This is a genomic window from Pseudomonas sp. AAC, from assembly GCF_000725445.1.
GTDB lineage: Bacteria > Pseudomonadota > Gammaproteobacteria > Pseudomonadales > Pseudomonadaceae > Pseudomonas > Pseudomonas citronellolis.
Window position 1 is genome coordinate 1 of record NZ_KL647100.1, and the last position, 112,989, is coordinate 112,989.

The 112,989-nt window shown below is 68.7% G+C and carries 94 protein-coding genes, 2 rRNA genes and 5 pseudogenes (1 of these 101 only partly in view); 53 read left to right on the top strand and 48 right to left on the bottom strand.

What is annotated here, in order from left to right:
* From FG99_RS23580 to FG99_RS23595, 4 genes are all read left to right on the top strand, one after another.
* Positions 1-2,665, top strand: a 23S ribosomal RNA gene (locus FG99_RS23580); the annotation flags it as partial.
* Positions 2,666-2,799: 134 nt separating this feature from the next.
* Positions 2,800-2,915: ribosomal RNA gene (rrf, locus tag FG99_RS23585) — 5S ribosomal RNA — on the top strand.
* 568 nt (positions 2,916-3,483) lie between these two features.
* A complete protein-coding gene (locus tag FG99_RS23590; RefSeq protein WP_043272577.1) occupies positions 3,484-4,770 on the top strand; it encodes a dicarboxylate/amino acid:cation symporter in 1,287 nt (428 codons plus the stop codon).
* 85 nt (positions 4,771-4,855) lie between these two features.
* Positions 4,856-6,550, top strand: a complete 1,695-nt coding sequence (locus tag FG99_RS23595; protein WP_043272928.1) for an NAD-dependent malic enzyme — start codon at positions 4,856-4,858, stop codon at positions 6,548-6,550.
* A gap of 22 nt (positions 6,551-6,572) precedes the next feature.
* Here FG99_RS23595 and FG99_RS23600 read toward each other — a convergent pair whose 3' ends face one another.
* Entirely contained in the window at positions 6,573-6,923 is a 351-nt protein-coding gene (locus tag FG99_RS23600) for a hypothetical protein (RefSeq protein ID WP_043272929.1), read from the bottom strand.
* A 5-nt stretch (positions 6,924-6,928) separates the two neighbouring features.
* Positions 6,929-7,528 carry an NAD(P)H-binding protein gene (locus tag FG99_RS23605; RefSeq protein ID WP_043272578.1) on the bottom strand — a complete coding sequence of 200 codons (600 nt, stop codon included), beginning with the start codon at positions 7,526-7,528 and terminating at the stop codon, positions 6,929-6,931.
* A gap of 200 nt (positions 7,529-7,728) precedes the next feature.
* On the opposite strand from FG99_RS23605, the gene FG99_RS23610 reads away from it, so the two are divergent.
* The 7 genes from FG99_RS23610 to FG99_RS23640 all read left to right on the top strand — a co-directional run bounded on the left by FG99_RS23610 (position 7,729) and on the right by FG99_RS23640 (position 14,572).
* On the top strand, positions 7,729-8,856 hold the full coding sequence (locus FG99_RS23610; RefSeq protein WP_043272579.1) for an AGE family epimerase/isomerase: 1,128 nt from the start codon (positions 7,729-7,731) through the stop codon (positions 8,854-8,856).
* Positions 8,857-9,011: 155 nt separating this feature from the next.
* Positions 9,012-9,269, top strand: a complete 258-nt coding sequence (locus tag FG99_RS23615; protein ID WP_009620168.1) for a hypothetical protein — start codon at positions 9,012-9,014, stop codon at positions 9,267-9,269.
* A gap of 423 nt (positions 9,270-9,692) precedes the next feature.
* Entirely contained in the window at positions 9,693-9,902 is a 210-nt protein-coding gene (locus FG99_RS23620) for a cold-shock protein (RefSeq protein WP_009620169.1), read from the top strand.
* Between the two features lie 439 nt (positions 9,903-10,341).
* The gene (gabP, locus tag FG99_RS23625) at positions 10,342-11,757 is read left to right on the top strand and encodes a GABA permease (protein WP_043272580.1); all 1,416 of its coding nucleotides are present in this window, start codon (positions 10,342-10,344) and stop codon (positions 11,755-11,757) included.
* Between the two features lie 45 nt (positions 11,758-11,802).
* Positions 11,803-12,801: a GlxA family transcriptional regulator gene (locus tag FG99_RS23630; RefSeq protein ID WP_141766155.1), complete on the top strand. Its 999-nt coding sequence runs from the start codon at positions 11,803-11,805 to the stop codon at positions 12,799-12,801.
* A gap of 434 nt (positions 12,802-13,235) precedes the next feature.
* The gene (locus FG99_RS23635) at positions 13,236-13,559 is read left to right on the top strand and encodes an FAD-dependent oxidoreductase (protein WP_043272582.1); all 324 of its coding nucleotides are present in this window, start codon (positions 13,236-13,238) and stop codon (positions 13,557-13,559) included.
* An 83-nt stretch (positions 13,560-13,642) separates the two neighbouring features.
* A complete protein-coding gene (locus FG99_RS23640; RefSeq protein ID WP_043272583.1) occupies positions 13,643-14,572 on the top strand; it encodes a LysR family transcriptional regulator in 930 nt (309 codons plus the stop codon).
* Here the strand turns inward: FG99_RS23640 and FG99_RS23645 are convergent.
* Positions 14,563-15,006, bottom strand: coding sequence for a GlcG/HbpS family heme-binding protein (locus FG99_RS23645; protein WP_043272584.1), 444 nt, complete (start codon positions 15,004-15,006; stop codon positions 14,563-14,565). The two genes, FG99_RS23640 and FG99_RS23645, sit on opposite strands and share 10 nt — an antisense overlap.
* Positions 15,007-15,008: 2 nt before the next feature.
* A complete protein-coding gene (locus FG99_RS23650) occupies positions 15,009-16,352 on the bottom strand; it encodes a metal-dependent hydrolase family protein (protein WP_043272585.1) in 1,344 nt (447 codons plus the stop codon).
* A gap of 260 nt (positions 16,353-16,612) precedes the next feature.
* Between FG99_RS23650 and FG99_RS23655 the strand changes: the two genes are divergently transcribed.
* Positions 16,613-16,993 (top strand): nuclear transport factor 2 family protein, encoded by a 381-nt coding sequence (locus FG99_RS23655; protein WP_043272586.1) that lies wholly within the window; start codon positions 16,613-16,615, stop codon positions 16,991-16,993.
* A 2-nt stretch (positions 16,994-16,995) separates the two neighbouring features.
* On the opposite strand, the gene FG99_RS23660 is transcribed toward FG99_RS23655, so the two are convergent.
* From FG99_RS23660 to FG99_RS23670, 3 genes are all read right to left on the bottom strand, one after another.
* On the bottom strand, positions 16,996-18,189 hold the full coding sequence (locus tag FG99_RS23660) for a Fic family protein (RefSeq protein ID WP_081884715.1): 1,194 nt from the start codon (positions 18,187-18,189) through the stop codon (positions 16,996-16,998).
* A 193-nt stretch (positions 18,190-18,382) separates the two neighbouring features.
* Positions 18,383-19,540: an alpha/beta hydrolase family protein gene (locus FG99_RS23665; protein ID WP_043272587.1), complete on the bottom strand. Its 1,158-nt coding sequence runs from the start codon at positions 19,538-19,540 to the stop codon at positions 18,383-18,385.
* 182 nt (positions 19,541-19,722) lie between these two features.
* On the bottom strand, positions 19,723-20,661 hold the full coding sequence (locus FG99_RS23670) for a LysR family transcriptional regulator (RefSeq protein ID WP_043272588.1): 939 nt from the start codon (positions 20,659-20,661) through the stop codon (positions 19,723-19,725).
* A gap of 283 nt (positions 20,662-20,944) precedes the next feature.
* On the opposite strand from FG99_RS23670, the gene FG99_RS23675 reads away from it, so the two are divergent.
* From FG99_RS23675 to FG99_RS23735, 14 genes and pseudogenes are all read left to right on the top strand, one after another.
* Positions 20,945-21,886 (top strand): VOC family protein, encoded by a 942-nt coding sequence (locus tag FG99_RS23675; protein ID WP_043272589.1) that lies wholly within the window; start codon positions 20,945-20,947, stop codon positions 21,884-21,886.
* A gap of 3 nt (positions 21,887-21,889) precedes the next feature.
* A complete protein-coding gene (locus FG99_RS23680; protein ID WP_009620182.1) occupies positions 21,890-22,237 on the top strand; it encodes a Rieske (2Fe-2S) protein in 348 nt (115 codons plus the stop codon).
* Between the two features lie 141 nt (positions 22,238-22,378).
* Positions 22,379-23,503, top strand: coding sequence for an FAD-dependent oxidoreductase (locus FG99_RS23685; protein WP_043272590.1), 1,125 nt, complete (start codon positions 22,379-22,381; stop codon positions 23,501-23,503).
* 86 nt (positions 23,504-23,589) lie between these two features.
* The gene (locus FG99_RS23690; RefSeq protein WP_043272591.1) at positions 23,590-25,260 is read left to right on the top strand and encodes a DUF1302 domain-containing protein; all 1,671 of its coding nucleotides are present in this window, start codon (positions 23,590-23,592) and stop codon (positions 25,258-25,260) included.
* Positions 25,261-25,274: 14 nt separating this feature from the next.
* A complete protein-coding gene (locus FG99_RS23695; protein WP_043272592.1) occupies positions 25,275-26,642 on the top strand; it encodes a DUF1329 domain-containing protein in 1,368 nt (455 codons plus the stop codon).
* A 129-nt stretch (positions 26,643-26,771) separates the two neighbouring features.
* Entirely contained in the window at positions 26,772-27,833 is a 1,062-nt protein-coding gene (locus FG99_RS23700; protein WP_043272593.1) for a WD40/YVTN/BNR-like repeat-containing protein, read from the top strand.
* 3 nt (positions 27,834-27,836) lie between these two features.
* Positions 27,837-30,308, top strand: coding sequence for an efflux RND transporter permease subunit (locus tag FG99_RS23705; protein ID WP_043272594.1), 2,472 nt, complete (start codon positions 27,837-27,839; stop codon positions 30,306-30,308).
* A 160-nt stretch (positions 30,309-30,468) separates the two neighbouring features.
* Positions 30,469-31,659 carry an MFS transporter gene (locus tag FG99_RS23710; RefSeq protein ID WP_043272595.1) on the top strand — a complete coding sequence of 397 codons (1,191 nt, stop codon included), beginning with the start codon at positions 30,469-30,471 and terminating at the stop codon, positions 31,657-31,659.
* A 71-nt stretch (positions 31,660-31,730) separates the two neighbouring features.
* Entirely contained in the window at positions 31,731-32,303 is a 573-nt protein-coding gene (locus FG99_RS23715) for a cupin domain-containing protein (RefSeq protein ID WP_043272596.1), read from the top strand.
* Positions 32,300-33,292, top strand: coding sequence for a fumarylacetoacetate hydrolase family protein (locus FG99_RS23720; RefSeq protein ID WP_043272597.1), 993 nt, complete (start codon positions 32,300-32,302; stop codon positions 33,290-33,292). The genes FG99_RS23715 and FG99_RS23720 overlap by 4 nt, the downstream gene beginning before the upstream one ends.
* On the top strand, positions 33,283-34,266 hold the full coding sequence (locus FG99_RS23725) for an NAD-dependent epimerase/dehydratase family protein (RefSeq protein ID WP_043272598.1): 984 nt from the start codon (positions 33,283-33,285) through the stop codon (positions 34,264-34,266). Before FG99_RS23720 ends, FG99_RS23725 begins: the two co-directional genes overlap by 10 nt.
* Positions 34,263-35,048 (top strand): cyclase family protein, encoded by a 786-nt coding sequence (locus tag FG99_RS23730; protein WP_043272599.1) that lies wholly within the window; start codon positions 34,263-34,265, stop codon positions 35,046-35,048. The genes FG99_RS23725 and FG99_RS23730 overlap by 4 nt, the downstream gene beginning before the upstream one ends.
* Positions 35,049-35,051: 3 nt before the next feature.
* A pseudogene (locus FG99_RS31570) lies at positions 35,052-35,201 on the top strand (NrsF family protein); the annotation flags it as partial.
* A 382-nt stretch (positions 35,202-35,583) separates the two neighbouring features.
* Positions 35,584-35,823 (top strand): hypothetical protein, encoded by a 240-nt coding sequence (locus FG99_RS23735; RefSeq protein ID WP_009620201.1) that lies wholly within the window; start codon positions 35,584-35,586, stop codon positions 35,821-35,823.
* 22 nt (positions 35,824-35,845) lie between these two features.
* Here FG99_RS23735 and FG99_RS23740 read toward each other — a convergent pair whose 3' ends face one another.
* A complete protein-coding gene (locus FG99_RS23740; RefSeq protein WP_043272600.1) occupies positions 35,846-37,417 on the bottom strand; it encodes a GGDEF domain-containing protein in 1,572 nt (523 codons plus the stop codon).
* 388 nt (positions 37,418-37,805) lie between these two features.
* On the opposite strand from FG99_RS23740, the gene epsC reads away from it, so the two are divergent.
* A complete protein-coding gene (epsC, locus tag FG99_RS23745; protein ID WP_009620203.1) occupies positions 37,806-38,756 on the top strand; it encodes a serine O-acetyltransferase EpsC in 951 nt (316 codons plus the stop codon).
* Positions 38,757-39,360: 604 nt separating this feature from the next.
* On the opposite strand, the gene FG99_RS23750 is transcribed toward epsC, so the two are convergent.
* Positions 39,361-40,707, bottom strand: coding sequence for a chloride channel protein (locus tag FG99_RS23750; RefSeq protein ID WP_043272601.1), 1,347 nt, complete (start codon positions 40,705-40,707; stop codon positions 39,361-39,363).
* A gap of 673 nt (positions 40,708-41,380) precedes the next feature.
* On the opposite strand from FG99_RS23750, the pseudogene FG99_RS23755 reads away from it, so the two are divergent.
* A pseudogene (locus tag FG99_RS23755) lies at positions 41,381-41,722 on the top strand (choline transporter); the annotation flags it as partial.
* A gap of 40 nt (positions 41,723-41,762) precedes the next feature.
* Here the strand turns inward: FG99_RS23755 and norR are convergent.
* Positions 41,763-43,328: a nitric oxide reductase transcriptional regulator NorR gene (norR, locus tag FG99_RS23760; RefSeq protein ID WP_051879173.1), complete on the bottom strand. Its 1,566-nt coding sequence runs from the start codon at positions 43,326-43,328 to the stop codon at positions 41,763-41,765.
* Between the two features lie 190 nt (positions 43,329-43,518).
* Here norR and FG99_RS23765 point away from each other — a divergent pair, with 190 nt between their 5' ends.
* A complete protein-coding gene (locus tag FG99_RS23765; RefSeq protein WP_043272604.1) occupies positions 43,519-45,798 on the top strand; it encodes a nitric-oxide reductase large subunit in 2,280 nt (759 codons plus the stop codon).
* 323 nt (positions 45,799-46,121) lie between these two features.
* On the opposite strand, the gene FG99_RS23770 is transcribed toward FG99_RS23765, so the two are convergent.
* The 11 genes from FG99_RS23770 to ccoN form a co-directional block, all read right to left on the bottom strand.
* A complete protein-coding gene (locus FG99_RS23770) occupies positions 46,122-46,769 on the bottom strand; it encodes a response regulator (RefSeq protein ID WP_009620218.1) in 648 nt (215 codons plus the stop codon).
* A 170-nt stretch (positions 46,770-46,939) separates the two neighbouring features.
* A complete protein-coding gene (locus FG99_RS23775; protein ID WP_043272605.1) occupies positions 46,940-47,980 on the bottom strand; it encodes a protein-glutamate methylesterase/protein-glutamine glutaminase in 1,041 nt (346 codons plus the stop codon).
* 13 nt (positions 47,981-47,993) lie between these two features.
* Positions 47,994-48,803, bottom strand: coding sequence for a CheR family methyltransferase (locus FG99_RS23780; protein WP_043272606.1), 810 nt, complete (start codon positions 48,801-48,803; stop codon positions 47,994-47,996).
* A complete protein-coding gene (locus tag FG99_RS23785; RefSeq protein WP_043272607.1) occupies positions 48,803-49,300 on the bottom strand; it encodes a chemotaxis protein CheW in 498 nt (165 codons plus the stop codon). The genes FG99_RS23780 and FG99_RS23785 overlap by 1 nt, the downstream gene beginning before the upstream one ends.
* A gap of 11 nt (positions 49,301-49,311) precedes the next feature.
* Positions 49,312-50,949, bottom strand: a complete 1,638-nt coding sequence (locus FG99_RS23790) for a methyl-accepting chemotaxis protein (protein WP_043272608.1) — start codon at positions 50,947-50,949, stop codon at positions 49,312-49,314.
* Complete coding sequence (locus tag FG99_RS23795) at positions 50,933-53,173, bottom strand: chemotaxis protein CheA (RefSeq protein WP_043272609.1); 2,241 nt, start codon at positions 53,171-53,173, stop codon at positions 50,933-50,935. The genes FG99_RS23790 and FG99_RS23795 overlap by 17 nt, the downstream gene beginning before the upstream one ends.
* A gap of 4 nt (positions 53,174-53,177) precedes the next feature.
* Positions 53,178-53,510, bottom strand: coding sequence for an STAS domain-containing protein (locus FG99_RS23800; protein WP_009620231.1), 333 nt, complete (start codon positions 53,508-53,510; stop codon positions 53,178-53,180).
* Position 53,511: 1 nt separating this feature from the next.
* Entirely contained in the window at positions 53,512-53,877 is a 366-nt protein-coding gene (locus FG99_RS23805; RefSeq protein ID WP_009620233.1) for a response regulator, read from the bottom strand.
* A gap of 17 nt (positions 53,878-53,894) precedes the next feature.
* Positions 53,895-54,986, bottom strand: coding sequence for a methyl-accepting chemotaxis protein (locus tag FG99_RS23810; protein ID WP_371263884.1), 1,092 nt, complete (start codon positions 54,984-54,986; stop codon positions 53,895-53,897).
* A gap of 477 nt (positions 54,987-55,463) precedes the next feature.
* Complete coding sequence (locus FG99_RS23815) at positions 55,464-55,673, bottom strand: hypothetical protein (RefSeq protein WP_051879175.1); 210 nt, start codon at positions 55,671-55,673, stop codon at positions 55,464-55,466.
* 11 nt (positions 55,674-55,684) lie between these two features.
* Entirely contained in the window at positions 55,685-57,121 is a 1,437-nt protein-coding gene (gene ccoN / locus FG99_RS23820) for a cytochrome-c oxidase, cbb3-type subunit I (RefSeq protein WP_043272611.1), read from the bottom strand.
* Positions 57,122-57,522: 401 nt separating this feature from the next.
* Between ccoN and FG99_RS23825 the strand changes: the two genes are divergently transcribed.
* The 3 genes from FG99_RS23825 to FG99_RS23835 all read left to right on the top strand — a co-directional run bounded on the left by FG99_RS23825 (position 57,523) and on the right by FG99_RS23835 (position 61,283).
* Positions 57,523-58,902 carry a nitronate monooxygenase gene (locus FG99_RS23825; RefSeq protein WP_043272612.1) on the top strand — a complete coding sequence of 460 codons (1,380 nt, stop codon included), beginning with the start codon at positions 57,523-57,525 and terminating at the stop codon, positions 58,900-58,902.
* A 37-nt stretch (positions 58,903-58,939) separates the two neighbouring features.
* Positions 58,940-60,097, top strand: coding sequence for a cyclopropane fatty acyl phospholipid synthase (gene cfa / locus FG99_RS23830; protein ID WP_043272613.1), 1,158 nt, complete (start codon positions 58,940-58,942; stop codon positions 60,095-60,097).
* Positions 60,098-60,422: 325 nt separating this feature from the next.
* Positions 60,423-61,283, top strand: coding sequence for a LysR family transcriptional regulator (locus tag FG99_RS23835; protein ID WP_043272614.1), 861 nt, complete (start codon positions 60,423-60,425; stop codon positions 61,281-61,283).
* Positions 61,284-61,509: 226 nt separating this feature from the next.
* On the opposite strand, the pseudogene FG99_RS23840 reads toward FG99_RS23835, so the two are convergent.
* Positions 61,510-61,659, bottom strand: a pseudogene (locus FG99_RS23840) (general stress protein); the annotation flags it as partial.
* Between the two features lie 232 nt (positions 61,660-61,891).
* Between FG99_RS23840 and FG99_RS23845 the strand changes: the two are divergent.
* The 5 genes from FG99_RS23845 (at position 61,892) to thiM (ending at position 65,506) form a co-directional block, all read left to right on the top strand.
* On the top strand, positions 61,892-62,122 hold the full coding sequence (locus FG99_RS23845) for a hypothetical protein (protein ID WP_009620247.1): 231 nt from the start codon (positions 61,892-61,894) through the stop codon (positions 62,120-62,122).
* Between the two features lie 103 nt (positions 62,123-62,225).
* On the top strand, positions 62,226-62,843 hold the full coding sequence (locus FG99_RS23850) for an FMN-binding negative transcriptional regulator (RefSeq protein ID WP_043272615.1): 618 nt from the start codon (positions 62,226-62,228) through the stop codon (positions 62,841-62,843).
* Positions 62,844-62,914: 71 nt separating this feature from the next.
* Positions 62,915-63,451, top strand: a complete 537-nt coding sequence (locus tag FG99_RS23855; protein WP_009620251.1) for a cysteine hydrolase family protein — start codon at positions 62,915-62,917, stop codon at positions 63,449-63,451.
* 110 nt (positions 63,452-63,561) lie between these two features.
* Complete coding sequence (locus FG99_RS23860; RefSeq protein ID WP_051879177.1) at positions 63,562-64,581, top strand: hypothetical protein; 1,020 nt, start codon at positions 63,562-63,564, stop codon at positions 64,579-64,581.
* A 61-nt stretch (positions 64,582-64,642) separates the two neighbouring features.
* Positions 64,643-65,506 (top strand): hydroxyethylthiazole kinase, encoded by an 864-nt coding sequence (gene thiM / locus FG99_RS23865; RefSeq protein ID WP_009620255.1) that lies wholly within the window; start codon positions 64,643-64,645, stop codon positions 65,504-65,506.
* 12 nt (positions 65,507-65,518) lie between these two features.
* Here the strand turns inward: thiM and FG99_RS23870 are convergent, their stop codons facing one another.
* The 7 genes from FG99_RS23870 to FG99_RS23900 form a co-directional block, all read right to left on the bottom strand.
* Positions 65,519-65,860, bottom strand: coding sequence for an FKBP-type peptidyl-prolyl cis-trans isomerase (locus tag FG99_RS23870; RefSeq protein ID WP_043272616.1), 342 nt, complete (start codon positions 65,858-65,860; stop codon positions 65,519-65,521).
* An 89-nt stretch (positions 65,861-65,949) separates the two neighbouring features.
* A complete protein-coding gene (locus FG99_RS23875) occupies positions 65,950-66,312 on the bottom strand; it encodes a YajD family HNH nuclease (RefSeq protein ID WP_009620259.1) in 363 nt (120 codons plus the stop codon).
* Positions 66,313-66,660: 348 nt separating this feature from the next.
* Complete coding sequence (locus FG99_RS23880) at positions 66,661-67,071, bottom strand: YbaN family protein (protein ID WP_043272617.1); 411 nt, start codon at positions 67,069-67,071, stop codon at positions 66,661-66,663.
* Positions 67,072-67,138: 67 nt separating this feature from the next.
* Positions 67,139-67,738 (bottom strand): biliverdin-producing heme oxygenase, encoded by a 600-nt coding sequence (locus FG99_RS23885; RefSeq protein ID WP_043272618.1) that lies wholly within the window; start codon positions 67,736-67,738, stop codon positions 67,139-67,141.
* Positions 67,739-68,066: 328 nt separating this feature from the next.
* Entirely contained in the window at positions 68,067-70,670 is a 2,604-nt protein-coding gene (locus tag FG99_RS23890; protein ID WP_051879179.1) for a TonB-dependent receptor, read from the bottom strand.
* 358 nt (positions 70,671-71,028) lie between these two features.
* Positions 71,029-71,778, bottom strand: a complete 750-nt coding sequence (locus FG99_RS23895; RefSeq protein WP_043272619.1) for an anti-sigma factor family protein — start codon at positions 71,776-71,778, stop codon at positions 71,029-71,031.
* Positions 71,775-72,284, bottom strand: coding sequence for a sigma-70 family RNA polymerase sigma factor (locus tag FG99_RS23900; RefSeq protein ID WP_043272620.1), 510 nt, complete (start codon positions 72,282-72,284; stop codon positions 71,775-71,777). Before FG99_RS23900 ends, FG99_RS23895 begins: the two co-directional genes overlap by 4 nt.
* Positions 72,285-72,454: 170 nt before the next feature.
* Here FG99_RS23900 and FG99_RS23905 point away from each other — a divergent pair, with 170 nt between their 5' ends.
* Positions 72,455-73,516: a catalase family peroxidase gene (locus FG99_RS23905; RefSeq protein ID WP_043272621.1), complete on the top strand. Its 1,062-nt coding sequence runs from the start codon at positions 72,455-72,457 to the stop codon at positions 73,514-73,516.
* Complete coding sequence (locus FG99_RS23910; protein ID WP_043272622.1) at positions 73,513-74,073, top strand: cytochrome b; 561 nt, start codon at positions 73,513-73,515, stop codon at positions 74,071-74,073. The genes FG99_RS23905 and FG99_RS23910 overlap by 4 nt, the downstream gene beginning before the upstream one ends.
* A gap of 17 nt (positions 74,074-74,090) precedes the next feature.
* On the opposite strand, the gene FG99_RS23915 is transcribed toward FG99_RS23910, so the two are convergent.
* The gene (locus tag FG99_RS23915) at positions 74,091-74,486 is read right to left on the bottom strand and encodes an OsmC family protein (RefSeq protein ID WP_043272623.1); all 396 of its coding nucleotides are present in this window, start codon (positions 74,484-74,486) and stop codon (positions 74,091-74,093) included.
* A 76-nt stretch (positions 74,487-74,562) separates the two neighbouring features.
* Complete coding sequence (locus FG99_RS23920) at positions 74,563-75,963, bottom strand: MATE family efflux transporter (protein ID WP_043272624.1); 1,401 nt, start codon at positions 75,961-75,963, stop codon at positions 74,563-74,565.
* Between the two features lie 158 nt (positions 75,964-76,121).
* Between FG99_RS23920 and pdxB the strand changes: the two genes are divergently transcribed.
* A complete protein-coding gene (gene pdxB, locus FG99_RS23925) occupies positions 76,122-77,270 on the top strand; it encodes a 4-phosphoerythronate dehydrogenase PdxB (RefSeq protein ID WP_043272625.1) in 1,149 nt (382 codons plus the stop codon).
* Between the two features lie 39 nt (positions 77,271-77,309).
* Here the strand turns inward: pdxB and FG99_RS23930 are convergent, their stop codons facing one another.
* Positions 77,310-77,492, bottom strand: coding sequence for a PA1571 family protein (locus tag FG99_RS23930; RefSeq protein ID WP_009620307.1), 183 nt, complete (start codon positions 77,490-77,492; stop codon positions 77,310-77,312).
* Positions 77,493-77,679: 187 nt separating this feature from the next.
* On the opposite strand from FG99_RS23930, the gene FG99_RS23935 reads away from it, so the two are divergent.
* Complete coding sequence (locus tag FG99_RS23935) at positions 77,680-78,801, top strand: ATP-NAD kinase family protein (protein WP_043272626.1); 1,122 nt, start codon at positions 77,680-77,682, stop codon at positions 78,799-78,801.
* On the opposite strand, the gene FG99_RS23940 is transcribed toward FG99_RS23935, so the two are convergent.
* The 4 genes from FG99_RS23940 to FG99_RS23955 all read right to left on the bottom strand — a co-directional run bounded on the left by FG99_RS23940 (position 78,777) and on the right by FG99_RS23955 (position 83,930).
* The gene (locus FG99_RS23940) at positions 78,777-80,162 is read right to left on the bottom strand and encodes a PepSY-associated TM helix domain-containing protein (RefSeq protein WP_043272627.1); all 1,386 of its coding nucleotides are present in this window, start codon (positions 80,160-80,162) and stop codon (positions 78,777-78,779) included. The two genes, FG99_RS23935 and FG99_RS23940, sit on opposite strands and share 25 nt — an antisense overlap.
* Before the next feature lie 8 nt (positions 80,163-80,170).
* A complete protein-coding gene (locus FG99_RS23945) occupies positions 80,171-82,483 on the bottom strand; it encodes a TonB-dependent receptor (protein ID WP_043272628.1) in 2,313 nt (770 codons plus the stop codon).
* Between the two features lie 97 nt (positions 82,484-82,580).
* A complete protein-coding gene (locus FG99_RS32535) occupies positions 82,581-82,985 on the bottom strand; it encodes a DUF2946 domain-containing protein (RefSeq protein ID WP_168187688.1) in 405 nt (134 codons plus the stop codon).
* A 477-nt stretch (positions 82,986-83,462) separates the two neighbouring features.
* Positions 83,463-83,930, bottom strand: coding sequence for a MarR family winged helix-turn-helix transcriptional regulator (locus tag FG99_RS23955; RefSeq protein ID WP_043272630.1), 468 nt, complete (start codon positions 83,928-83,930; stop codon positions 83,463-83,465).
* 185 nt (positions 83,931-84,115) lie between these two features.
* Between FG99_RS23955 and FG99_RS23960 the strand changes: the two genes are divergently transcribed.
* A complete protein-coding gene (locus FG99_RS23960) occupies positions 84,116-85,642 on the top strand; it encodes a DHA2 family efflux MFS transporter permease subunit (protein ID WP_043272631.1) in 1,527 nt (508 codons plus the stop codon).
* On the opposite strand, the gene FG99_RS32215 is transcribed toward FG99_RS23960, so the two are convergent.
* Complete coding sequence (locus FG99_RS32215; protein WP_009620319.1) at positions 85,639-85,803, bottom strand: hypothetical protein; 165 nt, start codon at positions 85,801-85,803, stop codon at positions 85,639-85,641. The two genes, FG99_RS23960 and FG99_RS32215, sit on opposite strands and share 4 nt — an antisense overlap.
* Before the next feature lie 330 nt (positions 85,804-86,133).
* Between FG99_RS32215 and otsB the strand changes: the two genes are divergently transcribed.
* From otsB to otsA, 3 genes are read left to right on the top strand one after another with little or no spacing between them, the layout of a single operon-like run.
* On the top strand, positions 86,134-86,955 hold the full coding sequence (gene otsB / locus FG99_RS23965) for a trehalose-phosphatase (protein ID WP_051879180.1): 822 nt from the start codon (positions 86,134-86,136) through the stop codon (positions 86,953-86,955).
* Positions 86,952-88,745 (top strand): glycoside hydrolase family 15 protein, encoded by a 1,794-nt coding sequence (locus tag FG99_RS23970; protein ID WP_043272632.1) that lies wholly within the window; start codon positions 86,952-86,954, stop codon positions 88,743-88,745. Before otsB ends, FG99_RS23970 begins: the two co-directional genes overlap by 4 nt.
* Entirely contained in the window at positions 88,730-90,142 is a 1,413-nt protein-coding gene (gene otsA, locus FG99_RS23975) for an alpha,alpha-trehalose-phosphate synthase (UDP-forming) (RefSeq protein ID WP_009620325.1), read from the top strand. Before FG99_RS23970 ends, otsA begins: the two co-directional genes overlap by 16 nt.
* A 339-nt stretch (positions 90,143-90,481) precedes the next feature.
* Here otsA and iadA read toward each other — a convergent pair whose 3' ends face one another.
* From iadA to FG99_RS24005, 6 genes and pseudogenes are all read right to left on the bottom strand, one after another.
* On the bottom strand, positions 90,482-91,687 hold the full coding sequence (iadA, locus tag FG99_RS23980) for a beta-aspartyl-peptidase (RefSeq protein ID WP_043272633.1): 1,206 nt from the start codon (positions 91,685-91,687) through the stop codon (positions 90,482-90,484).
* Positions 91,684-92,388: a creatininase family protein gene (locus FG99_RS23985; RefSeq protein ID WP_043272634.1), complete on the bottom strand. Its 705-nt coding sequence runs from the start codon at positions 92,386-92,388 to the stop codon at positions 91,684-91,686. The genes iadA and FG99_RS23985 overlap by 4 nt, the downstream gene beginning before the upstream one ends.
* Positions 92,370-93,896, bottom strand: a complete 1,527-nt coding sequence (locus FG99_RS23990) for a sodium:solute symporter family protein (RefSeq protein ID WP_043272635.1) — start codon at positions 93,894-93,896, stop codon at positions 92,370-92,372. The genes FG99_RS23985 and FG99_RS23990 overlap by 19 nt, the downstream gene beginning before the upstream one ends.
* Positions 93,889-94,152, bottom strand: coding sequence for a hypothetical protein (locus tag FG99_RS23995; protein WP_009620334.1), 264 nt, complete (start codon positions 94,150-94,152; stop codon positions 93,889-93,891). Before FG99_RS23995 ends, FG99_RS23990 begins: the two co-directional genes overlap by 8 nt.
* Before the next feature lie 76 nt (positions 94,153-94,228).
* A complete protein-coding gene (locus FG99_RS24000) occupies positions 94,229-95,104 on the bottom strand; it encodes a MurR/RpiR family transcriptional regulator (protein WP_081884717.1) in 876 nt (291 codons plus the stop codon).
* 188 nt (positions 95,105-95,292) lie between these two features.
* A pseudogene (locus FG99_RS24005) lies at positions 95,293-96,109 on the bottom strand (XRE family transcriptional regulator).
* A 181-nt stretch (positions 96,110-96,290) separates the two neighbouring features.
* On the opposite strand from FG99_RS24005, the pseudogene FG99_RS24010 reads away from it, so the two are divergent.
* Both FG99_RS24010 and FG99_RS24015 read left to right on the top strand, forming a co-directional pair.
* Positions 96,291-97,737: pseudogene (locus FG99_RS24010) on the top strand (alanine/glycine:cation symporter family protein).
* 60 nt (positions 97,738-97,797) lie between these two features.
* A complete protein-coding gene (locus tag FG99_RS24015; protein WP_043272636.1) occupies positions 97,798-98,790 on the top strand; it encodes an asparaginase in 993 nt (330 codons plus the stop codon).
* A gap of 546 nt (positions 98,791-99,336) precedes the next feature.
* Here the strand turns inward: FG99_RS24015 and FG99_RS24020 are convergent.
* The 3 genes from FG99_RS24020 to FG99_RS24030 form a co-directional block, all read right to left on the bottom strand.
* Positions 99,337-99,627 carry a LasR-specific antiactivator QslA gene (locus tag FG99_RS24020; protein WP_051879185.1) on the bottom strand — a complete coding sequence of 97 codons (291 nt, stop codon included), beginning with the start codon at positions 99,625-99,627 and terminating at the stop codon, positions 99,337-99,339.
* A gap of 377 nt (positions 99,628-100,004) precedes the next feature.
* Positions 100,005-100,472 carry a GNAT family N-acetyltransferase gene (locus FG99_RS24025; RefSeq protein ID WP_043272637.1) on the bottom strand — a complete coding sequence of 156 codons (468 nt, stop codon included), beginning with the start codon at positions 100,470-100,472 and terminating at the stop codon, positions 100,005-100,007.
* Between the two features lie 99 nt (positions 100,473-100,571).
* Positions 100,572-101,237: an O-methyltransferase gene (locus FG99_RS24030; RefSeq protein WP_043272638.1), complete on the bottom strand. Its 666-nt coding sequence runs from the start codon at positions 101,235-101,237 to the stop codon at positions 100,572-100,574.
* A 95-nt stretch (positions 101,238-101,332) separates the two neighbouring features.
* On the opposite strand from FG99_RS24030, the gene FG99_RS24035 reads away from it, so the two are divergent.
* Complete coding sequence (locus FG99_RS24035) at positions 101,333-101,965, top strand: TetR/AcrR family transcriptional regulator (RefSeq protein WP_043272639.1); 633 nt, start codon at positions 101,333-101,335, stop codon at positions 101,963-101,965.
* 384 nt (positions 101,966-102,349) lie between these two features.
* Here FG99_RS24035 and FG99_RS24040 read toward each other — a convergent pair whose 3' ends face one another.
* Together FG99_RS24040 and FG99_RS24045 are read right to left on the bottom strand one after the other, a co-directional pair.
* The gene (locus tag FG99_RS24040; protein WP_043272640.1) at positions 102,350-103,843 is read right to left on the bottom strand and encodes an aldehyde dehydrogenase family protein; all 1,494 of its coding nucleotides are present in this window, start codon (positions 103,841-103,843) and stop codon (positions 102,350-102,352) included.
* Positions 103,844-104,052: 209 nt separating this feature from the next.
* Entirely contained in the window at positions 104,053-105,729 is a 1,677-nt protein-coding gene (locus tag FG99_RS24045) for an MFS transporter (protein ID WP_009620356.1), read from the bottom strand.
* A 377-nt stretch (positions 105,730-106,106) separates the two neighbouring features.
* On the opposite strand from FG99_RS24045, the gene ccsA reads away from it, so the two are divergent.
* From ccsA to peaD, 5 genes are all read left to right on the top strand, one after another.
* Positions 106,107-108,287, top strand: a complete 2,181-nt coding sequence (ccsA, locus tag FG99_RS24050; protein WP_081884718.1) for a cytochrome c biogenesis protein CcsA — start codon at positions 106,107-106,109, stop codon at positions 108,285-108,287.
* 250 nt (positions 108,288-108,537) lie between these two features.
* On the top strand, positions 108,538-110,055 hold the full coding sequence (gene peaA, locus FG99_RS24055; RefSeq protein WP_371263885.1) for a quinohemoprotein amine dehydrogenase subunit alpha: 1,518 nt from the start codon (positions 108,538-108,540) through the stop codon (positions 110,053-110,055).
* A gap of 76 nt (positions 110,056-110,131) precedes the next feature.
* On the top strand, positions 110,132-111,562 hold the full coding sequence (gene peaB / locus FG99_RS24060; protein ID WP_009620361.1) for a quinohemoprotein amine dehydrogenase maturation protein: 1,431 nt from the start codon (positions 110,132-110,134) through the stop codon (positions 111,560-111,562).
* A 1-nt stretch (position 111,563) separates the two neighbouring features.
* Positions 111,564-111,887, top strand: a complete 324-nt coding sequence (gene qhpC / locus FG99_RS24065) for a quinohemoprotein amine dehydrogenase subunit gamma (protein WP_009620363.1) — start codon at positions 111,564-111,566, stop codon at positions 111,885-111,887.
* A gap of 29 nt (positions 111,888-111,916) precedes the next feature.
* Positions 111,917-112,989: the 5' portion of a quinohemoprotein amine dehydrogenase subunit beta gene (peaD, locus tag FG99_RS24070; RefSeq protein WP_043272641.1), read on the top strand. Its footprint extends 49 nt past the window's final position; the window shows 1,073 of its 1,122 coding nt (coding positions 1-1,073); it begins with the start codon at positions 111,917-111,919; the stop codon falls past the right edge of the window.

A 112,989-nucleotide genomic window follows, 5' to 3' on the forward strand; every position in this document is an offset into this window, starting at 1 on the left:
AACCGAGATTCCCTTAGTAGTGGCGAGCGAACGGGGACTAGCCCTTAAGCTTCTTAGAATCTAGCAGAACGCTCTGGAAAGTGCGGCCATAGTGGGTGATAGCCCCGTATGTGAAAGGTTCCAGGAAGTGAAATCGAGTAGGACGGCGCACGTGAAACGTTGTCTGAACATGGGGGGACCATCCTCCAAGGCTAAATACTACTGACTGACCGATAGTGAACCAGTACCGTGAGGGAAAGGCGAAAAGAACCCCGGAGAGGGGAGTGAAATAGAACCTGAAACCGTATGCGTACAAGCAGTGGGAGCCCACTTGTTGGGTGACTGCGTACCTTTTGTATAATGGGTCAGCGACTTATATTCAGTGGCGAGCTTAACCGAATAGGGGAGGCGTAGCGAAAGCGAGTCTTAATAGGGCGTTTAGTCGCTGGGTATAGACCCGAAACCGGGCGATCTATCCATGAGCAGGTTGAAGGTTAGGTAACACTGACTGGAGGACCGAACCCACTCCCGTTGAAAAGGTAGGGGATGACTTGTGGATCGGAGTGAAAGGCTAATCAAGCTCGGAGATAGCTGGTTCTCCTCGAAAGCTATTTAGGTAGCGCCTCACGTATCACTCCAGGGGGTAGAGCACTGTTTCGGCTAGGGGGTCATCCCGACTTACCAAACCGATGCAAACTCCGAATACCTGGAAGTGTCAGCGTGGGAGACACACGGCGGGTGCTAACGTCCGTCGTGAAAAGGGAAACAACCCAGACCGTCAGCTAAGGTCCCAAAGTTGTGGTTAAGTGGTAAACGATGTGGGAAGGCTTAGACAGCTAGGAGGTTGGCTTAGAAGCAGCCACCCTTTAAAGAAAGCGTAATAGCTCACTAGTCGAGTCGGCCTGCGCGGAAGATGTAACGGGGCTCAAACCACACACCGAAGCTACGGGTGCATCGCAAGATGCGCGGTAGAGGAGCGTTCTGTAAGCCTGTGAAGGTGAGTTGAGAAGCTTGCTGGAGGTATCAGAAGTGCGAATGCTGACATGAGTAACGACAATGGGAGTGAAAAACTCCCACGCCGAAAGACCAAGGGTTCCTGCGCAACGTTAATCGACGCAGGGTTAGTCGGCCCCTAAGGCGAGGCAGAAATGCGTAGTCGATGGGAAACAGGTTAATATTCCTGTACTTCTAGTTACTGCGATGGAGGGACGGAGAAGGCTAGGCCAGCTTGGCGTTGGTTGTCCAAGTTTAAGGTTGTAGGCTGGGCACTTAGGCAAATCCGGGTGTTCAAGGCCGAGAGCTGATGACGAGCTTTCTTTTAGAGAGCGAAGTGGTTGATGCCATGCTTCCAGGAAAAGCTTCTAAGCTTCAGGTAACTAGGAACCGTACCCGAAACCGACACAGGTGGTCGGGTAGAGAATACCAAGGCGCTTGAGAGAACTCGGGTGAAGGAACTAGGCAAAATGGCACCGTAACTTCGGGAGAAGGTGCGCCGGTGAGGGTGAAGTATTTACTGCGTAAGCCCACGCCGGTCGAAGATACCAGGCCGCTGCGACTGTTTATTAAAAACACAGCACTCTGCAAACACGAAAGTGGACGTATAGGGTGTGACGCCTGCCCGGTGCCGGAAGGTTAATTGATGGGGTTAGCGAAAGCGAAGCTCTTGATCGAAGCCCCGGTAAACGGCGGCCGTAACTATAACGGTCCTAAGGTAGCGAAATTCCTTGTCGGGTAAGTTCCGACCTGCACGAATGGCGTAACGATGGCGGCGCTGTCTCCACCCGAGACTCAGTGAAATTGAAATCGCTGTGAAGATGCAGTGTATCCGCGGCTAGACGGAAAGACCCCGTGAACCTTTACTGTAGCTTTGCACTGGACTTTGAGCCTGCTTGTGTAGGATAGGTGGGAGGCTTTGAAGCGTGGACGCCAGTTCGCGTGGAGCCAACCTTGAAATACCACCCTGGCATGCTTGAGGTTCTAACTCTGATCCGTTATCCGGATCGAGGACAGTGTATGGTGGGCAGTTTGACTGGGGCGGTCTCCTCCTAAAGAGTAACGGAGGAGTACGAAGGTGCGCTCAGACCGGTCGGAAATCGGTCGCAGAGTATAAAGGCAAAAGCGCGCTTGACTGCGAGACAGACACGTCGAGCAGGTACGAAAGTAGGTCTTAGTGATCCGGTGGTTCTGTATGGAAGGGCCATCGCTCAACGGATAAAAGGTACTCCGGGGATAACAGGCTGATACCGCCCAAGAGTTCATATCGACGGCGGTGTTTGGCACCTCGATGTCGGCTCATCACATCCTGGGGCTGAAGCCGGTCCCAAGGGTATGGCTGTTCGCCATTTAAAGTGGTACGCGAGCTGGGTTTAGAACGTCGTGAGACAGTTCGGTCCCTATCTGCCGTGGACGTTTGAGATTTGAGAGGGGCTGCTCCTAGTACGAGAGGACCGGAGTGGACGAACCTCTGGTGTTCCGGTTGTCACGCCAGTGGCACTGCCGGGTAGCTATGTTCGGAATAGATAACCGCTGAAAGCATCTAAGCGGGAAACTAGCCTCAAGATGAGATCTCACTGGGAACTTGATTCCCCTGAAGGGCCGTCGAAGACTACGACGTTGATAGGTCGGGTGTGTAAGCGCTGTGAGGCGTTGAGCTAACCGATACTAATTGCCCGTGAGGCTTGACCATATAACACCCAAACAATTTGTGTGTTGGACGGTGAAGTCGACGAACCGAAAGTTCGTGTGAACCGCAAAGAAAACCTGTCACATACCCGAATCTGGGTGAGCGTGCGCGAAAGCCACGAGCATCCGAAAGAATTGCTTGACGACCATAGAGCGTTGGAACCACCTGATCCCATCCCGAACTCAGCAGTGAAACGACGCATCGCCGATGGTAGTGTGGGGGTTCCCCATGTGAGAGTAGGTCATCGTCAAGAACCTATCCCAAAACCCCTGATCAGCCTGGCTGGTCGGGGGTTTTGCTTTGGCGCGCGGAAAAGCCGGAACGGCAGAAGCGCTCCCGGCGTAGGGCGCATAACGCCTACGGCGTTATCCGCCGTTTGGCCTTGGCCCCCGGCGGCTCCGAGGTTGGCCTGGGCACGGCCTGTGGCCTCGGTGTATCGGCGGATAACCGCGAACGGTTATTCGCCCTACGGCTTGTCCTGGGCCGGTCATGGCGATGGGTATCGCTTCGCTCAACGCCATCCTACGCGTCCCGCCGACGCCACCATCCTACGCCGCCCCACCTGCGCCATTCCCCCTGTAGGAGCGCGCCCTGCGCGCGAATCGCGAGCAGGGCCCGCTCAGCAGGCAGATATTCGGAACTTCGCCTCGCTGTGTAGCGCCTATAGTCAGAAACAATAGGTAACAAGTTCCCGGCCACCGCCACTGCTCGCCGGGAGTCCACCGTCTGCAGGACGCGCTCTCGAGGATGGGGAGGCCCGGTCGTGGAGTCGGGTGCCGTGGCCAGGAGGGCCGGCGCCGATCTGGAGAAAGGTAGCCGCCATGAGCAAGAAACCCTTCTACAAGAGCCTCTACGTGCAGGTGCTGATCGCCATTGCCATCGGCATCGCCCTGGGCCACTTCTATCCGCAGACCGCGGTGCTGATGAAGCCCCTGGGCGACGGCTTCGTCAAACTGATCAAGATGGCCATCGCGCCCATCATCTTCTGCACAGTGGTCACCGGCATCGCCGGCATGCAGAGCATGAAGGCGGTGGGCAAGACCGGTGGCATGGCGCTGCTGTACTTCGAGGTGGTTTCCACCATCGCCCTGATCATCGGCCTGGCGGTGGTCAACATCGTCCAGCCGGGTGTGGGCATGCACGTCGACCCGGCCAGCCTGGATACCAGCAAGGTCGCCGCCTACGCCTCGGCCGGCGAGAAACAGAGCACCATCGAGTTCCTGCTCAACATCATCCCCAACACCGTGGTCGGCGCCTTCGCCAACGGTGATATCCTCCAGGTGCTGTTCTTCTCCGTGCTGTTCGGCTACGCGCTGCACCGCATGGGCAGCCTGGGCCAGCCGATCTTCCTGTTCATCGAGCGTTTCACCCAGGTGATGTTCAACATCATCAACGTGATCATGAAGGTCGCTCCCATCGGCGCCTTCGGTGCCATGGCTTTCACCATCGGAGCCTATGGCGTGGGGTCGCTGGTGCAACTGGGCGAGCTGATGGCCTGCTTCTACCTCACCTGCATCCTCTTCGTGCTCCTCGTGCTGGGCAGCATCGCGCGCTTCCATGGCTTCAACATCCTGCGTTTCATCAACTACATCCGCGAGGAGCTGCTGATCGTTCTCGGCACTTCCTCGTCGGAGTCCGCGCTGCCGCGGATGATCGCCAAGATGGAGAAGCTGGGTTGCGACAAGACCGTGGTCGGCCTGGTGATTCCCACCGGCTATTCCTTCAACCTCGACGGCACCTCGATCTACCTGACCATGGCCGCGGTGTTCATTGCCCAGGCCACCGATACGCAGATGGACATCATCCACCAGGTGACCCTGCTGGCGGTGCTGCTGATCGCCTCCAAGGGCGCGGCCGGCGTCACCGGCTCGGGCTTCATCGTCCTGGCCGCCACCCTGTCCGCCGTGGGCCACCTGCCGGTCGCCGGCCTGGCGCTGATCCTCGGCATCGACCGCTTCATGTCCGAGGCCCGCGCCCTGACCAACCTGGTGGGCAACGGCGTGGCCACCGTTGTGGTAGCCAAGTGGTGCAAGGAGCTGGACGAGGAAACCCTGCATCGCGAACTGGCCGCCGGACCCTCGGAGCTCGAAGCATCGATGGATCATTGAAAGCTTCACGCGCTACCCTCTACGGCGCCCCTGCACGGGGCGCTGTCGTTTCCTGAAGCCCGTCATGCAGGCAGTGGAGAAAGCCATGACCGAACGCAAGTCGAACTACCCGCTGTACACCCACTATTCGGGCCCGGCCCTGCTGGAGATGCCGCTGCTGAACAAGGGCAGCGCCTTCAGCCCGCAGGAGCGCATCGACTTCAACCTCATCGGCCTGCTGCCGCAGACCGTGGAGACCATCGAAGAACAGGCCGAGCGCGTCTACCAGCAGTACCTGCAATGCGCCTCCGACCTCGACCGGCACGTCTACCTGCGCTCCATCCAGGACAACAACGAGACGCTGTTCTTCCGCCTGCTCGAAGGCCACCTGGAGGAGATGCTGCCGATCATCTACACCCCCACGGTAGGCCAGGCCTGCCAGGACTTCTCGAAGATCTACCGCACCCACCGCGGGCTGTTCGTCTCCTGGCCGGACCGCGAGCGCATCGACGACGTGCTGCGCAGCGCCACCAAGGACAAGGTGAAGATCATCGTGGTCACCGACAGCGAGCGCATTCTCGGCCTGGGCGACCAGGGCATCGGCGGCATGGGCATCCCCATCGGCAAGCTGTCGCTGTACACCGCTTGCGGCGGCATCAGCCCGGCCTACACGCTTCCCATCGTGCTCGACGTGGGCACCAACAACCAGGCGCTGCTGGACGACCCGCTGTACATGGGCTGGCGCCACCCGCGCATCAGCGGCAAGGACTACGACGACTTCGTCGAGCTGTTCATCCGCGCCGTGCAGCGCCGCTGGCCGGGTGTGCTGCTGCAGTTCGAGGACTTCGCCCAGACCAACGCCATGCCTTTGCTTGCGCGCTACCGCGACCAGTTGTGCTGCTTCAACGACGACATCCAGGGCACCGCCTCGGTGGCGGTCGGCACCCTGCTGGCGGCGTGCAAGGTCAAGCAGCAGAAGCTCAGCGAGCAGGTGATCACCTTCGTCGGCGCTGGTTCCGCCGGCTGCGGCATCGCCGAGCACATCATCGCCGCCATGCAACTGGAAGGGCTGTCCGAGGCGCAGGCGCGCCAGCGCATCTTCATGGTCGACCGCCACGGCCTGCTGGTGGAGGGCATGGACGGCCTGCTGGACTTCCAGCGCAAGCTGGCGCAGAAGGCTGCCGACGTGGCCGACTGGCAGCGCGGCGAGGACGGCATCGGCCTGCTCGAAGTGGTCAGCCGGGCCAAGCCGACGGTGATGATCGGCGTTTCCGGGCAGCGCGGGCTGTTCAGCGAGGCGGTGATCCGCGAGATGTACAAGCACTGCCCGCTGCCGCTGGTGATGCCGCTGTCCAACCCGACCTCGCGGGTCGAGGCGACGCCGGCGGAAATCCTCCAGTGGACCGAGGGCCGCGCGCTGGTCGCCACCGGCAGCCCGTTCCAGCCGGTGGAGCATGGCGGACGCAGCATCCACATCGCCCAGTGCAACAACTCCTACATCTTCCCCGGCATTGGCCTGGGGGTGATCGCCGCCGGCGCCCGGCGCGTGACCGAGGCGATGCTGATGGCCGCCTCCAACGCCCTGGCCGAGTGCTCGCCGGTGGTGACGGGGGAGGGCGATGCGGTGCTGCCGCCGCTGCGCGACATCCAGCAGGTCAGCCGGCGCATCGCCTTCGCCGTGGCCAAGCAGGCCCAGGCCGAGGGCGTGGCGCTGGAAACCCCGGACGACATGCTCCAGGCCGCCATCGAGCGCAACTTCTGGGTGCCGCGCTACCGCGAGTACCGCCGTCGCTCGTTGTGAGGTTGCCGCTACAGGCGTTGCGCTAGCGCTTCCAGCGCCCGTGGCGCTCTTCGCCTGCCGGGCGCCCTGCGCGGCGCTCCTGCAGGGCGAACTGCAGGGCCTTGGCTGCGCCGGCGCCGAGCAGTCCGCCCAGCAGGGTGGCGACGACCTGCAGCAGCAGGCCCAGCGCGCTGGCGGCGTTCATCTCGCGCAGGAAGGTCGCCGCTTCCGGCCAGAGCGCCAGCCACAGGCCGACGAAGCCCAGCACCAGGTCGTACCAGAAGGCGCCGACCCCGGCGGGGCGGTAACCGCGAACGAAGAGGATGAAGGCGCTGAAGGCCAGCGCCAGGAGCAGAGTGCCCAGCGTCTGGCTGAGCGCATCAGGACCGGACATGGCCATCACCTCCCTGCCTCGCGCAGACGCAGGCACTGGCGGCTGTGCAGCCCCAGGCGCACCTCGTCGAGCAGCGCCTCGGCACAGGACAGGGCCTGCTGGCTCGCCTTGTCCATGGGCGCGGCGGCGCGGCTGAAGTCATCGATGCGCAGGCCTTCGATCAAGTCCGGCGCCTCCACCAGCGTCCAGTTCAGGCCGCTCACCTCCAGGCTGCGCGCAAGGCCGGCGCCGAGTTGCTCGTCGGCGGCATCTTGCGGCGCCACCAGCCACTGCCAGTGGCCCACCAGGAACAGCCGCGGCATGCCGGCGCGCAACGCACCGTCGATGAGCGCGCCGCACTGCGGCGGCAGCTGTTGCGGCGGTTGGTCGCCGAGCATGGCGAAGACCACGTCGAGCCCCGTCACCGCCTCGCTGACCTCGATGGACGACGCCAGGCCGCCCAGCTTGCAGCGCAGGCCGGGGCGCGCACGCAGGTCGTTGAGGTCCTCCACCAGGGCGCTGACCTCGTGCTGCCGGTGCAGCGCGGCGGCGACCAGGGCCTGGCCGAGGCTGTCGAAGGGGCGGAACACGCCCAGCTTCAGCGTGGGGGTCTCGAGGTTGTGCATGGCGCTTCCTCCGATTGAAGGGCAGGGCGGGCCTATGCATATCGAAGCCTTGGCGAGGGCGGAGGTTCCGCCGGCCTGGCAGTTGACTGGGGCAGGGAGTGGAGCACGCAGTCCGGTGTCGAGTGCGGGCGGGTTCTTTCCGAGGGGCTTTTCCTCTATCTTCTGCGCTTGCGCCTTCCTTCCTCACGCAGACTCGCCGCATGTCCGTCCCGTCGTTCCTTTCGCCATCCCTCACCGCCGGTATCGAGGCGTTGACCCGTCACTACGCCGACACCGTCCTGCCGCTGTGGCGCGCCGCCGGCTGGAACGAGGCGCTGCAGCTGCCCTACGAGTCGCTCGACGACCGCAGCGGGCAGCCCCTGCCCGCGGTGCGCTACCGCGCCATGGCCTGCGCCCGCCAGCTGTTCGTCTTCAGCCACGCGGGGCCTGCCGGCGCTGCTCGGGCCGAGGCATTGTTCGACTCGCTGCAACGCCACTTCGGCGATGGCCAGGGGGCCTGGCTCTACAGCATCGACGCGGCCGGCAAGCCGCTGGACAGCCGCCGCGACCTCTACACCTTCGCCTTCGTGGTGTTCGCCTGCGCGCAGTATCACAAGCTCAGTGGCAACGCGGCTGCGCTGGAGCTGATGACGCGCACCACCGAGCTGATCGAGCAGCGCTTCGCCGATGGCCAGGGGTTGTACCTGTCCGCGCTGGCCGAGGATTTCGCAGACGACGGCGCGCCCGTGCTGCAGAACCCCATCATGCACCTCACCGAGGCCTATCTGGCGGCCTATGCCATCGCCGGCGAGCCCTGGTACGGAGAGCGCCTGCAGGCGATCGGCGCCGCGGTATTGGCGCGCTTCGTCGACCCGGCCAGCGGCTGCATCGCCGAGCTGCCGCAAGGCGAGGCGGGCAACCGCATCGAGCCGGGGCATCAGTTCGAATGGTTCTCGCTGGTCATGGGCGCGCCGGCGTTGTTCGCCGGTTCGGCCCTGGAGGCCGCGCTGCGTCGCGCCTTCGTCTTCGCCCGGCAGCATGGCGTGGCCGCCGATACCCTCGGCGTCAGTGCCGCACTGGCGGCGGACGGCACGCTGCAGGACGCCACCCAGCGCATCTGGGCGCAGACCGAGTTCGCCCGCGCCCTGGCCGTGGAGGGTAGCGCCCGATCCCTCGATACCCTGGCGCTCTGGACCGAGCGCTTCCGTTCGCGCTTCCTCCACGACGGCGGCTGGCACGAGGTGCTGGGGCCTGACGGCGAGGTGCTGCGCGCGGACATGCCGTCCACCACGCCCTACCACCTGCTGGGCGCCTACCAGGCGCTGCAGGCCCTGGTTGGGCGCGTCTGACTCCTTGTACCGCCCGGCGGCCATGCCTTTGGCAGGGGCGATCCGGCGGAACCGCTGGCAAGCTGGAGAGTCCGTGAAAGGGTGGGCGAGCGTCCGCCATCTCGCGCAACTCCAGCCATGTGAACGGCCTGCCAGCGGGCCAGGGGGAACGATGCATGCAACAGCGAACCAGTGAGCCGAACTTCATGCCACCCAGCGAGTACACCACCTCCAGCGGGGTGGCGGTGCTCATCTCGCCGCGTTACGCCGGCCCCGGCAAGGTCGCCGAGATGCTGCTTTCGCTGGCGAAGGTGCCCACCAGCGTATCGCCGCTGGACGTGGTGATCGGGCCCTGGGAATCCCATGAGGCCGCCTTCGAGGCCTCCTTCGCCGCCGCCGAGCGCTGGGTGGACCAGCTCGACGGGAGGACCTGAGCCGGGCTTTTCGCGTTATCCATTAGCGCATTCCCGGGGCATATGGGGCGCCGAGGTGCTTTCGTTTCTTGCAGGCCGCGCTGGGATGCTCTTCGTATGAGCGAGCCATGCCCACCTCCGGCTCTACCTGTAGGAGCGCGCCCTGCGCGCGAATCGCGGGCAGGGCCCGCTCCTACAGGTGTTGGGAGACGCTTCCTGCGCGTCGTGGAAAGGCGACCGGCCGTCCAGAATCGCGATGCGGAAAAGAAAATGCTGTTCAAATCCGTCGAACCCTGTATTCTGCTGCCACTGCCTGCCAGTTTAGCGCCTCCGTCTTGATGTTCAGTCCGTTCTGATTTCCATCTCCTCGGTTTCTCTTCACTCTGCATTCAGTTTCAGCCAGGCATGTCGCCTGTGCTCGTTCCTACCTTGGAGATCTACATCATGGCAAACCGCCAAACTGGTACCGTCAAGTGGTTCAACGCTGAGAAGGGCTTCGGCTTCATCACCCCGGAAAGCGGCCCGGACGTCTTCGTTCACTTCCGCCAGATCGAATCCACCGGCTACAAGAGCCTCGACGAGGGCCAGCGCGTCAGCTTCCTCGTGACTGCCGGCGCCAAAGGCCCGCAGGCCGAGCAGGTTCAAGCCCTGTAAGCGCACCTTCTGGTGCCCGAAGCCCCGCATCGCATTGCGGGGCTTTTCGTTTGTGCTCGAAAAATCCCTCTCGCAATCGAAACTCCGCTACCTCGGCCGGGCAATCTGGTACTCGATGACCGACGCCGTCGCCTGTCTCGCCCCTGACCGGGCGCTCCGTATCTCCGCGCAGACGCTGTCCGTGGACGGTCGCTGCATCTAGCAGCGTCGCTGCCTTTCCTCTTCTTCCTCTTTCCGCCGATGTCGTTTTCATGCTGTCGCCAGCGCCGGGCCTGGGCGCTCGCGGGCGAGGCCATGTCGTTTTTGCTCATACCCATGGCGATCCTGGGCAAATGCCCGGATGACGCCCTGGAATAGGGTTGTGCCCGCGTCCCGCAGTCCGGGACGCCCGCCAGGTGGCGCCTTGCCACCGCATAACAAATTCAACAAAGGCCGATCGATGAGTATTCCAAGTGCGAAAGGCGCCAGTGGCGAACTGGTCCAGGGCTTCAAGCCGCGCCATGTGACCATGCTGTCCATTGCCGGGATCATAGGCGCGGGGTTGTTCGTCGGTTCCGGCCATGCCATCGCCGCCGCGGGGCCTGCCGCCATCCTGGCCTACGCGCTGTCCGGGCTGCTGGTGGTGCTGGTGATGCGCATGCTCGGCGAGATGGCCGTGGCCCGCCCCGACACCGGCTCCTTCTCCGCCTACGCCGACCAGGCCATCGGCCGCTGGGCCGGCTTCACCATCGGCTGGCTGTACTGGTGGTTCTGGGTGCTGGTGATCCCCATCGAGGCGATCGCCGCCGGGGTGATCTTCAACAGCTGGTTCCCGCAGGTGCAGACCTGGGTGTTCGCCCTGGTGATGACGCTGCTGCTGACCGTCACCAACCTGTTCAGCGTGGCCAAGTACGGCGAGTTCGAGTTCTGGTTCGCCATGCTCAAGGTGGGCGCCATCGTGCTGTTCATCAGCCTGGGCGCGGCGGCGCTGCTCGGCGTGCTGCCGGCGGGGCACGAGGTCAGCGGCCTGGGCAGCCTGATGCGCGAGCACGGCGGCTTCCTGCCCAACGGCTGGGGCGCCATCTTCACTGCGCTGATCACCACGCTGTTCAGCTTCATCGGCACCGAGGCGGTGACCATCGCCGCCGCCGAATCCAGCGACCCGCGGCGCAACATCGCCAAGGCCACGCGGGCGGTGATCTGGCGCATCAGCGTGTTCTACCTGCTGTCGATCCTGGTGATCATCTCCGTGGTGCCCTGGAACGACCCCATGCTCACGGTGCAGGGCTCCTACCAGCGCGCCCTGGAACTGATGAACGTGCCCCACGCCAAGCTGATGATGGACGTGGTGGTGCTGGTGGCCGTGGCCAGCTGCCTGAACTCCTCGATCTACATCGCCTCGCGGATGATCTACTCGCTGAGCCGCCGCAACGACGCGCCGGCCTTCATCCAGCGCACCTCGGCGGCGGGAGTGCCGCGGGCCGCGGTCATCGCCAGCACCCTGATCGGTATGCTCACCACCGTGCTGAACTTCATCGCCCCGGCGCGGGTGTTCGACTTCCTCCTCGCCAGCTCCGGCTCCATCGCCCTGCTGGTGTACCTGGCCATCGCCGTCTCGCAGCTGCGCATGCGCGCCAATCTGCAGCGCAGCAACCAGGAGATCGCCTGCCGCATGTGGCTGTTCCCCTGGCTGACCTGGGCGGTGATCGCCTTCATCACCTCCGTGCTGGTGGTGATGTTCATCCTGCCGGAGCACCGCGTCGAAGTGAGCTCCACCCTCGGCCTGACCGTGGCCACGGTGCTGCTGAGCTTCACCACCCGGCGCCAGGGCGCCCATGCCGGCAGCCGCTTCGACCCGTTGCGGTCGGCCGGCTGAGGACAGGAGTCGCGATTGGTAGAACGGCGGCAATTCAGCGGCGCCATGCAGGGCCGCAACCTCAGGTTCCTTTCCGCGCCCCGGGCAGGCGCGCAACGCCAGGGGCGGGTGGGCTTCCTGCTGCTGGAGCATTTCTCCCTGCCGGCCTTCACCCAGGCGCTGGACACCCTGGTCACCGCCAACCTGATCCGCGCCGACGCCTTCGCCACCGGCACCTTCAGCCTGGACGGCGAATCGGTCACCAGCGACCTGGGGCTGGTCATCTGCCCGGGCGCGGTACTGGCGTCGGCGGCGCTCGCCGGGCTGGACCTGCTGGTGGTTTGCGGCGGCCTGCGCACGCCACTGCGCGCCACGCCGGAACTGACGCGCCTGCTGCAACTGGCGGCGGAGAAGGGCGTGGCCCTGGCCGGGTTGTGGAACGGCGCCTGGTTCCTCGGCCAGGCCGGCCTGCTGAACGGCTACCGCTGCGCAGTACACCCGGAGAACCGCGCCGCGCTGGCGGAGATCGCCCGGCACAGCGAAGTCACCAGCGAGAGCTACATGGTCGACCGCGACCGCCTCACCGCGGCGAGCCCGACCGGGGCCTTCAACATGGTGCTGGAGTGGATGGACGCGCTGCACGGCCGCGAACTGGTGGAAGCCGTGGCGGACATCCTCGCCTTCGAGGAATCGCGCTTCCGCCGCGCCCGGCCGGCGCTGCACGAGAAGCTCAGCGAGCCGCTGCGCGAGGCCATCAACCTGATGAGCGCCAACATCGAGGAGCCGCTCAGCCAGGAGCAGCTGGCGCGCTACGTCGGCCGCTCCAAGCGGCAGATCGAAAGGCTGTTCCAGCAGCAGCTGGGCACCACGCCGGTGCGCTACTACCTGGAGCTGCGCATCACCGAAAGCCGCCGCCTGCTGCAGCATTCGGACCTGCCGATGTTCGAGGTGGGCCTGGCCTGCGGCTTCGTCTCGCCCAGCCATTTCAGCAAGTGCTACACGTCTTTCTACGGGTACCCGCCGTCGAAGGAAGTGCGCCATGGGTGTGTGAAGTCGGTGCGGTAGGTTGGCTTGTGGAAATGGCGGATAACGCTGGGGCGTTATGCGCTCTAGGATTCGGGAGGGGTGGTTCCGGGGGCCGAGGTGTTTTGGATTGACTCCGTTCCCTCTCCCCAGCCCTCGGCTGCGCGCCCCGCCCTGAAGGGAGAGGGGGCTTGTCCGTGCCGAGACAAGCTTTGGTGTTAGTCGGGAACTCGGTACAAGCCGACTAACGCCGAAACACCAGCGCGCTCCGAACGGTCCCCTCTCCCTTCAGGGAGAGGGTTAGGGAGAGGGGCGGCCTCGAACCCGAGCACCAGAACGCCCGGCGAACCCCGCGCTGCCTTGAACGTAGGACGGACAACCGCGAACGGTCATGCGCCCCACGCCACCGTAGGATGGGTTGAGCGAAGCGATACCCATCGCCACGCCCGCATGGGTTTCGCCAGGCGGTGCTGGAGATGGTCGATTACCACCGGCGCTTCGAGGTGCCCATCCGCCTGGTGGAAGGCCCGGAATTGCGCGAGCTGGAACCGGCGCTCAACGCCCGCGCCACCTGCGCGGTGGAGCTGCCCGGGGTGAGCCGCACGCTCGACCCCTACGCCCCCAGCCGGCGCCTGTTCGAGCGCTTCCTGCGCCTGCCCCAGGTGTTCTACAACTTCGGCCACGGCCATATCGGCCTGACCTTGGGCGCCATCACCGGCCAACTGCTGGCCGAGCAGGCCTCGGGATTGGCGCCTTCGGTGTCGCTGGAGCCCTTCCTGGCGCGGCGTTTCGCAGGGTAAGCGCCGGCAGGTATCGCCTGGCGCGATACCTGCCAGCGGCAAACGCGCTCCGTCGCCGGTGTCGCGCGGGGTATAAAGCGCCCATGCGCTACCGTCGTCTCGACCTCAACCTGCTGGTGGCCCTGGCCGCGCTGCTCGACGAGTGCAGCGTCAGCCGGGCCGCCGAACGCCTCCACCTGGGCCAGTCGGCCACCAGCGCGGCGCTGGCGCGCCTGCGCGAGCATTTCAACGACCCGCTGCTGCTGCCGGTGGGGCGGCGCCTGGTGCCCAGCGCCCTGGGCCGCCAGTTGCTGCCGAAGGTGCGCGAGGCGCTGGCCCTGGCCGGCGAGGTGGTGGATGCGGCGGTGGTGTTCGACCCTTCGCGCTGCGACCGGCGCTTCACCCTGGTGGCCTCGGACTACGTGGCGGCGACCCTGTTGCCGGCGGCCAGCCGCGAACTGTCGCGGCTGGCGCCGGGGGCCTCGCTGGTGGTGCGCGACCTGCCGCTGCCGCGTGATGGAGACGTGGTCGCCGAGGCCCTGGAATACCGCCGCAGCGACCTGGTGATAGTGCCGCAGCGCCGGGTGAATACCCGTTATCCGCAGATGCCGCTGCTCAGCGACGAGCTGTGCTGCATCGTCTGCGCCGGGCAAGCAGCCTTCGCCGAAGGCCTGAGCCTGGCCGACTATTGCGCCGCCGAGCACGTGCTGCGCGAGTTCGCCGACGGCCAGAACCTGGCCATGGACGCGCTGCACCTGCGCGAGCTGGGCATCGAACGGCGCGTGGCGGTGGCGGTGCAGAGCTTCGCGCTGATGGCCGAGTTCATCGTCGGCACGCCGCGGGTGGCCACGCTGTTCCGCCGTCAGGCGCAGACCCTGGCGCGGCGCTACCCGCTGCGCGTGCTGCCGGCGCCGCTGGCCTTCCCGGCGGCGCCGCAGCTGTTGCAGTGGCACCCGCAGCAGGACCTGGACCCGGCGCTGGCCTGGCTCCGCGGACTGCTGGCGGAGCAGGCCGCGAGGCTGGATCAGGCCTGAGCGTCGCCGGTGTCGCCGTGCAGGCCCAACTCCTCGATGGCCAGCAGGGCGCAGCGCTCGTCGTTGTCGGAGGTGTCGCCGCTCACGCCGATTGCGCCGAGCAGGTTGCCGGCCTCGTCGCGCAGCAGAATGCCGCCGGGCACCGGGATCACCTCGCCGCCGGTCAGGCTGTTGATCGCATCGAAGAACGCCGGCATGGCCTGGGCGCGGCGCGCCAGTTCGCGGCCGCCGAAGCCCATGCCCAGGCAGCCGCGGGCCTTGCCGCTGGCGATCTGCGGGCGCAGGAAGCTGGCCTGCTCGTCGCGCAGCACTGCCAGCGGGTGGCCGGCGGCGTCCAGCACCGCGGTGGCCAGCGGGCGCAGGCCCAGCGTTCGGGCATGGCGTAGGGTGGCGGCGGCCAGTTGCGCGGCGCGTTCGAAATCGAGGGTGGTCATGCTCACAGGCTCCATTTGCCGAGTTGGGCGACGCGGTCGCGGGTGTAGAGGTCGGTCCATTTCAGCGAATTGAAGTCCGACACCTGCTTGGGGTTGTACGCCGTGCGCTGCAGGCGCACCGGTTCGCCGGCCTTGTACACGGCCTGCAGGCGTTGGCGGTCCTGGAGGATGCGGATGTCGTCCAGGGGCGAGCCGTCGAGCAGCAGCAGGTCGGCCTGCTTGCCCGCTTCCAGCGTGCCCAGCGTCTCGCCGCGCGGCATCAGCCGGGCGCCGACGTTGGTGGCGGCGTACAGCGCCTCGGCCGGGGTGAAGCCCAGGCGGGTGACCAGTAGCTCCAGCTCGCGGGCATGCCATTCGCCGTAGGGGGTGACGGCGAAGCCGCTGTCGCTGCCGCAGGCGAAGGGGATGCCGGCGGCCTTGGCGCGCTTGAGCACCGGGGTGCCCAGCTCCAGGGTGCGCGCGCAGTAGCCGGCGTAGCCGGTGGCGATGGCCGGGTCGTGGGGCTGGCAGAAGTCCACGGTGTTCTGCGGGAAGGTCATGGTCGGGGCCAGCACGCTGCCGGCCTCCAGCAGCGCCTCGATGCAGGCGTCGTCCATGTAGAAGGCATGGAACACCAGGTCCACCCCGGCCCTGGCCGCGTACATCACCGCCTCGCGGCCGTAGGCGTGGGTGGCCACCCGGCAGCCCAGGCGGTGGGCTTCCTCGACCATTTCGCGGGTCTCGTCGGCGGTGAAGGCGGCGATGATCTCGCCGTTGGGCCGGCGGTGGGTGCCGTCCATGGCGATCTTGATCAGGTCGACGCCGTCCTTGGCCTGCTTGCGGATTTCGGCGATGGCCTCGGTGCGGCTGGTGACCAGGGCGGCGGTGAAGTATTCCGGCGCGCCGACGCGGCTGGGGAACCAGTCGTTGAGGCTCTGCCGGTTGGTGATCACGCGGCTGCTGGCGGCGATGCGCGGACCCTCGAACAGCCCGGCGTTGACCGTGTTGCGCACGGCGATGCTGAGCTGGCCGCTGTCGCCGGGGCAGACCATGGAGGTGACGCCGGCGGCGAGCACGTGCTGGGCGAAGAACAGCCCGCGCAGGGCGCGGAATTCGTCGCTGGTCCAGATATCGATGTCTTCCTCGCTCTGGGCGTTGCCGAAGGCCAGGTGGGTGTGCACGTCCACCAGCCCGGGCATGACGAAGGCGGCGCGTTCCTCGCGGTCGCCCGGTTGCGGCCGCGGGGCCTGGGCGGTCGGCCCGACATGGCGGATGAGGCCGTTGTCGATGATCAGCGTCTGGGCGTGGCGGGCCTCCAGGCCGGTGCCGTCGAACAGGGTGGAGCAGTGCAGGTGCAGGGCGCCCATGGGCGTTTCTCCTCGGCTTCTTGTTGTGCCGGCAGGCTAGGACGGCGCCGGCCCGGCTGACCAACAGATGCTGTCGATGCGCGGCCATCGATGGTGTCGATACCTGGTGCGGGCCCCGTGGCGCCTAGGCTGGGGAGGGAGGGCAGGCGCCCGTGGACAGGTATCGGCAGTGGCGATGGCAGGCATGGCCAATGGCGATTTTTCCCGCCGCGGCGGCCGGGGCGAGGATGCCGCCGCTATCAAACCCAGAGGGAAACCCGATGAACGATATCCGTAGCGAACTGCTGGCCCTGGAGCAGGAACGCCAGCGCGCGCTGGTGGAAGAAGACCACGCCGGCCTGGAGCAACTGTTCGCCGACGACCTGCTGTACGTGCACACCACGGGTCTGGTGCAGGACAAGGCGCAGTACCTGGACTACGCCCGCCACGCCGTGCGCTACCTGGCGGTGGAGCGCGGCGAGTTGCAGGTGCGCCTGTTCGGCGACGGCCTGGCGCTGATGAGTGGGCCGCAGTGCAACCTGCTGCAGAAGCGTGGCGGCGGCGAGCCGGTGCGCGCGGAAGGCTTCGCCACGCAGCTGTGGGTGAAGGAAGAGGCGGGCTGGCGGATCGCGTCGTTCCACGGGACGCGGGTGCTGGCGTAGGGCTATTGGAAGCGCCGATGGAGGTCCGGGAATATCTCCTGGGCGAACCAGGCCGGCAGCCCTGGTTGCACGCTGCGGGACTTTGGCGTCGGGCTGAGCACCACGCCCAGGCGTATCAGGCGGCTCAATTCGTCGATCGCCGGGCGTGGCGTCAGGCCGGTGAAAGTCTTGAAGTCACTGCGTGGCATTTCGCCCTGCACCAGCAAGGCATGCATCGCCGCGGCGCTTTCTTCCCGGGCGCCGGCCGCGCGTAGCTGCGCGTTGTAGCGGAAGGCTCGCACCACCCGCTCGCGCAGCGCTGCCGGGTCGACGGCCTGGGTCATGTAGTCGATCTGGTCGTGGCAGACGTCCAGCATGAACTCGATGAAGGCGAAGTAATGCTTGCGACTCAGTTTGCCGCGCCCGTCCAGGTCGCCTTCCCGTGGGCGGTCGGCCAGCGCCAGCATCCGATAGTAATCCTGGTGCTGGCGCGCCAGTCCGCGGGACAAGGACCAGAGCGTTGGGCGCAGACCCAGGGCGACGAGATGGAGATGGGTCATCAGCCGCGTGGTTCTGCCGTTGCCGTCGAGGAACGGGTGCACGAAGGCCAGCCGGTGATGGTAGGCGAGGGCGCCGATCAGGCGGCGGCGCGGGTCGTGGATGCGCCCGAAGCCATAGCGCAGGTGGCGCAGCATCGGCAGCACGACGGCGGCGGCCGGCGCGGGCCTGCCGCCAACGGAAACTTCCTCGTCCGGCCTGGCGCGCAGCTGGCCCGGCCGCAGCAGGCGGCCATCGTCGAGGCGTCGGCTGGCATCCTCCGTAGCGTCGAACAGGCGCCGATGCACGCGCTGCACCAGCGCCGGTTCGAACAGGGCGCTCCACTGCGCGGGGGGAAAACGCCGCAGGGCGCGTTCGAACACTTCTTGCGCCTGCATGTGCCGGATAGCCAGGTCCTGCAGCAGCAGGCGCTCGCGGCGTGGCGCGGTCTGCGCCTGCTGCATCATGGCGATTTCGGTATAGCGGCCCTCGATAAGGTTCGAGTAGTAGCTGTTGGTTATCTGCAGCAGTTGCCCGAGTTGCTCGCTCGTTTGCCTGGCCAGGCGGCCGGCCAGGAAGGCCGCCTTGCCCGGTAGAGTGTCGGCGCGTTCGATGATCGAGGCCGGCAGCTCTTCGGGCAATATCGGGTCCAGCCAGTCCTTGTCGGTGATCAGCGGCATTGCAGCTTTCCAGGGTGAATGTCTTCATATTTAAATTCACATCTGGAAAGGTGGCAAACCCTTATATATTGCGGCTTCTGTCAGGGTTTTGAGCGTATTTCTGCGGGCTTCCCTTCATATTTTCATGGGCAGCTCTCCGGCCCGCCCGGCAGGTGGGAAGCGGCACCGGAATCCGCTGCCGCAAAGCAAACCCTCAGGCCGTACGCCCACCCAGCGTCTCCGCCACCCAGTCGGCTATGTAGTGCCCGGCATTGATGCTGTTGTCGAAGCTCGAATGCTGCACGCCGCCTTCGCGTTCGGTGAAGATCTTCAGCTCGCGTTTCGGGCTGTTCACCAGTTGCTCGTAGGTGCGGTGCGCCCATTTCAGCGGGATCTGCGAGTCCTTCTCGCCGTGGGTGACCAGGAAGGGCACGCGGATGCGCTCGAGCACGCCGTCGAGGTGGACGTTCTCGGCGATGCGCATGAACTCGTCCATGTCCCTGGCGCCCCATACCCAGCGCACGTGGGCCCAGTAGTGCGGCACCGGGAAGTCGCCTTCCTTCTCCAGGCGGCGTTTCTGCACGTCGCGCCAGTCGTGGTTGGCGCCCCAGGCCACGCCGCAGGCGAAGCGCGGTTCGAAGGCCACCGCGCGGGGGCAGTAGTAGCCGCCCAGGGACACGCCTTCCAGGCCGATGCGCTTGGCGTCGACGTCCTCGCGGGTTTCCAGCCAGTCGAACACGCGGCTGGCCCAGTGCTCGCTGTCGTAGCGCGCGGTCAGGCCGTGCAGGCGCAGGGCCTCGCCGGTGCCGGGCTGGTCGATGATCAGCGAGGCCACGCCGCGTTTCGCCAGCCAGGCCGGCAGGCCGACGCGGTATTTCATTTCCTTGGTCGAATCCAGGCCGTTGACCTGCACCAGCAGCGGCGCCGGGCCTTCGACGCCTTCGGCGCGCACGTACAGGCCGGCGATGTGCTGGCCTTCGTAGGGAATCTCCACGCGCTCGCAGTTCTCCTTCGTCAGCGCGATGCCGCGGGCGAAGGTCTGCAGGAAGCGCTGGTACAGCGCCTCGCGGCCCGGCGCGCCATGGGCCTGCAGGCGTTCGCAGGTGAGCAGGTAGGTGGCGGCGCGGTTGTATTTCTCGCCGGCGGAGAGCAGGCGGCCGGCGGCTTCGTCTTCCTCGGCCAGGCCGCAGAGCTTGTCGGCCATTTTCGACCAGGTCTCGCGGAAGGCCTGGGTGCCGGCGGCGTCGGGCTGCTTCGCGGCCTCCTGCAGCGGGGCGCACATTTCCTCGATCTCGCCCAGGCGGGCGCCCATTTCGATGGCCAGGTCCACCGAGAGATTCCAGACGTAATTGGTGGGGAAGTAGCGGAACATTCTTGTTGTCCTTCTGCGGTCGATGTATCCGGCGCCCGGGAATGGCGGCAGGCACGCAGGGCGCGGTTCGACGGCAAGGTACGCAGGCGGGGCGGCTGCGCGCCAATCGCGAGTGGGGATGCGAGGTATCGCCAAACGCGATGCCCCGGTGCCATGCCGGCGGCCGGGGCGATGGGACGGGCTCAGCCGGTGTGGCGCAGGGCTTCGGGCTGCTGGTCGAGGCTCTGGATGAAGTCGCGGATGCGCTCGCGCAGCCAGCGGTGCATGGGGTCGCCCTCCATGCTGCGGTGCCAGAGCATGTACTCGCGCATCACCGGGATCTTCACCGGCGGCGGCAGGATGCGCAGCGGCAGGTAGCGCGCGTACAGCTCGGCCAGGCGCCGGTGCATGGTGGCCACGCGCTGGGTGCCGACCAGCAGCTGCGGCAGGGTGTTGAAGTCGTTGGTGATCACTTCCAGGCGGCGGTTGAAGCCGTACTGGCTCATGAACCAGTCCTCGATGCTCAGGTGCCGGTTGCGCCCGAAGCCCACCGAGATGTGCCCCATCTGCATGTACTGCTCCAGGGTCAGGCTTTCGCCCACCTCGGGGTTGTCGCGCCAGACCACGCAGACGTGGTCCTCCTCGAACAGCAGCTGCGCCGGATGGCCGTCGATGATGTAGCGCTCGGGCACGATCATCATGTCCACCTCGCCGCGCATCAGCAGCTCGGCGCTGTTGTCGCCGGGGGTGAGGATCTCGAAGGTGATGTGCGGGGCCTGCTGGTGGATCTTCTGGATCACCTGGGCGAAGAGCACGCTGATCAGGTAGTCCGAGGTCACCAGGCGGAAGTGGCGCTTGCTGCTGCCCGGGTCGAACACCGGCTTGGCGGTGATCGAGGAGCGGATGGTCAGCAGCACCTCGCGCACCGGCACCGCCAGTTCCAGGGCATAGGGGGTGGGCTGCATCTTGCGGCCGACCTGCACCAGCAGCTCATCCTCGAAGAAGGCGCGCAGGCGGCCGAGCACGCCGCTGGTGGCCGATTGCGTCATGTGCAGGCGTTCGGCGGCGCGGGTGATGTTCTGCTCTTCCAGCAGCACATCCAGCGCCACCAGGAGGTTCAGGTCCAGGTGATGGAATCGCATGGCAGATGGCTCAGGCTTGTTGTAGTTATTTTCGCGATACCTTCCCGCCGCATTCCCGATACGTCAATAGCGCCCCACCCGAAGTGGGCGGCAAACGCCCGCCGCCATGGGCCCGCGCCCAGGTATCGCGATCGGCGATGCCTCGCATCCCCACATGCGATTGGTCAGCTTCCCGCGCCGCCCAGCAACCTGCGCTCCAGTCGAGCGGCCCCCGTGCCGCGGCGACCCACCACCGGCGGCCCCCTGCCTGGCGCCGAATCATAATTTCAATGGAGTGGTAGCCATGAACATCCTTGGCCTCGACGCCCTGGTCTTCGGCGTCGACGATATCCAGGCCTGTGCCGATTGCCTGCGCGACTATGGCCTCACGGCCGTGCAACTCACCGCCGAGGGCGGGCGCTTCGAAGCCCTCGACGGCACCGCCATCGTCATCCGCCGCGGCGACGATGCGAGCCTGCCGCCGGCCCTGGGCCCGACGCCGTCGCTGCGCGAGACCGTCTACGGCGTGGCCGGCGCCGCGGACCTGGACGCCATCGCCGACGAACTGGGGCGCGACCGCGAGGTGCGCCGCGATGCCGCCGGCGTGCTGCACTGCGTGGACGACCTGGGCTTCGCCATCGCCTTCCAGGTCAGCTGCCGGCGCCCCTTCGAGGCCCCGGCCGACCTGACCAACGCCCCCGGCAGCGCGCCGCAGCGCCCGCTCAACCAGCTGGGCATCACCCCGGACATGCCGGCGCTGCCGCGCACCCTGTCCCACGTCGTGTACTTCGTGCCCGATGCCGCCAAGGGCGAGGCCTTCTACCGCGAGCGCCTGGGCTTCGTCACCACCGACAGCTTCGTCGGCGTCGGCCCCTTCATGCGTTCGGCGGGCATGGACGACCACCACTGCCTGTTCATGATCCAGACGCCGCCGCACATGCAGGGCTGCGAGCACTTCACCTTCCACCTGGGCAGCGGCACCGAGGTACTGCTGGCCGGCACGCGCTTGCAGAACAAGGGCTGGACCAGCTTCTGGGGCCCGGGCCGGCACCTGCTGGGCTCCAACTGGTTCTGGTACTTCAACAGCCCGCTGGGCTGCCACATCGAGTACGACGCCGACATGGACAAGCACGACGACGCCTGGGCCGCGCGCCAGGCGCCGATGTCGGCGGACAACTCGCAGCTGTTCCTCTTCACCGCGCGGGAGAAGTGGGCGCCGGGCGGCCCGCCGCCGAAGCAGGGCTGAGCCGTGGACTGCGTGGCGCTGTGCCGGCTCGACGAGCTGGGCGAGGGCCAGGCGCGCGGCTTCGACCCGCAGGGCGAGGGCGCGGATGCGCTGTTCGCCCTGCGCCACCGCGGCCAGGTGCGCCTGTACCGCAACCGCTGCCCGCACCTGCAGGTGCCGCTGGAGTACCGCAAGGACAGGTTCCTCAGCGCCGATGGCCAGTGGGTCGTCTGCTACGCCCACGGTGCGCGCTTCCGCCCGCACGACGGCGAATGCGTGTACGGCCCGTGCCTTGGGCAATCGCTGGCGGCGCTGGTGCATGAAGAGAAGGACGGCTGGCTGCTATTGCCGTTGGCGCAACTGCAAGGCTGAGGTATCGCGCCGCGCGATAGGTCGCATCCGCGGACTCGATTGGAAAAGCCCCGGCCCCGCCGGGAAGCTGTGCCCCAGGGCACGGAGAACGGCCGCACCGCCAGTCGGTGCGGACAACAAGAACAACACGTGAGAGACGCCATGAACACTGTGAGCAAGGTGCTGATCGTCGGTGGCGGCATCGGCGGGCTGTGCGCCGCCATCGCCCTGCGCCGCAAGGGCATCGCCGTCGACCTGGTCGAATTGAAGACCGAGTGGACCGTCTACGGCGTGGGCATCATCCAGCAGAGCAACGTGGTGCGCGAGATGCACCGCCTGGGCCTGCTCGATGCCTACCTGGACGCCGCCTACGCCTTCGAGGACGTAGCCATCTACACCACCGCCGGCCAGCAACTGGTGCGCATCCCCGGCCAGCGCCTGGCGGGGCCGCAGTACCCGGCCAACGTCGGCATCTCCCGGCGCGCGCTGCACAAGGTGCTCAGCGAAACCGCCACCGAGCTGGGCACCCGCGTGCGCCTGGGCACCTCGGTGGAAAGCTTCGAGCAGGACGCCAGCGGCGTCGACGTGCTGTTCAGCGACGGCAGCCAGGGCCGCTACCAGCTGCTGGTGGGCGCCGACGGGCTGTACTCGCGGGTCCGCGGCCTGCTGTTCGGCGACAAGTACCAGCCGCGCTTCACCGGCCAGTCGGTGTGGCGCCACAACTTCAGGCGCATGGCGGGCATCGACCACCTGGCCAACTACCAGGGCCCCTCGGGCAACGCCGGCCTGGTGCCGCTGGCCGACGATCTCATGTACCTGTTCACCACCTCCCACGAGCCGGGCAACCCCTGGATGGACCCGGCCGGCCTGGCCGAGGGCCTGCGCCAGCGCCTGGCCGGTTTCGGCGGGCTGGTCGGCGAGCTGCGCGAGCAGATCACCGACAGCGCCGAGGTCGTCTACAAGCCGCTGGAGGCGGTGTTCGTCGACGAGCCCTGGCACCGCGGCCGGGTGCTGTTGATCGGCGACGCCGCCCACGCCACCACGCCGCACCTGGGGCAGGGCGCCGGCATGGCCATCGAGGACGCGGTGGTGCTGGCCGAGGAACTCACCACCGGCGGCAGCCTGGCCGAGCAGCTGCAGCGCTTCATGGGCCGGCGCTTCGAGCGCTGCAAGTTCATCGCCGAGAAGTCCCTGCTGGCCGGCGAGAAGGAGATCGCCCAGGACCCGTCCTTCGACCGCATCGGCCTGGTGAAGCAGATGCTGGAGGTCACCGCGCGCCCCATCTGACCCCACGGCCCGGCGCGCCCCGCCTTGCCGGCGCGCCGCGGCCCACGCCAACACCAACGCACAAGAACAAGAAAGAGGTGACCTCGATGTCCGCTGACAAGCGTGCAACCGCGCGGCCGCTGCCGCCGCTCAAGCCCCTCACCCTGGCACTGCTGGCCCTGGCCGCCGGCCACGCCCAGGCCTTCGAATTCGACACCGGCAACCCCGACCTGCGGGCGCGCTGGGACAACACCCTGAAATACAGCGCCGCCTGGCGCACCCAGGACGCCAGCAGCAAGCTGAGCGAGGGCCAGACCGCGCTGAACCTCGACGACGGCGACCGCAACTTCGACAAGGGCCTGATCTCCAACCGCCTGGATCTGCTCTCCGAGCTGGACGTCACCTACGGCGACGTCGGCGCGCGGGTCAGCGGCGCGGCCTGGTACGACGACGTCTACAACCGCGGCACCGACGCCAACGACCCGAGTCGCGCCAACAGCTACTCGGTGGACTACGACGAATTCACCGACGACACCCGTACCCTGCACGGGCGCAAGGGCGAACTGCTCGACGCCTTCGTCTTCGGCAAGACCGAGCTGGCCGGCATGCCGCTGTCCGGGCGCCTGGGCCGGTACGCCATGCAGTGGGGCGAGAGCCTGTTCTACGGCATGAACGGCATCGCCGGCGGCATGGCGCCGATCGACGTGGTCAAGGGCCTGTCGGTGCCCAACACCCAGTTCAAGGAACTGATCCGCCCGGTGCAGCAGGTCTCCGGCCAGCTGCAGCTGACCCCGGACGTGTCCATCGGCGCCTACTACCAGTTCGAGTGGGAAGCCAACCGCCTGCCGGCCGCCGGCAGCTACTTCTCCACCGACGACTTCTTCGGCGACGGCGCCGAGCGCATGTACATCGGCGCGCCGCTGTTCCCCGGCGCGCAGCCGCTGGCCTTCTACCACGGCAACGACAAGGAGGCGAAGGACTCGGGGCAGGGCGGCCTGCAACTGCGCTGGCGCACCGAGACGGTGGACTGGGGCCTGTACGCCATCCGCTTCCACGACAAGTCGCCGCAGCTCAACGTGCGCAGCGATTTCGCCAACCTCAACCCGCTGACCGGCAAGGCCGGCGAGTTCTACTGGGTGTACCCGGAGGGCATCAGCGCCCTGGGCGGCAGCTTCTCCACCACCCTGGGCAACTTCAACGTCGCCGGCGAAGTCTCCACCCGCTGGAACCAGCCGCTGGCCTCCACCAACCAGCACGCCCTGGCCGTGGGCGAGGCGATCAACAACAGCGACGACCCGCTCTACGCCACCGGCCGCACCCTGCACGCCAACTTCTCCTGGCTGGCCAGCCTCGAGCCGAACTTCATCGCCGGCGAGTCGAGCTTCCTCGGCGAGATCGCCTGGAACCGGGTGCTGAGCGTGAGCAAGAACCGCGACGCCATCGACCCCAACGCCGACCGCGACGCCACCAGCCTGCGCTTGGTCTACGAGCCGATGTACCGGCAGATCTACCCGGGCCTGGACCTCTCGGTGCCGCTCGGCGCCAGCTACACCAACGGCGCCTCCGAGGCCCTGGGTACCGGCTTTGGCAGCGACCACGGCGGCGACATCAACATCGGCCTGAAGGGCAACTACCTCAACACCTGGAGCCTGGGCCTGACCTACACGCACTACTACGGCCCGCAGAACACCTTCCTCGACGCCGACAACCACTACACCTTCGAACAGTCGCTGAAAGACCGCGACTTCATCGCCTTCACCGTCAGCCGCACCTTCTGACCGAGGACTGCCCGATGAAACACAACAAGAAAGTCGTTTCCCTGCTCACCGCCCTGAGTGCCTCCCTGCTGTTCGCCCACGGCGCCCTGGCCGCCGTCTCCGCCGAAGAGGCGGGCAAGCTCAGGACCACGCTCACACCGCTGGGCGGCGAGCGCGCCGGCAACGCCGACGGCAGCATCCCGGCCTGGACCGGCGGCTACACCCAGGCCGACCCGGCCTACAAGGACGGCGGCAAGCGCGGCGACCCCTTCGCCGCCGACAAGCCGCTGTTCACCATCACCGCGCAGAACATGGCGCAGTACGCCGCGCAGCTCACCCCCGGGGTGCAGGCGATGCTGAAGAAGTACCCCGACAGCTACCGCCTGGAGGTCTACCCGACGCACCGCAGCGCCGCCGCGCCGCAGTCGGTGTACGACGCCACCTTCGCCAACGCCACCAGCGGCAAGCTGGTGGACGGCCCCGCCGGGCTGATGCCCGAGGGCGCCGCCGGCGGCATCCCGTTCCCCATCCCGGGCAGCGGTGCCGAGGCCATCTGGAACCACCTGCTGCGCTGGCGCGGCGCCTCCTGGCACGCCAGCTTCACCCAGTACCTGACCACCGCCGACGGCAAGCACGTACTGACCAACGACTCGCGCGCCGACCTGCAGATGCCCTGGTACCTGCCCGGCGGCGCCGGCGAGCGGGGCGTGTTCTGGTCCATCCGGATGATCAACGACGGCCCGCCGCTGCGTGCTGGCGAGGCCATCACCGGGCTGGAGAACCTCAATGCCGACAAGACCACGGTGTGGACCTACCTGCCCGGCCAGCGCCGCGTGCGCCGCCTGCCCAACGCCTGCTGCGACACCCCGACGCCGGCCACCGCCGGGGTCCTGAGCTTCGACGAGCTGTACGTGTTCGACGGCCGCGTCGACCGCTTCGACTGGAAGCTGGTGGGCAAGAAGGAGATGTACATCCCGTACAACGCCAACAAGGTGTTCACCGCCGCAGGCCCCGAGGCGCTGCTGGACGCGCACCACCTGAAGTCCGACGCTCTGCGCTGGGAGAAGCACCGCGTCTGGGTGGTGGAGGCGACCCTGAAGAACGGCCAGCGCCACGTGATGCCCAAGAGCACCTACTACCTGGACGAAGACACCTGGACCGCCGTGCTCGGCGAGCGCTACGACGCCCGCGGCCAACTGGCCAAGGTGCTCTGGACCTCGCCAGTGGTGCTGCCCGACCTGCCCGGGGTGGTGACCCTCACCAACGGCTTCTACGACCTGCTCTCCGGGGCCTGGTTCGCCGGCGACCTGTTCGCCGGCAAGAGCGAGCAGTACCGCATCGTGCCGCCGTACAAGGACTCGGTGTTCACCGCCGACGCCATGGCGGGCGAGGGCGTGCGCTGAGCGTTAGCACCCTGCTCCTGTAGGAGCGCGCCCTGCGCGCGAATCGCGGGCAGGGCCCGCTCCTACGGGAGACCTCGCGGTACCCGGCCTCGACAGGCCCGACTACAAGAAAAACCAAGGTTGCGTGCGATGAACAAAATGCTTTCCGGCCTGCTCCTGGCGGCCTGTTGCGCCCTGCCGCCGGCTTTCGCGGCAAGTCCCCCGGATGTGCTGGCGCAGCCCGCCGTGCAAGGCCCCCAGGCCCTGCACGCGGTGCTGCAGGACGTCACCCGCGCCGGCCAGCGCCTGGTGGCGGTGGGCGAGCGCGGCGTGGTGCTGCTCTCCGACGACAACGGCGCCAACTGGCGCCAGGCGAGCGCGGTACCGGTGAGCGCCAGCCTGGTCGCCGTGCAGTTCGTCGATACGCGCAACGGCTGGGCCGTAGGCCATGCCGGCGTGGTGCTGCACAGCAACGACGGCGGCGAGCACTGGAACCTGCAACTGGACGGCAGGCGCGCCGCCACCCTGGAACTGCAGGCTGCCCAGGCTTCGGCCGACACCGGCCGCGTCGCCGCTGCCCAGCGTCTGGTAGCCGATGGCGCCGACAAGCCGCTACTGGCCCTGCACTTCAGCGACGCCCGCCATGGCCTGGTGCTGGGCGCCTACGGCCTGGCCCTGGCCACCACCGACGGCGGCCGCAGCTGGCAGTCGTGGATGGGCCACCTGCCCAATCCCCAAGGCCTGCACCTTTATGCCGTGGCGGGGCAGGGCAGCGACCTCTACATCGCCGGCGAACAGGGCCTGCTGCTGCGCTCGCGCGACGCGGGCGAACACTTCCAGGCGCTGCAGGGCCCCTACGAGGGCAGCTACTTCGCCGCCGCCGTGCTGCCCAGCGGCCGCCTGCTGGTGGGCGGCCTGCGCGGCAAGCTGTTCGCCTCCGACGACGGCGGCGCCAGCTTCCAGGCCCTGGCCAATCCCATCCCGGCCTCGCTCAACGGCATCCGCGTGGCCGGCGGCCAGCTGCTGCTCGCCAACCAGGCCGGCATGCTCCTGCGCAGCGGCCTGGGCGAGTTCGCCGCAAGGCCGCTGCCGGTCTCCGACGGCCTGCCGCTGAGCGCCGCCACCGTCGCCGCCGATGGCGCCCTGGTGGCCGTCGGCATGGCCGGCGCGCGCCGCCTGGCGCCTTCTTCCTCCTCCAGCACAGCGGACTGAGCCATGCACGCCCCGACTTCCCCCGCGCCGTCCAGCGGCCGCCTCGACGACTTCGACAGCGCTTCCGGCTCGCTGCTGGAACGCGCCCTGTTCAACCACCGCGGCCTGGTCCTGCTGCTGTGCCTGGCGGCGACCCTGCTGCTGGGCTGGCAGGCCACGCGGCTGACGCTCAACGCCAGCTTCGAGAAGATGATCCCGCGCGAGCACCCGTTCATCCTCAACTACCTGGACCACCGCCAGGAACTGGCCGGCCTGGGCAACGCCGTGCGCATCGCCGTGGCCAACCCCGCGGGCAGCATCTACGACAAGCACTACCTGCAGGTGCTGCAGCAACTCAATGACGAGGTGTACCTGCTGCCCGGCGTGGACCGCGCGGCGATGAAATCGCTGTGGACGCCGTCCACCCGCTGGACCGGCGTGACCGAGGACGGCCTGGAAGGCGGCCCGGTGATCCCCGACGGCTACGACGGCGGCGCCGCCAGCCTGGAAGCGCTCAAGCGCAACGTCGAACGCTCCAACGAGATCGGCCAGTTGGTGGCCTTCGACCAGCGCTCGAGCATCCTCTACGTGCCGCTGCTGGAGAAGACCCCCGACGGCCAGGCGCTGGACTACACCACCTTCGCCCATGAGCTGGAGGCCCTGCGCGGCAAGTACCAGGCCCGGGGCGTGGACATCCATATCACCGGTTTCGCCAAGGTGGTCGGCGACCTGATCGATGGCCTGAAGCAGATCCTGCTGTTCTTCGCCGCCGCCATCGCCATCACCGCCGCGGTGCTCTACTGGTACACCCGCTGCGTGCGCAGCACCGCGCTGGTGGTGCTGTGCTCACTGGTGGCGGTGGTCTGGCAATTGGGCCTGCTGCCCTTGCTGGGCTACGAACTGGACCCGTACTCGGTGCTGGTGCCCTTCCTGGTGTTCGCCATCGGCATGAGCCACGGCGCGCAGAAGATGAACGGCATCATGCAGGACATCGGCCGCGGCATGCACCGCCTGGTCGCCGCGCGCTTCACCTTCCGCCGGCTGTTCCTCGCCGGGCTCACCGCGCTGCTGTGCGACGCGGTGGGCTTCGCCGTGCTGATGATCATCCGCATCCAGGTCATTCAGGACCTCGCGGTGATCGCCAGCCTGGGCGTGGCGGTGCTGATCTTCACCAACCTGATCCTGCTGCCGGTGCTGCTGTCCTACGTCGGCGTCAGCCCGAAGGCGGCGCGGCGCAGCCTGCGCGCCGAGGAGGCCGAAGCGAGCGGGGCGGACAAGCACGCCGTGTGGCGCTTCCTCGACCTCTTCACCCGGCGCCGCTGGGCGGCCGCGTGCATCGCCGTGGCCGCGCTGCTGGCCGCCGGCGGCTACGCGGTGAGCCTCAACCTGAAGATAGGCGACCTCGACGCCGGTGCCCCTGAACTGCGCCCGGACTCGCGCTACAACCGCGACAACGCATTCGTCACCGCGCACTACGGCGCCAGCAGCGACGTGTTCGCGGTGATGGTGCAGACCCCGGCCGGCGCCTGCTCGGCCTACGACACCCTCAAGCGCGTCGACGACCTGGACTGGCAACTGCGCGGCCTGCCGGGCGTGGATTCGACCAACTCCCTGGCGCTGCTCAACCGCCGGGTGCTGGTGGGCCTCTCCGAGGGCAGCCCGAAGTGGTACGAACTGGTGAACAACCAGGCCACCCTGAACATGGTCACCGCCAACGCCCCGCGCGGCCTGTACAACGACGACTGCAGCCTGCTGACGCTGTACGCCTACCTCACCGACCACAAGGCCGACACCCTGGCGCGGGTGGTCGACAGCGTGCAGGCCTTCGCCCGCGACAACGACAGCGAGCAGGCGAAGTTCCTGCTGGCCGCCGGCAGCGCCGGCATCGAGGCGGCCACCAACATCGTGGTCAGGCAGGCCAACCACGACATGCTCTGGTGGGTCTACGGCGCGGTCATCCTGCTCTGCCTGGTGACCTTCCGTTCCTGGCGCGCGGTGCTCTGCGCGGTGCTGCCGCTGGTGCTCACCTCGATCCTCTGCGAGGCGCTGATGGTGGCCCTGGGCATCGGTGTGAAGGTCGCCACCCTGCCGGTGATCGCCCTGGGCGTGGGCATAGGCGTGGACTACGCGCTGTACGTCATGAGCATCGTCCTGGCCCAGCTGCGCCAGGGCGCCAGCCTGTCCAGCGCCTATTACCGGGCACTGCTGTTCACCGGCAAGGTGGTGATGCTCACCGGCGTGACCCTGGCCATCGGCGTGGGCACCTGGATCTTCTCGCCCATCAAGTTCCAGGCCGACATGGGCGTGCTGCTGGCCTTCATGTTCGTCTGGAATATGGTCGGCGCCCTGGTCCTGCTGCCGGCGCTGGCCTACTTCCTGCTGCCCCGGCGCCAGGCACAACCCGCCGTGCCGGCGCACCACCTGGAGGAAGTCCACCACGACCGCGACTGCTGCGAGCCGAACCCCAACCAGAGGACCGCCCGATGCCATGCCTGAATCCATCGAATGCCGGCTTCACATGTAGGAGCGCCCCCTGGGCGCGAATCGCGGGCAGGGCCCGCTCCTACAGGTGCGGCAGGAACACCTGCGTAGGATGGGTTGAGCGAAGCGATACCCATCGCCGCGGCCCCATGGGTTTCCAGCGCGGAGGTGCGCAATGACCGCCCAACGCCCCGCCGGAACAGCCCAAGCCCTGCTCCTGCTGTTCGGCAGCTGCCTGCCGGTGCTCGGCGCGGTGCTCATCGCACCGGTGCTGCCGCGCATGCAGGCGCATTTCGCCGAAACCCCCGGCGCCGCCGTGCTGGTGCCGGTCGCCCTGACCCTGCCGGCGCTGGTGATCGCCTTCCTGGCGCCGTTGGCCGGGCTGCTCGCCGACCGCATCGGCCGCCGTCCGCTGCTGCTGGCCAGCATGCTGCTGTACAGCCTGTGCGGGGTGCTGCCGCTGTGGCTCGACTCGCTCGGGCCGATCGTCGCCAGCCGCGCCGGCATCGGCCTGGCCGAGGCGGGCATCATGACCTGCTGCACCACCCTGATGGGCGACTACTTCGACGGCCAGCGCCGCGAACGCCTGTTCGCCCTGCAGATGGTCGCCACCTCGCTGTCCGCCGCGCTGTTCATGGGCCTGGGCGGAGCGCTGGGGGAGAGCGGCTGGCGCACGCCCTTCGCGCTCTACGCGGCGGGCCTGCTGTGCCTGCCGCTGATGGCGGCGCTGCTGTGGGAGCCGCAGGTGCGCCATGCCGAGCCGCTGCGCGCGGACGCCGAAGGCTTCCCCTGGGCCGCGCTGGCGCCGCTGTACCTGCTGACCCTGCTAGCCGGCGTCAGCCTGTTCATCGTCCCGGTGCAGGCCGGCTACCTGCTGCAACTGCTGCACGTCGACGCCCCGCAGCAGGTGGGCATGACCATGGGCGCCAACCAGCTCGGCGTGCTCGCCGGGGCCCTGGGCTTCCGCTTGCTCGCCGCGCTGCCGGCGCGGCGCCTGCTGGCCCTGGGCTTCGCCACCGCCGGCCTGGGCGACGCGCTCATGGCCCTGGCCGACAGCCACGCGCCTGTGGTGCTGGCGGTGCTGGTCAATGGCCTGGGCGTGGGCCTGCTGCTGCCGACGCTGATCACCCAGGTGATGCTGCAGGTCGGCTTCGAGCAGCGCGGCCGCGCCACCGGCGGCTTCACCGCGTCCATCTTCGCCGGCGAATTCCTCAGCCCGCTGCTGGTGCTGGCGATCACCGGCGGCGCCAACCCGCACTTGCCCCAGGCCTTGCTGGCGGTCGCCATCGGCCAACTGATCCTGGCGCCGCTGTGCCTGGTGCTGCTGCGCCATGGCCGGCCGGCGCCGGTGGCGCAGGCGCTATGAACGAACGTTTCTCCCAGGCCGTCCAGGCCGCGCCCGGCCCGTGGGCGGAACCCCACCGCAAAGGAGTCAGCATGCAACAGCTTCCCGAATTCAAGCGCGTAGTCACCGGGCACGACGCCCAGGGCCAAGCAGTGGTCGCCAGCAGCGGTCCGACGCCCAACGTCTTCCCGCTCAAAGCGGTGCCCGGCACCGTGTTCTACGAGGTGTGGAACAGCGCCGCCAGCCCGGCGCCGCTGGACAATGGCGACGACCCGACCAACCAGCCGCTGCAACTGAGCCCCGGCCCGCTGGGCAGCGTGATCCGCGTGGTGGACATCCCGCCGGACAGCCTGCAGAACCAGGTCAGCGCGGAGGACGCCGCGGCCGCCTTCGCCGAGATCGGCCAGGCCCATGCCGGCACCGGCAAGGCCGATTCGAAGCACAAGCTGATGCACCGCACCGAAACCCTGGACTACGGCATCGTCACCGAAGGCGAGCTGTGGCTGGTGCTCGATGAGGGCGAGGTGCACCTCAAGCGCGGCGACATCGTGGTCCAGCGCGGCACCAATCACGCCTGGAGCAACCGCACCGAGCAGATGGCGCGGATGGTCTTCATCCTCCTCGACGGCCGCTACGCCGAGGCGCTGAAGGAGCTGCTGCCATGAAGCTCGCCAGCCTTGACGACGGCAGCCGCGATGGCCGCCTGCTGGTGGTCTCCCGCGACCTGCAGCGGGCTGTGGAGGCCGGCGCCATCGCCGCCACGCTGCAGGCGGCGCTGGACGATTGGCCCGCCGTCGAACCCGCCCTGCAACGCCTTTACCAGCGCCTGAACGCCGACGAGGCGGATGGCGCCTTCGCCCTCGACCCGGCGCAGCTGGCCGCGCCGCTGCCGCGCGCCTGGCAGTGGCTGGACGGCTCCTGCTTCCTCAGTCATGGCGAACTGATGCAGAAGGCCTTCGACCTGGAGCCCATCGACGGCATCGACAGCATCCCGCTGATCTACCAGGGCGCCGGCGACGACTTCCTCGGCCCGCGGGCGGACATCCCGCTGCCCAGCGAGGCCCACGGCATCGACTTCGAGGGCGAGTTCGCCGTGCTGGTGGACGAAGTGCCCATGGGCTGCCCGGCCGAGCACGCCCTGGCCCACGTGCGCCTGGTGCTGCAGCTCAACGACGTCAGCCTGCGCGCCCTGGCGCCGCGGGAGATGAAGACCGGCTTCGGCTTCCTCCAGGCCAAGCCCGCCAGCAGCTTCGCCCCGGTGGCGGTGACCCCGGACGAGCTCGGCGAGGCCTGGCGCGACGGCCGCGTGCACCTGCCGCTCAAGGTCGAGTGGAACGGCGAATGGTTCGGCCACCCCCACGGCGGCGCCATGCACTTCGGCTTCCACCAGTTGATCGCCCATGCGGCCCTGACGCGCAGGCTGAGCGCCGGCACCCTGATCGGCTCGGGCACCGTGTCCAACGCCGACCGCGCGGTGGGCTCGGCCTGCATTGCCGAGCGCCGCGCCATCGAGACCCTCGCCCAGGGCGCGCCGCGCACCGGCTTCATGCGCTTCGGCGACCGCGTGCGCATGGAGGCCCGCGGCGCGGACGGCGGAGCGCTGTTCGGCGCCATCGACCAGCGCGTGGTGCAAGGGGGCTGGCCATGCGCGTGATGGTCAGCGGGGCCAACGGCTTCGTCGGCCGCGAGCTGGTCCGCCGCCTGCTGGAACGCGGCGAGCTGCGCGGGCGGCGGATAGACGCGTTGCTGCTGCTCGACCAGCAACTGGACGGCCTGCCGGACGACCGCCGCCTGCGCCGCCACTTCGGCAGCGTCACCGACCCGGCGCTGCTGCGCCGGGTGCTGGCCGACGGCATCGACGTGGTGTTCCACCTGGTCAGCGTGCCCGGCGGCGCTGCCGAGGCGCAGTACGAGCTGGGCTACCAGGTCAACCTGCAGGCCAGCCTGGAACTGCTGCAGCAACTGCGCCACCGCGAACGCCCGCCGGTGCTGGTGTATGCCAGCAGCGTGGCGGTGTACGGCGGCGAGCTGCCGGCGCGCATGGACGAGGCGCAGCCGGCGCACCCGCAATTGTCCTACGCCGCGCACAAGCTGATGGTGGAAACCGCCCTGGAGGACCTGGCCCGCCGCGGCGAGGTGGACGGCCGCGCCCTGCGCCTGCCCGGCATAGTCGCCCGGCCGCGGCAGCCCAATGGCCTGCGCTCGGCCTTCATGAGCGACCTGCTGCACGCCTACGCCGCCGGCGAGCCCTACACCTGCCCGGTGTCGCCCCAGGCCAGTGCCTGGTGGATGTCGGCGCGCTGCTGCGTGGACAACCTACTGCACGCCGCCGAGCTGCAGAATCCCGGCGCGCGGCGCGTGTGGCAACTGCCGGTGCTGCAACTGTCCATCGCCCAGGTGCTCGACGCCCTGGCCGCCAGCTTCGGCGAGGCCAACCGCGCGTGCATCGCCTTCGAACCCGACGCGCAGCTGGAAGCGCTGTTCGGCCGCTTCCCGCCGCTGCGCACGCCGCAGGCCCGCGCCCTGGGCTTCCGCCACGACGGCTCGGCCGCCGCGCTGCTGCGTAACGCCCTCGACCTTATGCCGCGCCGCAGCCGCGCCGCCGCCCGCAAAGGAGTTTCCGCATGAACCTGAGCAAGCGCCGCCTGCTCGACCTCTCGGTGAGCCTGGACAACAACCCCTATACCGACCCGCCGCCGTTGCTGCCGAAGATCGACTACATGGACCACCAGCAGGGCTGGCCGGAAATGGCCGCGATGTTCCCCGGCCTGCGCAAGGAAGACTTGCCGGGCAACGAGGCCTGGGCCGCCGAGCGCCTGCAGATCACCACCCACAGCGGCACCCACATGGATGCGCCCTGGCACTATGCCTCGACCACCGACGGCGGCAAGCCGGCCTTCGGCATCGACGAGCTGTCGCTGGAGTGGTGCCTGCAACCGGGGGTGAAGCTGGACTTCCGCCACCTGCCCGACGGCCACGTGGTGACGGCGGCCGAAGTGGAGATGGAACTGGCGCGCATCGGCCACGAATTGCAACCGCTGGACATCGTGCTGGTGAACACCCGCGCCGGCAGCCTGTTCGGCCAGCCGGGCTACCTCGAAGCCGGCGTCGGCATGGGCCGCGAGGCCACGCTCTACCTACTGCAGCGCGGCGTGCGGGTGGTGGGCACCGACGCCTGGAGCTGGGACGCGCCCTTCAAGTACACCCGCGAGCGCTTTGCCGAAAGCGGTGACGCCGCGCTCATCTGGGAAGGCCACAAGGCCGGCCGCGACATCGGCTACGGGCAGATGGAGAAGCTGGCCAACCTCGACCAGCTGCCGGCCGACGGCTTCCTGGTCAGCTGCTTCCCCTACAAGATCCGCCACGCCTCGGCGGGGTTCGTCCGCGCCGTGGCGATCTTCGAGGGCTGAGGCGGCACCGCCGGCGGCCTGCTGGCCGGCGCCACCGCCACTCTGGCCGGCCCGGAAATGGGTGTGCCCTTCTGGAGCATCTGGTACCTGCCGGGTATGCTCCTGCCGACGCTGCTGGGCGCCATGCTGGGGCCGCGTTTGTTGCGTTGGTGAGGGTGCCCGGGGTCGGCAAAAGCGTTCGATCCTGGCGGCCGGGGCGTGACCCCAGCCCTCTCCCAGAGGGAGAGGGGGCCGTTCGGAGTGGGCGGTGAGTTCGGCGTCATCCTGAAACGCCTAACCCCACCTCATCATGCCCGTCGAATCGCGGACGGAGTCCGCTCCTATGCTTACAGGAGAGCCCGGGCGTAGGGAGCGGACTCAACGCCCCCGCCCTACGTTCCTGCGTTCGCGGGCATAACGGGGCTGGGACCAGAGCCTGAAGCCAAATTCCAACCAAACAAAAACCTACCCACACACTGCCGACTGTCGGCTCGTCCGCTGGCCAGGCCAAATCGGAGCTATTCCTGCACTGCTCCAGCCGACAATGGAGGAGGAAATGGAACGACTAAGGAAGGTGTTGCTGGCTTCTGCCATCAACGAGACGTCTGCCGTCCAGGTCTTGCGCCAGGCCGCGGCGGAGGCCGTCTCGCCCGTTACCGCCGCGGCCCTGCTCACCGCTGCGAAACGCCTTGAGGAGAATGCCGATGCGCTGCTTCATGCCGCGCATCGGATCGAACTCACATTGCACCCCGACACCCGGGAGGAGGGCGTGGCCGGGCTCGCGCCACTGGACTGAGCCTGCCTTGCCGGCGCGCTCGTCAGGCTGCGGTCGTCGAGGTCCCCTTGCCGTGGACCATTACCCGGTTCCTGCCGGCCTGCTTGGCCTGGTAGAGCAGCTCATCCGCCTCCTTGAGCGTGGCGGCGACGTCGGACCGGTCCGCCGTCCAGCAGGCCACCCCTAGCGACAGGGTGACCTGTCCGGCCGGGGGCATGACGGCCTCGGCCAGCGAGCGCCGGATCCGTTCCGCAACTTCCGCGGCGTCGGCGAGGCCGGTCAGCGGCAGCAGCAGGATGAACTCCTCGCCACCCACCCGGCAGGGCACGTCGCCGTCGCGGCAGTTCTGCCGCAGCAGGTCGGCGAAGGCCTGCAGCACCTTGTCGCCGACGTCGTGGCCGAAGGCATCGTTGACCCGCTTGAAATGGTCGATGTCCATGCTGATCACCGCGAAAGGCTTCTCCAGCAGCGCCCAGTCGCGCAGGCAGTCCTCCAGCATCCGCCGGTTCGCCAGGCCGGTCAGCGGGTCGCTGAGCACCTGGTGGTTGAGCTTGCCGATGCGCTCCTGGGTCAGCAGCGCGCCCTGGATCAGCGCGCGGCGGATGCGCCAGGCCTCGTAGTACCAGGCGCTCACCTGGCCGATGCCGCGGGAGTCGTCCAGTTGCTCGGCGTAGTCGGCGAGCCTGCTCAGGGGCTGGCTGATCCGCGAGGCGGCCCACCAGAGCAGGACCAGCCCCAGCAGGATCATCGGCACTATGCCCTGCACCACCTGGAGCATCAGCGCCCGCAGGGCGGCGAGGGGCGCGCTCATCGGTTGCTGGACGACCACCCCCCAGCCGCTGTTGGGCACCGGGGCATAGCCCGCCAGCATCTGCACCCCGTCGGCATCGGTGACCTGCATCGCGCCGCTCTCGCCGCGCAGCACGGCGTCCACCGCCGCGTTGCGGCCCACGGCCTTGCCGATGTGGTCGGCATCGGGATGGAACAGCAGGTGGCGGTTGCCGTCCACCAGGTACAGGTGCGAGGCGTCGGTCTGGAAGTGCTTGCTGACGATCTCGTTGAGCGCGTTGTTCTTGCGCAGGTAGATGGTCCCGCCGACCAGCCCCAGGTACTCGCCTTGCGGGCTGCGGATGGGGTGGGAGACGAAGACGATCAGGTTGCCCACCAGCGAATTGAAGGCCGGGCTGATCATCGCCTGGCGCCGCTCCAGCGGCTCCCGCGAGCGCAGGTTCTGGCCGGCCACGCTGAGCGCCGGCGGGTGCGAGGCGAGAATCCGGCCCTGGGCATCGGCGATCACCAGGGTGTTGAAGCTCTGGTCCTGCTCCGCCAGGCGCCGGGCCTCGGCCTGCATCGTCGCCCGGGAGGCGAAGTCCTTGCCCATCACCTGGGCGCTGTAGCGCAGCCGGCCGAGGTCGGCGTCGAGGCTCTGGCCGAGGGTCAGGGCGACTTTCGCCGCATAGGCGCGGTTGGTCTCCAGCGAATTGCGCACCAGCGTCTCGCGCTGGATCCGGTAGGTGGCATAGAGGTCGTTCAACAGCGTGGCGAGGATGGCCAGCGAGGTGAACAGCAGGATCAGCGTGCGCAGGTTGAGCTTGGGGATGGCCCCGGATGGCATGGACGTATTCCAGTGGCGCGTGGTAGATGGCGGCCGGAAACGGCGGGGCCGCCGGGTTCTGGCAAGGCAGCGGCCCGTCAGCGGCCGGTCCTCCGGTGCTGCGTCCGTCTATCCTGCCAAGGTTCATGTTAGGTGAGAAATTGGTGGCATATAGCCATTATTTGACCAATGGCGTGCGACGGCTTGTCCGTTCGCGGTTTGCTCTGGCCCGCCGGTTGGCGAACCGGGCCTTCGTCGGGCCGGGACACTCGGTCGCCAGGCATGAGCTTAGAACCGCCAGCGATTTGTCGACGGGCCCGGGAAACCCCAGGATAGGCCGGTAATGGTGACGAAGGCTGCCCAGCCGGCCTACGCTTGAAAAGAACCACGGCATTGGAAGTATCGATACATGCACGAGATCGGCAAGCAGAACGAGAACGGCCCGGCAGGCTGGCAACTGGAGCGCATCGTCGAGGAACTGCGCGCGGCGCGCAGCGAATGGCGCAGCCGCAGCGGCCGGCCGCGGGAGCAGGGCGGGCGCGAGCTGCCTTCGCGGCGTTCCATCGAGGAGATCGTCGAGCGCCTGGCCAGCGCGCTCTTCCCCATGCGTCTGGGGCCCAACGACCTGCGCGACGAGAGCGAGGACTTCTTCGTCGGGCGCACCCTGGACAGCGCCCTCAATGCGCTGCTGATCCAGGCGCGCCTGGAGCTGCGCTACAGCGCGCGCCAGCGCGGCGAAGCGGAGGACGGCATCGAGGAGCGGGCGCTGGGGATCGTCCGTGACTTCGCCCTGGCCCTGCCGCTACTGCGCCAACTGCTGGACTCCGATGTGCTGGCCGCCTACCAGGGCGACCCGGCGGCGCGCAGCGTCGACGAGGTGCTGCTGTGCTATCCGGGGGTGCTGGCCATCATCCACCACCGCATGGCGCACCACCTGTACCGCGCCGGCCTGCCGCTGGTGGCGCGGATCATCTCCGAACTGGCGCACTCGGCCACCGGCATCGACATCCACCCCGGCGCGCAGATCGGCGGCAGCTTCTTCATCGACCACGGCACCGGCGTAGTGATCGGCGAGACGGCGATCATCGGCGAGCAGGTGCGCATCTACCAGGCGGTCACCCTGGGCGCCAAGCGCTTCACCGCCGACGAGACCGGCCAACTGCACAAGGGCCAGCCGCGCCACCCCATCGTCGAGGACGAAGTGGTGATCTACGCCGGCGCCACCATCCTGGGGCGCGTCACCATCGGCAAGGGCTCCACCATCGGCGGCAACGTCTGGCTGACGCGCAGCGTGCCGCCGGGCAGCCAGATCAGCCAGGCCAGCCTGCAGCAGCAGGCCAACGACGCGGGCCTGGACTAGGCGTAGGGCGGATAATCGCGGACGGAGTCCGCTCCTACGACCCTGCTTCCTGGAACCGTAGCGGACTCCGTCCGCGATCGGTCCGATCCGTTGCACCGAACTATGCAACTGCACGGCCCTCGTAGGATGGGTTGAGCTTGCGAAACCCATGCGGTTGCGGTGATGGGTATCGCTTCGCTCAACGCCATCCTACGAAAAGCCGTGCTTCCTGGAACCGTAGGAGCAACTGTCCTGTGCCGAGGTGCTCTTCGTAGGATGGGTTGAGCTTGCGAAACCCATGCGGTTGCGGTGATGGGTATCGCTTCGCTCAACGCCATCCTACGAAAAGCCGTGCTTCCTGGAATCGTAGGAGCAACTGTCTTGTGCCGAGGTGCTCTTCGTAGGATGGGTTGAGCTTGCGAAACCCATGCGGTCGTGGCGATGGGTATCGCTTCGCTCAACGCCATCCTACGAAAAGCCGTGCTTCCTGGAGCCGTAGGAGCAACTGTCTTGTGCCGAGGTGCTCTTCGTAGGATGGGTTGAGCTTGCGAAACCCATGCGGTTGCGCTGATGGGTATCGCTTCGCTCAACGCCATCCTACGAAAAGCGTCTTGGCGCGGCCTCGTCAGCGAGGCCCCTGCGCCGGCGCCAGCTTGTCCAGCACCTGCCGGGCCAGGGCGTGGTACAGCGAGACCGGGGCGATCCAGCCGGAAATGCTGGCGGCCATAACCGTGGCGGCCAGCATGGGGATGACCAGGTCGGGGCTGTGGGAGAGTTCCAGGACGATCACCGAGGCGGTCAGCGGCGAGCGGGTCACGCCGGCGAGGTAGGCGCCCATGCCCAGCAGCGCGCAGGTCTGCGGGTTGACGTCCGGCAGCAGCGCCAGCAGCGGGGCGAAGGCAGCGCCTATGCTCAGCGAGGGCGAGAACAGGCCGCCGGGGATGCCGGAGAGGTAGGACACCACGTTGGCCAGGAACTTCCATAGCACGAAGCCCTGGTCGGTCATCGGGTGGCCTTCGAGCAGGGCGCGGGTTTCCTCGTAGCCGGTGCCGAACACGTGGTTGCCCGAGGCCAGCCCCAGCAGCGCCAGCAGCAGGCCGCAGGCGGCGGCGAAGCGTACCGGCCAGCGCTCGCGCAGGCGGCACATGCGGCCCAGCCAGCCGGCCTGGGTGGGCAGCACCAGCTTGACGTAGAGCCCGCCCAGCAGGCCGCCGAGCAGGGCGCAGGCCGGCACTTCGCTCCAGCCCCAGCCGGCCGGCAGGCTGCCGCCGATTTCGCCGAAATAGGAGTAATGGCCCATCAGGCCGAGGGTGACGGCGCCGCCGATCAGCACCGCGGTCAGCACCAGGCCGCTGAAGCGCTGCTCGAAGGTGCGGCTGAGTTCCTCGATGGCGAACACGATGCCCGCCAGCGGGGTGTTGAAGGCCGCGGCGATGCCGGCCGCGCCGCCGGCGAGGATCAGCCCGGCGACGGTGCGCCGGCCATGCAGGCCCAGGCGCCGGCCGAAGGCGTAGATGACCGCGGCGCCGACGTGCACGGTGGGCCCTTCGCGGCCCACCGAGCCACCCACCAGCAGCGCGCCCAGGGTGAAGAGCATGCGCACGGCGGCCACCGGCAGCGCCAGTACCCGGGCGCGGAAGCGCCGCGAGGGCGACTCCAGCGCGGCGATCACCTGGGGAATGCCGCTGCCCTTGGCCTCGCCGAACCAGCGCTGGGTGATCCAGGTCAGCAGGGCGAAACCCGCCGGGGTGAGCAGCAGCGGCAGCCAGGGCGCGATGCCGAGCATGCGCTTGAACAGCGCGAAGGACTGGTCCGCCAGCCAGGCGAAGGCCAGCGCCACCAGACCCACCAGCAGCGCACCGACCCAGAACGCCAGGCGCTGTCGCCATTCCAGCCAGCGTGGCCGTCGGAAGCGCCGGAGGCGGGCGGTGGGGGCGGGTTCTGCGTTGGCAGGACTGGGCTGTTCGGACATCGACGGGGCCTGGATCGCGGGGCAAGGGCGGATTATGGCCGTCTTGCCATCGCCTTGCACTTCGCGTTCAGGTGTCTCCACGTTCTCCCGTGTAGGCGCTTGCCCTGCATGCGAGTCGTGGACGGAGACGCGATGTTATCCCGTAGGAACAACTGCCTTGCCCACTGCGCCGGGGTGCTCGCTCCTACGAAAAGCCGTGCTCGCCTGCCGCGCAGGAGCGGACTTTGTCCGCGATTGTGCCGGCAAGGTAGGCGATGGGGTTTGCAAATGTTCTGCCGGGACACATAGGTAACGCCTGGGGCGTTATGCGCCCTACGGTTGGGCTGGCGAGCGGGCATAAGAATGCCCTCGTCCTTCCTGAACGACAGGCCCCCGCCAGGGCCTGGCCCAGGAGCCTGGCCGGGCCCGGCGGGGAGCGCTCGCCCGCAACGTGGCGGGCCAGTAGGTCATTGCATCGGAACACGAGAGCCGCCCGCCCGGAACCGGATGGGCGACACCCCAGGTATAGCCGATGGCTGTGGCCGCTTCGCTGGCGAAGTGTGGCGCGGTCGAGGGTTTCGAGAGTTCGCTGCGCCGGGCCGACGACACGCGGCCAGTCGGCGGCGGCCATCGACACGATGTTGGCGTCGCCGTGCAGGCGCCGGTGCTCCGGGGGCGTCATGTCGAACCAGCGCTGGTGCGCCCGGCCTGCGAGCAGGTGGCCGACGAACTGCGCAAGCAGGGCTACGAGGTGGCGGTGGAAGAGCGCGACGACGGCCGCGTGAGCCTGGCGCTGGACCATGCCGGCGAAGGCCGCTTCCTCTACGAGGTGCGCCCGCGGGCCTTCGCCTCGCCCAGCTTCGTGGTGCAGGACAGCGACGAGGGCAACGACGCCCGCAAGTACTTCCGCGCCGAGGTACACCTGCGCGAGGGCGGACAGGACTACGACATCATGGGCTGGAGCCGCGAGGACGTGATCGGCGACATCCTCGACCAGTACGAGCGCCACCTGCACTACCTGCACATGGTGCGCTGAAGCCTCCGGCGCGAGCAGCCCGCGGGGCGCTTCGCCGCGCTCAGCGCAGGTCCAGGCGGCGCGCCAGCTTGCGCAGGTTGCTCGGGTCCATCTTCAGCGCGCGGGCCGCCGCCGCCCACTTGCCGCCATGGCGCTGCAGCGCGCGTTGCAGCAGGCGGCGCTGGTAGTCGTCGACCACCTCCTGCAGGGAACGGGCGTCCTCGGTCGAGGGGGCGGGTATTTCGACGGCATCCTCGGCCGCCGGCAGCTCCAGGCCGAGCCCTGCCGCGTCGATGCTCAGCAGTTCGCGCCGCGAGGCCGCCTGGCTCAGGGTCTTGAGCGCCGCGCGGCTGATGAGATGTTCCAGCTCGCGCACGTTCCCCGGCCAGGCGTAGTCCAGCAGGGCCTGCTCGGCATCCGGCGTCAGGCGCAGGCAGCGCAGGCCCAGGCGGGTGCGGTTGAGTTCGAGGAAGTGCCCGGCCAGGACCAGCACGTCCTGGCCGCGCTCGCGCAACGGCGGGATGTGCACCGGGTACACCGACAGCCGGTGATAGAGGTCGGCGCGGAAGCGCCCGCCGCGCACCTCGTCGGCCAGGTGGCGGTTGGTGGCGGCGATGATGCGCACGTCGACGTGCTTGGGCCGGTCGGCCCCCAGGCGCTGGATCTCGCCGCCCTGCAGGGCGCGCAGCAGCTTGGCCTGGATCGACAGCGGCAGCTCGCCGATCTCGTCGAGGAACAGCGTGCCGCCGTTGGCCGCCTCGAAGCGGCCCTGGCGGTCCTGGGCGGCGCCGGAGAAGGCGCCGCGCACGTGGCCGAACAGCTCGCTTTCGGCGAGGGTTTCCGGCAGCGCCGCGCAGTTCACGTAGACCAGCGGCTTGCGCGAACGCGGCGAGCTGGCGTGCAGGGCGCGGGCGAACAGCTCCTTGCCGACGCCGGTCTCGCCCTGCAGCAGCACCGGCAACTCGGAGTCGGCGACTATCTTCAGCTCGTCCAGCAACTGGTGCAGCACCGGGCTCTCGCCGAGGATGCCGGCGCCGGGTTCCAGGGCCGGCTCGGCCAGAACGCTGCGGGTCAGGCGCAGGCGGCGCACCTCGCTTTCCAGGCGGCCGACGCGCACGGCGGCCTCGATCAGCGGCGCGTAGTGCTCCAGGCGCCGGACCAGCGCCGGCGAGAAGCTGCCGGGGCGCAGGGCGTCCAGGGTCAGCGCGCCCCAGGCGCGGCCTTCCAGGTAGAGGCTCATGCCCATGCAGTCGTGTACCGGCAGGGGCTTGTCGGGGCTGTCCTGGAGCAGGCCGTCGTAGGGATCGGGCAGCTCGCTGTCGGCGCTGAACTGCAGCGGCTCGCGCTGCGCGAGGATGTGCGCCAGGCGCGGGTGGCTGGCCACGGCGAAACGCCGGCCGAGCACTTCGCGGTCCAGGCCCACGGCGGCCTGGGGCTGGAGGCTGTCGCCATCGAGCTGCAGCAGCACCACGGCGCTGCAGGCGAACTCGTCGCGCAAAGCCAGCACCAGCCGCTGCAGGCGCTCGGCGGTGGGCAGGTCGTCGGCCAGGTCCGCCAGGAGCCTGTCCAACAATGAGGTATTTTTTACCTTTACGAGGTCATTTGAACCCGTTCCGGGTGCGGTCATTTCGACTCGTGTGTTTCGCAAGTTATTGATCCTGGGAGGTTTATGGGATGGCACACAGCTTGCGATAGCGCAAGCAGTGCCTGACCAAGGAGCCATCCCATGCACGTCCCGCTCAGCAACATCCCAGGCCGCCGCGCCTACGTCAAATCCGCCAGCCCCATTCGCCCGGTCGCCGGGGAGGAGCGCCATCATGGGTGAATACCGCAAGTTGTGGTGGGCGCTGATCGCCGTGCTCGGCGTGACCTTCTGCATACTCGGCTGGTTCGGCCGCGAGGTCTACCGCCAGGCGCCGCCGATCCCCGCGCAGGTGCGCAGCGAGACCGGCGAAACCCTGTTCACCGGCACCGACATCCTTGACGGCCAGACCGCCTGGCAGAGCGTGGGCGGGATGCAGCTCGGCTCCATCTGGGGCCACGGCGCCTACCAGGCCCCGGACTGGACCGCGGACTGGCTGCACCGCGAACTGAGCGCCTGGCTCGACATCGGCGCCCACGAGCAGTACGGCAAGGCCTTCGGAGAACTGGACGGCGACCAGCAGGCCGTGCTACTCGCCCGCCTGAAGCGCGAGTACCGCGGCAACCGCGCCGAGGATGGCGTGCTGACCTTGAGCGCTCGCCGCGTCGAGGCCGTCCGCCACACCGCCGACTACTACATCGCGCTGTTCGGCGATGACCCGGCGCTGCAGCACAGCCGCAAGAGCTTCGCCATGAAGGAGGGCACCCTGCCGGACCTGGCGCGGCGCCAGGAACTGACGCACTTCTTCTTCTGGACTGCCTGGGCCGCCGCCACCGAGCGCCCGGGCTCGGCCGCCACCTACACCAACAACTGGCCCCACGAGCCGCTGATCGGCAACCAGCCGACCGCCGAGAACGTCATGTGGTCCATCGTCAGCGTGGTGCTGCTGATCGCCGGGGTGGGCTTCCTGGTCTGGGCCTGGGCCTTCCTGCGCGGGCATGAGGAGGCGGAACCGGAGCCGCCGCTGCAGGACCCGCTCAGCCTGGTGGCGCTCACCCCGTCGCAGCGGGCGCTGGGCAAGTACCTGCTGCTGGTGGTCGGGCTGTTCGGCTTCCAGGTGCTGCTGGGCGGCGCCACCGCGCACTACACGGTGGAAGGGCAGGACTTCTACGGCATCCCGCTGTCGCAGTGGTTCCCCTATTCGCTGCTGCGCACCTGGCACATCCAGAGCGCGCTGTTCTGGATCGCCACCGGCTTCCTCGCCGCGGGGCTGTTCCTGGCACCCGTCATCAACGGCGGCAAGGACCCGAAACACCAGAAGCTCGGCGTCGACGTGCTGTTCTGGGCACTGGTCGTGGTGGTGGTCGGCTCGTTCATCGGCAACTACCTGGCCATCGCCCAGCTGATGCCGCCGCAGTGGAACTTCTGGTTGGGCCACCAGGGCTACGAATACGTCGACCTAGGGCGCCTGTGGCAGATCGGCAAGTTCCTCGGCATCGCCTTCTGGCTGCTGCTGATGCTGCGCGGCATCCTGCCGGCCTTCGCCAAGCCGGGCGACAAGAACCTGCTGGCGCTGCTGTCGGCCTCGGTGATCGCCATCGGCCTGTTCTACGGCGCCGGCCTGGCCTACGGCGAGCGCACCAACCTGTCGGTGATGGAGTACTGGCGCTGGTGGGTGGTGCACCTGTGGGTAGAGGGCTTCTTCGAAGTCTTCGCCACCACCGCGCTGGCCTTCATCTTCTCCAACATGGGCCTGGTCTCCGGCCGCGCCGCCACCACCGCCAGCCTGGCCTCGGCCTCGCTGTTCATGCTCGGCGGCGTGCCCGGCACCTTCCACCACCTGTACTTCGCCGGCACCACCACGCCGGTGATGGCGGTGGGGGCCACCTTCAGCGCCCTGGAAGTGGTGCCGCTGGTAGTGCTGGGCTACGAGGCCTGGGAGAACTGGCGCCTGAAGAACCGTGCCGCCTGGATGCAGCGGGTGAAATGGCCGCTGGCCTGCTTCGTCGCCGTGGCCTTCTGGAACATGCTCGGCGCCGGGGTGTTCGGCTTCATGATCAACCCGCCGGTGGCGCTCTACTACATCCAGGGCCTGAACACCACGCCGACCCACGCCCATGCCGCGCTGTTCGGCGTCTACGGCTTCCTCGCCCTGGGCTTCACCCTGCTGGTGCTGCGCTACATCCGCCCGCAGCTGCACTTCAACGAAAGGCTGATGAAGACCGCCTTCTGGTGCCTCAACGGCGGCCTGGTGCTGATGCTCGCCACCAGCCTGCTGCCCATCGGCATCATCCAGTTCCACGCCAGCGCCAGCGTCGGCCTCTGGTACGCCCGCAGCGAGGAGTTCATGCAGCAACCGCTGCTGCAGACCCTGCGCTGGGTACGCACCTTCGGTGACCTGGTGTTCATCGTCGGGGCCCTGTCGATGGCCTGGCAGGTGGTGACCGGCGTGCTTTCCCCGAGCGGCAAGCCCGTGAAAGTCTTCGCGGAAGGAGGTGTGCAGGAACAGGTCTGACGATTCGTTAGGAATATGCGTTGGTAACGCACGCGGCCCGCCAGGGAGGTGGGCCGCGTGCGTTTTTGCATGTGCGGCGGAGTCCGCTTACGTGGCAGGCGAGCATTCCGGTGCGGCCGGCAGTGCACCGTACCCCCTTGTAGGAGCGCGCCCTGCGCGCGATTCGCGGGCATGGTCCGCTTACAGGTCGATGCCGAACAGTTTTCGTAGGATGGGTTGAGCTTGCGATACCCATGCGGTCGCGGTGATGGGTATCGCTTCGCTCGACCCATCCTACGGGACTGCGCCTAGACGCTTTTCATAGGCTTGGCTGGCGGCCCCGGTCAGTCATTGGGGTCGATCAGCCCCTGGCGCACCGCGTAGAGCACCAGGTTGGGCACGTCGTGGATGCGCAGGCGGCGCATGATCTGGGCGCGGTGGGCTTCCACCGTCTTCACGCTCAGGCCCAGGCCGGTGGCGATGGCGCGGGTGGAGGCGCCGCGGCTGATCAGGCGGAGGATCTCGATCTGCCGCTGGGTCAGCTCGGGGTCGTTGGCCGCCGGCTTCTGCCGGGCCAGGGCCTGGGCGATGACCGGGGCGGCGATGGCCGAACTCAGGTAGCGCTGGCCGCGGCCCACGGCGCGCAGGGCCATGTGCAGTTCGTTGAGGGCGGCGTCCTTGAGTAGGTAGCCCTGGGCGCCGCGCTCCAGGGCCGCGAGCACCACCTCGGCGTCGGTGTGCATCGACAGCATCAGCACCCGCGAGGCCGGCGCCACGCTACCCAGTTCGCACAGGGCGTCCAGGCCGCTGGAGCCTTCCATGGTGACGTCCAGCAGGATGATGTCCGGGCGCAGGGCACGGGCCAGTTCCACCGTCTGGCGGCCGTTCTCCGCTTCGCCGATGATCTCGTAGCCCTCCAGGCTGGCCACCATGGCGCGCACGCCGAAGCGGATCAGCGCATGGTCGTCGGCCAGCAGCAGGCGGCAGCTCATGGCCGTGCGACCTGCCCCCGGGCGTTCGCCGGGCCCCAGGCAGTCGACCGTTGTGGGTTCATTGCGACAAGCTCCTGTATCCATGTTCCATGGCCGCGCGCGACGGCCTTCGCTTCAGGACAGAGCCTTTTTCCCGGCCAAGGTTCGGCTCTTGCGCGCGGGCGGCGCGCTCATTCGTCGCCGCCCGCGAACTGAAGGATAGCCCGTGGCAGGTTGGCCAGCCGCTCGCTGGCCTGGGCGGCGCCCAGCCGCAGCGCTTCGCGCGGCATGCCGAACACCACGCAGCTGGCCTCGTCCTGGGCCAGGGTGCGCGCGCCGGCCTCGCGCATGCTCAGCAGGCCGCGGGCGCCGTCGTCGCCCATGCCGGTCATGATCACCCCCAGGGCGTCGGGCCCGGCGTGCCGCGCCACCGAACGGAACAGCACGTCCACCGAGGGCTTGTGGCGGTTGACCGGCGGGCCGTCGAGCACTTCGACCAGGTAGTGCGCGCCGCTGCGCCTGAGCTGCATGTGCAAGCCACCCGGCGCCACCAGAGCCAGGCCTGGACGCAGGCGGTCCAGGTGGCGCGCCTCGCGTACTTCGATGCGGCACAGGCCGTCCAGGCGCTGGGCGAAGGCGGCGGTGAACTTCTCCGGCATGTGCTGGACGATGACGATGCCCGGGCAGTCCTCCGGCAACTGGCGCAGCACCTGCTCCAGCGCCTGGGTGCCGCCGGTGGAGGTGCCCAGGGCGACGATGCGCTCGCCGGCGAGCCGGCCGCTGCGGGTGGCTGGCGGTGCGGCCGTGGCCGGCGTGCGCGGCGGCGTGGCCCGTGGGTGGCTGCGGGCGGCCGCCTCGATCTGCCGGATGAGTTCGCCGGCCAGTTGCTGCAGGCTTTCGCGCAGGCCCACGCTGGCCTTGGCGAAGACGCCCACGGCGCCGGCCGCCAGGGCCTCCAGGGTGACGGCCGCGCCGGCCTGGGTGAGGGTGGAGCAGATGATCGCCGGCGTCGGCCGCTCGGCCATGATCCGGCGCAGGAAGGTGATGCCGTCCATGCGCGGCATCTCCACGTCCAGCACCAGCACGTCCGGCCATTGCTGGCGCATCTTCTCCAGGGCGAACAGCGGGTCGGCCGCCTGGCCGATGACCTGGATGCCCGGGTGCCCGCCCAGGCAGGCGGTGAGCACCTGGCGCACCAGCGCCGAGTCGTCGACGATGAAGACCTTGATCACGCCCGTGCTCCTCTCATCGCGTGCGTTCGAAGACCGACGGGCACAGCGTGCGCACCGGCAGGCCCAGGCCGTGCAGGCTCTCGGCGTGGCCGATGAACAGCAGCCCGCCCGTCACCAGGCGCTGCAGCAGCCGGGCGAGCATGCCGCGCTTTTCCTCGGCGCCGAAGTAGATCAGCACGTTGCGCAGGAAGATGACCTCGAAGGGGCCGACGTCCGCCGGCAGTTCGCGGGCCAGGTTCAGTTCGGCGAAGGCCACCCGCTCGCGCAGGTGCGCGCCGATGCGGAAGTTGCCGGCGCTTTCGCCGATGCCGCGCTGGCAGTGGCGTTCCAGCCAGCCCCGCGGCAGGTGGGCCGCCTGTTCCATCGGGTAGATGGCGCGCCGGGCCTTCTCCAGCACCCGCAGGCTGAGGTCGGTGGCCAGGATGGACCAGTCCGCCGCGCCGCGCTCGGCCAGGGTCATGGCCATGCTGAAGGCTTCCTGCCCCGAGGAGGCGGCGGCGCTCCACAGCCGCAGCGGCCGGCGCCGGCGCGCGGCCCAGTCGCCGAGCACCTCGAAGTGCTGCGGCTCGCGGAAGAAGAAGGTCTCGTTGGTGGTGAGCAGGTCCACCACCAGGCGCCGCTCGGCGGCCTCGGCCGGCTGCGCCAGCAGGCGCAGGTAGGCGCCGTAGTCGGGCTGCCCGCGCGCCCGCAGGCGGCACATCAGGCGGCCGGCCATCAGGGTACGTTTCTGTTCGCCCATGCGGATGCCCGAGGCCTGCTGCATCAGGCGCTGCAGGCGGCGGAAGTCCTCGTCGCCCAGGCGCGGCAGATTGCGCGTGGGCATCAGCCGGCCTGCGCGGCCAGGCCGAGCTGGCGGATGTCGTCCAGCGACAGCGCGCGGCGCACGTCGAGGACGATGGTGAAGCCCGCCTCGTCGCGGGCCATGCCGGCGATGAACTCGGTGCGGATGCCGGTGCCGAACGGCGGCGCCGGCTCTATGCTGGCGGCCTCGATGTCCAGCACCGCGTCCACGGCGTCCACCACCAGACCGGTGCGCTGCTGGCTGTCGCCCAGGTCGAGTTCGATGATGACGATGCAGGTGCGCTTGTCCGGCACGCTCAGCGGCATGCCGAAGCGGGCGGCCAGGTCCAGCACCGGCACCACGTTGCCGCGCAGATTGATCACGCCGTGGATGAAGCCGGGCATCATCGGCACCGCGGTGACCTGGCCGTACTCGATGATCTCGCGCACCAGTTCGATGGGCAGCGCGTAGCGCGCCTGGCGCACGCGGAACGACAGGTGCTGTACCGCGCCGGGCGCCGTGCTCTGCAGGTTGTCCATGCTCGCTTTCCTCAGTCGAAGCTGACGAACTGGCCTTCGTCCACCCGCGCGGCGGCTGCCTTGCGCATCGGCCGATGGGGTTCGCGCGGGGTGCTGGCGACACTGCCGCGGTAGGGCGCGTGGGCGCGGGCCTGCTCGTCGAAGCGGAAGTAGCCGATCAGCTCCAGCAACTGGCTGGCCTGGGCGTTCATTTCCTCGGCGGTGGCGGCCAGCTCCTCGGAGGCCGAGGCGTTCTGCTGGGTGATCTGGTTCATCTGGCCCATGGCGATGTTGATCTGCCCGGCGGCGGCGCTCTGTTCCTGGGATGCGGCGGTGATCTCCTGGACCAGGTCGGAGGTCTTCTGGATGTTGGGCACTATCTCGTCGAGCAGGTGGCCGGCCTGTTCGGCCAGTTGCACGCTGCTGCCGGCCACGCCGCCGATCTCCTGCGCGGCCACCTGGCTGCGCTCGGCCAGCTTGCGCACCTCGGCTGCCACCACCGCGAAGCCCTTGCCGTGGTCGCCGGCGCGGGCCGCTTCGATGGCGGCGTTGAGGGCCAGCAGGTTGGTCTGGTAGGCGATGTCGTCGATGATGCCGATCTTGTCGGCGATCTGCTTCATGGCCTGGACCATCTCGCGCACCGCGCGGCCGCCGTCCACCGCGTCGCTGGCGGCCTTGCCGGCGATGCCGTCGGTGACCTGGGCGCTCTCGGTGTTCTGCGCGATGGAGGCGGACATCTGTTCCACCGAGGCGGTGGTCTCCTCGACGCTGGCGGCCTGCTCGGTGGCCGCCTGGCTGAGGGACTGGGAGGTGGCGCTGACTTCCTCTGAGGCCGAGGAGAGGGCGTCGGCGGCGCCGCGCACGTCGCCCATGACGTTGCGCAGGCGCTCGGCCAGGTGGCCCATGGAGCCCAGCAGGCGGCCGGTCTCGTCCGCGCTGTCGACTTCCACGCGCACGCCCAGGTCGCCCTCGGCGAGGCTGTTGGCCACGCCCATGGCGCGGTTGAGCGGGCGCACGATGCTGCGCGTGACCAGGATGCCGATGGCGAAGCCCAGGCCGGCGGCGACCAGCACCAGCACGATCATCTGCAGGCGCGAGGCGAGGTAGATGTCGGTGATGCTGTCGTTGGCCTGGCGGGCGCGGAGTTTCTTCTGCTCCACCAGCGCGCTCATGTTGTCGTCGGCGGCGTTGCTCAGCTGGCGCAGCTTCGGCAGCAGGGCGCTGGCCTCGCTGCCTTCGTCGAGGCGGCCGCTGGCCTTGTTCAGGTCGAGGATGTGCAGGGCGGTCTTCTCGTACTCCGCCAGTTGCTGGTCCAGCTGCGCCAGGCGCGCCTTGGCTTCGTCGCTGACGAAGCTGGCGCGGGCCGCCTCCAGGTTGTCGTGCAGGGTCTTGATGGCCTGGGGCACCTGGGCCATGGTCGCGTCGCGTTCCTCGACGCTGGCGGCCAGCAGCGAGCTGCGCAGGTGGCGGCCGATGTACACCAGGTTGAGGTTGGCCACCTGCATGGCGTCGAGGGCGAGCATCTCGCGGTTGTACATCTGGTCGGAGAGGTCGTTGACCTTGCTCAGGTTGAAGATGCCCAGCGCGCCCACCGCGGTGGTCAGGGCCACCACCAGGGAGAAGCCGGCGATCAGGCGGATGCCGATCCGGAGGTTACGGATGAATTTCATGGGGTGTCTCCTGCGCACCGGCGGCTTGCGGGTGCCTGTGGCTCTGCTGTGGATCGCTGTCCACGGGGTGGTGCGTCGGCTGTTCGTCGAGGCTGGCGAAAAGCGTGGCGATATCGAGGATCAGGGCGACCTGGCCGGAGCCGAGGATGGTCGAGCCGGCGATGCCCTGCAGGTGCTGGAACAGCGGGCCAAGCGGCTTGATCACCGTCTGCAGCTCGCCGTGCAGGTGGTCGACCACGAGCCCGGCCTGCTGCCGGCCGTGGCTGACCACCACTATGTTGCGGCGCCCGCCGCGGCTGCCCGGCAGGCCGAAGTGCGCGGCCAGGTCGATGCACGGCAGCGGCCGGCCGCGCAGGTCGATGTAGCCGCAGGCGCCGTCGCCGGCGTGGGGCGGTAGCTCCATGCATTCGGTCACCAGGCCCAGCGGCACCACGAACTGTTCGTCGCCCAGGCTCACCTGGAAGCCGTCGATGATCGCCAGGGTCAGCGGCAGGCGAATGCGGAAGGTGCTGCCCTGGCCTGCGCGCGAGTCGATCTCGATGCTGCCGCGCAGCGCTTCGATGGCGCTGCGCACCACGTCCATGCCCACGCCGCGGCCGGACAGGTCCGAGACGCTGTCGGCGGTGGAGAAGCCGGCGGCGAAGATCAGCCGCTGCAGCTCCTGCTCGCTCAGGGTGGCGCCGGCCTCGATCAGGCCCCGCTCGATGGCCTTGGCGCGGATGCGCCGGGTGTCCAGGCCGCGCCCGTCGTCGCTGACTTCGATGACCACCGTGCCCGACTCGTGGAAGGCGTTCAGGCGCAGCAGGCCCTCGGGCGCCTTGCCCGCCTCGATGCGCTGCCCGGCCGGCTCGATGCCGTGGTCCATGGCGTTGCGCACCAGGTGGGTGAGCGGGTCGGCCAGCTTGTCGATCACCGACTTGTCCAGCTCGGTGTCGGCGCCGTGGATCTCCAGGCGGATGCGCTTGTCCAGTTGCTGGCTGACGTCGCGCACCACGCGGTGGAAGCGCGAGAAGGTCTCGCCGATCTCGACCATGCGCAGCTTCAGCGCCGCCTCGCGGATCAGCTCCACGTGGCGGTTGACCGTCTGCGCGCTTTCGCTGCTGGCGCTGTCGCCGCTGGCGCGGGCGTGCAGCTGGGCGGCGGCCGCGCTGATCACCAGTTCGCCCACCAGGTTGATCAGCTCGTCGAGCTTGTGCGCGGCGACGCGGATCAGGCTGCTTTCCGGGGCGCGCTCGCGGGCCTTCTGCTGTTGCGCCAGGGCGGCGTTCACCGCCTGCGCCGGCACCAGCCCCTGGTCCACCAGCACGCTGCCCAGGGCGGGCTTGAGCGCGTCGCTGTGTTGCGCCTGCAACGCCAGGCCGCGGGCCAGGTCCTGTTCGTCGAGCAGGCCGCTGGCGACCAGGATGGCGCCGATGCGCTCGTCGCTTTCCGGCAGCTCGCGCATCAGCGCCAGGTAGTCGTCCACCTGGCTGCCCGGCGGCAGGAGGCGCAAGCTGCAGAAATCGCGGATGAATTCGAAGGCTTCCTCGATGGCGGCGCGTTCCGCCGAGGTGCACAGGGCGATCTCCAGGCCCAGGTAGCAGCGCTCGGCGTCGAGCTCTTCCAGCGCCGGCACGGCGTCGTCGATCAGGTGCAGGCAGAGCACCTCGCCCAGGCGGCCGAGGTAGCGCACGAAAGTGGCCGGGTCGAAGCCGTTGCGCAGCAGCTCGCCGTCGAAGCGCAGCGAGATGTGCCAGGCGCCTTGCGCCTCGCAGCTGGCGCAGGCGTCCAGGCGGCCGCGGGCTGGGCAGTCGATGGCTTGCGTGGGGATCAGTTCCGGCTCGTTGCCGGTCAGCGCGGCCAGGGCGTCGAGCAGTTCGCGCTGGTGCGCCGCGTCCACCGGCAGCTCGCCGCTGGCCGGGTCGATCAGCGCGACCATCGAGGTGATCTCGTCCAGGCAGCGCAGCATCAGCGAGACCAGCTCGGCGGTCAGTACGCGCTCACCGTCGCGCACGGCCATCAGCAGGTTTTCCAGGTGGTGGGTGAAGTTCACCAGCGGCAGCAGCGAGAACAGCCCGGCCGAGCCCTTGAGGGTGTGCATGGCGCGGAACAGGCGGGTGATGGCTTCGCCGTCGGCCGGGTTGCGCTCCAGTTCCAGCAGGCATTCCTCGGCCTGCCGGGCCAGGTCGCGGGCTTCTTCGATGAAGCCGCGCAGCAGTTCGCTCCATTGTTCGCCGTCGAGCATGGCATCAGGCCTCGGGCTGGGCCGCTGCGGCGGCATAGGGCAGGGCGGCGTGCAGCCGCAACAGGTCGACCAGTTCGCGCACCGCCTCGCTGGGCGCGTGCAGCGCCAGTACGGCGCCGTGGCGCTGCAGTTGCGTGCGCAGCGCCAGCAGCAGTTGCACGCCGGCGGTGTCGATCTCGTCGAGGCGGGACAGGTCCAGCGGCCATTGCCCGGCCACTTCCAGGCGGGCGCCGGCGACCGCCTCGCGCAGGGCGGCGCAGGCCTGGCCCACCTCGTAGATGGTCAGGCTGCCGGCCAGCGCCAGGGGGCGGCCGGGCTCGTCGCAAAGGTGCAGCATCTCAGCCCACCAGCCGGTCCACGGCGGCCAGCAACTGGGCCGGCTGGAACGGCTTGACGATCCAGGCGCGGGCGCCGGCGGCCTGGCCTTCGGCCTTCTTGCCCTGTTCGCTTTCGGTGGTGAGCATGACGATGGGCGTGAAGCGGTACTCGGGGCGCGCCTTCAGCGCCTTGACCAGGCCGATGCCGTCGAGGTTGGGCATGTTCAGGTCGCTGATGACCAGGTGCACCTTCTGGCCGCCGAGCTTGGCCAGGGCGTCGCGGCCGTCGACGGCCTCGATGACCTGGTGGCCGGCGCCGGCGAGGGTCATCTTGACCAGTTGGCGCATGGACGTGGAGTCGTCGACGATGAGAATGGTCTTGGCCATGTTGGGCTCCGGGGCGGTCAGAAGAAGGTGACGTCCGAGGCGGCGCCGCGGCTCGCCGGGCGGGCGCTGCGTTCCTCGTCGGTGGTGAACTGGCGGCGCATCTCGCCGAGCCAGCGTTGCGGCTGGGCGAGGGCGGCATCGCTGCTGGCGACGGCCTGGTGCAGGCGGCCGATGTCGCCCTGCAGGTGGTCGAGGATCTGGTCGCTGCGGTCCTGGAACTGCAGGCCGACGATGATTTCCTGGATGTCCGCCTGGGTGACGCGGGTGTCGTGCTGCAGCTCGCCGGCGCTGGCGCTGAGCGCTTCGAGGTTGCGCGAGAGGTTCCGCAGGATGTCGGCGGCGACGCCGTCCAGGTAGTCGAGGTTGTCTTCCTCGCGGCTGGACAGCTCCTGCGCCGCGGTGACGGTGGCGTGGATGGCCTGGTTGATCTCGCCGACCTTCTCGACCATGCGCTGGCCGGTCTCGGCCGAGAGCCTGGACAGCTTGCGCACCTCGTCGGCCACCACCGAGAAGCCGCGCCCGTACTCCCCGGCGCGGGCGGCCTCGATGGCGGCGTTGAGGGCCAGCAGGTTGGTCTGGCTGGCGATGTCCTGCACGTGCTTGGACATGCCCTGCAGCTCGCTGGCGTAGCCGCTGAGGTTGCCGATGGTGGCCAGCAGCTCGTTCTTGCGCACGCTGGCGGCGTGGAAGGCCTCGGTGACTTCGTGCAGGCGCTGCTGGGCCTGGCGCAGGTCGTGGCTCAGGCCTTCGCCGCCGGTGACGCTCTCGGAGCGGGCCAGTGTCTGCTGCAGGCGCTCGGCCAGGGCGGCGAAGCGCGCGAACAGCTCGCCGACGTTGCCGGCCAGCAGCTTGCGCACCTGCTCCAGGTTCTGCTGCCAGGCCGGCAGCACGGCGTGCAGCAGGGGCTGGCAGTCGACGGCGGCAGGGGCCTCGGCGGAGGGCACGGGAAGCTCGGCCGGCAGTTGTGCGCGGGGGCGTAGCGCGATGCCGGCGGCGCCGGCCAGGGCCAGCCCGGCTGCGCCCAGCCATGGCTGGGCGAAACCCAGGCCGGCGAGGCCCAGGGCGATTCCTGTCCAGAAGATCGAATAGGCGAACACGGCGGCGCTCACGCAGTGGGGGATATGGCTGCGAACGATAGGGCCGGCGCGGTGGCGCGAAAATCGGGGAAACCCCTACGGGCCCCTAGGGGGAGGTGAGGGCGGGGCGTAGGGGGCCATTTCAAGAGCCCCTCACCCTAACCCTCTCCCGCAAGCGGGAGAGGGGACGTTGGGCAGGAATGGGCATTACGGCGTCAGCCGGCGGCTCCAGCGTTGCCGACTGGCATCGAATCCTCTCCCGGCACGGGCTGGCCCCCTTCAGGATGGGGGGCTCAGCCACGTAGGGCGAATAACCGTTCGCGGTTATCCGCCGTTTGACCATGGCCGAATCCCCCTCGGAGGTGCGCTGGAAACGCCACCCCGCATCGCCGGAAAACGCCAACGCATCATGCGCCACGAAAAAAAGGGCCCACCTCACGGAACAACGAGGTGGGCCCCGAAAAGTGCCAGACAGGCACGCGGGAGGGATCCGTCCCTGGATCGGGTAAATCAGGCCCGCAGGCGGCACTCGCGGCGCGGGTCGAACAGGCGCTCGCAGTGCTGGCCGGTGGCGGCGCTCATCCGCGCGGCGGCCTCGGGGTCGTCGGCGAAGGGCAGCAGCGCCGCCTGCTGCAGGTCGTGGCGGCTGGCGCGGCGCAGGTGCAGGCAGGGGGCGACGGCCACGACCAGCAGCGTGGCCAGGGCGAGCAGCAGTTGCATGGCGGGGTTCCTCAGGCGGCGCTGGCGATGGGCATGCGGTCGATGCGCTGGCCGGCGCGCACGGTCAGCCAGGTGTTGCCGGCCATCAGGAACATGCCGCTGGCGAACAGGGCGCCGCCGAACAGCCGCACCATGTAGCCGGGGTGGCTGGCCTGCAGGGCTTCGACGAAGGAGTAGGTGAGGGTGCCGTCGGCGTTGACCGCACGCCACATCAGGCCCTGGGTGATGCAGTTGACCAACATCGAGGCGATGTAGAGCACGGTGCCGATGGTGGCCAGCCAGAAGTGCGCGTTGATCAGCCCGACGCTGTACATCCGCTCGCGGCCGTAGAGCTTCGGGATCATGTGGTACAGCGCGCCGATGGAGATCATCGCTACCCAGCCCAGCGCCCCGGCATGCACGTGGCCGATGGTCCAGTCGGTGTAGTGGGACAGCGAGTTGACCGTCTTGATGGCCATCATCGGGCCTTCGAAGGTGGACATGCCGTAGAAGGCCAGGGACACCACCAGGAAGCGCAGGATGGGGTCGGTGCGCAGCTTATGCCAGGCGCCGGAGAGGGTCATCATGCCGTTGATCATGCCGCCCCAGCTCGGGGCCAGGAGGATCAGCGACATCACCATGCCCAGGGACTGCGCCCAGTCGGGCAGGGCAGTGTAGTGCAGGTGGTGCGGGCCGGCCCAGATGTACAGGGTGATGATCGCCCAGAAATGCACGATGGACAGGCGGTAGGAGTACACCGGCCGCTCGGCCTGGCGCGGCACGTAGTAGTACATCATGCCGAGAAAGCCCACCGAGAGGATGAAACCGACCACGCTGTGGCCGTACCACCACTGGATCATGGCGTCGGTGGCGCCGGAGTAGATCGGGTAGGACTTCAGCAGGCTGACCGGGCGCGCCAGGTGGTTGACCACGTGGACCATGCCGGTGACCACGATGAAGGCGCCGTAGAACCAGTTGCCCACATAGATGTGCTGCACCTTGCGGCGGGCGATGGTGCCGAAGAACAGGTAGGCGTAGGCGACCCACACCACCGTGACCCAGAGCGCGATGGGCCACTCCATCTCGGCGTATTCCTTGGAGGTGGTGATGCCCAGCGGGTAGCTCGCCAGCATCGCCAGGATGCTCGCCTGCCAGCCCCAGAACACGAAGTTGGCCAGGCTGTCGGAGACCAGGCGCACCCGGCAGGTGCGCTGCACTACGTAGAAGGAGGTGGCGAACAGCGCGCTGCCGCCGAAGGCGAAGATCACCAGGTTGGTGTGGATCGGGCGGATGCGCCCGAAGCTGGTCCAGGGCAGGCCGAGGTTGAGTTCCGGCCACACCAGTTGGGCGGCGATCACCACGCCCATGCTCATGCCCAGCACGCCCCAGAACAGGGTGGTGAGGGTGAAACGGCGGACGATCTCGTAGTTATAGGTGTCGTTCTTGTCGAGGGCTTGCACGCTGGCCATCTTGGGTTCCGTCGAAATGCGCGGTGACTGGCTGCTCCCCCCACTGCACGGGGAGCGTGGCAGCGGGTGCAAGACCCTGGTCGGAGTGGGGGGCCAGAACCTTTGCAGGGAGCCGATACAGTCTGCGGAACGTCAAGGCATGCAACAAATTAATAATAATGAAGGCTGAATGAACTTATTTTGATATGAACGCTGCGACCGTCGCCCGCGCGACCCTTTGCCGCAGGCGGGCATGGGCAAGGAAAGCGTGGCTTGCAAGGGGTAGATCCGATTTTTCGAATACGGCTTACATATTCATTTTAATGAACTAATCGGCCATTAAATTTCATTTAAATTCAGTTAAGCCCAAGGCCTACCATTGTCCTGTCGCCGCTCTGCCTTGCGGCTTCAGGAGTACCGCCATGTCTCATCCCGCGCTGAACACCCCCCTGGTCGAACTCTTGGGTTGCCGGGTGCCTATCATCTGCGCCGGCATGGGCGGCGTGGCACGCCATGAACTGGTCGCGGCGGTGAGCAACGCCGGCGGCTTCGGCTGCCTGGGCATGGTGCGCGAGCCGGTGGCGCTGATCCGCCGCGAGGTGGCGGCCTACCGCGAGCTCAGCCACGAACCCTTCGCCGTCAACCTGATCCCCGCGGCCACCCCCGCCGACTTGCTGGAGGCGCAGGTGGCCGTCTGCCTGGAGCTGCGGGTGCCGGCGGTGGCGCTGTTCTGGGACGTGCGGGCCGATGTGGTCCGCCGCTTCAAGGACGCCGGCATGCTGGTGCTGCACCAGGTGGGCCACCGCGCCGATGCCGAGGCCGCGTTGCGCGCCGGGGTGGACGTGCTGATCGCCCAGGGCGTGGAAGCCGGCGGGCACGTGCGCGGCCAGGTTTCCACCTTCGCCCTGGTGCCGGAACTGGTGGCCCTGGGCGAAGTGCCGGTGGTGGCCTGCGGCGGCATCGCCAGCGGCGCCGCCATCGCCGCCGCGCTGGCCCTGGGCGCCCAGGGCGTGGCCTGCGGTTCGGCCTTCCTCGCCACCGACGAGTCCTACGCCCACGACTACCACAAGCGCTGCCTGGTCGAGGCCGAGGCGGAGCAGACGCTGCTGACCGAGGCCTTCTTCCGCAACTGGCCGATGCCGGCGCCGGTGCGCGTGCTGCCCAACGCGGTGACCCGCGGCGACTACGCGAACCTGCACGAGCGCCGCGAGACGCCGGTGATCGGCGAGCAGGACGGCGGCCCCATCTACCTGTTCTCCACCGACTCGCCGTTGCGCGGCGCCTATGGCCGCCTGGAGGACATGCCCATCTACGCCGGCCAGTCCTGCGCCCAGCTGCACGACATCCGCCCGGCCGCCGAGCGCCTGGCGCAGCTGGTGGCGGAGGCCGATGCCAGCCTGGCGCGCCTGCAGGGCGGCGACGAAGACGCCGACCTCATCGACTGGCTGCAGGAACTGCTGAGCGCCGAGCGCGCCGGCGCCCGGGTGATGCTCGACAGCGCCCGGCAGACCGAGGATCCACGACTTCTGGAGCGCCTGCACGCGCTGCACCAGGGCGAGGCGGAAAGCTGCCGCCGCCTGCGCCGCAGCCTGCAGCGCCTGGGCGCCGAGCCCAGACGCGAACTCGGCGCCTTCCATGCCAAGGCCATGGCCATCGAGGAGATGGCCGAGCGCCTGCGCTTCGTCGCCCGCGGCCAGCGCTGGGTGGCGCGGCGCCTCGCCCAGCGCCTGCCGCGCATTCGCCAGGCCTGGCTGCGCGAGGAACTGCGCGCGGTCCTGCGCCTGCACCGCGACGACGCCTGAGCGTCAACGGATATCTAGAAAACACAAGGGAAACACCATGCCTTCCGAGCTCTCCACCTCCCGCCCGACCCCGGCGGCTGCCGACAGCCGTGCCCAGCGTTTCGCCCGCTCGCTACTCGAGCAGGCCGGCCTGGGCCTGGACGGCCACCAGCCCTGGGACATGCGCCTGAACCACCCCAGCGTGCCGCAACGCGCCCTGGCCCAGGGCAACCTCGGCCTTGGCGAGGCCTACATGGACGGCGACTGGGACTGCGACCAACTCGACGAGTTCTTCGCCCGCCTGCTGCGCAGCGGCGTGGTCGACCAGGTCAGCCCGGCCTCGCTGATCTTCCACGCCCTGCAGGCGCGCCTGTGCAACCTGCAGACGGCGAACCGCGCCTGGGCGGTGGGCGAGCGCCACTACGACCTGGGCAACGACTTCTACGCCGCCATGCTCGACCCGCGCATGACCTACACCTGCGGCTACTGGAAGGATGCCGAGGACCTGGCCCAGGCCCAGGAGGCCAAGCTCGACCTGGTGTGCCGCAAGCTCGACCTGCGCCCGGGCATGCGCGTGCTGGACATCGGCTGCGGCTGGGGCAGCTTCATGGCCTTCGCCGCCGAGCGCTACGGCGTGGAATGCGTGGGCGTGACCATCTCCCGCGAGCAGTGCGAATGGGCGCGCAAGCGCTACGCCGGGCTGCCGCTGGAGTTCCGCCTGCTGGACTACCGCGACCTCGACGAGCGCTTCGAGCGCATCGTCAGCATCGGCATGTTCGAGCACGTCGGGCGCAAGAACCACCGCACCTTCATGGAAGTCGCGGCGCGCTGCCTGGACGACGACGGCCTGTTCCTGCTGCACACCATCGGCAAGAACCAGCGCCGCAGCGTGCCGGACCGCTGGATCGACAAATACATCTTCCCCAACGGCGACCTGCCCTCCATCGGCCAGATCGGCGACGCCGCCGACGGCCTGCTGGTGGTGGAAGACCTGCACAACTTCGGCGCCGACTACGACCGCACGCTGATGGCCTGGGCGCGCAACTTCGAGGCCAGCTGGCCGCGTTTCGCCGAGGAACTGGGCGAGCGCTTCTACCGCATGTGGCGCTACTACCTGCTGTCCTGCGCGGGAGCCTTCCGGGCGAGGGATATCCAGCTGTGGCAGTGGGTGCTGTCGCGGCGCGGGGTCTTGGGTGGGTATCGGCGGGTGAGCTGAAGGGGCTCCCCGGGGCTTCGGTGCCAAGGCAGAGCACCCTCTCCCTAACCCTCGGCTGCGCGCCCCGCCCTGAAGGGAGAGGGGACCGTTCGGTGTGCTCGGATGTTGTGGCGTTAGCCGGCAAGCACGAAAGTATCCGGCGTAGGCCATTCTTCCCGCAGGCACGGCCAAGCCCCCTCTCCCTTCAGGGAGAGGGCGGGGGGAGAGGGTTGCGGACCTTCACCCAACACCATTCCCCACCGGAAAAAACCACCGTCATTCCCCCAGCAGTCCCCCCACCCTGGTTTAGAATGCCGCCACCCGCCCCCCAGCCCCGCCCCACAGCATGGACATCGACCTCACCCGCACCTTCCTGGAAATCGCCCGCCACGGCAGCTTCGTCGCCGCCGCCGAGCGCATGCACGTCACCCAGACGGCCATCACCGCGCGCATCCAGAAGCTGGAAAGCCACCTCAACTGCAAGTTGTTCGTGCGCAACCGCGCCGGCGCGCGCCTGACCGCCGACGGCGAGGCTTTCATCATCTACGCCAACCAGATGCTGCAGACCTGGGAAGCCGCGCAGCGCGACCTGCCGCTGCCCGAGGGCGTGGACAACGTGCTGCACATCGGCGGCGAGGTGAGCCTGTGCAACCCGCTGATGTTGCGCTGGGTCAGCCGCATCCGGCAGACCATCGACAGCTACGCGGTGCGCGCCGAGATCGGCAGCGGCGAGGCCCTGCTGCGCCAGCTGGAGCTGGGCGTGCTGGACGCCGCGCTGGTGTACCAGCCGCACTACTGGCCGGGCATGCAGGTGGAGCAGTTGCTGGAAGAGAAGCTCATCCTGGTGCGCGCCAAGAACCCCGAGCCCTACGTGTACATCGACTGGGGCGAGGGCTTCCGCCAGCAGCACGACAGCGCTTTGCCGGACAAGGCCCGCGCGCCGGTGGCCTTCAACCTCGGGCCGCTGGCGCTGCAGTACATCCTGGAGAACGGCGGCTCGGGCTACTTCCGCACGCGGGTGGTGCAGAGCTACCTCGACAAGGGCGTACTGCGCCGCGTGCCGCGGGCCCCGGAGTTCAGCTACCCGACCTACCTGGTGTATTCCCGCGAGCGCGATTCGGCGCAGTTGCAGCAGGCCTTCGCGCTGCTGCGCGAGCTGGTGCGCGAGGACCCGGACTGGTCGCAGCGCTGGGACCCGACGCTCTGACGGGGCACGGGGCTACACTGCCCAACGGCTAGCCTGTTTACGCCGGGCGCCAACCTTCAGCGCCTCGGGAGGCCAGGCAAGGGCGGCCTGGGCGGCGGCCTCGGTGGTGGCGGGGGAGCGGGCGTGGCGCTGCCGCTGGACGGCGAGCGGGACCACCACGGCTAGGCGCTTCATGAAGAAGCCCGGCGGAACCTGGAGCTCCGCCGGGCCAGCTCAGGGCCGCGGCCTAGCTCCTGCCGCCGCCGTGGCTGTGCTGGCCACCCTTGCGGCCGGCCTCCGCGGCTCTTTCACGGTCATTGGCGAAGTTGCCGCCACTGCGGGAGCCGCCTTTCTTGCCGGCTTCCGAGGCTTTCTCGCGGTCGTTGGCGAAGTTGCCGGGGTTGCTGCTCTTCGAAGTCATGATGAACTCCTCAGGGTTGGTTTCCACTGAATGGGCGAACCGTCATCGGCCCGCACATGTAGTGGGAAGGCCACGTGGCCGAATGGTTCGAAGAAGTTTCGCCAGCGGTTGCCCGGGGCCTGCCGGGCGGCAGGCGATCGATCGGTTTGAACCCTGGCGGCGCATGCGCTTCTTACCCTGATACCCATGCTTCGAGAGGGAGAGGCCCATGGCACGCTGGAAGATCAGTTACCACAAGGACAACAACACGAGCGTCCTGTCCATGCCGTCCGCGCACAAGCCGAGCATGCAGGAGGCGGAGCGCTACCTGCTGGAGTGGGCGCGCCGCAACCTGGAGAAGGGCGAGTACGGCGCCGCCCACGAGACTCCCGAGGGCGACGCGACCGATGCGTTGCTGCGCCTGTATGGCATCACCATCACGGGCATCACCCGCGAATGACGGGCCGCCGGGGAATGGCTCCCTGTGGCGAAGGGGAAATGGCTCTTTGTAGTGGACCAATCCCCGCGCATCATGGGGGCCTTCCCAGTACCCGGAGAACGGCATGTACCTGCCCGAGCATTTCCGCGAGACCCGCATCGACGCGCTGCACCGCCTGATCCAGGCCCACCCGCTGGGCATGCTGGTGCACGGCAGCGGCGGGGGGCTGGACGCCGACCACATTCCCTTCGAACTGCTCCCCGAAGAGGGTTGCCTGCGCGCCCACGTGGCCCGGGCCAACCCCTTGTGGCAGCACGCCGATGGCAGCGAGGTGCTGGTGGTGTTCCGCGGCGCGGAGCACTACATCTCGCCCAACTGGTACCCCAGCAAGCACCTGAGCCACGAGCAGGTGCCCACCTGGAACTACCAGGTGGTGCACGTGCGCGGCACCCTGCGGGTGGTCGACGACGAGCGCTTCGTCCGCGGCCTGGTGGGCCGCCTCACGCGTACCCACGAGGCCGGCGAGGCGCGGCCCTGGCGCATGGCCGACTCCACCCCGGAATTCATCGCCGGGATGCTGGCCAGGGTGGTCGGCATCGAGGTGCAGATCCACGAGCTGGTCGGCAAGTCCAAGCTCAGCCAGAACAAGGTGCCCGACGACGTTCGCGGCGCGGCCGGGCGCCTGGACGAGGAGGGTGCCGCCGAACTGGCCAGGGCCATGCGCAAGCAGCTGCCGTCCTGACGCGGCGCTGGCAGGCCCCGCCGCCGCCGGCTATCGTTGGTCCTTTTCCATCGCTACCGGGGAGTTCCACCATGTCCGTCGCCCTGCTCGTCATCGACGTCCAGCACGCCCTGTGCGGCGGCGCCGACGCCTGCTTCGACCACCAAGGCGTGGTCGAGCGCATCAACGGCCTGGGCCGCCGCGCCCGCGACCTCGGCCTGCCGGTCATCTTCGTCCAGCACGAGGAGCCCGAGGGCGACTTCCGCCCTGGCAGCGAAGGCTGGCAGCTGGCCCCGGCGCTGCAGGTGGCCGATGGCGACCCGCGGGTGCGCAAGACCACGCCCGACTCCTTCCACGGCACCGAACTGGATGCCCTGCTGCGCAAGCTGGGCGTGACCGGCCTGGTGATCTGCGGCATGCAGACCGACTTCTGCGTCGACACCACGGTGCGCCGCGCCCTGGCCGAGGGCTACGACGTGGTGCTGGCCGGCGACGCCCACAGCACCCTGGACAACCGCGTGCTGCGCGCCGAGCAGATCATCGCCCACCACAACGAAGTGTTCAGCCGCATGAGCAGCTTCGCCCCGCGCCTGGACGTGCTGCCCAGCGCCGCGGTGGCCTTCGACTGACGCCTGCCGTGCGTCCGGCCGCCAGCCCCTGCGGCGGCGCTGCGGATAAGGTGAAGTAGGGCGCCGGCGACTTTCCCGCGCCGGCAGCGCCCGTGGCGGAGGGATAGTCGATGGCCAGCCGAGCGACAGCCTGGCGACCGCTGCGCTGCCTGTTGCTGGCGGCGTTGCTGGCGCTTGCGGCCTGCGCCGGGCACAAGGCCGCCGAGCCGCTGGCGCCGGTGACGGCGGCCACCTGGGCACAGGTGGACCGCGACATCGCCTCCGCCTCCATGGCCGCCGCCGACAAGGCCGAGGACTATGCCCGCGGCGCCATGGAAAACTGGATGGACCTGGTCTACCAGCGCACCGACAGCGACTTCATCCCCTGGTTCTCCGGCTACTGGACGCAGCAGTGGCTGGGTTTGCGGGTGGCCTGGTACAAGCTCGGCGACAGCCAGAAGAGCCCGGCGGTCAGCCGCCTGTCCGTCTACCTGCAGGGCCAGTACCAGCGCCGCGTGCTCGAACCGGTGGCGCGGCAGGTCGACCCCGCCGCGGTAATGGAGGCCGCCACCCGTTTCTACGTGCAGGCCCTCGCCGGGCAGCTGGACGCCATCCCCGAACGCCTGGGCGTGCCGCGCGCGCAGCTGGACCAGCGTTTGCAGGCCATCCCCGCCATCGCCCTGGGCCCACCCGCCACACGGGATGCCTCGCTGTACCAGCTGTTGCAGGCGAAGCGCCTGGACCAGTTGCCGGCCTACCAGGCGTTGATCGCCCGGGTGCACGATGCCTCGACGCGCACCGGGGTGGACGTGGATGAGCCGGACCAGGGCGTATCCGCCGTGGCCCGGCGCACCAGCGAGAAACTGCTGGGCGAGGTGACCGTCAGCGGCGCCGTCGGCGCCATCGCCGCGGCGGTGGGCAAAGCGGCGGGGACGGTGCTGTCGCTGGGCAGCGCCGGGCTCACCGCGCTGTCTCGCGACCGCGAGCGCCCGCAACTGGAGGCGCAGCTGCGCAAGGACCTCAACGACGCCTTCGACCAGCAGTGGCTGGCGCTGATGGGCAACAGCCAGAGCGGCGTGCTGGCCGGCGTGCACTATCTGTCGCTGCAGGTGGAGGCGGGCGCGGCCACGCCCTGGACGGCGCAGCCATAGAGGGCGCGGCGCGGAACGGGTAGATTAGGCGCACTTTCCGCCGCCCTCCCGGAGCCGCCCCATGTCCACCGCCGCGCCCGCCAGGTTCATGCCCAGCCTGGATTCGATCATCGCCGCCCATGCCGAACTGCGCGCCGCGCGGCCGCTGGTGCAGTGCCTGACCAATGTGGTGTCGGCCAACTTCATGGCCAACGTGCTGCTGGCCGCCGGGGCCTCGCCGGCGATGGTCGACAACCCTGAGGAGGCGGCCGGCTTCGCCCGCGTGGCCGGCGCCGTGCTGGTCAACCTGGGCACCCCGACCAGCGCCCAGGTGGAGGGCATGCGCCAGGCGGTGCGTTCGGCGGTGGTCCACGGCACGCCCTGGGTGCTGGACCCCATCGGCGCCGGCGGCCTGCCCTGGCGCGGCGGAGTGGCCGCCGAGCTGCTGCAGCAGCGCCCGGCGGTGGTGCGCGGCAACGCTTCGGAAATCATCGGCCTGGCCGGACTGGGGCAGGGCGCGCCGGGCTTCGACAGCTCCGATGACCCGGCCCGCGCGGTGCCGGCGGCGGTGGAATTGCTGCGCAACTGCCAGGCGGTATCGGCCTCGGGCGCGGTGGACCATCTGCTGGGCTGGGTCGGCGATAGCCGCGAAAGCGCCGTGCCGCGCCTGCTGCGCATCGGCGGCGGCAGCGCGTTGCTGCCGCGGGTGACCGCCTCCGGCTGCGCCCTGGGCGCGCTGGTGGCGGCCTACACGGCGGTGGCGGTGGACGCCTTCACCGCCCTGGCGGCGGCCCACGTGCATTTCGCCGTGGCCGCGGAAATCGCCGAGGCGGCCAGCCGCGGGCCGGGCTCCTTCGCCGTGGCCTTCATCGATGCCCTGGACGCGGTGGACGCCAACCTGCTGCGCCAGCGCGCCAGGCTCATGTCGGTGCAGTCCACGGCCTGAGGCGAGGCGCGTTCAGTCGTCGCGGGTCAGCACTTCCAGCAGCTCGATTTCGAAGATGAGGTTGGAGTTCGGCTTGATGTGCGCGCCGATCTGCCGCTCGCCATAGGCCAGGTGCGCCGGCACGAAGAGCTTGCGCTTGCCGCCGACGCGCATGTTCATGAGGCCGATATCCCAGCCCTTGATGACGCGTCCGGTGCCGATCACGCACTGGAAGGGGCGGCCCTTGTCGTAGGAGGAGTCGAAGACGGTGCCGTCTTCCAGGGTGCCCCGGTAGTGGGTGGTGATCAGCGCGCCCTTGACCACCGCCTTGCCGTCGCCCGGGCGGATGTCCTCGATACGCAGTTCGTCGCTCATGTCTGTGCCTCTGTCGCAGGTGGCGGCCCGGCCGGGCCGTTTCGGGGCGCCGTTTTCGCAGGAAACGCCGCGCAAGGCAACAGGCGCGCTCAGGAGTCCTTGTTGAGCAACGCGGCCAGCCCGGCCAGGGCCTTGTGCGTGACCTTCGGCCCGCTGGCGCCGGCGTCGTTGCCCTGGTAGTGGGCGTCGACCTGGCGCTGGTGCTCGTTGTCGTGGCAGTAGAGGCACAGCAGCTCCCAGTTGGAACCGTCCTCGGGGTTGTTGTCGTGGTTGTGGTCGCGGTGGTGCACGGTCAGCTCGCTCAGGCGCTTGCCGGAGAACTCGCGGCCGCAGCGCCCGCAGATCCAGGGGTACATCTTCAGGGCCTTTTCCCGGTAGCTGCTTTCGCGGCGCTGCTGGGCCTCGGCCAGGAGCTGGTCGACCTTGCTGGTGGGTTTGGCGGGGGTGGACATGGTGGTGGCTCGAGTGGTTGGGGTAGGTTTTCAGCATACCTCCGTTGGGGGGGATTTGCTTTTTGTGGGGGGCGAGGGGACTTGCTTGCGGATGGAGTTTCCCGGTTGCGCTGGTGTTGGGTATGAGAGCGCCCTCTCCCCAGCCCTCTCCCTGAAGGGAGAGGGGGCTTGTCCGTGCCGAGATAAGGAATGGTTTCAGCCGGTAATCACTGTGCTAGCCGGCTAACGCCGAACTATCAGCATCTGCCCAACGGTCCCCTCTCCCTTCAGGGAGAGGGTTAGGGAGAGGGAACGGAGCAACCGGCAACACCATGGTCACCGGCGAGCACCGCGCAGGTTTTACCCACCCTACGGATTCCGCCCCGACCCCGTCGCCGGTCGATCATCCGGCCGCGACCAGATCCACAGGTTGCCGATCGCCATGCCCAGCACCACCGCATACAGCCAATAGCCGTGGGGCAGGGTGAGCAGCATGATCGCCAGCGCCGCGAGCATCGCCAGGCTGGCGGCGACCTTGGCCCGGCGGGCGATGGCGCGGCCGTTGCGCCAGTTGGCGAGGATGGGGCCGAACAGCCGGTGGTTCTCCAGCCAGGCGCTGAGCCTGGGCGAGCTCTTGGCCGCGGCCCAGGCCGCCAGCAGGACGAACTCGGTGGTCGGCAGGCCGGGCACCACCAGGCCGACCATGCCCACGCCCAGGCTGGTGTAGGCGAGCAGGGCATAGAGCAGGCGGACGGTGCGCGAACGGGCGGGCTGGGACATCGGGACGGCAGCGACGGGGGCGAAAGGCGCATCCTGGCGGGTGCCGGGATGCGCGTCAATCACCGCGTCAGGCGTGGGCGGCGGCATGCTCGTAGGCGTGCTGCAGCAGGGCGCCGAAACGCTCGAAGGCGGCCAGGGCGCCGGCCTCGGCCGCGCGTTCTTCCTCGGCGCTCAGCGCCAGGCCGTCGAGGGTGCGGGTGAAACGCTTCCAGCCTTCGGCGCGGCCGCCGGCCGGCTCGCCCAGGTGGCGGGCGCCGAAGTTCTCGTCCAGGCCCAGGGCGGCCACGCGCTTGATCAGGAAAGCGGCGCCGAGCTTGGAGCCCTCGGAGACGAACAGCCAGCCCAGGGCCTCGGCGCGGGATGGGTTGGCCAGGGCGCCGGCCACCGGCGCCGGGACCTGGGCGCCGAGGTCGGCGAGGTCGGCCTTCGCCTGCCGGGCGCGGCAGCGTTCGGGCAGGTCGGGGAAGATCGCGCCCAGCTCGGCGTCCTGGTACAGCGCCTGCAGTTCCGACTGGAACAGGTACTGGGCGACGACGAAGGGGGTGAAGTTCTCGCGGCTGGCGAAGGGATCGTGGGCCTTCACCGCGGCGTCCAGGCGCTGGTGCGGGGCGTGGGTCGCCAGGTTCAGGCGCTGGGAACGCAGGGCGGGGGCTTCCAGGGTGGTCATGCAGCAGGTTCCTTGAGCGATGGATTCACAGAAGACGAGACGAACGAGAGAGGGAAAAACGTAAAGAACGGATGAGAGGTTCCCCTGTAGGAGCGGGCCCTGCCCGCGATTTCGCGCGCAGGGCGCGCTCCTACAGGTGAATCCGGAGGTGCGCATGGCGGATCTTATCCGCGAATCGCGCCGGTGGTTCCGGCTATCGCGGACAAGGTCCGCTCCTGCACCGTCGGCACCCGCAACACTCCGTAGGATGGTGTTGAGCGAAGCGATACCCATCGCCATGACCGCATGGGTATCGCAGGCTCGGCCCATCCTACGAAGAGCGCTTACCTCAGATATCCCACACCAGGTTGACCGAGAAGTTGCGCCCCGGCTGGGTCAGGCGGTCGAGGTTGGCCGGGGCCAGCACCGAGGCTTCGCCGACGCTGTCGTAGCCGCGCACGTCGTCCCACAGCCAGTACTTCTTGTCGGTGAGGTTGTACACGCCGGCGTTCAGCGTCAGGTCGTCGGTCAGCTTGTAGTAGGCGGTCAGGTCGAGGATGCCGAAGCCGGGGGTCTTGAACTGGCTGCTGGTGCCGTCCGGGGCGTTGAAGGTGGTGTCGTCGACGCGGTCCTTGCGCTTGACCAGGGTCCAGTTCAGCAGGCCGCCGTAGACCTGGCTGGGCGCGTCGTAGCCCAGGCCGAACACGCCGGTCAGCGGGTTGACGCTGTTGAGCGGCTCGCCGGTGTCCTTGTTGCGGCCGTAGGCGTAGGCCACCGAGCCCTTGCTGTAGAGGCCCTGCGGCGCGCCGAATGGGGCCAGTTCCAGGCGGCCCTTGAGCTCCACGCCCTTGATGATGGCGTGCTTGATGTTGTTGCTCTGGAAGGTGACTTCGTTGTAGCCGGCGGTGATGGCGTCTTCGTTAATGAAGTCGCGGTACTTGTTGTAGAACACCGAGACGTCGAAGGAGCCGACGTCGAAGGTGCCGCGCAGGCCGGTCTCGTAGCTCTGGCTGCGCTCCGGGTCCAGGTCCGGGTTGGGTTCGACGCGGTAGCCGCTGGTGGGGTTGTCGAAGCGGCCGTACAGCGCCTTGGCGGTCGGGGTGCGGAAGCCCTGGGCGTACTGGCCGTACCACAGGTAGTTGTCGTCGAAGGCGTAGGTCACGCCGAGCTTGGGCGAGAGCTGGTGCCAGGTCTTGTCCTCGCTGCTGACCTCGCCGTCGCCGCTCTGATCGGCGGTGTTGAGGAATTCCTCGGTGATGTGCGGCTTCAGCCGGGTGTAGTCGTAGCGCAGGCCGGGCAGGAAGGTCCAGGCGTTCCAGCGGATCTCGTCCTGGGCGAACAGGCCGTAGGTGTCGATGGTCGGGTCCGGGAAGTCGCTGCTGCGCGCCAGGGCGTCGCTGGCGCTGCTGGCGCCCACGGCGGTGCAGCCGCGGCCCACGGCCAGGCAGGTGCCGCTGCCTTCGCGGTAGCCGGTGACCTTCTGCCGCTTGAGGTTGGTGCCGTAGGTCAGCAGGTGGTCGGTCTCGCCCAGCTCGAAGCTCTTGTCCAGCTGCAGGTCGAACACCCACTGGCGTTCCTTGTAGAGGGTGTCGCGGGTGCGCAGGACCTGGCGGGTCATGGGGTAGTAGAACTCTTCGGTGCCCTGGTCGGTCTTCGCCACCTGGTAGTTGAAGGTCCACTTGGCGTGGTCGGCCAGGGCGCTGTCGAGCAGGAACTGGTGGTCCAGGCCGAAGCGCTCGCGGGTGATGGTGTCGCTGGCCTTGCGCCACTGGTACATGCCGCCGGGCAGGATGCTCGGCGGCAGGGCCGGCGCGCCGTTGGAGTAGGGGCCGCCGTAGGCGCTCTTCTGGTCGGAATCGACGTCGTCCTTGTAGTGCTCGTAGGTCAGGCCGAAGCGCGAGCCTTCGGCGTAGTTCCAGCCCAGCTTGGCCAGCACGTTGGTGGTGCGCACGTCCTCGGGGTTGGCTTCGGTGCGGGAGAGGCCGGTGCCGCCGTGGCTGCCGTAGGACTCGGTCTCGTGGCCGTTGCGCTGGCTGACGTGGAGCAGGGCGTCGAAGTCGTCGTGGCGGCCGGCGACGGTGGCGGAGGTCAGCCAGCTGTCGTCGGCCGAGCTGTAGCCGGCCTTCAGGCGCGCGCCGACGTCCTTGCCGTCCTTGATGATGTCGCTCGGGTCGAGGGTGAAGTAGCTCACCGCGCCGCCGATGGCGTTGCTGCCGTACAGCGCCGAGGCCGGGCCGCGGAGGATTTCCACGCGCTTGACGATCTCCGGGTCGACGTAGTTGCGCTCGGTCTGGGCGTAGGGGCCGTTGAAGAAGGAGCCGGGAATCTCGACGCCGTCGATTTGCGTCAGCACGCGGTCGCCGTCGATGCCGCGGATGTTGTAGCCGGTGATGCCCGAGCGCTGGCCGGTGCCGCCGACGCTGACGCCGGGTTCGTCGCGCACCAGGTCCTTGATGCTGTTGACGTTGTTGCGGTCCAGGTCGGTGCGGCTGCGCACGCTGACGGTGTTCGGCACTTCGTTGACGTTCTGCGCCTGGCGGGTGGCGGTGACGGTCTGCGGCTGCAGTTCGATGGCGCGGGCGCCCGGGCCGCGGAACAGCACGACGTTGCGCTCGGAGACCTGTCGATAGTCCAGCCCGCTGCCGGCCAGCAGGCGCTTGAGCGCCTGCTCGGCGCCCAGGCGGCCGCTGACGCCGGGGGAGGTGACGCCGCTGGCCAGCTCCGCTGGCAGGGCAACCTGCCAGCCGGTGACCGAACTGAAGGCGTTCAGCGCGCCGGCCAGGGGCTGGCGCTCGATGGCGAAGCGGTAGCCGGCCTGGGCCTGGCTGCTGGGCTCGGCGGCCTGGACGCCGGCGGCGGGCACGGCGGCCAGGGCGACGGACAGCGCCAGCAGCGACAGGTTGGCGGGTGCACACAGGCGTTGCAGGGGGGAGCGTCGGGCGTGGGTGGTCATCGAAGGCTCTCTTCTGAAGTTTCGTCGCATTTAAAATGCGAATCAGTTGCATTGGCATCTGACGAAACGAACGAGACTTCGGGATCGCGTAAAAATAGTTTTCGGGGGCGGCCGGGGGCAATCGCGGACGGAGTCCTACGGTTCCAGGAGGCACTGCTTTTCGTAGGATGGCGTTGAGCGAAGCGATACCCATCAGCGCAACCGCATGGGTTTCGCAAGCTCAACCCATCCTACGAAAAGCGCCTTGGCGCAGCCGGCGAGACAAGTTGCCCCTACCGCTCTTGCTTCCAGCTTCGTAGGGCGAATAACCGTTCGCCGGCGGGAGTAGGAGGACGCTGTCCGCGATTCGGCGCCTGGCTCAGAACCCCAGCAACTGCCCCACCTGGTCCCCCTGCGGATTATCGCTGCGGCTCACCAGCGCATAGTTGTAGTCGCCCTGGCTCCAGTAGCGCGTCAGCAGCTCGCCGTCCTGCCGCTGGCCGTGGGGCAGCAGCAGGTGGCCGGGGCCCGGCGGGCGGATGAAGAAGCTCAGGCGATGGCCCTGGGCATCCTCGTAGATCACCAGCGCCGCCGCGCCCTGCTCGGTGGCCAGCAGGCGCGCGCCGACGCTGCGCAGGCCCAGGCGGTCGAGGTCGGCGGGCAGGTTGGCGTTCTCCAGGTAGCGGCCGAGCCAGTTGCGCACGTTCTCCCCGGCCCGGGTGTCCAGCGGCGCGCTGCTGCCGTTGGCGGCGAACAGGCGGTAGGCCTGCACCGCGTCCTCCATCGGCTTGCCGTGCCTGACCAGGCTCATTTCGCGGGCCTGCCAGCCGCCCAGGCTGCCCATGCCCAGGGCCAGCAGCAGGGCGGCGGCGGTGGCCAGGCGGGCGCGGCGGCGTTCGCGCAGCTGGCGGCGGATGCGCGCCGGGTCCAGCGCCGGGCCGGCCGGCGGCAGGGCGCGGCTGGCCAGGGCGGCGCGCAGGTGCTGGGCGTCCTGCCGCCATTGCTCGACGCGGCGGGCCTCCTGCGGGTGGCTGGCCAGCCAGGCTTCGATCCATTGCCGGCGCTCGGCGTCCAGCTGGCCGTCGAGGTAGGCGTGCAGGTCGCTTTCGGTAGGCGTCAGTTCGCTCATTTGAGTACCCGTAGGGAAGGGGCGCCGCTGCTGCCTTCGCTGAGCGCGCGCAGGGCCTGGCGTGCGCGCGACAGGCGCGACATCACGGTGCCGATGGGGATCTGCAGGGCCTCGCCGACCTCGCGGTAGCTCAGCCCCTCGACGCTGACCAGGGTGAGCAGGGCGCGCTGTTCGGCCGGCAGGCGTTCGAAGGCCTCCAGGGTGGAGCGCGCGCTGACGATGTCCTCGGTGGAGGGGCTGCGTTCTTCCGCGCCGCCGAACAGCGCGAGGATGCGCGCGTAGCGGCGGGCGCGGCGCTGGCCGTCGACGAACAGGCGGTAGAGGATGGCGAACAGCCAGGCGCGCAGGTCGCCGTCGCCGCGTTTGCCGCCCCAGGCCGACAGGGCCTTTTCCAGGGTGGCCTGGACCAGGTCGTCGGCGCTGGCCGCCTCGCGCGTCAGGGACAGCGCGAAGCGCCGCAGGCGCGGCAGCAGTTCGTGCAGTTGCTGGTCATCCAGTTCGTTCATCGCGCCGTGGCCGTCGGCCGTCTCCGTGGTTCGTCGAGCCGGTGGGACGAATCCCCGCGCAGTTTATTCCACCGCCGGTCGGCTTTCGGGCGAATTTCCGCTGCCGGGAATAACCCGGCGCCTGGTACGTCGTACGGGCTCATCGAACCTGGCCCAATGAGGACCTACCCATGACCCAACCCGACTCGGCGCCGCCGAACCTGCCCCTGCGCCTGGCGACCATCGCCCTGGCGGTGGGCGGCCTGGCCGCCGCCTTCGCCTATGCCGCCGGCTGGATAGGCCCGCAGCGCCTGACCCCGGCGCGCCTGGTGGACAGCCTGGAGCAGAACGCCGGCGTCTACCCGGCCTACCGCCGCAACCATGCCAAGGGCCTTTGCGTGGTCGGCCATTTCGACAGCAACGGCGCCGGCGGCGAAGTCTCCCGCGCCGCGGTGTTCGCCAAAGGCAGCGTGCCGGTGGTGGGGCGCCTGGCGATTCCCGGCGGCAACCCGGCCGCCAGCGACGGCGCCGCGCCCATCCGCAGCCTGGCCCTGCGCTTCCTGCCCGGGCACGGCGGGGAATGGCGCACCGGGATGAACGCCATGCCGGTGTTCGTGGTGAACAGCGTGCAGGGCTTCTACGCGCTGCAGCAGGCCTCGCAGCCGCAGCCGGGCAGCGGCAAGCCCGACCCGGCGAAGCTGGCCGCGTTCTTCCAGGCGCACCCGGAAACCGCCGCCTTCCGCGCCTGGGTGAAGAGTTCCACGCCTTCGTCCAGCTATGCCAACAGCGCCTACTACGGCCTCAACGCCTTCCTCCTGGTGGACGGGCAGGGCCGCGAGCACCCGGTGCGCTGGTCGGTGCAGCCGGAGGCAGCCTACCAGCCGATCAGCGCCGAGCAGCGCGGCGAGGCCGACTTCCTCACCGCCGAGCTGCAGCAGCGCCTGGCCCAGGGGCCGCTGAAATGGCGCCTGCTGCTGACCCTCGGCGAACCCGGCGACTCCACCGCCGACGCCACCCAGCCCTGGCCGGCGCAGCGCCGCAGCATCGATGCCGGCGAACTGGTCATCGAGCGCGCGCTGCCCGAGCAGGGCGGGCCCTGCCAGGACGTCAACTACGACCCGCTGATCCTGCCCGACGGCATCCGCGCCTCGGACGACCCGCTGCTGAGCGCGCGCTCGGCGGCCTATTCGGAATCCTTCAACCGACGTACCCGCGAGCAGGCCGCCATGCCGGCCAAGGAGCCGCAGCCGTGAAAGCCGCACCCCGCTATTTCCCCTTGCCGCTGCGCGTGTTGCACTGGCTGATGGCGCCGCTGGTGATCGCCATGCTGCTGATCGGCCTGGCCATGGTCGCCAGCGCTTCGCCCGCCCATGCCACCCTGGTGGCGATCCACAAGCCCCTGGGCGCGGCGCTTCTGGTGCTGGTGCTGTTGCGCCTGGCCATCCGCCTGAGCCGGCGGGTGCCGGCGCTGCCGCGGGAAATGCCGGCCTGGCAGCAGCGCCTGGCCCATGCCTCGCACTACCTGCTGTACGCGCTGCTGATCCTGCAGCCGCTGGTGGGCTGGACCATGCAGTCGGCCGGCGGCTACCCGGTGGTGCTGTTCGAGGGCCACGAGCTGCCGGCCCTGGTCGACCCCTCGGTGTGGCTGCACAGCCTGCTGCGCAGCGCCCACAGCGTGATCGCCTACCTGCTGATGGTGACCATCCTGCTGCACCTGGCGGCCGCGCTGTTCCACGGCCTGATTCGCCGAGACGATGTGCTGCCCAGCATGACCGGCGGCTGCCTGCCGAGCGGCGCGGACGAGCCCTGAGGGGCTTCAGCGCGGCGTCACACCAGTTGGCTGTCGATATGGATTTCGCCGCTGAGCAGCTTGTGCACCGGGCAGGCGTTGGCGATCTCCAGCAGGCGCTGGCGCTGGGCGTCGTCCAGCGCGCCGTTCAGGCCGATGTCGCGGGCGATGCGGCTGTTGCCGGGTTTCTCCTGGCTAAGCCTGAGCTGCACCTGGATGCCGTCCAGCGGCCATTGCTTGCGTCGCGCGTACATGGCCAGGGTGATGGCGGTGCAGGCGCCCAGGGACGACAGCAGCAACTGGAAGGGCCCCGGGCCCTGGTTGCCGCCGCCCAGCTCGGCGGGCTCGTCGGCCAGCCACTGGTGCAGGCCGTCGGACAGGCTGACCTGGTAGGGAATGCCGGCGTGGCTGGCGGTGACGGTGGCGTCGCTCATGGCAAGGCTCCTTGGCCTGGAAGGGGAGGCCTGGGAGTCTAACCGCTCTGCCACGGGCTTACACGGCGGCTCGGGTTCAGGCCCCGCGCATCTGCTGCAACCTGATATGCCGCCGCGCGCTGCGCGCCAGGCGGATGCCGAGCAGGATCGCCGCGCAGGTCAGGCCGACGATCAGGCCTTCCCACAGCCCGCGCGGGCCGGTGGGCTGTTGCAGCCAGTCGGCGAGGCCGAGGCTGTAGCCCACCGGCAGGCCGATGCCCCAGTAGGCGAACAGGGTGATGAGCATGACCGCGCGGGTGTCCTGGTAGCCGCGCAGGGCGCCGGCGGCGGTGACCTGCAGGCCGTCGGAGAACTGGAACAGCGCCGAGTACACCAGCAGCGCGGCGGCCAGCGTCAGCACCTCGGGGTCGCGGGTGTAGAGCGCGGCGATGTGTTCGCGGAACACCAGCATGGCGCTGGCCGAGATGGCCGCCCAGGCCAGCGCCGTGGCCATCCCGGTGCCGGCGGAGAAGCGCGCGTCGCGCGGGCGGCTGGCGCCCAGGGCCTGGCCGACGCGCACGGTCACCGCCATGGCCAGGGCGTAGGGGATCATGAAGGCCAGGGCGCTGATGTTCAGGGCGATCTGGTGCCCGGCCACGACCTTCTCGCCCAGCTCGCCGATCAGCAGGGCGATCACCGAGAAGATGCTCGACTCGGCGAAGATGGCGATGCCGATGGGCAGGCCGACGCCGACCAGGCCGCCGATCACCCTGCGGTCGGGCCGCTCCCAGCGGGCGAACAGGGCGCTGGGCCGGTACACCCGGGCGCTGTTCACCCACACCAGCATGCCCAGCAGCATGAACCACATCACCGCGCCGGTGGCCCAGCCGCAGCCGGCGCCGCCCAGGGCCGGGACGCCCAGGTGGCCGTAGATCAGCACGTAGTTGAGTGGGATGTTCAGCAGCAGCCCGCAGACGCCCAGCACCATGCTCGGCCGGGTGCGCCCCAGGCCATCGCTGAAGCAGCGCAGCACGTGGTACAGGGCCACCGCCGGCAGGCCGCAGGCGATGCCGCGCAGGTAGAAGCGGCTGGGTTCGATCAGCGCCTCCTCGACCTTCATCGCCCGCAGGATTGGCTCGGAAAGGAACCACAGCGCGGCCGCCGCCAGCGGCCCCACCAGCAGCGCCAGCCACAGTGCCTGGCGCACTAGCGGGCCGGTGCCGGGCTGGTCGCCGGCGCCGAAGCGCTGGGCGACCTTGGCGGTGGTGGCCAGCAGGGTGCCGGTCATCAGCAGGAACACCGGGATCCAGATGGAGTTGCCCAGGGCCACCGCGGCCAGGTCGCGGGGGCCGACGCGGCCGGCCATGACGGCGTCGACGAAGCCCATGGCGGTGGTGGCCAACTGGGCGATCATGATGGGCGCGGCGAGGGTGAGCAGCTCCCTGAGTTCGGTGGCGAGGCGCCGTCCGCGCGAGACGGGCTGGGCAATGGCAGTCACGGCTGTCCTTGGCTGAGCGTACGTGGGGAAGCCGGCCAGTTTATCGCCTGACGGTAGGGTCAGGAAAGCGCCGCGCACGCGGGCCGCGACCCCTGGGCCTGGCGCTGGTAAAGTGGCGGGAATCATCCGTAGGAGCTTTCCCAATAGGAGCTTTCCTCATGCGCATCCTTGCCGACGAGAACATTCCCCTGGCCGAGGCCTTCTTCGGCGCCCAGGGCGAGATCCGCCGCGTCCCCGGGCGCGCCATCGACCGCGCCACCCTGGGCGACGCCGAGGTGCTGCTGGTGCGCTCGGTGACCCAGGTCGACCGCGAGCTGCTGCAGGGCAGCGCGGTGCGCTTCGTCGGCACTTGCACCATCGGCACCGACCACCTGGACCTGGGCTACTTCGCCGAGGCCGGCATCGCCTGGTCCAGCGCGCCGGGCTGCAACGCCCGCGGCGTGGTGGACTGGGTGCTGGGCAGCCTGCTGGCGCTGGCCGAGGCCCACGGCGCGGACCTGGGCAAGCGCCGCTACGGCGTGGTCGGCGCCGGCCAGGTCGGCGGGCGCCTGGTGGACGTGCTGCGCGGCCTGGGCTGGGACGTGCGGGTGTGCGACCCGCCGCGGCAGGCCGCCGAGGGCGGCGACTTCGTCAGCCTGGAAGAGATCGTCCACGAATGCGACGTGATCAGCCTGCACACGCCGCTGACCAGCATGGGCGCGCACATGACGCGCCACCTGATCGATGCCGAGCGCCTGGCCCACCTGCGCCCCGGCGCCTGGCTGCTCAACGCCAGCCGCGGCGCGGTGGTGGACAACCTGGCGCTGCGCCAGCGCCTGGAGAGCGGCGCCGACCTGGACGTGGCGCTGGACGTATGGGAAGGCGAGCCCCAGGCCGACCCCGAACTGGCCCAGCTATGCCGCATCGCCACCCCGCACATCGCCGGCTACAGCCTGGACGGCAAGCTGCGCGGCACGGCGCAGATCTACGAGGCCTTCTGCGCCTGGCGCGGCATCGAGCCCAGCGTGCAGCTGGACGACCTGCTGCCGGCGCAATGGCTGATGGAACTGAGCCTGGGCGAGGACTGCGCGCCGGACTGGGCGCTGGGCCTGCTGTGCCGCGCGGTGTACGACCCGCGCGGCGACGATGCGGCCTTCCGGCGTAGCCTGGTGGGCGGCGCCGAAGCGCGCCGCGAGGCCTTCGACGCGCTGCGCAAGCACTACCCGCCGCGCCGCGAGATCACCGGCCTGTGGGTGGACATCCAGGGTGAGGCGCCGGCGCTGGAACGCCTGGTCCAGGCGCTGGGCGCCAACCGCGTCGGCGAGTAGACAGGGGAAAGGGCCCGCCAGGGCGGCGGGCCGGAGGGGTCAGCGCGCGCGCTTCTGCACGCAACTGCCTTCCAGTTCGCGGCAGGCGCGCTGGATCATGTCTTCGGTGATGGGTATCTCGCGGCCCTGGGCGTCGATGATCGAGCCGCCCACCGGCTGGTCCGGGGCGGGACGCGGGGGTTCGCGACGCGGGGCGTTGTCATGGGTGGGGTGCGAGCTCATGGCCAAACTCCTCATCGAAAGCTGCTGCAGTCTAGGCAGAATCACATGAAGTCCCGGTGACAGCGCGCGCCGGGCGAAACGACCGCCATGGCCGCGGGCGCGAGCCGGGCGGCGGGGCGGTGAATGCTTGTTATGAGCCGGTCCCTCCCGGACCTGGTATCCGTGGGAAAGTCCTTTGAGGTTGAGTATGGACGGATTTCACCTGGGCCTGATCGTCAATCCGCTGGCCGGTATCGGCGGCACCGCCGCGCTCAAGGGCAGCGACGGCGTCGCTGAGCAGGCCCTGGCGCTGGGGGCCGCGCCGCGCGCGGCCGAGCGCACCCGGCAGGCGCTGGAGGTGCTGCTGCCGTTGCGCGAGCGCCTGCGCTTCCTCACCTTTCCGGGGCCGATGGGCGGCGACTTGCTGGCCGAGATGGGCTTCCACTTCGAGGTGATCGGCGAACTGGCAGGCGAGCGCACCAGCGCCGAGGACACCCGCCGCGCCGTGACCCTGCTGCAGGACGCCGGGGTGGCGCTGATCCTCTTCGCCGGCGGCGACGGCACCGCCCGCGACGTCGCCGCGGTGGCGCGCGAGGGCCAGCCGGTGCTGGGCATCCCGGCCGGGGTGAAAATCCATTCCGGGGTCTACGCGGTCAGCCCGCGGGCGGCCGGCGAGCTGGCCCGGCGCCTGGTGGAAGGAGGCCTGGTGCGCCTGGCCCAGGGCGAGGTGCGCGACCTAGACGAGGCGGCGCTGCGCGAGGGCCGGGTGGCGGCGCGCTGGTACGCCGAGCTGACGGTGCCGGAGGAAGGCCGCTTCATGCAGCACGTCAAGCAGGCCGGGGTGGAGACCGAGGAGCTGGTGCTGGCCGACATCGCCGACTGGCTGCGCGACACCTGGGAAGACGGCGTGCGCTACGTCTTCGGCCCCGGCTCGACGCTGCACGGCCTGGCCCGCGAACTGGGCCTGGAGACCACGCTGCTGGGCGTGGACGTGATCGAGAACGGCGAGGTGATCGCCCGCGACGTCACCGAGCAGCAGCTGTTCGAACTGGTGGACGACTACCCCAGCTGGCTGCTGGTGACGGTGATCGGCGGCCAGGGCCACGTGATCGGCCGCGGCAACCAGCAGATCAGCCCGCGGGTGCTGCGCGCCATCGGCCTGGAGCGCCTGCGGGTGGTGGCCACCAAGCGCAAGCTCGGCACCCTGGAAGGCCGGCCGCTGCTGGTGGACAGCGGCGACCCGCAGCTGGACGCGAGTTTCCCCGACGCGCTGCGGGTCTGGGCCGGCTACAAGGAAGAACTGCTCTACCCGCTGGCCGAGGCGCTGTAGCCGCCCAGGCCGAGGAAGCGGGCGAGCGGGGCGATGCGCGACAGCAGGCAGCGCTCCAGCAGCCAGACCAGCAGCAGCGAGGCGCCCAGCAGCGGCAGGTACAGCCCCAGCAGCACCAGCACGACGAAGGCCAGCGCCGGGTAGCGCGCACCCGCCAGGGCCGCCGGCGCGCCCAGCACGCCCTGCGGGCGGCGCCGCCACCACAGCACCAGGGCGCTGAGCGCCAGGCAGATCAAGCCCAGGGTGGTAAACAGCCCGAGCGCCTGGTTGGCTACGCCGAACAGTTGGCCCTCGTGGGCCGCCACGCCATAGCCGATCACGCGGTCGAGCAGCGGGCGCTGGGCGAAGTCCACGCGCTTGAGCACTTCACCGGTCTGCGCGTCCAGCACCAGGTTGACGCGCTGCGGGCGGTTGGCCGCGTCCGAACGCGCGGTCCACTGCGGGGCCATGGCCGAAGGCGGCGCTAGCAGAACTGGGTAGGGCAGGTCCAGCGCCTGCACGGTCGGCAACATGCGGTCCAGCGCGGTGTAGTCCGGCGTCGGTGGTGGCATGTCGGGCATGGCGTGGTGCATGCCCGGCATGTTCGCGTGCTCGTCCGCCGGGGCGGCGTTCTGCGCGCGGCGCTGGGCCATCTCCTCGGCGCGGCCGGTGGTCCAGTCCTGTTGCACCGTCTGCTTCGCCGCCCACTGGCGGACCTCCTTGAGCGCGCCGCCCCAGAAGGTCGCCCAGGGCAGGCCACTCAATATCAGCAGTAGGGCGAACAGAGACACCCAGGACCCGGTCACTCCGTGCAGGTCGCGCCAGAACAGCCGGCCGCGCTGGCCCAGGCGCGGGTAGAGCACCCCGCCCAGGCGCGTGCCGCGCGGCCACCAGAGGTACAGGCCGGTCACCAGCAACAGCACCGTCCAGCAGGCCGCCAGTTCCACCAGATAGGAGCCGGTGCTACCCATCAATAGCTCGCCGTGCAGGTGGAACAGCTGGCGACTGAAGCGCTGGTCCTCGACGACCTGGTGCAGTACCTGGGCGCTGGTGGGGTCGACATAGACGCGGCGCAGGTCCTCGCCGTTGCCGACCAGGACCTGCGCGGCGTCGCGCGGGCCATCCGGCAACTGGTAGGCATTCAGCCGCGCGCCGGGCACCGCGGCCAGGGCTGCGCGCACCTGTTCGCTGACCGGCAGCCGCGCGGCGGCCGCGTCCACCTGGTTGTAGGGGCTGTCGAGAAGGGCGTCGATCTGCGGGCGGAACAGGTAGATGGAACCGGTGAGCGACAGGGCGAGGACGAACGGGATGCAGAACAGCCCGGCGTAGAAGTGCCAGCGCCAGATCAGGCGGTACAGCGCGGCGCGGTTGGCTGGTTTCATGGCGGGCCTCAGTAGTCGTAGCTCAGGCCGAGGAAGGCCGTGCGCTGCGGGTAGGGGTGGCTGACGTAGTACTTCTCGTTGCCCAGGTTGTCGATCCCGGCCGAGGCGGTCAGGTGCTCGTCGATGCGGTAGCTGGCCTTGACGTCGAACACGCTGTAGCGGCTGATGCCGCCGTAGGTGTCGTGGTTGTCGTCGGTGTTCAGCAGGGTGCCGTAGGAGGCGCTGGCGTAGCGGTAGCCCAGGGCGTAGGTCAGCCGCGCATCCTGGTGGTAGACGGCGGACAGGCGCGCCCGCCAGCGCGGGATGCGCGGGTAGTCGTTGCCTTCGGCGGCCGGGGTCAGGGCGTCTTCGAGGATTCGCGCCTGGGTCCAGGTCAGGCTGGCGGACAGGTCCAGCCCCGGCAGGCCGACGTCCTTCGCATCCAGCGCGCTCTCGATGCCGCGCAGGCGGGCGCGGTCGATATTGTCGATGCGGGTGAGGTTGGGGCTGACGCTGGTGTCGGTCTGCGAGAACAGCGCGTCGTGGCGTTCCTCCTGGAACAGCGAGACGCGCAGCAGGTAGCGGTCCCAGCCGTACTGGGTGGTCCAGTCGAAGGAGCGCACGTCCTCGGGCTTGAGGTCCGGGTTGTTCTGCACCAGCTGGGTGCCGCTGCTGATCTGCTGGAACAGCTCGCCCACGGTCGGGTAGCGCACCGCGCGGCCGTAGGAGAAGCGCGTCTGCAGGGCGTCGGTGATGTCGAAGGCCAGCGCCGCCTTGGGCGAGATGTCGTTGCGCTGCTGGTCGTCGTAGTGGACCTGCTGCGGGGTGGTGGTGGCGTCGCGGTTGAAGCCGTCGAAGGCTTCCCAGTGTTCGGCGCGGGCGCCCAGGGTCAGCGTCCAGCGCGGGGCGAACCGCCAGGCGTCCTGCAGGTACAGCGCCTGGGTGCGCGTCTCGCCGCCGGAGGCCGCGACCTTGGCGCCGTTGCCGGCGGATTTCCAGTCGTCCAACTGGTAGGTGCGCTGCTTCAGCAGGTAGTCGTCGATGTGGTAGCCGAAGCTGACCTCGTGGCTGTCGGGGCGCCAGATGCCGCGCAACTCGCCGGTCTGCCAGCCGGTGCCGTCCTGCACCTGGCGGGTGCCGGCCTGGCTCTGGCCATAGTTGGAGGCGGTGCGGGTGGAGGAGTCGAGGTAGCGGTAGTCGCTGGCCGAGGCCTGCCAGTCGAAGAGGCCGCCGCTGTGGCTGGCGAACGACAGGCCGTTGAGCAGGTGCAGCTCGTCGGTGCGGCTGGGGTTGAGGCCGGAGACCTTGTAGGAGTGGCCGTCGATGTTGACCGTGCCGTTGTACAGGGTGCGCCCGCTGGCGTCCTTCAGGTAGCTGTCGACGCCGGTGTGGGAGTCGTTGGACCACAGGCCCAGGGTGTAGACCGCGGTGATGTCGTCGTTCAGGTCCCAGCCCAGCTTGAGCTTGCCCTGGTCCTGCAGGCTGTGGTCGATGGAGTAGCCGCCGAACACCAGGCGCTGCTTGCCGTTCTGGTCGTTGTCCGCGTGGGCGCCGCCGGCCGTGGGCGCGCCGGCCACCGGCGCCTTGCTCGACAGGCCGGCGGTGGCGTAGCTCATCGGCTGTCCCTGGCTGTCCAGGTGGTCGTAGGACACCCACACCGACAGCGGCCCGCGGCGGTCGCCAGCGGCCAGGCTGATATTGCCGGTGCCATAGTCGTCGTGGCTGCCGTAGAGGTCGAAGTCCTGCCGCGAGCCGGTGACCGAGGCGTGGAATTCCGGGCGCGTGGGCATGCGCGTTTCCAGGGTCACCACGCCGCCCAGGGAGTTGCCCGGGTAGAGCGCGCTGAACGGGCCGTAGAGCACGTCGACGCGGGAAATCTCGGCGGGCGTCACCAGGCCCCAGCGCGGCGGGAAGGCGTAGCTGTTGCCGAGCAGGTTGGAGAGCAGCAGGTCATCGGCGTAGACCAGCGACTGCGCGCTGGAAATGGTGCCGGTGGTGCGGGTGGCGAGGATGCCGTTGCGGTCGCCGATGAAGCGCTCGCGCACCTCGATGCTGGGCAGGTACTTCAGGGCCTGGGCGGAAGTGACCAGGTTGGTGCTCTCGCGCAGCTGTTCGGCCGTGCGGCTCTCGACCACGGCGGGAGCGCTGGCCAGCGCGGCGGGCAGCGGCTGCTGGCCTTCGGCGCTGACCACCACGTCGGCCAGGCGGGTAGGGGCGTCGCCGTCGGCGGCGGTTTCGGCGTGGGCCGGCAGCAACAGGCTGCCGGCCAGGCCGCAGAGCAGGGTGCGGGCGGCCGGGGGCTTCAGTGCGTAGGCAACGCACCGGCGCAGGGATGTGGACATCCGGATGATCCTTGTTCAGGACGACGGGAGCGCGGCTAGGCATGCGCGCAGGGGCACGCACGCCAGGGGCGCGGGTTCGGGGTGTCGTGGAACGGGATCAGGCCAGGGGCGGGCCGCGCGGACGGACGTCCAGCAGGTGCAGGAAGGGCGGGAGGGGCAGCGCCGGCGGTGGCGCCTGGGCATTGACTGGCCCCAGCGCCGGGGCCATGGCGATGGCCCAGAGCAGCGCCGGGCTGTCGAGCAACAGGGTGCAGTAGCCGCAGGCCGGGTCGAGGCTGTTGTGGACCATGCCGCCGTGGTCGCCGGCCGGGGCATGCTGCATCGCCCCGTGGTCCATGGGCATCTGCCCCATGTCATGGGCGGAACACCAGGCGCCCTGCGGCGGCGGGGAATGCTCGACGGCCTCGAGGGTGCGCGAGAAGGTCGGGGCGAACAGCAGCAGCCCGAGGGCCATGACGGCCAGCCAGGTGGCGAGGCGGTACTGTGCTGAGTGACGGCGCAAGATGGAACGTCCCGATCGGTGGGGCCGGGGTCTGGGGGCGCTATGCTGCCATGCCGGGGGTGGGGGCTTCAATGTGGGGGACTGAGAATGAGGGGGCCGTTCGGAGCGGGCGGCGAATCTGGCGTAATCGTCATGCCCGCGAACGCAGGAACGCAGGGCGGACGGAGTCCGCTCGGTTCCTGGGAAGCACGGGCGTAGGAGCAACTGTCTTGCCCACTGCGCCGGGGTGCTTTTCGTAGGATGGGTTGAGCCTGCGAAACCCATACGGCCATGGTGATGGGTATCGCTTCGCTCAACCCATCCTACGGACGTTGTGTTTACCGGAGGATGTAGGAGCGGACTCCGTCTGCGATTGGACTCACTGGCCCCGCCGAACTATCCGGTGGCACGGCCAACGGCGGATAACCGCGAACGGTTATGCGCCCTACGTTCCTGTGTTCGTAGGAATGGCGAGGTGAAGTTACCAGGGCCCGCAGCCTAGGCATCCCCCGGCTTCTGCTGGGCGTAGGCGCGGGCCTTTTCCTCCATCAGCCGCAGCACCCGGGTGGCGGTCTCGACGTCTTCCCGGGGGATGCTGCCGAGCACTTCGGCGCGCAAGGCGTTGAGGGCTTTCTCCAGGCGCTCGGCCAATTCCCGTCCCGCATCCTGCAAATGGATGGCGCGCAACCGCCGGTTGCCCGTCACCATGCGCCGTTCCAGCAGGCCGGCGGCTTCTGCCTGGTCGAGCGTGCGCACCAGCGCCGCCGGGTGCACGCCGATGCAGTCGGCCAGCACGTTCTGCAGCACCCCGTCGCCCATGCGCGAGACCAGCAGCACCGGCGTGGCCACCGCCAGCGACAGGCCGCTCTCGGCCAGCACCAGGCTGGCGGCCTGCTGCCAGGCGCGGCGCGCCGGTTGCAGCGAGCCGGTGAGGGCGAACAGGTGATCCTGGGGCGGGCTGGGCATGGCGCGGTCCGTTGCGGGTGGATTTCGCGCCGATGATACGGGCCCGGGCGGCGAGTACCAAACCCGCTTCGGCTTATCTGCGCAAAGTCAATAATTGCATTGACAGCAATTTGTCGCCGGTTCCAGAATTCGCCCAGGCCGGCGGCAGCACCGGCACCTCACGACCCACCCCAGGTTCGCCTTCCATGAGCACCGAATTCCGCCCGCCGAGCCTGGCCCTCACCACCCTCGGCCTGGCCCTGGCCATCTTCATGCAGGTGCTGGACACCACCATCGCCAACGTGGCGCTGCCGACCATCGCCGGCAACCTGGGGGTGAGCGCCAACCAGGGCACCTGGGTGATCACCTCGTTCGCCGTCAGCCAGGCCATCTCCCTGCCGCTGACCGGCTTCCTCTCCCGGCGCTTCGGCGAGGTGCCGCTGTTCATCGGCTGCTCGCTGCTGTTCGTGGTCGCCTCCTTCCTCTGCGGCGTATCGCAGGACATGGGCATGCTCATCCTGTTCCGCGCGCTGCAGGGCGCCGTGGCCGGGCCCATGTACCCGATCACCCAGAGCCTGATGATCAGCATCTACCCGCCGCACAAGCGCGGCACCGCCCTGGCGCTGCTGTCCATGGTGGCGGTGGTGGCGCCCATCACCGGGCCGATCCTCGGCGGCTGGATCACCGACAACTATTCCTGGCCGTGGATCTTCTTCATCAACCTGCCCATCGGCGCCTTCGCCGTGTTCGTGGTCAGCCGGCAGATGCGCGGCCGCCCGGAACGCCTGCAGCGCACCCGCATCGACTACGTCGGCCTGGCGACCCTGGTGATCGGCGTCGGCGCGTTGCAGATCCTGCTGGACAAGGGCAACGACGAGGACTGGTTTTCCTCGCCCTTCATCATCGCCTGCGCGGTGGTGGCGGTCATCAGCCTGGCGGCCTTCCTCATCTGGGAGCTGACCGAGGACGAGCCGGTGGTGGACCTGCGGCTGTTCCGCCACCACAACTTCCGCTACGGCACCCTGGCGCTGGTGCTGTCGTTCTCGGCCTACTTCGCCATCAACCTGCTGCTGCCCCAGTGGCTGCAGCGCAACCTCGGCTACACCGCCACCTGGGCGGGCCTGGCGGCGGCGCCGCTGGGCATCGCGCCCTTGCTGCTGAGCCTGCTGGTGGGGCGCTACGCGGCCAACTTCGACCTGCGCCTGGTGGCCTCGGTGGCCTTCGTCGCCATGGGCGCCACCTGCTTCCTGCGCTCGGACTTCACCCTGGACATCGACTTCCGCCACATCGCCCTGATGCAGGCGCTGATGGGCGTGGGCGTGGCGCTGTTCTTCATGCCCACCACGGTGATCCTGCTGTCGGACCTGGAGGCCCACGAGATAGCCGCCGGCTCCGGGTTGTCGACCTTCCTGCGGACCCTCGCCGGCAGCTTCTCGGCCTCGCTCACCACCTTCCTCTGGGACCGCCGCGCGGTGCTGCACCACGCCCAGCTCAGCGAGAGCATCACCACGTTCGACAGCGGCACGCGCAACAGCCTGGAGCTGCTGGGCCAGGGCGATCCGCAGCTGGGCGCCAGCCTGCTGAACCAGATGATCACCCAGCAGGCCTACCAGATCAGCTTCAACGAGCTGTTCCACGCCCTGGGCTGGATCTTCCTGATACTGATGAGCGTGATCTGGCTGACGCGCCCGCCGTTCAGCGGCAAGGCGCGGGTGGCGGTGGCGGACCACTAGGGCCGCCGTGCCCGCGCGGGGCACGGCGGGTCATTCAGTCTCCGGACTTGGGCGGCGTTCAACCGGTCGCCGTGGGCCTCCAGGGTGGCCAGCGCCGCCTCCAGGCGCGCCACCGGCCAGCCCAGTTCGGCGCGAGCGGCGGCATTGATCAGGGCATCCATCGGTCGGCTCCCGCAGTCTAGCCAGCGCACCGCTTGTGGGCATTCACACTGCGGCCGGGAAGCGGCGGCTTGCCCGCGAACGCTACGCGACGAACGGCGCCAGCCCCGGCAGAGCGGGCGTCGTGGCGGCGCGGGCGGCAGCCGGGCAGGGCGCCAAGGCATGGACCTTGCTGAACTTGCCGGGCTCCTGGAAGGTCCGTCCCAGGGCGGAAGATGCAGCCGGCGCGCTGGCCGCCCGATGGATTTTCCCGTGTTAGTCTTTTGGATTCTCATTCGCTTCGCCGTCCGCAGCGACTTTTCGCGGGCGGCCCGAAACGTGGAGATCGGCCCATGTCCCGCCCGATCGATTCAGGTCTGGCCGACGCGGCCATTGCTGCTTGCGGTGATGCCTCGGCCAGGGCCCTGCTCGATGACTGGTTGAGCGAGCGCGACGCACGTTGCGCGCTCTTTCTCGATGTCGACGGTACCCTCCTGGATATCGTCGAAACCCCCGACGCGGTGCGCGTTCCCGACGACCTGCGCGCCGCCCTGCAAAGCCTGCACCGCCAACTGGACGGTGCCCTGGCGCTGGTCAGCGGACGCCCGCTGGCGCAGCTCGACGACCTGTTCGCTCCCCTGCGCCTGCCGGCCAGCGGTGGCCACGGCGCGCAGTGGCGCCTGGCCGGCGGGCAACCCCTGCAACAGTTGCCGGCGGCCCATCTTAGCGCGCCGCAGCGCGACCAGCTGCTGGCCCTGGCCCGGCGCCACCCCGGCGTGCTGGCTGAGGACAAGGGCAGCAGCCTGGCTCTGCATTACCGCGCCGCGCCCGAGGCCGGCCCGGCCCTGGAGGCGGCCCTGGAGCGCCTGCTGCGCGGCCCCGAGGGCGCCGGGCTGCGGCTGCTGCCGGGGAAGATGGTGTTCGAGGTGCTGGCCCATGCCAGCGACAAGGCCCAGGCCATCCGCCGCTTCCTCGGCGAGCCGCCCTTCGCCGGGCGCCGGCCGCTGTTCATCGGCGACGATCATACCGACGAGCCGGCCCTGGCGCTGATGCCGCAACTGCACGGCCTGGGCCTTTCGGTCGGGCGCCTGGCGCCCGGCGCGCGGGCCGCCTTCGACCACCCGCGCGCGGTGCGCGAAACACTCATACAGGCCACGAGGAGAACACAGGCATGAGCAAGCACAACGGCGCGCTGGACCTGGGGCTGATCGGCAACTGCCGCGTCGCCGCCCTGGTGAACCGGCAGGCGCGCCTGGTGTGGTGGTGCTACCCGAACTTCGACGGCGACCCGGCCTTCTCCCGGCTGCTGGCCGGCGACGAGGAGAAGGGCTTCTGCGACGTGCTGCTCGACGGCATGGTCAGCAGCCACTCGGAATACCAGCCCAACACCGCGATCATCCGTACCACCCTCACCGACGCCGCGGGCAACGCCGTGCGCATCACCGACTTCGCCCCGCGCTTCCTGCAGTACGGCCGCTACTTCCGTCCGGCACAGCTGTGCCGGCTGGTGGAGCCGGTGCAGGGGCTGCCGCGGGTGACCCTGCGCATGCGCCCGACGCACCACTACGGCAAGCCGTGCGAGGCGGTGGCCGGCTCCAGCCACATCCGCTACCTGGGCGGCGACCAGGCGCTGCGCCTGACCACCGATGCGCCGCTGTCCTACGTCATGCAGGAAACGCCTTTCGCCCTCAAGCACCCGGTGAGCCTGGTGATGGGCGTCGACGAGCCGCTGGACGAATCCCCCGAGCAGGTGGTGCGCAGCTTCCTCGAACGCACACGCGCCGGCTGGTACGAGTGGGTGCGCTCGCTGGCGATCCCCTTCGAATGGCAGGACGTGGTGATCCGCGCGGCCATCACCCTGAAGCTGTGCAGCTTCGAGGAGACCGGGGCGATCATCGCCGCGGTGACCACCTCGGTGCCCGAGGCGCCGGGCACCCAGCGCAACTGGGACTACCGCTACTGCTGGCTGCGCGACGCCTACTTCGTGGTGCTGGCGCTGAACCGCCTGGGCGCCACCAAGACCATGGAACGCTACGTCGACTTCATCACCACGGTGGCGGTGGAGGGCGCCGAGCTGCGCCCGCTGTACGGCGTGGTCCCGGCCATGGACCTGACCGAGCGCATCGAGCCGGACCTGGCCGGCTTCCTCGGCCACGCCCCGGTGCGCGTCGGCAACCAGGCGGTGGAGCAGGTGCAGCACGACGTGTTCGGCTCGGTGGTGCTGGCGGTGCTGCAGAGCTTCGTCGACCAGCGCCTGCCGCACCCCGGCGACGAAGGCATGCTGCGCCTGCTGGAAAGCCTGGCCGAGCGCGCCGCGCGCAACGCCTTCGTGCCCGACGCGGGCATCTGGGAATACCGCGGCCGGCAGCGCGTGCACACCCATTCGGCGATGCTCTGCTGGGCCGCCTGCGACCGCGTGGCGCGCATCGCCGCGCGCCTGGGCCACGGCGAGTCGGCGGCGCGCTGGCGCAAGGAGGCCACGCGCATCCGCGAGGGCATCCTGCGCGAGGCCTGGAGCGAGCGGCGGCAGTCCTTCACCGGCAGCTTCGGCGTCGACGACCTCGACGCCAGCGTGCTGCTGATGCACGAGCTGGGGCTGATCGAGGCCGACGACCCGCGCTTCGTCGCCACCGTCGACTGCATCGGCCGCGAACTGAACGTCAACGGCCACCTGCTGCGCTACGCCGCCGCCGACGACTTCGGGGTGCCGGAGACCGCCTTCCTGGTGGTCAAGTTCTGGTACCTGGACGCGCTGGCCGCCATCGGCCGCCGCGACCAGGCCCGCGAGCTATACGCCGAGCTGCTGGCCGCGCGCAACAGCTTCGGCCTGCTGTCCGAGGACCTGCATCCGCACACTGGCGAGATGTGGGGCAACATTCCGCAGACCTACTCCATGGCCGGCTTGATCAACACCGCCATGCGTCTGTCCATGAGCTGGGAGGAGGGCCTATGTCGCGGCTTGTAGTGATTTCCAACCGGGTGGGCATGCCCGATGCCGAGGGCCGGCCCGCGCCGGGCGGCCTGGCCGTGGCGGTGGCGGCCACCCTGCGCGAGCGCGAGGGGCTGTGGTTCGGCTGGAGCGGCCAGGTGGCGGAGGTGCCGGCCGAGCCGACCACCCTGCAGAACGACAACATCACCTACATGGTCACCGACCTGCCGCCGCAGGACTTCCAGGAGTACTACAACGGTTTCGCCAACCGCGTGCTCTGGCCGATCCTGCACTACCGGGTGGACCTGGCCGAGTTCACCGAGGCCGACTTCGGCGGCTACCTGCGCGTCAACGAATTCTTCGCCGAGCGCCTGAGCCCGCTGCTGCAGCCGGACGACGTGCTCTGGGTCCACGACTACCACCTGATCCCCCTGGCCGTGGCGCTGCGCGAGCGCGGCCACCGCAACCGTATCGGCTTCTTCCTGCACATCCCCATGCCGCCGCCGGACCTGCTCACCGCGCTGCCGCACCACGAGGAGCTGGTGCGCGCGCTCACCGAGTACAACCTGATCGGCTTCCAGACCGAGAACGACGCCGACAACTTCGCCCGCTACCTGACCCGCGTGGTGGGCGCGGCCACCCCCGATTCGCGGCGCTTCAGCCTGGGCCACCAGCACTTCCGCGTCGGCGTGTTCCCGGTGGGGGTGGACGTCGAGGGCTTCCGCCGCCTGGCCGAGGAGGCCGAACACGGCCCGCTGGCCGCCAAGCTGGAGGAGAGCCTGGTGGGCCGGGCGCTGATGGTCGGGGTGGACCGCCTGGACTACTCCAAGGGCATCACCAACCGCCTGGACGCCTACGAGCGCTTCCTGGAGAAATACCCCGAGCGGCAAGGCAAGGTGACCTGCCTGCAGATCGCCCCCGGCAGCCGCCAGGAAATCCCCGAGTACGCCGAGATCGACGCCGCGGTGAGCGCCCGCGTGGGGCACATCAACGGCCGTTTCGCCGCGGTGTCCTGGGTGCCGCTGCGCTTCGTCAGCCGCAACCTGGGCCGCGAGGACATCGCCCTGGTCATGCGCCGCGCGCGCATCGGCCTGGTCACGCCGCTGCGCGACGGCATGAACCTGGTGGCCAAGGAATTCGTCGCAGCGCAGGACCCGGCCGACCCCGGCGTGCTGATCCTCTCGCAGTTCGCCGGCGCCGCCGCCGAGCTGGGCGCCGCGCTCATCGTCAACCCCCACGACCGCGACGCCCTGGCCGATGCCATCGAGCGCGCCCTGGAAATGCCGCTGGAAGAACGCCAGGCGCGCCACCAGGAGATGTATTCGGTGCTGGAGGCCAACCACATCCGCTACTGGGGCCACGGCTTCATCGAGGCCCTGACGCGCCCGGGCGTGCCGCTGAACTGGCTGTCCAGCCGCGGGGCCAACCGCTGAGGGGGATGGTGCAGGTTGCACCGAGATGCTCTTCGTAGGAGCTACTGTCTTGCGCCGAGGTGCTCTTCGTAGGATGGGTTGAGCTTGCGAAACCCATGCGGTTGCGGTGATGGGTATCGCTTCGCTCAACACCATCCTACGAAAAGCCGTGCTTCCTGGAACGTAGGAGCGAGCTTGCTCGCGAACGGGTGTTTACTAAGGTGCAAGCCGGCTAACGCGGAAACATCAGCGCACGCCGAACGGTCCCCTCTCCCTTCAGGGCGGGGCGCGCAGCCGAGGGTTAGGGAGAGGGGACGGGACCAAGCCCAAACACCGTCATTCCCGGCCGACACCAAAAACTCACTCCCCCTCAAACGTCCCCCACAAGCAAGCCCTGCCACCGTTCACCACCTGCCGCCCCCGCGCAAAGGCCTGCACCAACTCCAACCGCTCATCCAGCAACAGGACGTCTGCCTCCAACCCCACCGCCAGGCGCCCCTTGCGCCCCTGGAGGCGCAACAGGTCGGCCACGTTGCTGGTAAACGGCCGTAGCGCCTGCTCCAGCGGCAGCTGCTCGCGCAAAACCAGATCACGCAACTCGTTCATCAGGCTCTTGCACCCCGCCAGGGCCAGCCCCGTCAGCCGGCCGTCGCTATCGAACACCGGCTGGCTGCCGTTGGCGTCCGAGCTGATGGTCAGCCGCTGCAGCGCGACGCCCGCGCTCAGCGCCTGGATCACCGCGCGGCTGGACTTCAGCGCCTGCCGGGCGCCCAGTTCGGGGTTGATGCCGCTGGTGAGGTCGATGTTGCCGCCGTCCAGGGCGAAGCGGATCGCCGCCTCGTAGAGCGCCGCCGTGCGGTTGACGTGGGTCGGCAGCAGTTGGCCGATGGGGACGTCGCTGTGTTCGAGGATGCCGTACAGCGGCTCCAGCGCCCGGCGGCCGTTGCCCAGGTGGAACACGCTGATGCCCGCCTTGCCGCCCAGCAGGCCGCCGAGCCGGGCTTCGGCGGCGATGCGCGCCAGTTCGGCGATGCCCGGCGCGGACGAGCGATGGTCGGAGATGGCCGTCTTCACCCCGATGATGGGATCGATGAAGGCGATGTCGCGCTGGATGCTGCCGGTGATGGTGGGCGTCGGGACGCCGTAGGCGCCCGTCAGCATGAAGGCTGTGATGCCCTCGCTGTTCAGCGCGCGGGCCTTGGCCAGCAGCGATTCGGGGTGGCGGGTGATGGCGTCGGTGCCGAGCAGGCCGACCACGGTGGTGATGCCACCCTCCAGCAGGCTGGACAGGCGCACCTCCGGCGTGCGGCTGTGGGGTCCGGCTTCGCCGCCGCCGCCGATCAGGTGCAGGTGCTGGTCGATGAGGCCGGGGCAGAGCGTGAGGCCCCGCGCATCGACCTCCTGGCAGCCCGGCAGGTTGGGCGCTTCCAGGTGCTCGGCGATCGCCAGGATGCGTTCGCCGCCGATCAGCAGGTCGCGCCGGCCGAGCTTCTCGGGGGCGTAGAGTTCGCCGCCGCGCAGCAGCAGGAATGCCGGCGGCGCAGGGGCCGCGTTGGTCATCGTCATTCGGCCCAGCCGCCTTGCAGTTGTTCGCGGGTTTCCTCGACGCCGACCTGCCACAGCTCTTGCATCAGCGCGTCATCCTTGTGGTAGGCGCCGCCGTAGTTGCCGTCGCCGATGTAGGCGCGCACGGCCTGGGCGCCCAGTTGGCGCAGGCGGGCCAGGTCGACCATCGGCTTGCGTTCCTCGGGCGGGGTCTGGCCGGGGATGCGCGTCCAGGGGAAGTTCTCCATCCACGAGGCATGGGAGGCCAGCGCGTCTATCTCGCGGACCTTCGCCAGGGGGCGCGGCGTGCTCCACCAGTTGTGCAGCTTGACCCGCGCCTGCGGGTGCCGGCACAGCCACTGCTGGATTTCCGCCTGCACCGGGCAGTTGCCGCCATGGCCGTTGACCAGCAGGATGCGGCGGAAACCCTGCTGGTAGAGGCTGTCCAGCACGTCGACCAGCAGCGCGAAGTAGGTCGCCGGGCGCAGCGAGACGGTGCCGGGGAAGTCGCCGAAGTAGGGCGTCATGCCGTAGGGCAGGGCCGGGAACACCGGCAGCCCCAGGGGCTCGGCGGCCTCGATGGCCACCCGCTGGGCGAGGATCACGTCGGTCATCAGGCTGAGGTAGGCGTGCTGCTCGGTGCTGCCCAGGGGCAGCAGGACGCGGTCGTCCAACTGCACCTGGCGCTCCACCTGCATCCAGTTCATGTCGCCGATGAACATGGCTTGCTCCTGTCGTTGCGGGCGGTTGTGAAGTGCCGTTCCAGCACTTCGCGTTCGACGGCCGGGGTGGTCAGGCTGACGACCACGGCGACGGCCATGCCGAGCAGCCAGGCCGGCAGCAGCGGGTCGGTCCGCAAGGTCAGCCAGCCGTCCAGCCAGCCGGCCTTCAGCACGACGAAGCACAGCTCGCCGAGCAGCACGCCGGCCAGCGCGCCGGCGGCGGTGGCGCGCTTCCAGTACATGCCGAGGATCACGGCGATGACCCAGATGCCCAGGCCGCCGAAGGCGAAGCGCACGATCTCGAAGATGCTGGCGGGCTTGAGCACGCCGATGGCGATGCCGGCCAGGCCGATCAGCAGCGTGACCCAGTGCGACAGCCGGAGCACCCTGGCGTCGCTGGCCGCGGGGTTGATCAGCTTCTGGTAGAGGTCGCGGCTGATGCCGCCGGTGGCCACCACCATCAGCGCCGATACCGTCGACATGCCCGCCGAGACGATGCCGGCGATCATGACCGAGGCCAGGATCGGGTCCAGCGAGCGCTGCAGCAGCATCGGCACCACGAAGTCGGCGTCGCGGCCGACGAGGCCCGGCAGCGAGACGAAGGCGTTGACCCCAGCCCACTCGATCAGGGTGGCCGAGACCAGCATGCCCAGGGTGCCCAGCAGCACGCTCTTGAACAGCACGGCGTGGCTCTTCATGGCGTAGAACTTGGTGAACAACGTCGGCTGGCCGATGGTGAAGAAGCTCCACATCAGGATCATGGTGACGTAGACGCTCCAGCCGTACTCGCCCTTGCTGCCGGGGTGGGCGAGGTGGCCGGGGCTGTCCGCCGCCAGCTGCGCGTTGATGGCCTCCAGGCCGCCGCCGGCGCGGACGGAAATGACGAAGGTGACCACCGCGGTGAGCACCATCAGGCTGCCCTGCAACACGTCGGTGAGCATGGCGCCGCGCATGCCGCCGTACATGCAGTAGAGGATCACGATGCCACCGGTCACCACCACGCCGACCCACTCCGGGTAGCCGGTGAAGGTCTTGACGATGATGCCGGCGCCCACCAGTTGCGCGCCGGTCATGGCGACCAGGAACACCACCATGGCGATGGCGTGGATGGCGCGCATCGGCGAGGACTGGTAGCGGTCGGCCAGGTAGTCGCTCATGGTCAGGTAGTGGTTGCGCCGGCCCAGCTTCATCAACCGGCGGCCGACCAGCAGCGCGGGGATCAGCATGGAGAAGGCCACCCCGGGGATGGTGATGCTCATCCCGGCGAAACCGTTGCCGTAGGCGATGGCCGGCACGCCCATGAAGGTGCTCATGCTGTACTGGGTGGCGAAATAGGCGATGCCCGAGACGATGGCGCCGGCCTTGCCGCCCATCACCAGGAATTCCTTCATGTTGCGCGTCTGGCGCGCGGCGACGTAGCCGATGGCGGCGATGACCAGGAAATAGACGCCCATGGTCAGCAGGAAGGGGCCGGGCGTGGGCGTCAGCAGATGATCGATGTCAGACATGCGCGTCGGCTCCTTCCGGTTCCGCCTGGAAGCCGCGGTATTCCGGGCGCTTCAGGCATTGCACGGCGAACAGCGCGGTGAGTGCGATGACCACGCCGCCGTGGACGATCCAGCCGAAGAGAAACAGCGGCACGCCCCAGGGGCCGGCCACGTAGGTTTCGCTGTAGTACCAGGGCAGCGGCAGCATGATCAGCCCATACATGAACATGAAGACGAGGAACCAGCCCCGCTCGAATCGGTTTTCCCAGACGCCCATCGTTACTGCTCCTGAATGCGAAGTGTGGTGAGGGGCCCGGCGAACGCGGGGCCCCGCATGTGCGTGCAAGGGCGGGCTACGGAGGCTCGTCCAGGTAGAGGTAGGGCAGCAGCCGTTCGGTCTGGGCGCTGATGGCTTCGAGCGAATCCCCGGTGTGCTGGGCCAATGCCGCGCCCAGGGCCTCGATGAGCGCGACCATGCCGGCGTTGGAGGCGTACAGCAGCGGGTGATCCGCAACGGCATAGAGCGCGGTGTCGGCCAGCGCTGCGATGGGCGAGGCCGGGCCGTCGGTGAGGGCCAGCACCTTGCAGCCGCGCTGGCGGGCCAGGCCGAGCAGCTCGACGATGCCGCGGGAATAGCGGGGCAGGGCGATGCCGATCACCAGGTCGCCTTCGCGCAGTACGTTGATCCGCCGCAGGGCCGACTCGACGCCGCCCATGGCGGCGAGGTCCTTGACCCCGGCGCGGAAGGGCTCCAGGCAGTTGGCGGCGAAGGCCGCGTGGATGGCGCTGACGCCGAGGCCGGCGACGTACACCTGGCTGGCATTGGCGAGCAGCTCGACGGCGCGGCGCACCTGCTCGTCCTGCAGCAGCTCGTGGCTGCGGCGGATGTTGCCGGCGGCGCTGTCGAGGGATTCGCGCACGACGCCGGCGGCGCCGATGTCCCGCGCAAGGCCCAGGCGCAGTTTCTCCACCGGGGCGTAGGCGCTTTCGTAGAGCTTGCGCAGCGTGGCGCGGAAGGGCGGGTAGCCGTCGCAGCCGCAACGGTGGGCGAAGCGGTTGATGGTGGCGACCGAGACGCCGGCGGCCCTGGCCAGCTCGTCGATGTTCATGGTGGAGACCGCCAGCGCGTTGTTCAGCACGAAGTCGGCCAGCTTGCGGAAGGCCGGGGAATAACCCGGGCGGGCGCGGGCGATGGCGCCGAGCAGCAAATGGGAAGGTTCATCGGGCATGGCGGCGGGCCCCGCTGCGCTTGTGCCTGGAAAGCGCTACTGTCTGGAAATCGGTTTTTACTTTTCGTGTTGCCTGAAAATTAATTTACAGGCAGGCACTTATCGGCCTCGCTGAATAGTTGGGAGGGAATATTCCGAAGAACTTGTGCGACTGGATCAGGCCCGCGCCCGGAGCCTGATCGCGGCGGTCATTCGATCTCGAACAGGCCGTTGCGGATCGGCCCCACGCTCAGGCGCTCGCGCACGTCGTCGTCGATGCGCGGGTCGTCCGGGCGGTACAGCTTCACCTGGCGGTAGGCGTTGATCCGGTTGATCTCCGCGCCCAGGTATTCCCAGACCACCCGGGTGCACGCCGGGGTGCGCCGGTCGCCGCTGGAGACGCCGGTCTTCAGGCCGTTGAGGCGGGTGATGCGGCTCTTGAAGCTGGGGATGAGGATGGTCTGGCTCATCTCGTTGACGGTGAGCGATTCGTAGTCGATCAGGAACAGCCGGTCCTGCAGCTGGAAGGCCGCGCCCAGGTAGCGGCAGCGCACCCAGTCCTCGGCCTGCACGTCGGTGCTGCTGGAGCGTTCCTGGCGCTCCTGGCGCTCGAACAGGAAGTTGCCGTCCTCCTCCCACAGGTGCACCAGCGACAGCAGGATGCTGCCGGGTACCGACATGCAGTTGGAGTATTCGAAGTAGTAGCCGCAGTAGCGCGACAGGTTGCCGGCCTGCTCGCGCAGCGGTTCGAGCAGGCGCAGCAGCGGGTCGTTCGCCTGCGTGCCGGATTGGCTTGCGCGGGCGCCGATCAGGCGGGCGAACTGTTCCGGCGGCAGGCCCAGCTCGTAGTCCTCGACGCCGAAGAAATCGCCGATGCGCTTGAGGTTGAACGGGGTGGGGCGGCTCTGCCCGCTGAGGTACTTGTTGAACTGCGCGCGGTTGATCTGCAACTGGCGGCAGACCATCGGAGATGGAGCGGTAGTGGCTGCAGGCGAGCTTGAGGTTTTCGCCCAGGTGATCGGACATCGACGGTATTCCGGTGTGATGCGAGTGGCGCAAGCCTAGCATCAACTCGCGCCAGAACGTAACAAGATGCGAAATTGTCACGTCCCCTCGTCTTGGCCAACCTTGCCCGCCAGCGCCAGGCCCAACCCGCGCGCCTGGCGCCTCTCTTCCAACCGAAGAACAAGAATCGAGGTCACACCCCATGCTCGAAGCGCTCAACGACTTCCTTTCCGGGAAGGTTCTCATCGTGCTCATCGTCGGACTCGGCAGCTACTTCACCCTGCGCTCCCGGTTCGTCCAGTTCCGCCATTTCGGCCACATGTTCGGCGTGTTCAAGGAGTCCATCCGCGGCCAGGCCGGCCAGTTGAGTTCGTTCCAGGCGCTGATGCTGAGCCTTGCCGGGCGCGTGGGCGCGGGCAACATCGCCGGCGTTGGCATCGCCGTGACCCTCGGCGGCCCGGGCGCGGTGTTCTGGATGTGGGTGACCGCGCTGGTGGGCATGTCCAGCAGCTTCTTCGAGTGCACCCTGGCTCAGATCTACAAGCGCGCCGACGGCGACGGCCTGTACCGCGGCGGCCCGGCGTACTACATCCAGCACGGCCTGAAGCTCAAGGGCATGGCCGTGGTGTTCTCGGTGCTGCTGCTGGTGACCTACGGCTTCGCCTTCAACGGCCTGCAGTCCTATACCGTGACCCATTCGCTGCAGAACGCCTTCGGCTTCGCCCCGCAGCACACCGGCATCGCCCTGGCCGTGCTGCTGGCCATCGTCTTCATCGGCGGCATCAAGCGCATCGCCGCGGTGTCCGACCTGCTGGTGCCGGTCAAGACCCTGGCCTACATCGGCGTGACCCTGTACGTGATCGGCAGCCAGATCGAGCACGTGCCGACCATGCTGGAAACCATCTTCAAGAGCGCCTTCGGCCTCGATCCCGCGTTCGGCGGCCTGCTCGGCAGCGCCATCGTCATGGGCGTGAAGCGTGGCGTGTTCGCCAACGAAGCGGGCCTGGGCAGCGCGCCCAACGTCGCCGCCGTGGCCGCCGTGCGCCACCCGGCCGCGCAGGGCGTGGTACAGGCCTTCAGCGTGTTCCTCGACACCTTCGTCATCTGCACCTGCACCGCGCTGCTGATCCTGCTCTCGGGCTTCTACACCCCGGGCTTCGAAGGCGACGGCATCGTCCTCACGCAGAACTCCCTGGCCGCGGTGGTCGGTGACTGGGGCCGGCTGTTCGTCAGCGTCGCGCTGTCGCTGTTCGTCTTCACCTGCATCCTCTACAACTACTACCTGGGCGAGAACAGCCTGCAGTTCCTCAGCCGCAACCGCCTGGTGCTGATCGGCTACCGCGCCCTGGTGCTGGCGCTGATCGTCTGGGGCTCGGTACAGAACCTGTCCACCGTGTTCGCCTTCGCCGACATCACCATGACCTGCCTGGCCTTCGTCAACCTGCTGGCCCTGGCGCTGCTGTTCAAGGTTGGCCTGCGGGTGATGGGCGATTACGATGCACAGCGTCGCGCCGGCGTTCAGCAGCCGGTGTTCGACTCCGCCCAGTTCGCCGACCTCGACCTGGACCGCGAAGCCTGGCCGGCCAGCCAGCGCGCCGAGGCCGCCCGCGAAAGAACCCCCCGCCGGCCTGCCGCAGGCGCAGGGCTGACGGCCGCGCGGGCCGTCCCGGTGGTCGGCCCGCGCCACTACAAGAACGCAGGATCAGCCCATGCGCGCAGTCAAGAACCTCTTCGTCCTCTACACCGGCGGCACCATCGGCATGCTGCAGACCTCCGAAGGCCTGGCCCCGGCCAGCGGCTTCGAGGCGCGTATGCGCGAGTGGCTGGCCGGTAGTGGCCGGCAGCCGACCTTCGCCTGGGCCTTCCGGGAAATGCAGCCGCTGCTGGACAGCGCCAACATGCAGCAGGCGAACTGGCTGGCCATGCGCGACGCCATAGTCGACGCGGTGGAGCAGGGCGGCCATGACGGCGTGCTGGTGCTGCATGGCACCGATACCCTGGCCTATACCGCGGCGGCGCTGTCGTTTCTGCTGCTGGGGCTGGATGTGCCGGTGTTGCTGACCGGCTCCATGTTGCCCGCCGGTGCGCCGGGCAGCGATGCCTGGGCCAACCTTGGCGGCGCCCTGGACGTGCTGGAAGGTGGCCAGGCCAGTGGTGTGCAGCTCTACTTCGGCGGCGCGCTGCTGCACGGCGCGCGTGCCACCAAGCTGCATAGCGAAGCCTTCGACGCCTTTACCACGCTGCCGCGTCAGCGTGATGGCCAGCGTGCGGGGCAGGTGCCGCCGGCCCTGGATTACCGCCAGACGCGCCAGACGGTGAAGCTGGCTGTGCAGCCGTTGTTCCCCGGGCTGCAGGCTGAGCAGTTGGAGGCTGTGCTGAACAGCGGTGTGCAGGGGCTGCTGCTGGAGTGCTACGGCAGTGGTACCGGGCCTTCTGACAATGAAGCTTTGCTTGCTGCGCTGGGCGCGGCCCGTAAGCGTGGGGTGCTGCTGGCTGCCATCAGTCAGTGTCCGGCGGGTAGTGTGGTGTTCGATACCTACGCTGCGGGTAGTCGTCTACGCGACACTGGACTGGTGTCTGGTGGTGGTATGACCCGTGAGGCGGCTTTGGGCAAGTTGTTTGCCCTGCTGGGCGCGGGGCTGGATGTGGAAGAGGCTGAGCGTTGGTTTGGCCTGGATCTGTGTGGGGAGCTGGCCGAATAGGTGCTTCCTGGGCCTGATGCCGTTTCTCTCCATGGGAGAAACGGCATTGTTCATAACGAACTCCCCAGCCACGAGGTCCGAACTAGGCGTCCCCCCCACGAGCGTACATCTCTGCAGCCCGCGGGGCTCTCGCGACATCCATGTCGCATGACCTCCTGAGTGCGGGTTTCGCTCGGCCTTCTGAAGGGGCGTTTCGGTGCGCTCGGGTATTTCTCTGGAAGTCCCAAAGCCAGAGCAAGAGCGAGCTTGCTCGCGAACTGGCCGGTGATATCTGCGCACCGGTTCAACGCCGCCCCTCTCCCTAACCCTCGGCTGCGCGCCCCGCCCTGAAGGGAGAGGGAATCGTTGGGCAGACGTTGGTGCTCTGGAGTCAGCCGGCTAGCACAGAGATTGTCGGCTAAAGCCAGGCCTCTTCTCTGTACGGACGGCCCCCTCTCCCGCTTGCGGGAGAGGGTTGGGGAGAGGGCGCTCTTGAGGCCAGCACCAAAAGTCCCCGGCAACTCCTGTTCGCGAGCAAGCTCGCTCCTACGAAAAGCGAAAAGCGCGTCACTCCGGCATTCGCCCCATCCGCTGTTGCAGGCGCGTCAGGAAGCCGATCTCGAAGGCCATCCGCCGCCAGTTGTCCATGTGCTCTATGCGCCCATGGACGAGGCGCGTCCACAGGTAGCCGTCGGCTTCGCCGGCCAGCCAGCTTTCGGCCAGGAGAATGCCTTGGTCGGCGGCTGGCTGCGTGGGAATCGGCCAGGTCAGCGTCAGGCCGGGCTGGCCGTCGGCGGCGGGGATTTCGACGGGATGGGTGTTGCTGGGGAGGACGATCAGGTTGTTGGAATTGGTCATGCTTGGCACTCCGGTGTGATGAGGAGAGCTGCCTCCAATGCTGTCAACCAATGGAGGCAGACCGCGCGGGGTTGACAGACCGGACACCGGAGCCGGCAGACCCGAGGGTCTCCCCGCGCGATCTGCCATGACGCTTGCGGAATTCTCCGCAGACACAGAGGGACCTGCAAAAGCGTTCGCTGCTTTCGCATGCACCTCAAGGCGCAATCGCGCCGGTGTTCAGGCTGTCAAACCCGGTCGCGGATGAGCCGCGACCGGCGCAGCTTAGGAACCGGCCGGTAGCGCAACAAGGGCAGAAACACGCTGCAGGAGAGTATCGGATATTTCCCGCAACGGGCACCGATGCGGAAGAAGGGAAGCAGTGTAGGAAGAAAGAACTACAGCGCCGGGCCCGCAACGACCTTGCGCATGAACACCCGCGCAAACCCGTTCTCCGTGGCCCGGTGCGTTTCGCGGTAGCCCAGCTTCGTGTAAAGGGCGATGTTCTCGGTCATCAACTGGTTGGTGTACAGCTCGATGGCCTGGAAGCCCTGAGCCCGCGCACGTTCCTCGCAGAACGCCAGCAACGCCTTGCCGATGCCCTGGCCCTTGAACGCCGGCGCCACCGCGATGTTCTCCAGCAGCAATGCCGGCCCCTGGGGGCGCAGCACCAGCACGCCGGCGACTTCGCCATCGCGGGTACACACGAACGCATCGGCCTCGGCGATCACCTGCCGGTAGTCGTCGAGCATGGGCGCGGGCTTGCGGCCCATGCGCGGGATATAGGGGCTGTAGGCCTCGTCCACCAGCCGGGCGATGGCGGGTGCGTCGTCGGGAAGGGCCTTGCGGATTTCTGCTGCGTCCATTGTCTGTGCCTGGTCATGGCTGGCGGATAGGGCACTCTAGCGGATTCGCCGTTCCCCGGCTTCCCGCCGGCCATGGGCCGGCGGGGCGGCAGCGCTCGTTCAGCCCAGCCGCAGGCTCAACTCGACGTCTTCGGCGAAGGGCACCGACAGGTAGCCGTTGCCGATATCGCGTACCCGCGCCAGGTACTCCGGGCTGTGGTCGGCGTTGTCGGCGACGATCAGCGCGCCGGGCCGCAGGCGGCTTTCCACCAGGGCGAGGATTTCCGGGTAGAGCGCCTTGGCGCCGTCGAGCAGCAGCAGGTCGATGCGCTGCGGCAAGTCGCGCGCCAGGGTCTGCAGGGCATCGCCCTCGCGGATCTCCACCAGATCGGCCAGGCCTGCGGCATTCAGGTTGGCCTGGGCGCGCAACACCTTGGAGGCCTCGAACTCGCTGCCGATCACGCGGCCGCCGCCGTTGTCGCGCAGGGCCGTGGCGAGATGCAGGGTGGAAATGCCGAAGGAGGTGCCGAACTCGACGATGCTGCGAGCCTGGCAGCTGCGCGCCAGCATGTAGAGCAGCACGCCGGTGGCGCGCGAGACGGGGAGCGGCAGGTCCTTCAGGCGGCCGTAGAGGTCGCGGTACTCGGTCTTGCTGGCCATCAGGCGCGCCAGTTCCTCGCCGGACAGGCCGGTGACGGCGGGGCTTCTGCCCGGCTCGCTGGCATCGGCCTCGGCGAACAGGCGTTCCAGCAGTGGGGCGACGGGGGCGGTGGTGAGGGTGCTCATGCGGGGACTCCGAAGGTTGGTTGAGCGCTCCAGGGCGCCCGACTAGAATGCGACGAATTCGTCAGGTTTCACTATTCGCATTCCCGGAGCACCCCATGAGCGAACGCCGCAGCCCGCGGATTGCCTCGCGCAAGCAGCCGCGCCAGGCCCGCTCGACCGAGCTGGTCGCCGCCATTCTCGACGCCGCTGTTCAGGTTCTGGCGAAGGAGGGCGCGCAGCGCTTCACCACCGCGCGGGTGGCCGAGCGGGCCGGCGTCAGCGTTGGCTCGCTGTACCAGTACTTCCCGAACAAGGCGGCGATCCTGTTCCGCCTGCAGAGCGACGAGTGGCGCCAGACCGGCGAGATGCTGCGCGGCATCCTCGAAGACTCCCGGCAACCGCCCCTGGCGCGCCTGCGCACGCTGGTGCACGCGTTCGTCCGCTCGGAATGCGAGGAAGCGGCAGTCCGCACCGCGCTCAGCGACGCCGCGCCGCTGTACCGCGATGCCCCCGAGGCGCGGGAGGCCAAGGCGGCCGGCGAGTGCATCTTCCAGGCCTTCATGGAGGAGGTGCTGCCCGATGCGTCGAACGAGGCGCGGGCGCTGGCGGTGGACCTGGTCACCACCACGCTCAGCGCGGTGGGCAAGCAGTTCTCCGAAGCGCCGCGCACGGAGGAGGAAATCGAGCGTTATGCCGGGGCGATGGCGGACATGTTCTGCGCCTACTTGCAGGGGCTCGCGGCGGGCTGACGGGGATGTAGGGCGTATAACCGTTCGCGGTTATACGCCGCCATTCCGAGCGGCATGATCAACCGGGCGTCAGATGGGCCCTCCGAACGGCGGATAACGCTTCGCGTTATTCGCCCTACGTATCGCCGTAAGGCACGACGCTGCCGCCGTCGTAGGATGGGTTGAGCGAAGCGATACCCATCGCCACCACCGCATGGGTTTCGCAAGCTCAACCCATCCTACGAAAGCACCTCGGCGCCTAGGATGACGGGGAGGATCGCGGACGGAGTCCTCCTACAGGTTGATGCCGCCGCGGGCAAAAAAATCCCCCGACCACTCGCGCGGCCGGGGGATGAAAACGCCGGCGCAGGGGGTAACGCGCCGGACGCGGTAGGACCTTTTGCCTTACAGCTTGATCAGCACCGATTTCACCTCGGTGTAGTGCTCGATGGCGGCGGCGCCCATTTCGCGGCCCAGGCCGGACATCTTGTAGCCGCCGAAGGGCAGGGCCGGGTCCAGGGCGCTGTGGCAGTTGACCCAGACCGAGCCGGATTTGATCTTCGGGATCATCCGGTGCACCGCGCCCAGGTCGTTGGACCAGATGCTGGCGCCCAGGCCGTAGGGGCTATCGTTGGCCAGGCGGATGGCTTCGTCGAGGTCGTCGAAGGGCATGGCCACCAGCACCGGGCCGAAGATTTCTTCCTGCACCAGCGGGTTCTTCTGGTCCACGTCGACGATCACCGTCGGTTTCACGAAGTAGCCGGGGCCGAACTGTTCGCCGCCGCAGGCGATGGTGGCGCCTTTCTCGCGGCCCAGTTCGATGTAGTTGTGCACGCGCTGCTGCTGGCGGGCGGAGATCAGCGGGCCCATGTCCACGCTCGGGTCCAGGCCGTTGCCCAGCTTCATGCCGTTGGCGATGCCGGCGATGTCGGCCACCACGTTGTCGAAGTGCTTGCGCTGCACGTACAGCCGCGAGCCGGCGCAGCACACCTGGCCCTGGTTGAAGAAGATGGCCTGGGCGGCGCCGGCGGCGGCGCTGTTCAGGTCGGCGTCGGCGAGGACGATGGTCGGCGACTTGCCGCCCAGCTCCAGGGTCACGCGGGTCATGTTGTCCATGGCCGCCTTGCCGATTTCCTTGCCCACGGCGGTGGAGCCGGTGAAGGTCAGCTTGTCCACCTGCGGGTGGTGGGTGAGGGCGGCGCCGGCGTTGACGCCGGTGCCGGTGACCACGTTGAACACGCCCACCGGGTAGCCGGCCTCCAGGGCCAGCTCGGCCAGCTTCAGGGCGCTGAGCGGGGTTTCGTCGGCCGGCTTGAGCACCACGCTGCAGCCGGTGGCCAGCGCCGGGCCGAGCTTCCAGCAGGCCAGCAGCAGGGGGAAGTTCCAGGCGACGATGGCGCCGACCACGCCGACGGCCTCGCGGCGGATGAAGCCGTGGAAGTCGTCGTTGGGCATCAGCGGCATGGACACCTCGACGCTGGAGCCTTCGATCTTGGTGGCCCAGCCGGCCATGTAGCGCAGGAAGTCGATGCCCAGCTGCACGTCCATCACGCGCGCCACGGCGGCGCTCTTGCCGTTGTTCAGGCATTCCAGCTCGGCCAGCAGGTCGGCGTCGCGTTCCATCAGGTCGGCGAGCTTCCACAGCAGGTTCTGCCGCTCGCGCGGACGCATGCGGCTCCAGGGCGAATCGTCGAAGGCCTGGCGGGCGGCGCGCACGGCGCGGTCGACGTCGGCGGCGCTGGCGGAGGGCACCTGGCAGAGCACTTCGCCGGTGGCCGGATTGCGCAGGTCCATGAGGGCGCCATCGGCGGCACCGGTCCAATCGGCACCGATGAGCATCTTCGGCGCGCGCTGCAGGAAGGCGCGGGATTCGGGCTTGATGGGCAGGGAAGCGAGCATTGCGGTTGCCTCTTGTTGAGTTGTCCAGGCGGCTATCGCAACCGCTATGCCAAGCCGGTCAATTTAATTCAACCTATTGAATCAAAACGATTTAATCGAAAAAGAGCCGAGCAATTCCGCGCCCCGCTGTCGCAGCTTGCGACAGCCCTGAGACAGCCACCAACGAAACAGCCCGCACGGGGCGGGCTGTTTCGCGAGGCGGGCGCGGCTCAGGCGTGGTGGATTTCGCGGTCCTTGGTTTCCGGGAGGAAGAAGGTGCCGAGGATGGCCGTCATCACCGCGATGACGATGGGGTACCAGAGGCCGTAGTAGATGTCGCCGGTGGCCGCCACCATGGCGAAGGCCACGGTGGGCAGGAAGCCGCCGAACCAGCCGTTGCCGATGTGGTAGGGCAGCGACATGGAGGTGTAGCGGATGCGCGCTGGGAACAGCTCCACCAGCCAGGCGGCGATGGGGCCGTAGACCATGGTCACGTAGATCACCAGCACGGTCAGCAGCAACAGCACCGCCAGGTGGTTGGTCTTGGCCGGGTCGGCCTTCTCGGGGTAGCCGGCGTCCTTGAGCGCGGCGCTCATCTGCGCGGTGAAGGCTTCGGACTGCGCCTTGAAGTCCGCCGCGGGCAGGCTGCCGCCCTCGAAGCTGGCGATGACCTTGTCGCCGATGTGCACCTGGGCCACGGCGCCGGTTTCGGCCTTGACGTTCTCGTAGGGGATGGCCTTCTTCGCCAGCAGGCTCTTGGCCTGGTCGCAGGAGCTGGTGAATCTGGCCTTGCCCACCGGGTCGAACTGGAAGGCGCAGGCGGACGGGTCGGCGACCACGGTGACCGGGTTCTTCTCCTGGGCGGCGAACACCTCGGGGTTACCGAACTCGGTCAGGCCCTTGAAGATCGGGAAGTAGGTCAGGGCCGCGAGGATGCAGCCGGCCATGACGATCTTCTTGCGCCCGATGCGGTCGGACAGGCTGCCGAAGAACACGAAGAAGGGCGTGCCCAGCAGCAGGGAACCGGCGATCAGCAGGTTGGCGGTCTGCGCGTCTATCTTCAGCGTCTGCAGCAGGAAGAACAGCGCGTAGAACTGCCCGGTGTACCAGACCACGGCCTGGCCGGCGGTGCCGCCGAGCAGCGCCATGATCACCACCTTGAGGTTGTCCCAGCGGGCGAAGGATTCGGTCAGCGGCGCCTTGGAGGCCTTGCCTTCTTCCTTCATGCGCTTGAACACCGGCGACTCGGAGAGTTGCAGGCGGATGTACACCGAGATGGCCAGCAGCAGGATGGAGAGCAGGAAGGGGATCCGCCAGCCCCAGTCCTCGAAGGCCTCGTTACCCAGGCCGGTGCGGCAGGCCATGATCACCAGCAGCGAGAGGAACAGGCCGAGGGTGGCGGTGGTCTGGATCCACGAGGTGAAGAAGCCGCGCTTGCCCTTGGGCGCGTGCTCGGCCACGTAGGTCGCCGCGCCGCCGTACTCGCCGCCCAGCGCCAGGCCCTGCAGCAGGCGCAGGCTGATGAGGATGATCGGCGCCGCCACGCCTATGCTGGCGTAGCTGGGCAGCATGCCCACCACGGCGGTGGAGATGCCCATGATGACGATGGTGATGAGGAAGGTGTACTTGCGCCCGACCAGATCGCCCAGGCGGCCGAACACGATGGCGCCGAAGGGGCGCACCGCGAAGCCGGCGGCGAAGGCGAGCAGGGCGAAGATGAAGGCGGTGGTCTCGTTGACCCCGGCGAAGAAGTGCTTGGCGATGATCGCCGCTAGCGAGCCGTAGAGGTAGAAGTCGTACCATTCGAAGACGGTGCCCAGGGAGGAGGCGAAGATGACCTTGCGCTCCTCCCGGGTGATGCCGTTGTGGGGTGTGTTGCCCGCGGTCGGGCTGTAGGTCTGCGCCATGTTCTTCTCCGTCTTGTTCTTGTGATGGGCCGGAGTCCTTAACCACCGTTGCCGCACTCGGGCCATGGGGTTGATGCAGCGGAACACGGATAGTCGAAGCGAGACTGCAGGCAGGCTTCAGGCTGGCCCGGCAAGGCGTGCGGGCCATCTAGAAGCATAAACGCCATCTTCCAGATATCCAGCCGCGGCGGATCGGCTAGAACTAAGGGAGCTGTCTCAGGCTGCAATGCCTGTCGCGAATTGCAACGCCGCGCCGCCCCCGGCTTTGCGCCAAGCCACTGTCGCGCAAGGTGTTTTCGGCGCTGGCACACAATATGTAGAGGCCCGGATGCGCAATCCCGCGGACACAAGCGGGAGACATTCCAAGGAGGCCCGATTTGAAGAGGACGTTCACTCCGTTGCCCGTGTTGCCCGGGTTTGGCGCCCTGGTCGCCACCTGCCTGCTGCTCTGGTTCCTGCCGTTGCTGGGCAACGCCTGGCTGTGGATCGCCGCCGTGCTCATCGTCCTCGGCGCCGCGCGGCCTCAGTGGCGTTCCCCGGCCTGGCCGCTGGCCCTGGGGGCGCTGTGCGGCGCCTGCCTGGCGCTGGCCCTGCACCTGCTGGCCGACCATTTCCAGCTGCGCTACGCCTGGCTCTACAGCAGCGCCGGGCTGCCCGGCTACCTAAAGATGGCCAACCTCTGGGGCGGCGACGAGGGCACCGTGCTGCTGCTGGCGACCTTCTGCACGGGCATCGCTGCCGGCCAGGCGCGCCGGGTCGGCTGGGCCGGGCGCGGCATGGCGCTGGTGGCCGCCTGGTATGTGGCTACCGCGGCCTGGCTCGGACCCTTCTCCGCGACGCCGGCGGACTGGCTGGCGGCGCAGCCCAGCCAGGGCATGAACGCCCACCTGCAGACCTTCTGGATGGCCTTCCACGCGCCCTTGGTGCTGGCCGCCTACGCCTGGGCCCTGGCGCCGGCCGGGGCGGCGCTGGATGCCCTGGGCGGTGGTGGCGAGGCCTACGCCGCCGTGGCCCTGCGCTATGGCCGGCGCGCCTGGCTGGTGCTCAGCGCCGGCATCGGCGCGGGCATGGCCTGGGCCATGGAGGACTTCACCTTTGGCCAGCTGTGGCACTGGGACCCGGTGCAGACCTCGGCCTTCGTGGTCTGGGCGCTGCTCGGCGCGGTGCTGCACGGCGCGCGGCGCTGGCGCCCGGACGGGGCCAACCGGCGCCTGCTGCCGCTGCTCAGCCTGCTGGCGGCGGCCATGGCCTGCGGCGCCCTGGCGGTGACGCGCAGCACGGTGCTGGCCAGCTCGCACCGCTACATAGGCACCACCTCCTTGCTGGCCCACCTGGGCCTGGCGGCGGTGCTGCTGGCCCTGGCCGGCTGGGCGACGCTGCGGGCGCCGCGCACGGCGGGGCGCAAGACGCGTTCGGACTGGACCATGGACCTGGCCATCTATCTGTTCGCCGGCAGCGCGCTATTGGCCCTGGGCGCGTTGCTGCAGGCACACCTCTACGAATGGCTGGGGCTGGAGCGGCCGAGCGACCTCAAGCCGTTCTTCGAGACGCTTACCGCCTGGGCCACCACCGACGAGATGAACGGCCTGCGCCGCGCCTTCGACCAGTGGGACGTGGACGGCTACGGCCTGGTGCGCTGGCTGCTGCCGCTGCTGGGCCTGCTCGGCCTGGTCGGCGGCTACAGCTTCCTGCGCCGCAGCGGCTGGCCGAAGCTGGCGTTGCTGGCGAGCCTGGCGATGGCCGTGGCCATGCTGCTGGTGGGTTGGCACGGCGGCTGGCTGAGCGCCGGCTACAGCGGCCAGGGCATGCTTTCGCAGAACATCGTGGTGGTGCTGCCCTGGCTGGATGCGGCGCTGCTGGGTGGCGCCTTCCTGCTGGCGTCCTGCGCCTTCTGGTGCGTGCTAGCGCTGTGGCGCAGCCGACGCCTGGGCAACCTGCGCTACAGCGGCGGTGTGGCGCTGATCCATGGCGGCGCGGTGGTCGCCCTGGTCGGCGGGCTGGCGGCCACGGCGCTGAACACCTACCTGCAGGTGACCATCCCGCCCGGCGCCTCTTTCGAGCAGTGGCAGGCGCTGGCCAACGGCATGCAGTTGCGGGTGCTGCCCGACAGCACCCGGGCGGACCGCGCCGGCTACCACTCGGTGGCGCGGGTGGAGCTGCGCGAGGGCGGCCGCCAGTTGGAGGGCCATGCGCTGTTCCAGGACAGCCGCGGCAACCCGCCGGCCTACCAGGGCCCGGTGCGCCAGCTGTGCGAGATCCTCGACTACCACTACGCGCGCTTCGCCTCGGACCGCGGCTATGTGCTGCACCCCTTCATCATCCGCGGCTGGCTGGGCGACCTGCAGGTGTGGGTGCCGGCCTCGCCGCGGCTGATGGGGCAGAAGGGCGAGGCCATCGAGAGCCTGGTGGTGATCCGCAGCTACCCGCTGCTGTCCTTCGTCTGGCTGGGGCTGGCCTGCATGCTGCTCGGCGCCTTGCTGTTGCCCGGCGCGGGCGTATCGCGCAAGCGCGTCCATACTGCATCCCAGGCGCGCCTCGGTGGCCTGTCTCAGAGTTAGACAGCAATCGCGAAATTAGACGCGCCAACTTGTCGCAGGGTGGCTCGGAATACCGTCGAAAGCCTGATTCGACGGGGCTTCCAGGGTAGTGGCACACAACCTGCTAAACAGCTGGAGAGCTAGACGGAACCAGCTGTTCGCCCAGCGGTGGGCACAGAACAATTTCAACAAGAAACACCGAGGAGGCCTGATCTTGAAGATGACACGACTTCGGCACTACCTGGGCGCCGGAGCCCTGGCCACGCTGGCCATGGCGCTACAGCAACCGGCCCATGCCGCCGATGGCCAGACCATCATCAACGCCAAGTGCATGGCGTGCCACACCCCTGAGGGCAACAATTCCCTGAGCCGCATCAGCCACCAGCGCAAGACGCCGGAGGGCTGGCTGATGAGCATCGCGCGGATGCAGGTGATGTACGGCCTGAAGATCAGCGACGAGGATCGCCGCGCGGTGGTCAAGTTCCTCGCCGACAAGCAGGGCCTGGCGCCCAGCGAGACCGACGGCGTGCGCTACGCCCTGGAGCGCCGGTTGAACACCGTCGAGCACTTCGATAGCAACTTCGAGCAGATGTGCGCCCGCTGCCACTCGGCCGCGCGCATCGCCCTGCAGCGCCGCCCGGCGGCGGAATGGGAGAAGCTGGTGAACTTCCACCTGGGCCGCTGGCCGTCGCTGGAATACCAGGCGCTGTCCCGCGACCGCGACTGGTTCGACCTGGCGAAGAAGGAGATGGTCCCCGAGCTGGCCAAGCGCTACCCGCTGGACAGCAAGGCCTGGAGCGACTGGCAGAAGAACCGGCCCAAGGCCGAGTCCCTGGCCGGCGAGTGGAGCTTCGCCGGGCACATGCCGGGCAAGGGCGACGTGGCCGGCACCATGAGCGTTTCCGGCGGCGCGGACGACCAGTTCAAGGTCAGCGTCAAGGGCCAATACGCCGACGGCACGCCGTTCGACGGCGAGGGCAGCGCGGTGCTGTACAACGGCTACGAGTGGCGCGGCAACGTGAAGGTCGGCGACGTGACCCTGCGCCAGGTGTTCGCGGCGCTCAAGGGCCAGATGCAGGGCCGCATGTTCGACAAGGCCCATGACGAGCGCGGGCTGGACTTCGTCGCCGCGCAGAAGGGCACCAGCCACGTGCTGGGCGTGCAGCCGGCGTTCCTCAAGGCCGGCAGCGAGGCCGAGGTCAGCGTCATCGGCAGCGGCCTGAAGGGCAAGCCGTCGTTCGGCAAGGGCGTGGAGGTGGTCTCCGTGGTGTCGGAAACCCCCGAGCGTGTGACCGTGAAGGTCAAGGCCGATGCCTCGGCCGCAGCGGGCGAGCGTGAAGTCAGCGTCGGCAGCGCCAAGGGCGGCAGCCTGGCGGTCTACCAGGACATAGCCGAGGTCAAGGTGGTGCCGGAGTTCTCCGTCTCGCGCATCGGCGGCAACGGCGGTTCCACGCCCAAGGTGCAGGGCAGCTTCGACGCCGAGGCCTGGGGCAAGGGCGCCGACGGCAAGCCGTTCCGCATCGGCGTGTTCCCGGCCAAGTGGTCGGTGGAGCCCTTCGACGACCGCGCCAAGGAAGACCAGGACGTCAAGTTCGCCGGTGTGATGGACGCCGACACCGGCATCTTCACCCCGGGCGACGCCGGCCCCAACCCCGAGCGCAAGATGATGACCAACAACGCCGGCAACCTGAAGGTGATCGCCGCCGTGGACGACGCCGGCAAGACGCACCAGGGCGAAGGCCACATGATCGTCACCGTGCAGCGCTGGAACAACCCGCCCATTCCGTGATCCGGGGTGGGATGAACTGAACGCATGAACCCCCGCCCGCGGGCGGGGCGTACCAAGCAAGTTCCGGGAGGTCGCCATGGGCGCCATCTTGAATCTGGTCGAACGCAACCTGCACGAAGTGCGGGTGGACGCCGACCGCCTGTTGTTCCACATCCCCAGTTCCTCGCTGTTCGCCAGCGACGAGCTGACCGGCGGGATCATCGATGCCCTGCGCGGGCACGCCTGCTCGCCGGAAGAGCTTTCGCAGCGCCTGGCCGGGCGCTTCGAGGCCAACGAGATCGACGAGACCCTGCGCGAGCTGATCGCGCTGGAGCTGGTCAGCGACGGCTCGCCGCTGACGCCTGAAATTGGCATCAAGAAAGTTGACCGCACGGCGCTCAACACCGTGGTGCTGAACGTCAACACCGGCTGCAACCTCAGCTGCACCTACTGCTACAAGGAAGACCTGGACAAGCCCTCGGCCGGCAAGAAGATGGGCGCGGAAACCGCCGAAGCCTCGGTGGAGATGCTGCTCAAGGAATCGCCCGACGAGAAGCGCTACACCGTGGTGTTCTTCGGCGGCGAGCCGCTGTCCAACCGGCCGCTGATCGAGCACATGGTGGCCTACTGCGAGCGCCGCTTCGGCGAGTTGGGCAAGCAGGTGGAGTTCGTCATGACCACCAACGCCACGCTGCTCACCGAGGAGATCGTCGACTGGCTCAACGCCCACCGCTTCGGTCTTTCCGTCAGCATCGACGGGCCGAAGACGGTGCACGACCGCAACCGCATCACCGTGGGCGGGCAGGGCACCTATGACGTGGTGCGGCGCAAGGCCGACATGCTGCTGTCGCGCTACACCAGCCGCCCGGTGGGCGCGCGGGTGACCCTGACCACCGGCGTCACCGACGTCGAGACCATCTGGAACCACCTGTTCAACGAGATGGGCTTCGCCGAGGTCGGCTTCGCCCCGGTGACCTCCGGCGACATCAGCAGCTACAACCTCACCACCGACGAGTTGCAGCAGGTGTTCGCCAACATGAAGGCCCTGGGCCGCCGCTACCTGGCGGAGGCGCTGGAGGGGCGCAACATCGGCTTCTCCAACCTGCACCAGCTGATCACCGACATCCACGAGGGGCAGAAGAAGGCCCTGCCGTGCGGCGCCGGGCTGAAGATGCTGGCGGTGGACCACAAGGGCGAGCTGAACCTGTGCCACCGCTTCACCGGCTCGTCGCTGCCGACCTTCGGCAACGTGCATAACGGGGTGAAGCAGGCCGAGCTGAACGAGTTCCTCTCCCAGCGCCTGGACCGCACCGACACCGGCTGCGCCAGCTGCCGCATCCGCAACCTGTGTTCCGGCGGCTGCTACCACGAGAGCTACGCGCGCTACGGCGACCCGGCGCACCCCACCTACCACTACTGCGAACTGATGAGGGACTGGGTGGACTTCGGCATCGAGGTCTACAGCCGGATCATGGCTTCGAACCCCAGCTTCATCGACCGCCACATCACTCCGCGGAAGGCGCACTGACATGAAACATCTCAAAGCGATCAACAACAAGGCGCAGCAGCTGGAGCAGGCCGCCGCCGAGGACCGCATCGAGGACGTGGTGGCGATGAACTCGGTCGCCGGCTGCGCCTCCACCACCGACCCGGGCTGGGAGATCGACGTGTTCGGCGGGGTTTCCTCGCTGTGCCAGCCGATGGAGGCCGACCTCTACGGCTGCTCCGACCCCTGCTGGTGGCCGGCCCAGGTGCCGGACATGATGAGCACCTACCCCGACTGGAACAAGGACGCGCAGGCCTCCGCGGAGAACTGGCGCAACCTCGGCACCGTATTCCCGGACGACAAATGAGCGGACAGAAGAACAAGAGGAAGCACTGCATGTCCAGAAAAGCATTCGCCGCCGTCCTCGGTGGCCTCTCGCTGGCCTGCGCGCTGCACGCCGCAGCCGCCGCCAACGAGGACAAGGCCCTGGAAAGTGGCCACGAGTACCTGGTGTCCACCAACTACCCGAACAACCTGCACGTCATCGACATGCAGACCGACAAGCTCTACAAGACCTGCACCATTCCCGGCGCCTATGGCCCGGGCATGATCCAGCTGTCGCCCGACCGCAAGATCGCCTACGTGCTGAGCAACCACTACGCGGACATCTACGGCCTGCAGCTGGACGACTGCAAGCCGGTGTTCCACGCCACCATCGCGCAGAAGCCGGGCGAGAACGCGCGCTCGATGTTCTCCATGACCGTCAGCCACGACGGCAAGGAGGTCTATGCCATCGCCAACCCGACGCTGATCCTCGCCGAACACTACGAGGTGCAGCAGCCGCGCCTGCAGGTCTACGCCGCCGACGGCGGCATGGACGCCAAGCCGATCCGCACCTTCCCGGCGCCGCGCCAGTTGACCATCATGCAGACCGGCGACGACGGCACCCTGTACGTGGCCGGCCCGGACATCTACAAGGTGGACGTGAAGACCGGCAAGTTCGACGTGCTGATCCCCAGCCGCAACTGGAAGCGCCCGAACTACTCGCCGCCGGACGTGCTCTACGTGTGGAACCAGCAGACCTACCCGCGCGACTTCTCGCTGCTGTACACCACCGCTAAGTTCAAGGACGCCAAGCAGGACCCGGCCACCGCCGACTACCTGTACGGCTTCTTCAACATCGACCTGGCCACCGGCAAGACCGAGACCGTGGACTTCGGCCCGGTCACCGAGGTGTACTTCAGCGGCATCCGCTCGCCGAAGGACCGCAACGTGATCTACGGCGTGCTCAACCGCCTGGTCAAGTACGACATCAAGGCGCAGAAGGTGGAGAAGGCGGCCAACCTCGACCACTCCTACTACTGCCTGAGCGCCAACAAGGCCGGCACCAAGCTGTACCTGACCGGCACCCTGAACGACGTGGCGATCTTCGACGCCGACAGCCTGGAGCGCATCGGCGACCTGAAGCT

What these genes read in the sequence shown, in the direction of transcription:
- FG99_RS23590 (WP_043272577.1), top strand. Translation starts at nt 3,484, where the DNA reads ATGAGCAAGAAACCCTTCTACAAGAGCCTCTACGTGCAGGTGCTGATC.
- FG99_RS23595 (WP_043272928.1), top strand. Translation starts at nt 4,856, where the DNA reads ATGACCGAACGCAAGTCGAACTACCCGCTGTACACCCACTATTCGGGC.
- FG99_RS23600 (WP_043272929.1), bottom strand. Translation starts at nt 6,923, where the DNA reads ATGTCCGGTCCTGATGCGCTCAGCCAGACGCTGGGCACTCTGCTCCTG.
- FG99_RS23605 (WP_043272578.1), bottom strand. Translation starts at nt 7,528, where the DNA reads ATGCACAACCTCGAGACCCCCACGCTGAAGCTGGGCGTGTTCCGCCCC.
- FG99_RS23610 (WP_043272579.1), top strand. Translation starts at nt 7,729, where the DNA reads ATGTCCGTCCCGTCGTTCCTTTCGCCATCCCTCACCGCCGGTATCGAG.
- FG99_RS23615 (WP_009620168.1), top strand. Translation starts at nt 9,012, where the DNA reads ATGCAACAGCGAACCAGTGAGCCGAACTTCATGCCACCCAGCGAGTAC.
- FG99_RS23620 (WP_009620169.1), top strand. Translation starts at nt 9,693, where the DNA reads ATGGCAAACCGCCAAACTGGTACCGTCAAGTGGTTCAACGCTGAGAAG.
- gabP (WP_043272580.1), top strand. Translation starts at nt 10,342, where the DNA reads ATGAGTATTCCAAGTGCGAAAGGCGCCAGTGGCGAACTGGTCCAGGGC.
- FG99_RS23630 (WP_141766155.1), top strand. Translation starts at nt 11,803, where the DNA reads ATGCAGGGCCGCAACCTCAGGTTCCTTTCCGCGCCCCGGGCAGGCGCG.
- FG99_RS23635 (WP_043272582.1), top strand. Translation starts at nt 13,236, where the DNA reads ATGGTCGATTACCACCGGCGCTTCGAGGTGCCCATCCGCCTGGTGGAA.
- FG99_RS23640 (WP_043272583.1), top strand. Translation starts at nt 13,643, where the DNA reads ATGCGCTACCGTCGTCTCGACCTCAACCTGCTGGTGGCCCTGGCCGCG.
- FG99_RS23645 (WP_043272584.1), bottom strand. Translation starts at nt 15,006, where the DNA reads ATGACCACCCTCGATTTCGAACGCGCCGCGCAACTGGCCGCCGCCACC.
- FG99_RS23650 (WP_043272585.1), bottom strand. Translation starts at nt 16,352, where the DNA reads ATGGGCGCCCTGCACCTGCACTGCTCCACCCTGTTCGACGGCACCGGC.
- FG99_RS23655 (WP_043272586.1), top strand. Translation starts at nt 16,613, where the DNA reads ATGAACGATATCCGTAGCGAACTGCTGGCCCTGGAGCAGGAACGCCAG.
- FG99_RS23660 (WP_081884715.1), bottom strand. Translation starts at nt 18,189, where the DNA reads ATGCCGCTGATCACCGACAAGGACTGGCTGGACCCGATATTGCCCGAA.
- FG99_RS23665 (WP_043272587.1), bottom strand. Translation starts at nt 19,540, where the DNA reads ATGTTCCGCTACTTCCCCACCAATTACGTCTGGAATCTCTCGGTGGAC.
- FG99_RS23670 (WP_043272588.1), bottom strand. Translation starts at nt 20,661, where the DNA reads ATGCGATTCCATCACCTGGACCTGAACCTCCTGGTGGCGCTGGATGTG.
- FG99_RS23675 (WP_043272589.1), top strand. Translation starts at nt 20,945, where the DNA reads ATGAACATCCTTGGCCTCGACGCCCTGGTCTTCGGCGTCGACGATATC.
- FG99_RS23685 (WP_043272590.1), top strand. Translation starts at nt 22,379, where the DNA reads ATGAACACTGTGAGCAAGGTGCTGATCGTCGGTGGCGGCATCGGCGGG.
- FG99_RS23690 (WP_043272591.1), top strand. Translation starts at nt 23,590, where the DNA reads ATGTCCGCTGACAAGCGTGCAACCGCGCGGCCGCTGCCGCCGCTCAAG.
- FG99_RS23695 (WP_043272592.1), top strand. Translation starts at nt 25,275, where the DNA reads ATGAAACACAACAAGAAAGTCGTTTCCCTGCTCACCGCCCTGAGTGCC.
- FG99_RS23700 (WP_043272593.1), top strand. Translation starts at nt 26,772, where the DNA reads ATGAACAAAATGCTTTCCGGCCTGCTCCTGGCGGCCTGTTGCGCCCTG.
- FG99_RS23705 (WP_043272594.1), top strand. Translation starts at nt 27,837, where the DNA reads ATGCACGCCCCGACTTCCCCCGCGCCGTCCAGCGGCCGCCTCGACGAC.
- FG99_RS23710 (WP_043272595.1), top strand. Translation starts at nt 30,469, where the DNA reads ATGACCGCCCAACGCCCCGCCGGAACAGCCCAAGCCCTGCTCCTGCTG.
- FG99_RS23715 (WP_043272596.1), top strand. Translation starts at nt 31,731, where the DNA reads ATGCAACAGCTTCCCGAATTCAAGCGCGTAGTCACCGGGCACGACGCC.
- FG99_RS23720 (WP_043272597.1), top strand. Translation starts at nt 32,300, where the DNA reads ATGAAGCTCGCCAGCCTTGACGACGGCAGCCGCGATGGCCGCCTGCTG.
- FG99_RS23725 (WP_043272598.1), top strand. Translation starts at nt 33,283, where the DNA reads ATGCGCGTGATGGTCAGCGGGGCCAACGGCTTCGTCGGCCGCGAGCTG.
- FG99_RS23730 (WP_043272599.1), top strand. Translation starts at nt 34,263, where the DNA reads ATGAACCTGAGCAAGCGCCGCCTGCTCGACCTCTCGGTGAGCCTGGAC.
- FG99_RS23735 (WP_009620201.1), top strand. Translation starts at nt 35,584, where the DNA reads ATGGAACGACTAAGGAAGGTGTTGCTGGCTTCTGCCATCAACGAGACG.
- FG99_RS23740 (WP_043272600.1), bottom strand. Translation starts at nt 37,417, where the DNA reads ATGCCATCCGGGGCCATCCCCAAGCTCAACCTGCGCACGCTGATCCTG.
- epsC (WP_009620203.1), top strand. Translation starts at nt 37,806, where the DNA reads ATGCACGAGATCGGCAAGCAGAACGAGAACGGCCCGGCAGGCTGGCAA.
- FG99_RS23750 (WP_043272601.1), bottom strand. Translation starts at nt 40,707, where the DNA reads ATGTCCGAACAGCCCAGTCCTGCCAACGCAGAACCCGCCCCCACCGCC.
- norR (WP_051879173.1), bottom strand. Translation starts at nt 43,328, where the DNA reads ATGACCGCACCCGGAACGGGTTCAAATGACCTCGTAAAGGTAAAAAAT.
- FG99_RS23765 (WP_043272604.1), top strand. Translation starts at nt 43,519, where the DNA reads ATGGGTGAATACCGCAAGTTGTGGTGGGCGCTGATCGCCGTGCTCGGC.
- FG99_RS23770 (WP_009620218.1), bottom strand. Translation starts at nt 46,769, where the DNA reads ATGAGCTGCCGCCTGCTGCTGGCCGACGACCATGCGCTGATCCGCTTC.
- FG99_RS23780 (WP_043272606.1), bottom strand. Translation starts at nt 48,803, where the DNA reads ATGCCCACGCGCAATCTGCCGCGCCTGGGCGACGAGGACTTCCGCCGC.
- FG99_RS23785 (WP_043272607.1), bottom strand. Translation starts at nt 49,300, where the DNA reads ATGGACAACCTGCAGAGCACGGCGCCCGGCGCGGTACAGCACCTGTCG.
- FG99_RS23790 (WP_043272608.1), bottom strand. Translation starts at nt 50,949, where the DNA reads ATGAAATTCATCCGTAACCTCCGGATCGGCATCCGCCTGATCGCCGGC.
- FG99_RS23795 (WP_043272609.1), bottom strand. Translation starts at nt 53,173, where the DNA reads ATGCTCGACGGCGAACAATGGAGCGAACTGCTGCGCGGCTTCATCGAA.
- FG99_RS23800 (WP_009620231.1), bottom strand. Translation starts at nt 53,510, where the DNA reads ATGCTGCACCTTTGCGACGAGCCCGGCCGCCCCCTGGCGCTGGCCGGC.
- FG99_RS23805 (WP_009620233.1), bottom strand. Translation starts at nt 53,877, where the DNA reads ATGGCCAAGACCATTCTCATCGTCGACGACTCCACGTCCATGCGCCAA.
- FG99_RS23815 (WP_051879175.1), bottom strand. Translation starts at nt 55,673, where the DNA reads ATGCAACTGCTGCTCGCCCTGGCCACGCTGCTGGTCGTGGCCGTCGCC.
- ccoN (WP_043272611.1), bottom strand. Translation starts at nt 57,121, where the DNA reads ATGGCCAGCGTGCAAGCCCTCGACAAGAACGACACCTATAACTACGAG.
- FG99_RS23825 (WP_043272612.1), top strand. Translation starts at nt 57,523, where the DNA reads ATGTCTCATCCCGCGCTGAACACCCCCCTGGTCGAACTCTTGGGTTGC.
- cfa (WP_043272613.1), top strand. Translation starts at nt 58,940, where the DNA reads ATGCCTTCCGAGCTCTCCACCTCCCGCCCGACCCCGGCGGCTGCCGAC.
- FG99_RS23835 (WP_043272614.1), top strand. Translation starts at nt 60,423, where the DNA reads ATGGACATCGACCTCACCCGCACCTTCCTGGAAATCGCCCGCCACGGC.
- FG99_RS23845 (WP_009620247.1), top strand. Translation starts at nt 61,892, where the DNA reads ATGGCACGCTGGAAGATCAGTTACCACAAGGACAACAACACGAGCGTC.
- FG99_RS23850 (WP_043272615.1), top strand. Translation starts at nt 62,226, where the DNA reads ATGTACCTGCCCGAGCATTTCCGCGAGACCCGCATCGACGCGCTGCAC.
- FG99_RS23855 (WP_009620251.1), top strand. Translation starts at nt 62,915, where the DNA reads ATGTCCGTCGCCCTGCTCGTCATCGACGTCCAGCACGCCCTGTGCGGC.
- FG99_RS23860 (WP_051879177.1), top strand. Translation starts at nt 63,562, where the DNA reads ATGGCCAGCCGAGCGACAGCCTGGCGACCGCTGCGCTGCCTGTTGCTG.
- thiM (WP_009620255.1), top strand. Translation starts at nt 64,643, where the DNA reads ATGTCCACCGCCGCGCCCGCCAGGTTCATGCCCAGCCTGGATTCGATC.
- FG99_RS23870 (WP_043272616.1), bottom strand. Translation starts at nt 65,860, where the DNA reads ATGAGCGACGAACTGCGTATCGAGGACATCCGCCCGGGCGACGGCAAG.
- FG99_RS23875 (WP_009620259.1), bottom strand. Translation starts at nt 66,312, where the DNA reads ATGTCCACCCCCGCCAAACCCACCAGCAAGGTCGACCAGCTCCTGGCC.
- FG99_RS23880 (WP_043272617.1), bottom strand. Translation starts at nt 67,071, where the DNA reads ATGTCCCAGCCCGCCCGTTCGCGCACCGTCCGCCTGCTCTATGCCCTG.
- FG99_RS23885 (WP_043272618.1), bottom strand. Translation starts at nt 67,738, where the DNA reads ATGACCACCCTGGAAGCCCCCGCCCTGCGTTCCCAGCGCCTGAACCTG.
- FG99_RS23890 (WP_051879179.1), bottom strand. Translation starts at nt 70,670, where the DNA reads ATGACCACCCACGCCCGACGCTCCCCCCTGCAACGCCTGTGTGCACCC.
- FG99_RS23895 (WP_043272619.1), bottom strand. Translation starts at nt 71,778, where the DNA reads ATGAGCGAACTGACGCCTACCGAAAGCGACCTGCACGCCTACCTCGAC.
- FG99_RS23900 (WP_043272620.1), bottom strand. Translation starts at nt 72,284, where the DNA reads ATGAACGAACTGGATGACCAGCAACTGCACGAACTGCTGCCGCGCCTG.
- FG99_RS23905 (WP_043272621.1), top strand. Translation starts at nt 72,455, where the DNA reads ATGACCCAACCCGACTCGGCGCCGCCGAACCTGCCCCTGCGCCTGGCG.
- FG99_RS23915 (WP_043272623.1), bottom strand. Translation starts at nt 74,486, where the DNA reads ATGAGCGACGCCACCGTCACCGCCAGCCACGCCGGCATTCCCTACCAG.
- pdxB (WP_043272625.1), top strand. Translation starts at nt 76,122, where the DNA reads ATGCGCATCCTTGCCGACGAGAACATTCCCCTGGCCGAGGCCTTCTTC.
- FG99_RS23930 (WP_009620307.1), bottom strand. Translation starts at nt 77,492, where the DNA reads ATGAGCTCGCACCCCACCCATGACAACGCCCCGCGTCGCGAACCCCCG.
- FG99_RS23935 (WP_043272626.1), top strand. Translation starts at nt 77,680, where the DNA reads ATGGACGGATTTCACCTGGGCCTGATCGTCAATCCGCTGGCCGGTATC.
- FG99_RS23940 (WP_043272627.1), bottom strand. Translation starts at nt 80,162, where the DNA reads ATGAAACCAGCCAACCGCGCCGCGCTGTACCGCCTGATCTGGCGCTGG.
- FG99_RS23945 (WP_043272628.1), bottom strand. Translation starts at nt 82,483, where the DNA reads ATGTCCACATCCCTGCGCCGGTGCGTTGCCTACGCACTGAAGCCCCCG.
- FG99_RS23955 (WP_043272630.1), bottom strand. Translation starts at nt 83,930, where the DNA reads ATGCCCAGCCCGCCCCAGGATCACCTGTTCGCCCTCACCGGCTCGCTG.
- FG99_RS23960 (WP_043272631.1), top strand. Translation starts at nt 84,116, where the DNA reads ATGAGCACCGAATTCCGCCCGCCGAGCCTGGCCCTCACCACCCTCGGC.
- FG99_RS32215 (WP_009620319.1), bottom strand. Translation starts at nt 85,803, where the DNA reads ATGGATGCCCTGATCAATGCCGCCGCTCGCGCCGAACTGGGCTGGCCG.
- otsB (WP_051879180.1), top strand. Translation starts at nt 86,134, where the DNA reads ATGTCCCGCCCGATCGATTCAGGTCTGGCCGACGCGGCCATTGCTGCT.
- FG99_RS23970 (WP_043272632.1), top strand. Translation starts at nt 86,952, where the DNA reads ATGAGCAAGCACAACGGCGCGCTGGACCTGGGGCTGATCGGCAACTGC.
- otsA (WP_009620325.1), top strand. Translation starts at nt 88,730, where the DNA reads ATGTCGCGGCTTGTAGTGATTTCCAACCGGGTGGGCATGCCCGATGCC.
- iadA (WP_043272633.1), bottom strand. Translation starts at nt 91,687, where the DNA reads ATGACGATGACCAACGCGGCCCCTGCGCCGCCGGCATTCCTGCTGCTG.
- FG99_RS23985 (WP_043272634.1), bottom strand. Translation starts at nt 92,388, where the DNA reads ATGTTCATCGGCGACATGAACTGGATGCAGGTGGAGCGCCAGGTGCAG.
- FG99_RS23990 (WP_043272635.1), bottom strand. Translation starts at nt 93,896, where the DNA reads ATGTCTGACATCGATCATCTGCTGACGCCCACGCCCGGCCCCTTCCTG.
- FG99_RS23995 (WP_009620334.1), bottom strand. Translation starts at nt 94,152, where the DNA reads ATGGGCGTCTGGGAAAACCGATTCGAGCGGGGCTGGTTCCTCGTCTTC.
- FG99_RS24000 (WP_081884717.1), bottom strand. Translation starts at nt 95,104, where the DNA reads ATGCCCGATGAACCTTCCCATTTGCTGCTCGGCGCCATCGCCCGCGCC.
- FG99_RS24015 (WP_043272636.1), top strand. Translation starts at nt 97,798, where the DNA reads ATGCGCGCAGTCAAGAACCTCTTCGTCCTCTACACCGGCGGCACCATC.
- FG99_RS24020 (WP_051879185.1), bottom strand. Translation starts at nt 99,627, where the DNA reads ATGACCAATTCCAACAACCTGATCGTCCTCCCCAGCAACACCCATCCC.
- FG99_RS24025 (WP_043272637.1), bottom strand. Translation starts at nt 100,472, where the DNA reads ATGGACGCAGCAGAAATCCGCAAGGCCCTTCCCGACGACGCACCCGCC.
- FG99_RS24030 (WP_043272638.1), bottom strand. Translation starts at nt 101,237, where the DNA reads ATGAGCACCCTCACCACCGCCCCCGTCGCCCCACTGCTGGAACGCCTG.
- FG99_RS24035 (WP_043272639.1), top strand. Translation starts at nt 101,333, where the DNA reads ATGAGCGAACGCCGCAGCCCGCGGATTGCCTCGCGCAAGCAGCCGCGC.
- FG99_RS24040 (WP_043272640.1), bottom strand. Translation starts at nt 103,843, where the DNA reads ATGCTCGCTTCCCTGCCCATCAAGCCCGAATCCCGCGCCTTCCTGCAG.
- FG99_RS24045 (WP_009620356.1), bottom strand. Translation starts at nt 105,729, where the DNA reads ATGGCGCAGACCTACAGCCCGACCGCGGGCAACACACCCCACAACGGC.
- peaA (WP_371263885.1), top strand. Translation starts at nt 108,538, where the DNA reads ATGGCGCTACAGCAACCGGCCCATGCCGCCGATGGCCAGACCATCATC.
- peaB (WP_009620361.1), top strand. Translation starts at nt 110,132, where the DNA reads ATGGGCGCCATCTTGAATCTGGTCGAACGCAACCTGCACGAAGTGCGG.
- qhpC (WP_009620363.1), top strand. Translation starts at nt 111,564, where the DNA reads ATGAAACATCTCAAAGCGATCAACAACAAGGCGCAGCAGCTGGAGCAG.